The organism is Actinomadura terrae, assembly GCF_022751215.1.
Classification (GTDB): Bacteria; Actinomycetota; Actinomycetes; order Streptosporangiales; family Streptosporangiaceae; genus Spirillospora; species Spirillospora terrae.
Genome location: NZ_JAICDG010000011.1, coordinates 1 through 115,343, shown reverse-complemented (window position 1 = coordinate 115,343; position 115,343 = coordinate 1). Strand labels below are relative to the sequence as shown.

Here is a 115,343-nt window from a genome sequence, read left to right as displayed (position 1 = left end):
TGGGCAGCGGGTTCACCCGGGCCGAGGCGCTCATGGAGGAGGCCGCCCGGCTGATCATCTCCGTCGTCCACTCCCGGGGCCGCCGCCGGGACCTGCTGGTGAACCTGGCCTGCGACGCCGCCCGCGCCGGGCTGTTCGACTCGGTGGAGCGGGTCGCGCGCTCGTTCACCGACAGGAAGGACCAGCGGCCGATCCTCGCGGCCGCGGCCCGGATCGCCGCCGAGGCCGGGTTCCAGGAGGACGCCGAGCGGCTCGCGCACCTCATCGACCACCAGGACCTGCGCTGGGAGACGTTCGCCGACATCGCCGGGGTGCTCGCCGAGCGGGGCGAGGCCGGGGCGGCGCGGGAACTGGTCCGGACGTCGGTCAACGGCCCCCGGCTGGTGTGCCGGGCGCTCGGCCGGATCGTCCGGGCGCTGGAGCTGCGGGGCGAGCACGCCGAGGCCGCGGCGGTGCTGGCGGAGGCGATCGAGACCACCTCCGCCAAGGGCAACTCCCGGCAGGCAGGGTTCCCCGCGCTGTTCCCCGCGGTCGTGGAGGCGGGGCTCCTCGACGACGCCGAACGGCTCATGCTGCTGATCGAGGCGCCCCGCCGCCCGGCGGCCGCCGTCCGCATCGCCCTCGCCGCGCTCGACGCGGGCCGGGTCGACACCGCGACCCGGATGGTCGAGACCACGGCCGACCTCTTCGCGCTCCTGCCGCGCCGCCAGTGGGCGCCGCTGGTCGAGGCGGCCGCCGAGGCCATCGCGCGCGACGACCTCGACGGCGCCCGGGACCTGCTGACGATCGCGCTGAAAGCGGGCGACCGTCCCCGCCCGTGGGGGACGCAGTCGACGGGCCTGCTGATCGAGACCCACCTCGCGGAGCTGAAGGGCGGCACCTCCGACCTGCTGGAGGCGGGCATCACCGCCGCGCTCCGGTTCCCGTCGCGGCAGAACCTGCCGACCGAGCTCGCCACGACCGCCACCGACCTCGGCCTCACCGCGCTCGCCGTCCGCGCGGCGTCGCGGATCATCGACGTGCACGAGCGCAACGACGTGCTCGGCGCCGTCGTGGCGGAGGCCGCGCGGCAGCGGCGCACCGGCGTCATCGAGGCCGCGCTGGCCGCGATGACCCCGACCCGCAAACGGGCGATCGCGCTGGTCAACGCCGCGGAGACGCTCGCGCGGGCGGGCCTTTCGCGCGACGCCGAGCGGCTCGTCCAGTCGATGCCGAACGGGTTCCGGCACGCGGCGGGCCTGGCCCAGCTCGGCCGGGTCGCCATCGACCAGGGCGACCGCGAGCGGGCGGTCGCCTTCCTGCTCGCGGCCGAAGAGGCGGCCCCGGCCGGGTCGGTCCGGCACCTGTCGCCGTTCGAGCTGACGGCCGCGGCGCTGGCCGCCGCCGCGCGCGGCCGCTACGGGGACGCCGAGCGGATCGTCGGCGTGATCGACCGTCCGCGCCTGCGGGTGAGCGCGTTCGCCGACCTGGCGCGGGCGGCCTACGGCGAGGGCGAGTACGGCCGCGCCGGGCGGTTCCTGACCCTCGCCGAGCAGCGGCTGGACGACATGGACGCCGACACCCTCGACTCCGTCGCGGCCGAGCTTGCCACCGCTGCCGCCCGCACCGCCGACCTCGACACCGCCGAACGGCTCGTCGCCCGCGTCGCCGACCCGGTGACGCGCGTCTCCGCGCTCGCCGGCGTCGCACGCCTCGCCCACACGCTCGGGCACACCACCGCCGCCGCGCGGATGCTGGCCGCGGGCGAGCGGCGGCTGCCGGGGTTCGACGCCGACTCCCACGACGCCGTGGCGGTCACGCTCGCCGCGGCGGCCGTCGCGACCGGCGACCTCGCGATGGCCGAGCGGCTCGCGACCAGGGTGGCCGACTCGCGGTCCCGCGTGGAGGCCCTGCTCGCGGTTTGCGCCGCGAGCCGGGACCGGCTGCGGACGCTGCGGCGCAAGGTCGGGCAGGAGATCCGGGCCCTGCGCAACATGCGAGTGCGCGGCGCGCTCCTGTGCGCGCTCGCCCGCGTCACCGCGGACTCCGGCAACCCGGGCCAGGCGGGCAAGCTCCTCGCGGAGGCCGAGACGGCCGTGCACACCATCGCGATCACCAACGCCGAGCCGCGCTGCCGCGGCCTCATCGAACTGGCCGTGACCGCCGCCGCGATCGGCGACGGCGAGCGCGCCGGGCGGCTGCTGCGCGAGGCCGAGGACCTCGCCGCCACCCACGTGGACGAGCACCGCCACCAGCGGGCCCTGTCGAACATCGCCTACGCGGCCGTCCAGATCGGGCAGCTCGACCTCGCCGAGCGCACGGTGACGGTCATGCAGAGCGCGCGGCTGCCGTTCCCCGCCTGGAACACGCTCACGCTGATCGCGGCGCGCGCCGCCGCCGACGGGGAGACCGCGCGCGCCGTCCGGCTCAACGAGCAGGCGCTAGAGATCGCCAAGCGCATGCACGACCCCAAGGTGCGCGGCGCGGCGCTGGCCTCGATCGCGGCCGCCGCCCTGCGCGCCGGGCTCCTGGACCAGGCCCGCGACATCGTCGACGACGACAGCCGGCACTATCACCGGCAGGGCCCCATCTGGAGGGACATCGCCCTGGCCATCGCGGCGGCGGGCCACCTCGCCGAGGCGGAGGAGGAGGCGGCGCGCATCCAGTCGCCGACCCGGCGCCGCGAGGCGTTCGAGGGCATCATCGACCAGTTGGTGACCGCCGGCGCCCACGCCGACGCCGAACGCCTCATCGTCCAGGGCATCCGCGAGGACGGCTGGCTCCCGCCGCCCGCGCTGATGATCGCGGCCCTCCCCCAGGTGATCCCCGTCCTCGGCAACGCCCTCCCGGCGATGGCCGCGTTCGAGGACGAGGGAGGGGACGCGGGCGGGGACGCCGGCGGGGAGGAGCGCGGCTGACCGCGAGCGTCAGGCGTTGAACCCCAGGGACGCGACGAACACGAAGTTCGGCGACCTGTTCACCAGTCTGATGACGACGAAGTCGTTGTACAGGCCCGGCGGGACCACGGTGTCGACGTGCACCCGGACGCTGACGCGGGCGGGCAGGGCCCGGCCCGCGAGGTCCACGGCGAGGTCGACCTTGTTGTTGTCGGACGTCGTCAACCGGGTCGTGGCGAGCACGACCTCCCTGAAGTGGCCCGGATGGGCCGGGTCGGCCTCGTGCAGGATCACCGAGACCAAATGGCCCGGATAACCGGCGAACGTCGTGACGTGCTCCGTGAACACCTGCAATGTGGTGGTGTTCGGCCCCGCGGGGTCGGTTTTCTGGAGCGTCAGCGGAAGCTCGACGGCGAGGCCGGAATAGCTGGCGTCGCCGTACACACCCGGTTCGTCCCCGAGGTGGACACGGCCCTGCCAGACCAGTTCCGGCTGGGTGCTGAGCATGCGCTTACCTCCGTATGACCGGCCCGGAAAACTCCCTTACGCATGCTAGCGAGAAAGCCCGTCCACTGTCATTGCCATCGCCGATCCCGCCGCGCCGCACAAATTGATCAAGAGGGTTTTCGTCCGCCAATTGCCGCCGCAATGCGTCTAAACAGGCAAAAGAAACACTGGGCGCCGGGAGACGGGCGCGAGGTAGTGCTGGCCGTACCTGGGTCCGCCCGTAGGCGGGGTCGACCCACCCGGGGGTCCGAACCGCACACTTCAAGGGCCAACGAAGCGCAGCATGAAAAGGAGAATGACGATGCGCGCACGAATCCTTGCAGGAGTGTCCCTGGCCGCGGTCGTGGCGGGCGGGCTGACCGCCACCCCGGCCATCGCCGCGCCCGCCCAGGCCCCGCTGAACCTGGTGTGCCAGGCCGAGGTGGACGGGAACGAGCTCGTCGCCCCGGACGGGCAGCTGAAGGCCGCCGCCGTGTGGACCGTGGAGTGCCCCGAGGCCCGCCACGTGCGGGTGACGGTCGACTACGTGACCGGGGACTACGCCTCCCAGCAGCACGACATCGCCGCCGGGGAGTCGTGGACGTCGCATGACTTCTCGCCCTCCGACGACGGCAGCGGCGTGAACTCCGTCGTCAGCGTCTGGGAGGAGCGCGAGCTGCTCACGCAGGTCGCCCTCAACTGGGACTGACCGCCGGCCCGGCGGTCACCCGGTCATGCGGTGACTCCTGTCATGCGGCGCAACCGGCTCAGGACGATCGCGGTCAGCTCCGCGCGGGCCACGGCCAGCTCCCGTGACCGGGGGTTGCCGAGGCGCCGCCGGACGTCCGCGACGAGGTCGGCGGCGCCGCGCCCCTCGGCCGCGACCAGATAGGTGAACCCGAAGCGGGCCTGGTACGCCGCGTTGAGCCGTCCGATCTCGCGCAGCAGCGCGGGGGAGGCGGCCAGCGAGGACTGCTCGATCGTGGAGAAGCCCGGCGGGCCCTCCGTTCGCGTGTCGGCGCCGATCGGCGGATGCTTGCGGATCAGCGCTACGAGCGAGTCCTCCCCCAGGGCGGCCAGGCCCGCGCGGGCCGCCGCGTCCAGCGCGTCCCAGGTGCGGTACGGGCGTCCGGCGACCAGCAGGTCCACCCACGGCGCCCAGCGGCAGCACGCGTACGCCGACTCGGTGGCCTGGCGCACGTCGAGCCCGTCGAAGGCGGCCAGGCCGTCCTCGGTGGACGCCGGGGCCGGCGCGGCTCGCAGCTCGGCGAGGGTGCGGTCGACGATCTCCGTGACGCGGTCCGGTTCGAGCCAGCGCGGATACTCCTCGATATCCGCCACCGCCGCGTCCAGCGCGCGCCGTACGGACGCCGCCTCCTCCGCCGAGAACGTCTCGCCCCGGGACTCGGCGAAAGCCATGGCCATGTCGTCCGTGCCGAGGCTGTCCCAGACCCACTCCAGCCGTCCGCCGACCATCTCCGGGGCGACGCACGAGGAGGGCGGCGGGAAGGCGTCCGGCCCGTCCCGCAGCGCGGCGGCGACGTCGCGGGGCATGTGGCGCAGGTAGGCGTAGCGGCCGACGACCGGCTTGAGCGGCGGGACGGGCAGCCCCGACTCCCGCGCCACCGTGTGCGCGAGCCGGGTGAGCGCCGTCAGGTCGATGCCGGTCCGCACGCCGTAGAGGGTCTCCAGGGCCAGCACGACCTCCTCCATCGCCGCGAACCCGCACCGGTACGACACGCCGCCCGCCGCGACGTCGGGCGAGGCGCCCGCCGTCGCCGCCGCGATCGTGCACGCCGTGGCGAGGCCGAAGTCGTCGTGGGTGTGCATGGTGAGCGGGACGGGCGCCGCGAGCCGGTCGCGGAACGTCCGGACGAACGCCTTCATCGCCTCCGGGCCGAGGCTGCTGACGGAGTCCATCAGGTCGATCCGCAGCGCCCCGAGCGCGACCGCGCGGTCGACCGCCGGGATCATCTCGTCGAGGTCGCGCAGCCCCACCTGCGCCAGCGTGACCGTCACCCCGACGCCGAGCTCGCGGGCCACGTCGAAGAGCTCCTCCAGCTCGTCCAGCTGGCGGGCGCGGGCGTCGGGGCCGTCCGCCGGGACGATCCCCGGGGCGAGGGTGTCGGCGCCGAGTTCGACGAGCAGCTCGGCGGTCTCGCGCATGCCGACCGGCGGGAGGCGCCTCCCGTCCGACAGCAGCGTGTCGGCGAACACGTTCAGGCTGAACCCGAAGTCGCGGGAGCCGACGGCCCGCAGCAGTTCGAGCTGGCGTTCGGGCGGCACGGTGGCTCCCGTCCAGTCCACGTTGAGGCACTCGTGCCGCACCCCCGCCAGCGTGAGCTGCTCGGCGATCCGCAGGAACCCGTCGATGCTGGTGAGGGTCCCGGCGGTGAACAGCGTCTTGCGGAGCGTGCTGTCGATGAGCGTGAACGGGTCGGGCCAGTCGTAGCCGTCGTGCAGGTCGGGACGGGTGTTGAAGGGGCTGACCCGGTAGGCGCCGTCCACCTGCCAGGCGCGGTCGTGATTCTCCCGCATGTGCTCAGGTCACCCGTTCCAGAGTCCAGCGTTCCAGGCGCGTCGCGGCGACGAACGACGCGACCGCGAGCGCGGTGGCCACCACTCCCGTCCCCCACGCCCGCGCGTAGTGGGAGTAGGAGACCGAGTCGACGAACATGAACCCGAGGCCGCTCTTGCCGATGAGGAACTCCGCCAGCATCGCCGACAGGATCGTGCTCGGCGCGGCGATCCGGACCGCCACCAGCGCGTTCGGCACCGCGCAGGGGATCAGCAGCCGGGCCAGCGTCGCGGGCTTGGACGCGCCGAGCACCGTGAAGACGTCCCGCGTGCTCGGCGAGGGCGCCCGCAGCCCGGACGCGACCAGGCTGAACGCCGGGAAGAACGTCACCACCACAGTGATCGCGACCACCGCGGGCCGGCCGGTGCCGAACAGCCCGATCATGACCGGCACGATCGCGACCACCGGCACCGAGCGCAGCAGCACCGCCGCCGGGGTCAGCACGGCGGTCAGCAGCCGGGACGACCAGACCGCGACCGCGAGCACGCCGCCCAGCAGCGTCCCGGCGACCAGGCCCGCGAGCGCCGTCCAGGTCGTGGTGAGCACGGGCCCGAGGTAGGCGCCCGGGTGGGTGAGGATGTCGGCGGCCACGCTCTGCGGCATCGGCGCGACGAGGTCGGTGTAGCCGTTGGCCCTGACCCACACCGCCCACCCGCCGACGAGCAGCGCCGACGGCCAGGCGACCTGGAGGAACCGCGTCAGGAACCGCGCGTTGGTGTGCACGGCGTTGTTCACGGGGTTGTTCACGGCGTCCTCCTTCAACTGAACCGGCGGACCGAGGCCCGGCGGACACCGGTCAACGTCCCGTAGGCGGCCAGGGACACGAGCGAGACGCACAGCGCCGCCGCCCACAGCTGGACGACCGCGTAGTTCTGCATCGAGCTCACCAGCAGGACACCGATGCCGCGCGGTGCCCCGAACCACTCCCCCACGACCGCGCCGAGCAGCGCCGCCGGGGCGGCCAGCGCCAGCCCGTCGAAGAACGCCGGGACGGCGGCGGGCGCGCGCAGCCGCGCCATCGTGCTCGCCCGCGAGGCGCCGAGCACCTGGAACACGTCGTCCAGGCTGGTTCGCGGCCGGGAGAACGCCGAGGACATCGCGACGAACACCGCGAAGCCCGCGCCGAGCGCCGCGATCACCGGCGGCGTCCGCTCGTTGCCGACCGTGGTCACGAGCACCGGCCCGAGCGCGATCAGCGGGACGGTGCTGAGCAGCACGGCGAGCTGGCTCATCCCCGCCCGCAGCCACGGGACGAGCAGGCCGAGCCCGGCGGCGGCCACCCCCGCGAGGACCCCGGCGAGCAGCCCCACGGCGGCCTCGGCCACGGTGGCCCGGGTCGCGCGGGCGAGGATCACCCGGCCCGGCTCGTCGACGCTGTAGGTCAGGACGGACGACAGCGGTGGCCACGTGTCGCCCGCCGCGCCCGTCCGGCCGACCAGCTCCATCAGCCCCACCAGGACGGCGACGCCGAGGACGCCGGTGCCGAACCGCCGCGCGCCGGTCACGGCCGCCCGCCCGAGGGGTCGTCCAGGAGGGCGATGAGCCGGTCGACGACCTCGTGGAACGCGTGCCCCCGGGTGAAGTCCTCCCCGCGCGGGCGCGGCGTCGGAACCGGCTCGACATGCGCCAGCGCGCCCGGCCGCCCGGTCATCACGACGACGCGGTCCGCGAGCTGGACGGCCTCCGCGACGTCGTGGGTCACCAGCACCGTCGTGGTGCGCAGCCGCGCCCACACCGCGCCGAGCTCCAGGTTGAGCCTGCGGCGGGTGACGGCGTCGAGGGCGCCGAACGGCTCGTCGAGCAGCAGCACGTCGGGTTCGAGCGCCATGGCCCGCGCGATCGAGATCCGCTGCCGCATCCCGCCGGACAGCTGTTTCGGGCGCGCCCGCGCGAACCCCTCCAGCCCGACCGTCTCCAGCAGCGCGCGGATTCTCTCCTCCGGGACGGGCCGTCCGGCCAGCCGGAACGGCAGGGCGATGTTGTCCCAGGCGGTCGCCCACGGCAGCAGCGCCGCGTCCTGGAAGGCGACGCCGAGGCGGTGCCGGGCGATCAGCGCCGACGGTGCGCCGCCCGCCACCTCGACCGTCCCCGCCGTCGGCGTCTCCAGCCCGGCGATCATCCGCAGCACCGTCGACTTGCCGCAGCCCGACGGGCCGAGGAGGGCGACGAACTCGCCGGGCGCGATGGTCAGATCGACGCCGTCGAGCGCGCGCAGGGGCTCGCGCCGCCGCGACAGCGGGAACTCCTTGACGACCCCGCGCAGCTCCACCGCCGCGTGGCCCGCGTCCGTGTCGCCGGACGGGCGTCCGTTGTCGACCACGGCGCCGCTCACAGCCGCGCGCCCTTCGCGAACACCTCGTCCAGGACCGAGGTGTCGACGACCTTGCGCACGTCCGGCAGGTTCGCCGCGCCGGCGAGGCGGAGCCAGGGATACATCGTGGACGCCATGACCTGCGGATCCATGCGCAACATCCCCTTCGCCCTGGTCAGCGCGCTCGCGGTCAGCGGGGTCTGGAGTTCGTTCTGCCGGGTCTGCTGCCTGGCGTCCAGGCCGAGGTCGAGGCCGTACTTGTCCATCACGACCTTGACCGCCGCGCCGGGGTCGGCCAGGTTGTCCTGCCAGCCGCGCGCGGACGCCCGCATGAACTTCACGACGGCGTCCCGGTGCTGCGCCACCATCGACCGCTTGCACGAGATGATGCTCGCGTAGGCGGGGCAGCCCAGCTCGCCGTAGGTCACGACCTCGTAGCCCGATCCGCGCCGCAGGCCGAACTTGGTCTCCAGGGTGATGGGCTGGTTCGTCACGAAGCAGTTGTAGGCGTCGCCCTTGCCCTGCATCAGCGCGCCGGGATCGAACCCCGTCGGGACGAACTGGAAGTCGGGCCGCAGGTGGTTGGCCTTGTAGATGCCCTCCAGCACCGGCTGGGTGCCCTGCTGGCTGAGGATGCGCCGGCCGGGCAGGTCGCCCGGCCGGGTCAGCGGCCGCTTCGACAGCGACAGCAGCCCGTTCGGGTCGGTCTGGAACTGGGCTCCGAGCAGCACCAGGTCGTTGCCCTTGCCGATCACTTCGAGCACCTGGCGCATGTTCGGGTCGATCGCGAGGTCGGCCGCGCCGGACGCGAGCTGGACGTGCGGCAGCGGCGAGTTCGTCCCGCCCCCCTTGAACGTGACGTCGAGGCCCTCGTCGCGGTAGTAGCCGCGTTCGACGGCGAGCCAGAACCCGGCGAACTCGATGTTGGTCACCCACCCCAGGGCGACCTTGAGCCGGGACTTCGACCCGGCGCCGGCCGCCGCGCCGCCCCCGCAGGCCGCGAGCAGCGGTCCGGCGCCGACCGCCAGCGACCCCGCCGCCGCGGCCTTGAGGAAACGCCGGCGGGAATGGGCCCGTCCTCCCGGCGCCGTGCGGGCCGGAGGATCGGTGAACCGGGGTTGTTCGATCACGGTTGCACCCTTCATGAGTTGGGGTGGGACCAGCCGGGCCCGTCGCCGAGGCGGGCGAGGCCGCGGGCCGAGGAGGTGAGCCAGACCGCTCCGGCCGACGTCACCTGGGCCATGTCCCCGGCGCACACGTGCCCGAGGTCCGGCACGGAGTAGTTCGGGTGGACCTCCACCACCATCCCCTCGGCGAGCACCGCGTCCGCGAACCGCGGATCGGCCTGGCCGGGGCCGCTGACGCCGCGCATCGCGGGCTCGGAGTAGCTGAGCCCGAGGCCGTGGCAGAACTGGAACCGGAACGGGTCCTCGCCCGGCGGGTGGGGGCAGGCCGCGTCGACGAGTTCGTCCATGCGGGCGGCGACGGCCGCGAGGGGCACGCCGGGGCGCATGAGCGCGGCGATCTCGTCCTGCATGTGGAGGAGCCGGTGGGTGTGCTCCTCCAGCAGCGCCGAGGGGCGGCCCACCACGGCGGTCCTGAGGCTCTGCCCGTAGAAGCCCTCGTAGCGGACGGTGGTCCCGATCTGGAGGCGGTCGCCTCGCGCGAGGGTCTCGCGGAGTTCCCGCTGCTCGAAGTAGGTGGTGGACGGCGCCGGGCCGGTCGCGATCCAGCACCCGGCGGACTCGGCGCCGAGCGCCCGCCCGGCCTGCTCGGCCGCGACCATCAGCTCCGCGCCGGAGACGGGACGCTCCGCCGCCGTGGCGAGCACCCGATCGATCATCGCGTCGGAGATCGCCGCGGCGGCCCGCGCGAGGTCGGCGAAGTCGGCGTAGTGCAGGGTCCGCATCGCGTGGAGGTGCCCGTCGACCGGACGCGGCTCGCGCCACCGCCCGCGCAGGACGTCGGCGAGCGAGGCGGGGAGTTCCGACAGCCCGGCGACACCGACGCGCGACAGCGGCGGCACCGCCTCGGCGAGCGCGGCGGGCCCCGCCACCTGCCGGACGTCCGCCGCGTCGCCCAGCCGCGCGCGGAAACCCCGCGCGTCGTGCGGCCCCACGGCGAGCACGACCGGCCGCTCGGCGCGGCGGAGCACGACGCCGGACGGCCCGAACGGCGGCGCCCAGCCGGTCAGGAACCGCACATTGCCGGGCGAGTCGGCGAAGGGCCCGAGCGACCCGGGCGCGCCGAGGACCACGATCGCGTCGAGCGCCTCGTCCTCGACCCGCCGCCACAGCTCGTCCCACCGCGCGGTCAGCGCGGGGGTTCCGGTGGCTACGCCAGGCATGGCACACCCCACTCGGACGCCAGCGAGCGCAGGTGCGCGGCCCCGGCCCGCACGAACGCCACCGCGTCGGCGTGGGTGAACCGGCGCCCCGCGAACGCGTCCATGGACTCGGCGTCGCCCTGGGCCACCCTGCGCTCGCCCTCCACCGCGAGCCGGATCGTCGCGGTCAGCTCGGCGGACGTCAGGTCCGGGTGCATCGCGTGCCAGACCGGGTCGTACAGGTCGATCGTCAGGGGGCGCAGGTAGGGGTGCAGGCCGTCCTCGCCCCCGCCGGACTCCGCCGCCGAGGTGAGGGTCTCCAGGCTGAGGTTGGGACGCGCCCCCGCGTCCCGCAGCACCCCGAGCAGCGCCGCCATGTCGACCGCGCCGGTGCCGACGGGCCGCAGCTGGTAGCGCATCCCGTCCTCGCGGATGCCGAGGAGGCAGTCCTTGACGTGCGTCTGCCGGACGTAGGGCGCGACCCGCCGGGCGCTCTCCAGCGGATGCTCCCCGCGCTGGAGCAGGTTCGTGGTGTCGAAGGTGATGCCGAGGACGTCGGGGCCGACGCGCTCGACCAGCCGGACCAGCTCGAACGAGGTGATCTCCTCGTGCGTCTCCAGGTTGAGGTGGACGCCGTGGTCCCGGCAGATCGGCGCCAGCAGTTCGAGGAAGCGCGCGGTCTCCTCCAGTTGCACGGACCAGTCGACGTCCGTCCGGAAACGGTCGTAGGCGAACCGGCCCGGGAAGTCCTTGAAACCGCCGGTGACGACCCACAGTTCCCGGCATCCGATTCCGGCCGCCGCCTCGATCGCCTGCCGGAAACCGAGGACGGTGTCACCGTCGCCGGCCTTCCGCAAATGCGGGTGCTCGGCCATCGCATAGGGGTTGACGTTACCGATTCCGGCTTCGAGATAGAGGCCGAGATGGTCCGCGTGCCGGCGGAGCTCGGCCAGGCGCCCGGCGTCCAACTCGGGGTCCATGTCGAAGACGGTCCGGTAGAAGACGCCGTCGAGGCCCAGCTCCCTGGCCAGGTCGAGGCGCTCCACGGGCGGACGTCCCGTGGCGCCGGGGACCTTGCGCCCGTCGATCCCGACGCGCATGGTCTCGCCCGTCATGCCGACACCGCCATCGGACGCGACTCCGTGAGCCGCCTGATGTGGTCGCGGCTGCGCAGCACGGCGTCCATCGCCTCGTCGTGCCCGAAATGGGACGGCGGAACGGCCCGCGCCCGCTGCTCATAGATCAGGGCGGTGAATTCCGCGAACTCCGGGACGGTCAGATCGGAATGCGAGGCGACGAACTCCGGATCGCGAATGGGCAGCACCGTCACCGGCACCGGTCCGGGAAAGTCGTCGCGCGACTCCTCGTTCTCGATCGTCAGATTCACACCGGGAGCGGTGCGCGCGAGCGTCGACAGGACGTACTCGAAATCGACCACCCCGTCCCCGCAGGACGTGAGCTCGAACCGGTATCCGCCCTCCACCGGTGTCAGCGCGCAGTCCTTGAGCTGCGTCTGCCGCACGTACGGGGCGACCCGGTCCGTCGTGAACCTCGGGTGCTCCAGGCGCTGCAACGGGTTGGCCGTGTCGAAGACGATGCCCAGCACGTCCGGGCCGACGGTCTCGACCAGCTCGACGAGCTCGAACGAGGTGATCTCCTCGTGCGTCTCCAGGTTGACGTGCACGCCGAGGTCCAGGGCGATCGGCCGCAGTCGCTCCAGGAACCGGCGCGTCGCCGCCAGCTGCTCCGACCAGCTCACGTCGGTGCGGAACCGGTCCCAAACGAACCTGCCCGGGTAGCCGACCTGGTAGTTGGTCGTCGCCGCCCACAGCTCCACGCACCCGATCCGCGCCGCGGCCTCCATCATCCGGCGGAACCCGAGCAGGATGTCGCCCCCGCCCGCCGCGCGCAGCTCGGGCGCCTCGGGCGTGGCGAACGGGTTCACCTTGCCGAGCCCCGCCTCGACGTACATGCCGAGGTCGTCGGCGTGCTCGCGGATCTCTCGCAGCTCACCGGCGTCCAGGGTCGGGCTCATGTCGAGCACGGTGCGGAAGAAGACCCCGTCGAACCCCGCCGCCCGGGCCCGGACGAGCGTGTCATGGCACCCGCCCCGCGCCGCGCCGGGGAACTTGCGCCCGTCGACCCCGACCCGCGGCGCCCAGGGCGCCCCCGCGCTCGGCTCTCCGTCACCCACGGGCACGCACCCCCTCTCTGCATCTGGTATTACTGGTCTTACCAGTTGCCGGGAATGTAGCAACGCCTCCCGCTCCTGTCCAGGGCCTTCCGAGATAGGTCGCGACCAGGACGGGCCGGTATGTTGCACGTGCGCCACCGGGCCGTCCCGGACGGGGGCGGCAGTGAGCAAAGGAGCCGAAGTGATGACGCGGCGCAGGAGCGACGCCCCCGATCTCCGCCGCGCGTCCGCGCGTCCCGGCGGCCCCCGATGAGCGCCGGGACCCAGCGCTCCCGCGTCGCCGACCAACTGCTCCAGGACATCCGGGCCCGCCGCTACGGCCCGGGCGAGCGGCTCCCCTCGGAGCGGCGGCTGTCGGAGGCGTTCGGCGTCTCCCGTCCGGTGGTCCGCGAGGCGCTCGGCATGCTGAGCTCCCTCGGCCTGGTCGACATCCAGGTCGGACGCGGCGCCTTCGTGACCGCCAAGGACGTCGCCGTCCAGTCCGAGGACGCCCAGCGCTCCCTCATCGACGTGACCGTGATGCGCGAGGTGATCGAGTGCGGCGTGCTCGGCGTCGCGTCCCGCCGCGACCCGGGCGACCCGGAGGCCGCCGAGCTGCGCGCCGCCCTCGCCGAACTCGAACGCTGCGTCGCGAACGGCACCCAGGCGACCCGCGCCGACCACCGCTTCCACCGCGCGGTCGTCGCCACCGCCCGCTCCGCGACCGCCGTCCGCCTCTGGGAGGACCTCACCACCGAGATCACGACGGTGATCAGGATCAGTCCCAACGGCACCACCATGGACGAGGCCACCCTGGAGCGCCACCGCGTCCTCGCCGACGGCGTCCTGCGCGGCGAGTTCGACCTGGCCCGCCAGGCCTGCCACAGCCTGCACGAGGACTACCGCGACTTCCTGCGCGACCTGCTGGGCTGACCTGGTTGCCCGGTGGGCAAAATGATCTAGCGTCCGTCACCCCACGGGAGAAAGCACTTAAAGTAGATCAACTACCGGCCGTCAGACGCTCAGGGGACCAATGTGACCGACCGCGAGTTGGACCTTCAGACCGATATCCCGCATTCGGCCCGAATCTATGACTATCTACTCGGCGGCAAGGACAACTACCCCGCCGACCGGGCGGCGGCGAAGAACATCGTCGCCGACTGGACCGTGCTCCCCATCGGCATGCGGGCGAACCGCAGGTTCATGGCGCGGATGGCGCACCATCTCGCCGCCGAGCACGGCATCCGGCAGTTCCTCGACATCGGGACCGGCCTCCCCACCACACCGAACCTGCACGAGGTCGTCCAGGCCGTCGCCCCCGAGTCGCGGATCGTCTATGTCGACAACGACCCCATCGTCCTCGTCCACGCCCGCGCCCTGCTCACCAGCTCCCCCGAGGGCAGGACGGGCTACCTCGACGCCGACTTCCGCGACCCCGACGCGATCCTGGAGTCCCCCCAGCTGCGCGACTACCTGGACCTGAGCCGTCCCGTCGCGCTGAGCCTCATCGCGATCCTGCACTTCATCGTCGACGACGCCGAGGTCCGGCGCATCATCGACCACCTCATGGCCCCCCTGGCCCCCGGCAGCATCCTGGCCCTGTCCACCACCACGTTCGACAACAACCCCGAGGTGGTGCGGGCGGGCGTCGCCGCCTACAACGCCCACGGAATCCCGACGGTGGCCCGTACCAAAAAGGAAGTGGAGACCTTCTTCAACGGCCTGGAGATTCTGGACCCGGGAGTCGTCCCCGTCCACCGCTGGCACCCCGACGAGGAATCGTCCAAACTCGCCGACGACCAGATCACCATCCACGGCGGCATCGCCATCAAACGCTGAAAAGAACCCCAGCATGTAATCGCCTTAGAGAGAAACGAAGCGGACGGGTTCCGACAACGCGGCCAGGGCTCCCTCAAGGTCGGCAAGCCGCACAGCAAGCGTGGCCGTGGCGAGACGTCCCGGAAGGGCCTCGCTGAACTTGAGACCGCGCACGGCGCGTTCGTCGATGTCGGGCAGGCACAGGCGGTCGGCGGCGTCGGCGGTGCCCGCCTTCCATATTTCGCGCGTGAGATCGGGGCGCAGCCGCAGCCACTCGTCCTCGAAACGCTGCTTCTCGTCGGTCACGCCGGACAACGTGGCGGCGAGGACGGCGTTGGCCCGGAACCCCGACCAGTTCCACCAGCGGATGTCGTCGCCGTCGCGCGTGATGGTCGTACCTCCGGGATGGACCCTTGAGGTGGCCGCGTCACGAGCCTCGGTCAGGTGGCGGACAGCTCGTTCGGTCATGGTGACGGGCGGATCGGCACCGAGGAGGACCTCCCGGCATGCGCGGGTGAGCGCGAATCCGGAACCGCTGAAGGCCGTGCCGTACCAGCGTGCCCTGCCGGGGCGGTCCGACGGTTCCACGAAGCAGCGGCGGCGCTTCCAGTCGATCCAGGTGACCTGCCAGCTACGCCCGGCGAGCAGGAGGACGCGGGGGCCCTCGACGCGTTCCGCGAGGAGCATGGGGTCGGTTCGGCCGATCTCCTGGCGCCCGGACAGGACGGTGAACTCGGGGGGCGCCGTGAACACGGCGGTCATGTCCATGAAGTGCCGGCGGCCGAATTTGGCCTCGGCGGCGGGGCCGATGAAGAGGAACTCGCCATCCTGTTCGAGATATCCGTGTTCGACGAGGTGGCGGACGATCGGCTCGGCGCCGCGGTCGAAGGGCGCGAGCCCGTTCCAGTGCTCGGCCCACAAGCGGCTTCCGACCTTGTGCTCCTGAAGGCAGAGGGCAAGGATCTGCTGGGCGACGATATGGCGGGGTTCCGGCGGGCCCTGGACGGGTTCGACGTAGCCCCTGCTCCACAGCAGCGTCAGGGCTGCCGCCGAGACGAGCGAGTCCTGGTCGAGGGTCAACAGGAGGCAGTTGCGCGTGGTCCCCGGTCTCCTGCCTGTGCGGCCGAGGCGTTGTAGGAACGCGGCGACGGTGGGCGGAGCGTTGAGCTGGATGACGCGGTCGAGGTCGCCGACGTCGATGCCGAGTTCGAGCGTGCTCGTCGAGACGATGACGCAGTCGCGGGCCTCGGCGAAGGCCGATTCGGCGCGGCGGCGCTCGTCGAGCGAGAGGGAGGCGTGGGACAGGAAGGTCGTGACGCCGCGGGCGCGCAACGCGGCGCCGAGCTCCTCGACGAGCTGCCGGGAGTCGCAGAACACCAGGCGTTTCTCGCCCCGGTGGAGCGCTGCGACCACGGTGGCGGCGTTGGAGACCGAGCCGACGTAGTCGAGTTCAACGGCGGTGTTCCGGGTCGGCTCCGATTCCGGAGCGATGACGCGCGCCGGGCTCCGGTTGGAGCCCCGCAGCCAGGTCAGCAGCCCGGCGGGGTTGCCCACCGTGGCCGACAGGCCGACGCGTTGGATGGGGCGTCCGGCCAGCCGCGTGAGGCGTTCGAGCACGGCCAGAAGGTGCCAGCCCCGGTCGTCCGCGGCGAAAGCGTGGACCTCGTCGACGACGATCGCGCGGAGGTCGGCGAACAGCCGGTGCTGATCCACCTTCACGCTGAGGAGCATCGCCTCCAGCGATTCGGGGGTCGTCAGCAGCACGTCCGGAGGATCGGTGAGAAGGCGCCGGCGGGCCGTCTGTGGCACGTCGCCGTGCCACAGGGCGGCGCGGCGCCCGATCCATCCGGTGTAGGTCTCCAGGCGGGGCAGCAGGTTGTTGAGCAGGGCTTTCAGCGGGCACACGTACAGGACGGACAGGCCGGTCCAGTTCCCGGTGTCCATGGCCGACAGCAGCGGGAACGCGGCGGCCTCGGTCTTGCCCCCGGCGGTGGGGGCGAGCAGGACGGCGTCCTCCCCGCCGAGCACGGGACCGACGGCCTGCTCCTGGAGGGGGCGCAGCGACCGCCAGCCCAGCGTGTTGACGATGTGGTGGGTCAGCACGGGTGAGAGCCGGTCGGCGGACGAGGTCACGGAAGGTCCAGGTGGACGTCCCCGGCGGCGTTGCGCTCGGTCTCGTTCAGTTCCGCGCTGGACACGGTGAGCGCGTAGTCGCGGCGCGGGTCGAAGTCGGGGAACTCCTCGACCCGGTCGAGGACGTCGGCGACCAGCTTGCGGAGGAAGAGGCGGGGCGCGACACCGACCTTGCCGCCGAGCCCACCGGTGACCGCCGCGGCGAGATCGGCGATGTAGGCGTCGTCGACGGTGGCGGAGATCCGCTCGCTTCCGCCCGCCGCGTACAGGTCACGGACGTTGCGCCCCAACTCGCCGAGCTTCGGCAGGTCGAACCCGGTGAGCCGGAGCTGAACGGCGCGGGGCGAGTCGAAGCGGGGGTCGGTGGTGAAGTCGGTGGCCAGGCGCTGGGCGAGCGGGGGGAGTCGCTGCACGCCCTGGGTGCCGTCGAAGAACGCGGATGTGCCGGTGATGGCGAGGAATAGGCCGGGAAAGCGGCCGCCGTCGATCTCGTCGAGGAGCTGCCGGAGTGCGTTCAAGCCCTTCTCACGGACATCGCCGCGGACGCGCTGCAACGTCTCGATCTCGTCCAGGACGACGAGGAGCCCCGGATGCCCGCAGTCGCGCAGCACCGTGAGGAGCCCTTGGAGGAAGCCGAGCGCGCCGAAGTGGTCGAGGTCGCCGCGGACCCCGGCGGCGCGGCGGGCGGACGCGGCCACCGACCGCTGCCCGCCGAGCCAGGCGATCAGCGCCTCGGCGGTTCCGGCGTCCCCGGTCTCGCTCGCCCGCCGGTAGCCGCGGAGCGCGGCGGCGAAGGCGGGCGTGGTGCGGGCGACGTCGGCGAGCCGCTGCTCCATCAGCTCGTCGACGGCGCGGGTGAGCGCCTCCGTGTCGTCCTCGGCGACCTGCCCGGCGTCGAGGACCTCCTCCTCCAGGGTGTAGAACCACAGGTCCACGATGGGGCGCAGCGCGCCGACGGGATGGCTCGCGGTGGTGAGCCGTTCGGTGAGGCGGCGGTAGACGGTTTCGAGCCGGTGCAGCGGCGTCTCGGTCTCGGAGATCTGGATCTCGGCGACGGCCAGGCCGGCCCGTTTGGCGCGCTCCCCCAGCCAGCGGGCGAAGAACGTCTTGCCCGAGCCGTACTCGCCGCGGATGGCGCGGAACGCCGAGCCGCCCTTGCCGACGGCGGCGATCTCCTCGTCCATCGCCGCGGCGAACCGGTCCAGGCCGACGGCGAACAGGTCGAGCCCGGCGCGGGGGACGGTGCCGCGCCGCAGGGCGTCGATGACCTCCCGGCGGCGGACGGCGCTGACCGGTGTCCGTGCGTCCGTCACTGCTCCACTCCGAACTGCTCGCGCAACAGGTCCACTTCGAGTTTGACAGTGGAGCCCGAGTCGATGAGCTCGAGAACGGGATAGCCCTCGACGTTGAGGAGGCGTTGCAGGGCGGTGATGAACAGCTCGGCGTTGCGGGGGGCCCGCCCGCCGGACGCCGCCGCCGCGGCACCGACGGCGGCCGCGGACAGGCGGCCGCCCGCGCCCGCGAGTGCGTCGACGACCGCGGCGACCTGCCGGCCCTCGGGGGCCTTGCGCAGGTACTTCCGCTGGTTCGCGTACACGGACGAGCGGACGACGCGGCTCCCGAGCGTGGCGGGCGCGGGGGCCGCGGCGGGCGCCGCCGGTGCGGGTGAGGCTTCGCTGACCGTGAAGAGCGCCTCCTCCTGCTCCGCCTTCCTCCGGGCCTTGGACGCGGCGGAGGGTCGCCCAGGTGCATCAGTGGACCTCGTGGACGCGGCCTGCTCCGGTACTCGTCGCGGTTCGGCCCCGGCCGTCCACCACCAGGGCACGGTCGCCTCGGGCGGGAGGATCGACCAGCCCTTCGGCAGCAGCTCCGCAGAGGGAACGATGACCAGCACGGGCACCGTCATCTCGGCCAGGCTGGCGCCACCGTGGTACCCCGCCTTGCGGGGCGTGTAGCGGATGTCCTCCCGCCACGGGACGACGACCCGTCCGTCGCCCTCCAGTACCCGGGGCCCGGTCAGTGCGATCTCACCGTCCGAGGGCTCGCCGGTGCGCCAGCGCGCGGCACCCTGACCCGCGGTCTGCCTCACGTCCGACGCGCCGCGGTCCAGGACGTGCCCGTGGTCGGAGACGAGCACGACCGGGCGGTTGTAGTCGCGGGCGGCGTTCAGTAGGTCGATCATGAAGGTGATGTCGGACGCCCGCCAGCCGGTCCGGTCGCCCTCCCGGTCGTGGTCGAGCGCGTCGTCGACGGTGTTGAGGACGACCCCGACGACGCTGTCTCCCGTGAGCGCGTCGAGCAGCGGCTGGGCGAGCCGCTGCCCCGGCCCGCCCGGGATGTCGGATTTGTGAAACAGGGCCGCCTGCCTGCGATGACGTTTCCAGAACTCGGTGAAACCAGCGCTCTCCACGGCCTGGCCACCGGCCGCCGGTGCGCCGCACAGCAGCGACGCCCGGCTCACCCGTGTCACCGAGGGCACCATCGAGACGGCCGCGCGGCGCGCGCCGGGCGTGCCGGTGATCTCCAGCCACCGCCCGCCGCGGACCAGCTCCTCACCGAGCTGTGCGGCGACGGAGCTGCTCATCCCGTCCAGGACGAGGACGAGCGGGGCCGTCTCACCGGCCAGCGGCCGCACGACCTCGCTCATCACCGACTCCAGCAGCAGCGCTCCCGCCCAGGTCTCGGTGCCGGCCATGGGCACCGTCCCGTCGCGCAGGCAGCGGGCGAAGCTCTCGTCGAGCAGCGACCGGCGTGCCCGCGCGCGTTCGAGGAGCGTCCGGTACGCGTGCCCGAGGACCCGGTCGTTGCCCGGGTCACCGTTCCACAGCACGTTGAGGGCGCGGTCGACCCATCCCCATTCCTCGACGTGCGAGGCGATCCCCGCGCCGACAGAGGCGATCTCCATGGAACCGGGCGCCTCCAGCCAGCGGAGGAGGCGCGCGGCCATCGCGGCGACCTCGCAGCGTCCGGCGAACAGGTCGGCGAGCCGGTGGTCCATGACGGCCGCCAGCGCCTCGTCGGCGGCCTGCGGGGACTCGCCGAGCGCGTTGGCGAAGGCGCGCAGGCGGGCGTCCAGGCCGGAGGGCAGGAAGGGATCACCGGCGGCGACCTCGCCGAGACCGGCGACGGCGGCCAGCTCGTCGGCACGGTCCAACACCTTCATGACGTCGCCGCGGAAGTCCCGGTGCGCGCGACGTTCGGAGCGGGCCTCGTCGATCCACCGGGCGAGGGTGCCCTGGACGGCCGAAGCGTAGGCACCGAGCTCGCCGGGGTCGTGGGAGACCCCGGCGAACAGCCCGCCGATGGCCAGCGCCGCCTCGGGGGCGCGGGCGGGGTCGGTGAGCACGGCGGCGACGACGCCGAGCGCCATCGCGTCCTCTCCCCTGCCGGACTCCACGAGCGCGAGCAGGACGGCGGCGGCATCGCCGAGGTTCTGCCGCAGCCATGCGGTGATGCCGTGGCGTTCCGCTGCCGGCAGCCCGGCGAAGCGGACCGCCGCGCCGGGCAGGCGCGACCAGGCGAGCAGGGAGTCGACGTCCAGGTCGCGGTGACCGGTGCCGTCCCTTCCCCCTGGCAGCAGGCCCGCCAGGTCGAGGCGGGCCCCCACGAGGGTGTGGACGGCGGCGTCCCGCGTCAGCACCGAGCCGCCGCTGCGCCGCCAGGGCGCCCCGGCGGGATGGACGCGCCAGCCCTCGGACGGTTCGGCGTCCAGCAGCGCGTCGATCAGCCATGGCTCCTGGCGGATGCGCGGGTCGAGGTCCGCGGCGCCGAAGCGCTGCTTGACGATCTCGGCCCGGTCGACGCTGAGCACGCGGCGGCCGAGCGCGTGCCCCCGCAGGTCGGCGCCGAGCTGGTGGTCGTCCACCCCGGTGGTGATGACGAGGATCGCGTCAGAGCCGTCCGCCGCACCGGCCGTGTGGGACTCCCACGCGTCGATGACCCCGAGGACGGATGTCTGGTCACTGACCCGCACCCGCCGCTGCCGCTCGCCGAACCGGATGCCGAACTCGGTGGCGGCGCCGTCCCGGTACCGGCCGTGGACGACGACGAGCCGGGCGGAGTCCCGGGCGTCGCGCCGCGGCAGCTCGATGTCCAGCAGCGCTTCCAGGACCCGCCGGTCGACCACGGGCGGCGTGCTCACCTGTCCGGCCCCCGATCAGGTTCGTGCTCGGAACCGGCCGGTGCGACGGGCTCCCAGGTGATCTCGACGGGGACCCCCGGGTTCGCCGCCACGAACGCCCGCACATCGGCCTGGATGCCCGCAACGGCGTCACTGAGCGTGCGGTCGAGTTGCGCGGGCTCGACACGCCTGCGCCCGTGCCTCGGCGCGGCGCCCCCGGGCGTGCCTCCGCCAGGCCCGGACGGGACGGACGGGCTGCCGTGGTCGGTCAGGCTGACCTGCCCCGCGCCCTGCCCGGCATCCTCAGGGTCCGGCACGGGATCGGTCGGCGGCGGCGTGGTCGGCACCGGCCGGGCCTGCCGGCTGGCCTCGGTCAGGAGGGCGACGGCCTGCTCGTTCGCGGCCTCCAAGACAGGTGAGAGGCTCTCGACGAACTCGTCGGCCCGAGCGGCGCGGGTGACCTGCCGGACGAGCTGTTCGGCGCGGGCACCGATGTCGTCACCGCGGCCCGCGAAGCCGCGAACGCCGTCCAGGACCACCCACTGTGTTTCGTCGAGGGCGCGAAGCAGGGTCGGAGCGGAGACCATCGCGGACCCGAGCACCTGGTCCGAGACGTCGTACTCGGCGTCCGCCAGCGCCTGGACGAGCGGGGTGCCCTGGTCGCGGACCGCGGCCAGCCGCGCCAGCAGGTCGGCCGCGTGGCGGACCGAGCGGCGCCGCGGGGTGTCGGGATCCTCGATGCCGAGGGAGGGCGCGTGGGCCTCCAGCGCCCTCCGGACGTCGTTGACGGGCGCCTCCAGCTCGCGGGCCCTCTCCCTGATCTGCTCGGCGAGCCTCCGGACGTTCCGGCCGGAAAGGATGTCGGGGACGCTGACGCCGAAGAGCGCGGCGGCGCGCGTCCGCGCCCTGCCGTACTGCTGCTCGGACGGTTTCGGCTGGTCGCGCAGGGCCCAGCCGCTGCCCACCGCCTCAAGCCCGGGGAACTGGTCGGGCCTGCCGCCGTTCAGCACCCAGTCACGGTCGGCGAGCAGCGCGTAGACGGCGATGATGAGGCTGGAGACGGGCTTGTCGAGGCCGGTCCAGCCGTACTCGGCGATCCACCGGCGGACGTCCTCGACGGCCAGGTCGCCGTCGAGCTTGCCGTCCCGGGCGGCGAGCCGGTCGATCCGCCGCCGCCACTCGAAGGAGACGATCAGCGGCCCGTCGTGGACCTCGCCCAGTTCCAGGGGGTGCACGATGCGCTTGAGGAGGGCGAGTTTGTCGCGGTCGACGACGGTGCGGCCGGAGCGGTCGTCCATCGCGCGGGTGATCCAGGCCAGCACGGTCTTCAGCTCGCCCATGGTGACGGCCTTGCGCGTGCGCGTGAGGTCCAGGTCGGGATGCTTGGGGTAGATCCTGGAGTACAGGTCGTCGGCCAGCGCGAGCATGTTGTGCTCGAATCCCGCGCCGCCCTGGAGCCGCGGCTGGTCGTAGCCCGGTCGCAGTGACAGGACGTGCCGCCCGTCCTGGAGCTCGGCGGAGACGTTGCCTTCCTCGCCGCCGGAGATGCCGTAGAGCTGCTGGAGCAGCGCGGCGAGCTGCGACTCGAGGTTGCCGGCCTGTGCCTGGAGCTGGTTGCGGACACGGCCGCGCTGGTCGGAGGCCAGGTGCGTGGCGTAGTCGTCGAGCCGGTCGCGCTCCAGCAGGTACCGCATCTTCAGCAGCCGCCCGAGCTGTCCGGCCTTCTGCGTGGACAGGTGGTGGGGCAGCCAGACGAGGGTGTCGGCCTCCAGACCGGCGCGGCTCAACTCCTCGACCCGCCCCGCGTCGTCGCTCGGATACCTGCCGGGGATGTCGAACGGGTAGTCGACGACGAACCGGATCCGCCCCTCGACGGACGGCTTGAACTGCTCATCGGGCAGCACGGCGGGGTCGCGGACGTTCTCGAAGACGAACTCGACGGTGCGCCTGCTGCCCCGCCACACGATCTCGCGCTCGGACACGAATGCGCCGGTATCCTGCACGCCGAACAGCTTCCAGAGCTGCTCCTTCACCCAGATGCGGCGGGCGCCGAGGTTGTCGACCTCGCCGACCTGCTCCAGCAGCGGCTCGACGTCCAGGTCGGACAGGTGCAGGGTGAACACCGGGTCGCGGTCGCCGTCGGCCCGGATCTCGCCGAACCCGGCGGCGATCAGCTCGCGCAGCCGGTTGCCGACGACGCTGCCGGGCGTGGACAGCCGGGACTGGATGGACCCCTGGTTGAGCGCGGCGAGCCGGGCGCCGGTGAGCCTGCTGAGCGCGGAGACCTCGGGCGCCAGCGCCGACAGGATCAGCGTCTTGACGATCCGGTCGTCGGCGACGAAGTCCTTGTGCTCCTCGGAGCCGTACCGCTCCCGGAGGTGCGCGCGGACCCTGAGGTGGAAGTGCCGGGCCTTCTCGGCTTCGTGCCGCAGATGGTCGGTGAACGCCTCACCGATGTCGCGGCCGAGGACGTCCCACAGGTCGCCGAGCGGGACGAGGTCGCCGAGCCGCAGGTCGTCGCGGCGCCGCGACAGCATCGTGTTCAGCAGTTTCAGGCCGGTGCGTTCCCGCTGGAGCGCCCCCGCGAGCGCGACCAGCACGTTGAGCAGCGCCGGCGACAGCGGGTAGACGTCGCGGAAGTCGCTCCAGCCCGCCTGCGTGGCGCCGTGCGCGTCCAGCAGCGCGTCCTTGACGCCCGCGTTGTAGGACTCGACCTTCAGGAACGCCTCGTTCAGCGCGGACTCCATCTCGGGCCGCGGCCGGAGGATGCGCTTCCTGATGATCTCGGGAAGGTTGGTGTCCTCCAGGTTGACGACCTTGAACCGCCCGGCGAGGTACTGCACCGCCGCCTCGAGGTTCTTCACGTCCGCGCCGACGACGTCCTCGCCGACGAGCTGGGACAGGTTCCGCTGCCGTGACACGAACGACACGATCGGTACCGGACGGTCGCTGTCCCCGGACTCGATCAGCTTGACGAGCTTGCTGACCTCGCTGTTCACCTTCTCCTGGTTGGACATGTGCGCCTGCAACCACAGGATCAGCTCGTCCAGGAAGAGGATCAGCCCCGTGTAGCCGTGCTTGTGGGCGTGCCGGCTCATCGCCGCGAGCCCGTTCTCCAGCGGCAGGTAGGCGTCGGCCGCGCCGCGCGCGCCGTAGGCGTAGGCCGAGAACGGGCCGTCGAGCAGCGCCGACTCCAGCGCGGTGCGCAGCTCGTCACCGGGCGGCGCGGCGAACGCGCGGTCCAGTTCGGATGTGGTCCAGGCCGAGCCGGAGGCGCCGCCCAGGTCCAGGTTCGGGAGGTCGTCGGTGGGCTGGGCGGGCTGCGAGTCGGCACCCGCCCCGCCGAGCCACTGGGCGAACTTGGCGTCGTCGGCGAGGAACTCGCGCTGCCTGCGCGCGTCGCTCAGCATCGCGTCGGACCGGTAGACGGGCGGGCTGGACAGGCCGAGCCGCCGCGCCGCCGCGGCGTAGCCGCCGAGGATCGCCGAGTCGAGATCGGTGACGCCGACCAGGTGGAACGGCACCATCATGAACTTCTGGTCGCGCAGCCAGCCGTCGTTGTCGGCGACCAGCTCGTGGAGCTCCTTCTTGCGCCGCGTCGCGGGATGGTTCTCCAGGATCGCGTGCAGGACGGTCATGAAGTGGCTCTTGCCGGAGCCGAACGAGCCGTGCAGGTAGGCGGCGTTCGACTTCCCTCCCTGGACCGATGCCCTGACCAGGTTCAGCGACTCGCGGAACGCCTGCTTGAGCTGGTCGGTGACGACGTACTCGTCGATGCGCTGGTCGGCCTCGTCGAACCCGCCGGTCAGCTCGACCTTGTAGTCGCCGGCGAGGACCTCCTCGGGAATGTCGAGTACATCCCGCAGGTACAGTTCGGCCGCCCGCTCCGCCACCCTTGACTCCCCTCGCTCCGACCAGCGCGCACGCCCGCGCCGCGCGACTCAAAGATAGTGCCGGGCCCTCCGCCCGGAGGCCATCCGCGGCGGGATTCCGCCCCCTACGGAGCGTGCCGGAGCGCCCCTGACCGATGCCGGTCATGCTTCGCGGCCGACCAGCCTCCGCAGGAGCTCGGCATAGTCGATGCCCGCCTCGGCCAGCAAGTCCCGCGCGAGCGGCGGCGGAGTCCGCCCGAGCGGGACCGGCCCACCGACGAGGCCGGTCCGGGGCAGCCCCTCCCCGCCGCCCAGCCGCGACTCGGGCGTGCCCGGCGGCGACACCCGGTACACGCGCCATCCCGGCCACAGGGGCGCGGCGGCCAGGACGAGATGGGGTGGACGCCAGACGACGAAGGCCCACCGGCCCCCGGTGACGGCGTGCACGAGCGCCGTGTCCAGGTGGCGTCCGAGCAGGGTGGCGACGCGGGCCGCCACCGGGACGGGGTTGGAGAACCTTCCGGTGACCCGGTAGAGGCCGCCGTCGAGTTCGAGCGTCAGGTCCTCCTCGGCGAGTTCGGCCCTGATCGGAGCGACCGGGTCGTCCGCGCGGGCGAGGTCGATGAGGTCTTCCCACTCCGCGCGTCCGAGCACGTGGGCGTGCGGCAGCCGCGGCGGGACGAGCAGGTCGCCGGCCAGGTCCGGGTCCGCCGCCGAGACCTGCTCCCGGACGGCCTGCCAGGTGCGGGCGGCGAGAAGGTCGGCCGTGCTCCCGCCGGTGAGTGAGGCACCGCTGCGCAGCAGCCCCATGCAGACCGCGGTCACCACCGTCACGTGCTGGGCGGCCTCGTCCGGGACCTCGTCTTCGGGATGGACGACCAGGCCCTGGGCCAGGCGGGCCAGCGGCGCACGCCAGGAGTCGTCGCCGTGGCGCCACACGCCGTGGCCGAGCAGCTGGACGAACAGCCGGGCGACGAGGGTGCGCAGCGTGATCGGCGCCGGCTCCCGCCCTCCGGGGACGGTCTGCTCCACAGCCCGCACGGCCCACTGGCGCCATTCGCGCCTGCGGTCGGGCGGCATCTCCCGCGGCGCGGCCTCGTCGTCACCGGCCGGATCGTCCTGGTCCTCGTCGTCGGTCGTGGCCTCGGCGCCCAATCCCCACCGCGGCACCAGGGCGAGACCGGGCGCACCGGCTCCGCCGAAGAGCGCGAGGGTGAGGGGACGCCCGATGGTCTGCTCGCAGTCCTCCAGGTAGGCGGCGTAACGGTCGTGGACGGCGGAGGTCGCCGCGGGCCGATCGCCGCGCGCCGCGTGCACGGTCCGGTGCCCGGCGAGCAGGTCGGAGAGCCGGAGCAGGTCGTAGCGGAAGCGGCGGCCCAGCTCCTCGTCGGTGAAGATCTCCGCTTCGGTGTAGCCGTGCCGGAGCCGGGGCCGCTGGTCATCGGGCTGGCGGCGCGCGCAGCGGGCGGGGTGGACGACGAAGACGGGCGGCGACTCGCTCCGGCCATCCGCGCGCGGATCGACGAGCCGCACCACGGCGCCTGCGAACTCGCGGACGGCGAACTCTCGCTCGGTCCGCCCGGCCGGGACGGTGCCGATCCTGGTCCACGACCCGGGCGATCCGTCCGGCGAGACCTCGACGGCGACGTCGATGTCGTAGGGACGCGCCAGGGTGACCTGGAGGAGTCCCGCACCGGTCAGCAGCGCGCCGAGGACGAGCAGCCCGGGACGCCCCTCCATCGGCTGGACCGTCCGCCGCCCTCGCAGGTGCTTGAGCGGAGCCGCGGTGCCCTCGGGCATGAGCGGCGACGCCACCGGCGCGAGCACGCCCAGCTCGCAGTTGCCCCCGGAGGCGACGGACTTCAGCAGTGCGGGCACGGTGAGGTTGGCACTACCAGTCAGCGCGGTCCAGTGCCCGCCGGTCCGCCACTCCAGCAGCTTGCCGTGGCGTGGCCGCTGCTCCGCGAGCAATCGCAGCTCGGTATCCGGGACGCCGTCCAGCGATCGCAGGACCGCGTCGCCGTCGTAGCTGCTCCAGCGTTCCTGGACGCCGACCACCACCCGGGAAGGGGCGAGGCGCCCGATGATCTCGGTCAGGGCGCGCCCGTCCGGGCCGACGAACGGCGCGTACAGGTGCAGCTCGTCCACGGGACCGGCGGGGAGCTGCGACAGCAGCCCAGAGTCGAGGTTGTGCAGGACCCGCGCCGGATGCGGAGAGGTCTGGAAGTCCGCCAGCCGGGTCGCGGCCTCCTCCAGCAGTTCCGCCGCGTACCTGGGCGCCGACAGCGGCCCCGAACCCCGACCGCACAGGGCGGCGAGCTCGGCCAGCCACCGGCCCAGCTCCCCGAGGGGCGCAGGGGCGTCGGTCTCGTGGCCGCGCAGGACGGTCCACAGCTCGTCGTTGTAACCCCAGCCCGCCATGGTCGGGTTGCCCGACCCGATCGCCGCGACCGCCTCGTGCGCGCCGATCAGCAGGGCCAGCTTGGGATGGAACGCGCCCTGGCAGGCGGCGAGGCCGTGGAAGTAGGACCGTCCGGCCATCCGCACGTCGACCGGGTCGTACACACCCTGCGCCGCGTCACCGATGATCGTGATGCGCGCTCCGAGCGCACGCGCGGTCGAGACCAGCGTCTTCTCCAGGAAGGGCAGGTCGACGGTGAAGCCCAGCAGCACCAGCTCGTGCAGTTCGGCCTCGTCGACGCGGTCACGCCATTCGCCGAGCAGGGTCAGCGGCGAGGAGAACTCCCACGTCACGCCCCCACCTCCAGCAACTCTGCGCCGAGCGGCGTCGGCGCCGCCGCGCCGTCCTCGCCGAGGACGAGGAGTCCGAGCTGTTCGGCCAGGTCCCCGACCTGGTGCAGGCGGACGCCGATGTCGCCCTCGCCCTCCTCGCCGGTCTTGTAGTAGCGGCCCCCGCGCTCGTGGATCCTGGAGAAGAACCTCATTCGCCCGTTGCCGTCGGGGCGGGTCTTGGCCAGCGCCACCCGGCGGGCCTGCGCGAGCATGTCGTCCACCAGCCGCACGGCCAGGTCCTTGACGGGCCGGTCCGCGAAGTCCTCGATGAGGTGCGCGACCCACAGCGGGTTGAGGATGTCGTGCCGCTGCCCCAGGAACGTGGCGTGGGCTTCTCCGGTCAGCTCCCTGACGCGGCGCCCGCCGATCAGCAGGATCGTCACGTTCACCACGGGATCGCGCCAGTCGGCCTGTTCGAGGATCGCCCGTTCCGCAGGTGCCGGATGCCCGCCGCTCATCGTGGCGGGCACCCCGTCCAGGCACGCGCGCAGCGACATGTCCGGCATCGGATCCGCGAGCCACGCCCGCAGTTCGTCTCGGCTCCGGTCGCCCTCGCCGTCCTGCGAGCCGATCGACCGGACCAGCCCGGCCCACAACCGCCGCCACGCGCCGACCGAGTAGTTCCGCAGCAGCGTCCCGCGCCACCCGAGCACGTTCTCGACGCCGCGCAGCACCGGATCGGACTCGACCTCGTCCCCGAACGCCACGGCCGACCGGGCGCACTCCTCCCACCCGTACGCGGCGTCGCCACCGTGGAGCGCCGCCGCACGGCCGACCATCCGGAACGTGGCCCGGCGCCGCCTGTCGTCCGGCCCCCACTCCTCCGGGACGTGACGCCCGTCCCGGGTGGCGGTAAAAAGCCCCCGCAGCCACGGGGCCTCGGGAGGGTCCGGGGCCTGCATCGCGAGCGGCGCGAGCGCCCGCAGTCCCGCGCCGTCGAGCGCGCGCCCCGCGGCGGCCCGCAGCAGCGGCGCGAACAGGTCCACGACCTCGGCGGGACACGCGTGCCGTCCAGGGCGCGGCGCGCCGTCCTCGTCCACGGAGGCGCCGAGGACCGTGCTCGGCCCGAGATACTGCGACCAGAACCCGGAGGAGCGCGGCGAGTACGAACGATCCGTTCTGCTGCTCGTGGACGGTTCGCCGTCCGGCTCGTCCTTCCCCACCGCCGCGTCGATGTCGAGCACACCACCCTCGAAGAACGGCTCGATCCCGGCGACCGCGTGCGCCATGCCCGGCCACGTTTCCGGGTCGTCATGCGCGATGGACACCCCGGCGAGGACGACCTCGCAGCGCCGCAGCAACCGCCGCGTCGCCGCACCGTCAAGGTCGTGCTCGGCCGCGTGCGCGCCGAGCGCCGCGTACAGGGCGTAGTAGCGGACGTACCTGGTCTGCGTGGAGATCCCCGGCACCAGCAACTCGGCGAGCCGCATGACCGGCGCCTCCACCTGCAACGGATATCGTCCGGCCTTCTGTTCGATACCACGGCACGACCATTCGGGACCTTCCACCGCCGCCATGAGCCCCCTTCTCGGTTCTCCGGGAGAACCTACGCAAGCGCACCCGGCAACGCCCCCGATTTCAGGACGTCACGAACCACTCCGGGACGACGTTCTGGCCACCCCGCGACATGCCACGCGTACTCCACCACCAGGCTCCCGGTCACTGGCGCGAGCGGGCCGGGGAGACCACGCGACATCGCAGGTGAACGCCCCTTTCTTAGGTGGAATGGAGCACAGCACCGCGCGTCCTTCCCCACCCTCTGAGGTAACGCACGCCGCCGGAGAAGCCGCGCCCCCGGTAATGACTCACCGCGAACGACGTCCGAAATCGGCCACACCCCACCGAGATTCTCGGCACCGCAACCGCGTCGGTCCTGCGCGCAGGGCCGAGCGCCCCAGGAAGCAGAAAGCCCCGGCCCGCCGACTCGGCGAACCAGGGCTCCGCATTCTCGAAGTCAGCTCAGGTCGAGGCGCCCGCCCTTGACCTGGCCCGTGAAGGCCCGCCACGCGGCGGCCCCGAAGACGAGCTTCGGCCCGTCCGGCGCCTTCGAGTCCCGAACCGCGACCGCCGCCGCCAGTTCGGCCACCTCGACACACTGCCCCCCGGTGTGGTCGCTTCGACTGCCCTTGCGCCAGGCCCCAGGGAGGAGCGGAACCATGGAAGCTACTTCGACACATTGGCCACCCGTGTCGTCACTGCGGCTGCTCTTGCGCCATCGCAGCTCCGGCTCACTCTCCCCCACCTTTGCAGAGGGCACGTGCTGTGTGTTCATAGGCTCTCCAAGATCGCATGGAGCATGCTTACGGAGTCGTCGGCAGACAGGGCTGCTCCTCTGATCAAATCGAAACGTACCGCATAACCTCGGGCGGCCTCCGGATGGTCGATGATCTGTGCACCAACATGACCGCCGATGTGCACGACGTCAAGGTCGTCCGGAAAGCTCAGGACTGTGAAGGCCCCTGCTACCCCCGCGTACGCCCCCTTGCTAGTTGGGACGATCTGAAGGGTGATGTGCGGCAACTCCGCCAGGTTGATGAGATGTCGAACCTGCCCTGCCATCACATCCGTATTTCCGACCGGGCGACGGATGGCACCTTCATCGAAGATCGCGACGATGTGCGGCGGCGTCTCACCTTCGAGGATGGCCTGCCTCTCCATCCGAGTAGCCACCAACTGCTCAACGGCCTCGGGTGCTTTGCCTGACCTGAGCACCTCGTAGGCATACTCAGGGGTCTGGAAGAGGCCCGTGACGACCATCGTCTCAAAGATGTGCATCACATCTGCCTGTGCCTCCCGCTCGACGAAGTCCGGGAAGCCAGGAGGAAGCGCAGCAAGGCGCACCAAGCGCTGGTTCCACTTCCAGAGGCGATGGAAGGTCCCGTTCGTTTTGAAGTAAGTGTCACAATCCTTGGCGAAATCCTCCGAAGGTCCACTTTGCCCCGCCTCAACCTGACCGACCCACTGAGGGCTGTATCCGAGCTTATCGCCGAGCTGCGGACGGGTCAGATCGGCAGCTTCTCGATAAGTACGCAGCTCAGCACCGAAGTACTCGATCGGCGACGAGGGGACACCAGGGTCACGGGGGCGACGCGGCATGACGGCACTCCAAGATCCGAAATCGGGGTGGCTTTCTCACCACCCGCGAGGGGTTTGCTTCGTTGACTTTCTCGCTCTTCCAGACCATAGCCCGATCACAGCAAGATGTGGAGCAGTAACGGAGAGAAATCTCAACGAGAGTTTCCCGATCATGAAAACACCCGTCAATCCCGCCGACCAAACATTGGCGCAACTCCGCAATGACTTCAGAGGACATCGCATCTGGCGTGCAACGCGCCAGGACGGCCTACTGGGCGACTGGGTTGCCACCCTGCACGACCCAAGCGAAGGTGTAGAACCCACCCTCATACATAGCAGCGCGCAAGAGCTACGTGAGGCTCTCACCCACGAACGCAGCCGCGTGTCCACCCGGCCTACGGGGCAGCCCAGTAAGTGGGAGGGCTACAAATGAGGTGGATCGACCCCAAGAACTGGGAGCCAGCATTCCCGGCCGCGTTCATTACGGGCCATCTCGACCGACTTGCCCAGGAATGCGTCCGGCAAGGGTGGCAGGTCGCCCCCCAATACGCCGAAACGTACCCACTCCTCCGCATCTTCGATCCCGCCGCGCCCCACATCGGAGAGAGCGCCACGCTCGTCCCCGGATCGGCAACCGGCGTCTGGAAGTACCGGTCGAGCACCGGCGAGGACCTGGCCCCGCACGACGCCCCGGCCAGGGCCGCCGCGAAGATCACCAGAATCCTCACCCCGTACATCACGGCCGCGCTAGCGCCCCGGACAGAGCAGCCCCAGGCTCACGACACACCTCCGCCTGATCACGAGCCAACGACGATCTCAGAGCTGCAAGAGCGCTACGCCGGTGTCATCTGCTGGTGGGGCATCTCCACCAGCGAGTGGTGGGCGCTCATCCCCCGTGGGCCGCAATGGAAGATCGTCAGCGCGCCCGACACCAACAGCCTCATCCAGGCCGTCATCAAAGCCTGCGCCGGCAGGTGACCCCAGTCGTCGCGTGGCGGGGAAGGTTTCAGGCCCCCCTTTCCTTCTTCGCCACGCGGCTCCACGTACCAGAGAGCGTCAGCTCTTGAGATCCTGCTCCGACAGTTCATACCGGCTGAGCTGCTCGCTGAGGAAGCCCTCGAAATCCTCGGCCGGGACGCCTCCCCACTCCGCGTCGTACTCGCCGTGCCACTGCTTCACCCACGGCAGCACCTCAAGCAGGCCGGCCAGCAACGGAGCGAGCTTCTCCGCACCCCAAGCCCCGACCTCGGCCCGGTCGTTGACAAGGTTGGCGAGGGCCTGGGCCTGGTCCTTGTGGTCCCACCCGGCCCACCCGATCAGCAACGAGTCATCGGCGTCCGGGCTAGCTCCCGGATACGAGATGAACCGCTCCTTCGGCACATCCAGCTTCCCGCGCTGCGACCAGTAGGACGGCTTCTTGAAGTCCTTGGGGGCGTACTTCGGCGGGACAGCGATGTCGAGGCGCTTCCCAGTGCGGTCCTCCTCGCGCTGGAGCTCCCACACCTTCTCCCACTCCTCGCGCTTGCGCAGCCCAGCCCCCTTGTACCGCAGCTCAGCCAGATACGGCACATGCTCGTCCGCGATGATCTCGGCGAGCACCTTGGCCAACGGAAGGTCACGCTTCTTCATGTGATCGGACGCATAGAGCGCCGCCACGCTCTGCATATCCGCGTCGTCCTTGAACTGGTCCGCAAGCTGGTTGATCGTCAACGGACGCGGCTGCCGCAGCCCGTCCCGCAACGCGAACCAGAGATCCTCACGCTCACACCGATCGAGGATCCAGTTGCGCAGCGCCGCCTTCTCCTTCTTCTCCCAAGGCTCAGTCGCCCACCGCCGCTTGTACTCCGGCCGCTCGATCAACCCCACACCTTTGGGCAACTTCTCGATCAGATCGATCCGCGCCTGCACCACCCGCCGATACTCCTCCGGCCACCGCTCCGGAATCTCCGTAACCGGAACCGACCCATGCCGCTCAAACCAGGAGGTTGTGACCTCGCCCGCCGCCATCTTGCGAGCAAGCACAATCTCAAACGCTCGCTCCCCAATTTGGATATCCGGAATAGCTTCGATATCAGCCGAAGCTACCGACTTCAAACTGTTGGCACTTATCAGGTCGTAGCAACCGTAGACAATCCAATCCAACTCTTCTTGGAGCGCAATCATACGGCTTCGAGATTCCTCTTGACCTCTTCGACTACTGTCGAGCCACTCACGAGGCGACACCAATCCTTCACGAGGAATGCTCGCCAAAGAAGGTAGCTCCCTAGCCCTTCTAATCAACTCTGAGGAAATTGCTGAGGAGAAAACCTTCGGGATTGGATACTTTTGTACTTTCGTTCCAGTAAACTCAAAGAAACGCTCCCATTCTTGGGACTTAAACCCCTCATTTACTCCCTGACTGCCCTTATCATGACTGACCTGCTTTAGCCAGAAGCAGGCAGTCGACGAGTTGAGTAGCCCTAGGATTCCCATATAGTCGTCCTCAACAGCCCCCTGAGGAAGTTTAATCACCGGAGCTGATCTATTGAAAATTCTGCCGCCACGATCAAGACTAAAATGATTATGAGTCGCGACAAACGCGAAGGAAATGGACAGCGGAGCGCGCAACTTGCTGCTCGTAAGCCGACCAAACTCGGACCACTTGAGTCCGCCGTCAATTTTCCTTCTCCCGCCAAACAAGATATTGTTTGAGATTGTGGTTCGCGCAGGCCACATATAGGTGAGCAGTTGGGGGATTTCTTCGACATCGACCGGCTCGTAATCGCGATTATAGGGAAACACTACCACGTCAAAATCACCCTCCCCCCAATCCCTGAGCAATTCACCAGTGACCATCTCGCGCAGCCACGGCTTACCTATCCCTCTGCGAATTGCAGCATGCCTGGGCAGAACGTAGAGGTCATCTTCCAAGGTAAAGCTCGTAATTCCGACCGAATCAGAAACCGACTCTAGTCGATTTATAGCCGCCGCCTCGATAGCTTCCCGAAGCTCACCAACCCCTCCACCACTGAGGGACCATGGGTGAGCTTTGAGCGTAGAGCGATTATGGTCCGCAACAGTTACCCACTCCGACTCGCTTCCCGGACGGGAATACTGATCCAGGATCGCCGTCCAAACATGGCTCCGTGCAGGATTCTTTGGTTGAACGGGTTCTCCTCGTACGCCAAGAACCGCACGGATGCGTGCCTCCTTGAGCGCCGTACGGTTACGGCCTGCGAGAATAACCGTCGGTGTGCCGTGACACGGGATGAACGCACCAGATGTGTCTACGACATGAGTGAGATCGACATTCTCATAAAACCAGGAAACTAGCTTCTTACCAAACTCCCGCTTCATAAATGAGTTGGCAGTAATCTGGCCAGTGAAGCCAGCGGAACGATCTGAACCACCACTTCGGATAGCCAACTCAAAAATTCGCTGCGCGAATGGCACTGAAAGTGCATACTTGCCTGACGCGGCACTATAGGAGCGGTAGTTCTCGTTCTCCTGCTTATCTTTCGCGACGATGTAGGGCGGATTACCAACCACCACGTGATAGGAGTTCACGCCGAGCAGGTCGCAGCACTTCACGAAGTCTCCTACGTCCTCCGTGGCGTAGGTGAACTGCTCGTTGCCGCCGAAGAGCATTCCGGTCTCGATTTCGGCGCCGCGGCCGTGAAGAAGGGAGTCGCCTACTGCGACGTTGATGGGGAATGACGGGGCGCGGTCCAGGCGGGTCTCTTTTGCGGCGTGTAGGGCGGCGACCAGGAGGCGGAAGCGGGCTATCTCTGCGGCGAAGGGGTTCTTGTCGCAGCCGTGGACGGATTCGAGGGCCTTGCGGATGCGCGTCCAGGAGTCCAGGACGGGGGCGTGGGCCTCCCACTTGGCCAGGAGGCGGTGGAAGATGCCGAGGAGGAAGTGGCCCGAGCCGCAGGCCGGGTCGATGGTGCGGAGGCCGCGGACTATGGGCTCGTCGCCGGGCCAGCCGGACGGCTTGTGCTTCCACGGGGGTTCGAGGCCGAACTCCTCGATCGCCGGTTCGAGGGTGAGGTCGAGGATGAACTCCTCGACGAACTCGGGGGTCTGGAGCAGCGCGTAGGTCTTCTTGGCGTGGTCGGAGAGGTCCTGGTACAGGTCGCCGAGGAAGCGGGTGTCCAGGTTCTCCTTGTCGGTGAAGTCGTGGACGATCTGGCCGTCCGCGTCCTGGCGGCGCCAGAACTTCAGCAGTTCGGCGGCCCGCTCATAGGAAGGTTCGAGTTCCCAGAGCGGATTGTGGTCGCGGTCGAAGAGCCCGGCAACGGTCTCGTTGGTGGACGCGAGGTGCTCGAAGGAGGCGACGAGCCAGTCGCGGTCGTTCTTCTCCGGGTGGTCGCGGAAGAACTGCTGGTGGCGTTCGTCGGCCTCGGTGAGGCGGTCGCCGGGCCCGGCGATCCAGGGGGCGGCGATGAGGTCGTTGTCCTCGCAGAACCGGACGAAGACGGTGGCGAGGACCCAGGCGACGGCGGCCTGTGTCACGCGGTCGTCCCGCCATTGCCCGAACGTGAGAGCCGTGCGCTGGTTCTCGCGGGCGCGGTCATATTCGGCCTTGAGTTTGGCGTGGAACTCCTGCCCGGCCTCGGTGCGCTCGCGCAGGTCGTCCTCAAGGGCGGTGACCTGCTTGCGGAGGTCTTTCAGCAGGGCGGCCTTGTCCACGCTCACTCGGTTCGTCTCCCTCGTTCGTGCTTTTTCGTTGTAACGCTGCCGGTCAGGCTGCCTTGCCGCCGCGCAGGCGGGCGACGAAGGCTTTGTCTAGGAGGGTCCATTCGGTGGCGCCGATGGCCTCGACGGTCCGGCCGTCCAGGTTCGGGGTGGCGCGCGGGGCCTCCGACGGGCACAGCAGCCACAGCCCGTGCGGGACGTCCGACGCGCGGCGCGCGGCGTTCTGCAACCCGGCCAGCAGGTCGTGTCCACCGACGTCGAAGTACCTGGCGAGCAGGCCTAGGTTGTGGACGAACAGCACCGTCCGGGGAGGCGCGGCGTGGTCGAGAAGGCGCTGCCCGGTGCGGTCCAGGACGCGGACGACGAACGAGCGAAGCCCGCTGGGCATCTCCCCGGTGCGCGTGAGGCGTTCGTCCGCGCGAAGGACTTGACCCCAGTCGGTGCCCTGCTCGGCGGCCAGCGACCGGAACTCGGCGAGGAACACGTCCGCGAAGTTCACCGGTGTGACCGGGTACTTGGCGCTGATGGCCTCCGCGACCCCGGCGAGCCGCTTCAGATGGATGGTCAGGGCGAGGAACCCGCCCTGGCGGGCGGCGGTGGCGAGCCGGGCGTCCGCGAGATCCTCGGGTCCCTCCCCCGGGACGCCGAGCCCGGCGCCGAGACGGGTCGCGGTGGTGCTGCTCGACGGCGTCCGCGGACCGGCCGGGGCGGGCGGGTAGAACCGCTCGGTGGTCTGGTCGTAGTGGAGCGGGAATCCGGCGTCGCGCAGCGCCTCCTCCACGTCCACGTACGACGGTGCCGGAGTGTAGGCGTCAAGGCCCGGGAACCGGGCGCTGACCTTCGTCAGCAGGTCGGCCAGGGTGACGCCCCGGGGGAACCGGACTCCCGCACCGGCCTGCGACAACCGGAGCGCCTTCGCCAGGGTCAGCCCGCGCGGGTAGACCTGGAGCGTGGGAGAGGCCAGCGCGTTCTCGGCGACGCTGGAGGCGAGGTGGACGAGGCGGGTGTCCGATAACGGAGTCATCCCGGCGGGAGGGACGATGCCGCGCAGGACCCGGATGACCTCGGCGCCGCCGGGGAGGGGCTCCTGCGCCGCGAGGTCGTCCGCGCGCGAGCCGAGGGCCGCGGCGTAGCCGGCTAACTCGGCCGGTGTCGGGTCGTCGGTGCCCGGCAGCGACTCCAATGCCACGAGGACGTGGCGTCCCCGGCGCACCCGGTCCAGGCGCGGCTCGGCGCCGCCCTCCGCGTCCGTTCCGGTGAACGTCTCCGCCTCGACGGCGGCGCGGACGACGGCGCGCGACCGGGCGGCGGTGACCTCCGCCGGGCCCTCCGCCGCGCCGTGCCGCACGCGCAGCAGGTCGGCGAGTTCGGCGGCCGTCGTGACACCGCCGAGACCCCGGACCAACGCGACCAACTCGTCGCGGACGGGTGCCAGCCAGTCCGCCGCGGCCCACCGCTCGATGGCCTCCTTGTGGTGCCGCGACACCGTCGCCTGCGTGGTGCCGATCGCCTTTGCGACGGCGCTCTGCGTCGGCCACGGGTCGTCCAGCGGCGCGGCGTCGTCGTCCGGCAGGCCCAGCAGGAGCCGCAGCGTCCTTCCCTTACGCGAGGCACGGCGCTCGTCGGCTTGGACGAGCAGCGCGGCGAGGTCGTCCACGCGCGTCCCGGCGCGGGCGTTCCCGGGCGGCGCCGGGTCGGCCGGACCGGCGACGGGCTCGTCCTCCGCGTGCGGCCCTGGCCCGCCGTGGGGGCGCAGCTTCGCTGCCCACTGCCGGTGCCGCCGGGTCAGTTCCTTCTTCGCGACCGCGCCCGCACCGCAGGCCTTGGAGATCTGGTACGCGGGGACGTCCAGCAGTTGCCCGACGGTCGTCGCGTTGAACCCGAGCGCGACCGCCTCCGCCCGCGGCGACAGGCCCGCCGCGATCAGCGGTGTCCCCAGGGTCGCCGCCTCGGCCGCGGTGTCGCGGGCGGCCTTCAGCTCCTCCGGGCCGAGCCCGGGGTCGACGTCGCCGCCCGCGAGCGTCGCCTGCGTGGTGGCGGGCGCCGTCGCGTCCGCCCTGCGGAAGATGTCCTGCCAGGCGGCCTCCATCTGCGCGAACGTGTCGAACCGCTCCGAGACGTCCCGGTGCAGCGCGCGGCGGAAGAAGCCGGTCAGGCCGTCGCGCAGCGCGCGTTCGAAGAGCTCGGCCGACAGGTACGGGTGCGGGTCGTCGACCGTGCGCGGGTCCGTTCCCTCGTCGCCCCACCTCGGGCGCTCTCCCGACGCCATCTCGTGCAACGTCACCGCGGCTGCGTACCGCTCGGCGTGGTCGTCGAAGTCCGGGCGGCTCGGCGTGCCGAGGAACGGATCGAGGTAGCCGCGCGTGCCCGCCGACGGGTCGCGGTCGGACACGTCCGTCAGCGAGAAGTCCAGGAGCTTCAGCTCCCAGGTGCGGTCCGCGCGGCGCAGGACCCCGAAGTTCTCCGGTTTCAGGTCGCGGTGCCGCACCCCCTTCGCGACGAGCTGGTCCAGCGCGCGGAACAGGTCCCGGCCGAACCGCTCCAGCTGGTGGTAGGTGAGCTTCCCGTCGTCGTGGAGGACGGCGGCCAGCGTGCGGTCGCCGGCGAACTCCAGGTCCAAGACCGTCCGGCCGCCGAGGGTCCGGGGCCCGCCCAGCAGCCGGACGATCGCGCCGCCGCCGACCTTGGCGAGCGCCGCCGCCTCGGCCGCGAGCCGGGGCGCCTTCGACTCGTCCAGCGCCACCTTCAGGACCCGCTCGGGGCCCGGTTCGGCGCCCTCCTCGTCCTCGGCGTCGCGGCGCACCAGCAGCGCCCGTGACGTCGCGCCGGTGCCGAGGAGCCGCTCCACCCGCCAGACACCGTCCGCGTCCCCGTCCACGACCTGGCCGGGCGTCGCGGTCAGCGGGTCCACGCCCTCCCAGCCGCCGGTGGGCTCGTCCTCGGGGACGGCCGCGTCCTGCTCGGCGGCATCCAGCTCCTCCAGGAACCGGTCCGCCGACTCAAGCCTGTTCGGCGGGAAGCCCTGCGTCGCCTGGAAGATCAATTCGTCGATCCGGTCACCCATGCCGTCCACGACCGCGTACGGGTGCAGCCCGCCCGCCTTGGTGACCGCGTCGATCAGGTCGGCGCGATCTGCGGCAGGCGGACGGCCGGTGAGGATCAGGTAGGAGATCGCGCCGATGCCGAACACGTCCATGTCGACGGGGTCGGGATAGGGCTGGTCGAACTCGGGCGCCAGGTAGACCTGCGCCGCGTCGTCGACCAGGTCACCGTCCAGGCTGGACTGGCCGATCGTCATCGGCCTGGCGGTGTCGAAGTCCCGCGCCGCCGTCTGCCAGTCGATGATGCGCAGCACCGGCTGCGACCCGTCGTCCTTCGCCGACACGTACACCGACCGCGCGGCGAGGGCCCGGTGGTACAGCGACCGGTTGTGCGCGTACCGGACGGCCTCGGCGAGTTGCCGGACGAGCGCGAGCCGCGTCTCCGGCGTCAGCGACTCGCCGTGCACGTCCAGGTAGGAGTCGAGCCGGAGGTCGCGATGGTCGTGGCGGAACAGGATGGCCGAGCCGCCCCGATGCTCGCGGATCTGCACGGCCTGCGCGATGCCCGGATGGTTGATCCCCTGGAGCACCTGGTACTCGCGGCGAGCCGCCCGGTCGACCGTTCTGCGCGCCTCGTCCGTCGCCTGCTGGCTGACCAGGTAGATCCGGACCCGGCCCTCCTCGTGGACCATGTCGTCCCGCTCGGCCAGCCGGTCTTCCCACGCCGGCCCGGCCTCCAGCACGCGCGGCTCCATCCGCCACTCGTCCCCGAACCGCAGATGGGCCGTGGAGTGTGAGATCCCGATCCGCTCCAGCATCCTTGGGAGGCGTTTGGAGAAGTCCGCCCCGACGCGGCGCGACTCTCGTTCCGGCGGGCGGCCCAACAGGTCGTGCCAGATCCGGCCGAGGCCCGTGTTCAGGTCGTCGCGCCCGTACACCCGTGTCTGCTGGACCGTGTCCAGCCGGGACACGAGGTTCGGCGCGGAGAGGAACACCGCGGGCTCGATCCGCGGCACCCGCACACTGAAGTATCCGAGGTCCTTGGCGGCCCAGATCAGCCGATCCTTCAGTTCCTTTGACTTCCAGTCCGTCAGCGCAAGCGGATTGCGAAGCGTCCGGCGCCGGTCAGGGCCGCTGAACGTCCATGTCCCACCGTTGTTGACGACCTGCCCCGGATGGCCCTTCAACTCGACGAGGTACAACCCGCCGGGCGTCGCGATGAACAGGTCGCACTCGTGGACCCGTCCCGACGGCGCCACGAAGGAGAACAGCGGCCAGGCGCGGTAGGGCTCCACGTCCGGCATCAGCCCCTTGATGTGGTCCAGCCCGTCCTGCTCCCAGGGAAAGTCGGACACCCGCTCCTGGAACCACCTCTGGACTGGTTTCGGTGGCTTCGGAACGGGCCTGCCGGACTGCGCCATCACCCCTCCGCTCCCTGCTGCTCCCAACGCCGCTCCCCGAGGCGGGCCTAGATCTTATCTACGCAGCACCCCCGCCCTGGAGCGGTTTTGCGCACTGCCACGTGTCAGGAAACGGCCACTCTGGAGGCTCACCGCTCCTACACGGTGATTCCGGCTTGCCCACCGACAGCGATGTTCACCGGCGATGGATCCAGGCATGTCGAGATGAGGGAACGCCACCCGTTTCCGCGATCTTTTCGCTGGCTCCGAGCCGTCCGAGCGAACCCATGGGCCGCCAAGGCGATGGCGGCCCATGGACAACGGCGATCAGCGAAGCGGGCCGCTCGGTGCGGGAGGGCGCCTAACTCGGACTCGGCAGCTCTCGCAGCTCCCCTGCCGACCTGCTCTCCGCAACAAGGCGAGAACGCTGCCTGTACTTCACCTTGTACGTCACGAGGCTGTACCAGCCCGCCGCGGGGTCTTCTCGCCACAGGAGTCGCATCCCCTCCTGCGGACCCATTTCGGTCTCCACCGAACAGTCCTTGATCTTGGAGTAGTCGGTCTCGGTCGGGCGGCAGAGCGGGCATCCCACTCGGTCCTCCCGACCGCGAACCGCGTCGAGCTTCACGATCTGAACCTTGACGTCCTGCGCGCACTGGGCCGCGAGACGCACATCCGCCGTCAGGGCCTCGCAGTCACGTCGTCCGTGATAGAGCGAGTGCGGCCGGCCGCCGGGCAGAACAAGAGCCGACCACGGCGGAACGCTGGGGATCGGCGTCCCCATGGGAGGCTGGTGCGTATCGAACTGCTCGTCCAGATGGTCCCGAGGCTTTTCAGGGTCGAACCTACGGGTGAATCTGCTTACCATCGTCCCGCCTTCCCGGGCTTTTCGAGGGGTCGGTGTCGCACAGATCTCGGATACACGGATCATCGCTTACAGACGGCCATCAGGATGGCGGCGGCCACGTGGGCCGGAGCAGGCCGCGAACCCATTGAGGAACCTCGGCGCGGCCTTTTACTACAGACAATGATACTACTTTCGGGTACCGGATACCGAGCGCGAACATGAGTGCGCTCGGCCAGGGTCACGACACCGGGACGGTGAGTGGCAGGGTTACGCCACCGTGGGCCCCGCAGCACGACCGTATCCGGGCGGCTATTCCTCGTGGCCGACATGGGTCATCTTCCGGCTCGGCTACTACGCACGGCGCTTGCCTTGCTCCATCAGGCGAGCACGACCACGGGGTCGTTCTTCCCACGGTCCGCAGAGGGACCGGGAAGGGCCATTTTGGGCCGGGCAGGACCTGTGTCCGAAATTTGCACCTCTGGCAAGTGCACCATCTCAGGTGAAAAACTGAAAGCCGAGACGTATCTTAACGCGCTCGTCGCGATGTCCTGCAGCAGAAACTCGCCAAATCTAAATGTTGTGAATTTGCTCGGTTATGCTGTAATGAGCACATGAGAGATCTTCGGAGATCGAAAAGCGCGCTCCTGGCAGGACTCACCGCTGTCGCGTTAGGCATGGTCGGACCGCCGGTGGGCGCGAACGCGGCCACTTCGGAACGGCACATCGTGAAGCTCGATCTGCTGCCGGGCGGTACGACCAGCCGGGCGACCGGCGTCAACGACCGCGGGTTCGTCGTCGGTTACGCCGACACGGCCGATAACAAGAGCCACGCCATCCGGTGGAGCCCCCACGGGCACGCCACCGATCTCGGCACTCTTCCCGGCGGTACCCGCAGCTACGCCTACGGAATCAACCGCCGCGGCGACATCGTCGGCTACTCGGACGCCGCCGACGGCCACGAGCGCGCCGTTCGCTGGGCCTCGGACGGAACCATCACCGACCTCGGCGGCCTCCCCGGTCACCCCAATGGCTACGCCTACGGAATCAACGACGAGGGAACCGTGGTCGGGCAGGTGTCGATCCAGTCGAGGATCTACCACGCGGTGAAGTGGGCGCCCGACGGCACTGCCACCGACCTCGGAATCGACGCTCCCCGGGGCTCGACCAACGCTGTCGCGGTCAACGACCACGGTGCCGTGGCCGGTTACAGCTTCCAGGTGGGACCGGGGCACTACATCGATGCCGCCACCTGGCCCGCTGGAGCCACCACGGTCACGCTCCTCCCCCTGCTGCCCGACGGCGGCGCCCGCAGCAACGCCGCGGGCATCAACGACAAGGGCCTGATCGTCGGGGAAGCGCAGTCCAAGCCCGGCAATCCCGGCCGCTCGCCCCTGCACGCGGTGGTGTGGAGCCCTGGCGCCTCCGCGCCCACCGACCTCGGGATCATTCCCGGCGCTGATGACCACAGCACGGCGTACGACATCAATGCCGCGGACACGGTCGCCGGCTCCTCGGCGACGAGCACTCCCGGAGCGCGCCAGGCGGTCCTGTGGAAGCGGGGAAAGGACGGCTGGAGCATCGTGCCGCTGCCGCAACTGCCGGACGGCAACTACAGCGAGGCGACGGCGATCAGCGATCGCGGTGCGGTGGTCGGCTCGGCGTCCGTCGGGACCGACCCGAGCATCGCGGTCCGCTGGGAATAGCCGAAGAGTTCGTGGCCGGTGCTCTGGGCGGACACTCCCGCCCAGAGCACCGGGGCGCCGCCGGCGTCGAACGCCGCGGCGACCACCCATCAGACCTGCGTGATATCTGATGAGAGCCTCGCGGCGGCGGGAGTCCTCCCGCCGCCTCTCAGGTCACGAGTGGCAGTGCTCGTGCCGCACTTATGCGGTGGAAACACGGGGTGCTGTTACCTGGTCTCCGCGCCGGGACGGCCCCGGTAATAGCGGCACCGCCATCTTCCGCTGGTGGGTACCTGAGACAGAAGGCGAGACCATGCCATGGCATTCGCTGGAGCGCGGGGCAACCCCGACGAACTCTTCAAGGCCGGGAGGTTCCAGGAGGCCGACCGGGGTTACGAGGAGGTGCTTGAGCGCGATCCGAACAATGCGCACGCGCACGCGCAGCGGGGATATATCGCGCTGCTGTCCAACAGGTTCGCCGATGCCGAAAGGTCTCTGACCAAGGCCGTCGAGCTGGCGCCTGGCGACAACGCCTCGAAGGATCGGCTGGCGGACTGTTATGTACGGCAGGACCAGCTGGCACGGGCCGTGCCGCTGCTGCGGGCGGCCAGGCACGAGGCGACCGCCAAGCAGTACGAGAGCGTGACCGGGACGCCGTTCGAGATACGCGGGCCCCAGTCCACAAAGGTGCCCATCGACTTCCGGTATCCCATCCCCCTGGTCAATGCATCGGTGAACGGGGCGGAGGCGGTGCCGTTCACCATCGACACCTATGCCCCGCTGGTGTTCACGATGGAGACGGCGGAGAAGGCCGGTCTTCGCGCGGTGGCCACCAGCACCGGCCGCAATCCCCAGGAGACCTTCACCATCTACCACGGCGTCGTCGAGTCGTTCCGGGTCGGTGAGATCGAAATGCGCAATCTTCCGGTCCTGTGGCATAAGGCGGAAATGCCGCACCCGCTGGGCGTCCCGCAACCGCACGGCGCTTTCGGAACGCCCATCTTCTATCATTTTCTCACCACGATAGATTTTCCGAACAACGCGCTCGTCCTGCGCCGGAAGACCAGGGAGCAGCTCCGGGAGTTCCTGGCGGAGGCCAAGCGGACGGACGTCGACCGGGTCCCGTTGTGGCTGGTGAACACCCACTACCCCTGCACGTCGGGGAGCCTGAACGGTTACGGGCCGAGGGTCATCTCCGTCGACCTCGGGGCGGTGGGAGCCGTGCAGGTCGGCACGAGGCCGAAGGTGGCCGAGCGCGCGGGGCTGCAACTCGACCACGACCGCCCGACGCTGTTCGGCAACGAGGAGGGGTCCTATCCCTTCGTGGCGCCGAAGGCGAGCATCGGGCGCGCCGTCGCGCGAGATGTGTACGGGTGGGTGGCGGACAACGCCGGGTTCGACGAGCGGTTCGGATTTGACACGATCGGCAACTTCTCGCAGGAGTTCTTCAAGGAGTTCAGCATCACCTTCGACTATGTCGGGATGCACCTCTACATATCGAGCAGGTAGCCGAGCCGAGCGCCCCGGCAAGGCGAGTGCACCACCCGTTCGACAGAAAGTGAGGCCACGCCATGGGCGTCGCGACTCCCGACGAGTTGTTCAAGGCGGGCAGGTTCGCGGAGGCCGATCGAGGCTACGCGAAGATCCTTGCGAAGGACCCGGATGATGCGCGCGCGAACGCGCAGCGGGGATATATCGCGCTGCTGTCCAATCAGTTCGCCGATGCCGAGAGGTTCCTGGCCAAGGCCGTCAGCCTGGCGCCCGCCGACCTGTTCTCGAAGCGGCAGCTCGCGGACTGCTACGTGCGGCAGGATCGGTTTGCGCAGGCGGTGCCGCTGCTGCGGGCCGCCGGAATCGAGGGCTACGCCAAGCAGTACGAGAGCGTGACCGGTACGCCGAACGAGGTGCGCGGCTCGCGGCGCACGCGGATTCCCTTCACCACGCTCAACCCGGGGCCCACCATCGAGGCCTCGGTGAACGGGATCGAGTCGGGGACGTTCGGTCTCGACACCGGCGCGCCGCTGGCCCTCACAATGGAGACGGCGGAAAAGGCCGGTCTGCGCGCGGTTTCGACCAGCAAGGGCCGGAACCCCCAGGAGGTCTTCACCATCTACCACGGGATCGTCGACTCGTTGCGGATGGGCGGTATCGAGCTCCGCAACGTCCCGGCGGTCTGGCACAACGCCGAAATGCCGCACGCCCTCGGGGTCGGCCAGCCGGAAGGCGTCATCGGGACCACGGTCTTCTACCATTTCCTGACCACGCTGGATTTCGCGAACCGGGCCCTGGTCCTGCGGCGGAAGACGGCGGCGCAGCTCCGGGCGTTCCGGGCCGAGGCGAGGCGGGCGGGCGCCGAACGCCTGCCGTTGTGGCTGGCGGACACCCACATGCCGCACACGCTCGGCAGCATCAACGGTTACGGGCCCAGAGTGGTCGGTCTCGACACCGGGGTCGAGGGAGCCATCCAGGTCGGCACTGATGAGAAGACGGCCAAGCGGGCGGGTCTGAAAGTGGATTACGACCGTCCGGTCACGCTCGGCGGAGCGGACGAGACCTTCCCCTTCGTCGCGCCCGAAGCGGGCCTGGGACGCGCTGTGTCGCGGAACGCCTACGGCGTCGCCATTCGGAGGTCGGGGCTCGACGACCGCATCGGGTTCGAGACGATCGGCAACTTCTCCCAGGAGTTCTTCAAGACCTTCACCGTCACGTTCGACTACGTCGAAATGAACCTTTACATCACGGGAAGCTGACGACAATGAGCGAAGAGAACACCGACCGGCGAAGCTTCCTCCGCCGGGCCGGCCTGACCGTCGGTGCCGCCACGGCCCTTCCGCTCCTGGGGGCCCAGGGAGCCGAGGCCGCCGCGTGGGCGCCGAATGCCGCGACCTCGGGCTCGCATCCCGATCGGCTCTTCCAGGCGGGGAAGTTCGATGAGGCCGATCGAGGTTATGCGCGGATTCTGCGCGGGGACCCGGACAACGCGCATGCCAACGCGCAGCGGGGCTATATCGCGCTGCTTTCCAACAGGTTCGCCGATGCCGAAAAGTTCCTCGCCAAGGCCGTCAACCTGGCGCCCGGCGACGTCTTCTCGAAGGAGCGGCTCGCGGACTGCTACGTGCGGCAGGACCGGTTCGCCCAGGCGGTGCCGCTGCTGCGGGCCGCCGGTAAGGAGGCGTATGCGAAGCAGTACGGCAGCCTGTCCGGCACACCATATGAGATACGCGGTGCGGAGAGCACGCGGCTCGCGTTCAAGGCCCTCAACCCCATGCCCCTCGTCGAGGCCTCGGTGAACGGGGCCCCGGCCGCGCAGTTCATCTTCGCCACCGGCGCGCCGTTGGCGTTCACGATGGACACGGCCAAGAAGGCCGGGCTTCGCGCGGTGGCCACCAGCACCGAGGACGTCGGCTACCAGACGGTCACCATGCATCACGGCGTGGTGGAGTCGCTCAGGCTCGGCGACATCGAACTGCGCAACGTCCCGGTCGTCTGGCACGACGGCGAGCAGCACCATCCCCTCGGTCAACGGCAGCCCGCGGGCACCATCGGCACGTCGCTCCTCTACCATTTCCTCGCGACCGTGGACTTCGGTAACAGGTCCCTCACCTTGCGCCAGAAGACCGAGGCGCAACTGAAGGAGTTCCGCGCCGAGGCCGAGCGCGCCGGTGCCGAGCGGCTGCCCCTGTGGCTGGCCGACGCCCGCCTTCCCTGCACGCTGGGAAGCCTCAACGACCAGGGGCCGAAGGTCGTCTCGCTCGACACCGGAGTCGAAGGGGCGGCGGGCGCGGTGTCCGTCGTCACGACCGAGGCGATAGCCGAGCGGGCGGGCACGCGCATGGATCGCAAACGTCCGAACGTGTACGGCACCAAGGACGACGCGACACCGTTCATCGTGCAGCGGACGAGCATCGGGAAGCAGACCGCCCGGAACCTCTACGGATTCGCCCTCGAAAAGCCGTTGTTCGATGAGCACATCAGATTCCAGACGCTGGGCAACTTCACGCTGGAATTCCTCATGCCCTTCGCCCTCGGCTTCGACTACGCCAACATGGACCTCTACGTTTCCCACAAATAGCCCTGTAGCGCGCCCCGGGGTGGACGACGGAAAGCCCCCGGCCGAGGACGTTCGTCCCGGCCGGGGGCGTGTGTGGTGCGAGGCTGCATTCTGGCGCGGTGGGGCTACTTCCTGGCGGTCACGAAGTCCCGGATCGTGCTGATCATGTAGTCGACCATCTCGTCGGTGAGGCCGGGGAAGACGCCGATCCAGAACGTGCGCTCGGTGACCACGTCGCTGTTGTCCAGCGTCCCCGCGATCCGGTACTCCCTGCCCTGGTACGCGGGTTGCCGGGTCAGGTTGCCCGCGAACACCATGCGGGTGCCGATCCGCCGGTCCTCCAGGTGGTGGACCAGCTCGTCCCGGTCGAATCCGGCGTCCGCCGCGACCGTGATGATGAAGCCGAACCAGCTGGGGTCGCTGCCCGGCGTCGGTTCGGGCAGCACGAGTCCCGGCAGGCCGTCCAGCCCCTCGCGCAGCCGCCGCCAGTTGCGGCGGCGGGCCGCGCCGAATTCCGGCAGCCGCTCGATCTGCGAGAGGCCCAGGGCCGCTTGCAGGTCGGTCGTCTTGAGGTTGTAGCCGACGTGGGAGAACGTGTACTTGTGGTCGTAGCCGTAGGGCAGGCGGCCGAACTGCTGCGTGTAGCGCTTGCCGCAGGTGTCGCAGTCGCCGGGCTCGCACCAGCAGTCGCGTCCCCAGTCGCGTAGTGACTCCACGATCCGCGCGAGCTTCGGCCGGTCGGTGGTCACGCAGCCGCCCTCGCCCATCGTCAGGTGGTGGGCGGGATAGAAGCTCACGGTGCTGAAATCGCCGAACGTCCCGGTCAGCCGCCCCCGGTACCTGGAGTCCACCCCGTCGCAGTTGTCCTCGACGAAGAACAACCCGCGCTCCTTGGCCAGCTCCGCGACCTCGGCCACCGGGAACGGGTTGCCCAGCGCGTGCGCGATCATGATGCCGCGGGTGCGCGGGCCGATCGCCTCCGCCACCCGTTCGGCCGTGGTGTTGTACGTGCGGAGGTCGATGTCCACGAAGACCGGGACCATCTGGTTCTGGAGGATCGGGTTGACCGTCGTCGGGAAGCCCGCCGCCACCGTCACGACCTCGTCGCCCGGACGCAGCCGGTCGTCACCGATCTCCGGCTGGGCCAGCGCGGTCAGCGCCAGCAGGTTCGCCGACGACCCCGAGTTGGTCAGATGGACCTTCCGGCGCTTGAGCACGCGGCCCAGCCGCTTCTCCAGGCTGAGCGCGTGGGGCCCGGCGGCGATGCGGAGGTCGAGCGCGGCCTCGACCAGCGCGACGCGGTCGTCCTCGCTCAGGTCGGCGCCGGACGGCATCACCAGCGTCTCGCCGGGGACGAACCGCCGCTCCTGCTCCCGCTCGCGGTGGTACTTGCGGACCAGTTCCCGAATGAGGTCCCGCGGTTCACTCATCATCGCCCCTCGGTAGCGCCACGGCACGGGCGCGGACCTTGTCCATCAGTGCCGCCAGCCGGAGGATCTCCGCACCTCGCAGGCCGACGTCCTCGCCGGTGCGCACGGCGTGCGCGAAGGCCGAGAGCACGTTCCCGAAGTGGTCGTCGGGCGGCAGCGTGCGCCGCTCCCGTCCCGCCGCGGTCTCGATCCTGATCACCGGGGCGTGCGAGGCCGGAGGGGTGTACGCCCACTCGACGATGATCCGCCCCTTCTCGCCCCACAGCTCGTACGACGATCGGTACGCGTGCTCCATGCCCCAGGTCAGATGGGCCGTCGCCCCCTCCGGCGTGGCCAGCAGCGCCGCCCCGGACAGGTCGACGCCGAGCGCGGGGTCCCGGTGCACGGCGGCGCCCAGCACGTCGAGCCGGTTCCCGAGGTAGAGCAGCGCGGTACGGAGCGGGTACACGCCGATCTCGGCGATGGCGCCGCCGCCGACCGAGTCGTACCGCATGTCCCCCGGCGGCTTGGGCGGGAAGGCGAACTCGGCCACCAGACTGCGGATCTCCCCGATCGTCCCCGCGTTGACCAGTTCCCGGACGGTGCGGTGCTGGGAGTGCCGGACGAACATCAGGCTCTCCATGAGCGTCAGGCCCAGCTCGTCCGCCAGCCGCACCAGCACCTCGCTACGGGCCAGGTCGCCGGTCAGCGGCTTCTCGCAGAGGACGTGCAGCCCGGCGCGCAGCGCCCGTTCGACCCACGGCGCGTGCAGGGTGAGCGGCAGCGGGACGTAGACGGCCTCGATGTCGTCCCGTTCGAGCAGCCGTTCGTACCCCTCCACCGGTTCGCCGCCGAACCGCTCGGTGAACAGCTTCGCCCGCGCGAGGTCCCGGCTCCCGACGGCGACGAGCCGCACCTCGGGCCGCCCGGCCATCGCCGGGAGCATCCGCCGCCACGCGATCGAGGCGCTCCCGAGGACGCCGAGGCGCACCGGCCCGCCGTCCACAACCTCCCGGGCGGCGCTCTCCGCGATCATGCCCGTTCCTCGATCCGGCGGTGTTCGGCGGTCAGCCGCTCCAGCACCGGGACGACGTCGGCCGGGCTCGGCACGGCCATCATGTCCCGGTAGAGGCCGACCGCCGCCTCCTTGATCGACGCGTCGGTCAGCACCCGCTGGAGCTGCTTCGCGACCGCGTCGGCGGAGAAGCCCTCGTCGTCGATGACGAGCCCGGCGCCGCTCTGCTCGACCGCCCGCGCGATGTCCTCGTAGTACGGCCCGTTCTCCTTCCAGACCAGGTGCGGCAGCTTGTGCGGGACGGCGGCGTTGAACGTGCCGCTGCCGCCGTGGTGGATGATCGCGTCGCAGGTCGGGAGCAGGACGTTCAGCGGTAGGTAGTCGACCACCCGCACGTTGTCCGGGATCGTCCGCACCGACTGGAGCTGCGCCTCGTTCAGCGTGGCCACCAGTTCCAGGCCGAGGCCGGCCGAGATGTCGAAGATCTCCTCGGCCAGGACCTTGCTGGTCCCGGCCGGGAAGAAGCTGCGAATCCCGGCGCCCAGCGACAGCGCGACGCGCGGACGGTCGGAGCGCGCGTGCAGCCAGTCCGGCAGCACGGCCGAACCGTTGAACGGCACCGGACGCGAGTGGACGTAGCGGACGCCCGTCGACAGCCGCAGCCGGATCGCCGGGTAGTGGTCGATCGTCCACTGCCCGAGCAGCAGCTCCTCCTCGAACTCCAGGCCGAAGCGCTCCAGCATCGGGAGCATCCGCTCGGCCATCAGGTCGGTCGTGACGCCGGACGCCGGGTCGTCCAGCCGCTCGACCAGCCGCTCGCGCGTCCAGGCGAAGTCGTCGATCGACCACAGCAGGCGGGCGTGCGCCGCGCCGGTGACGCGCGCGGCGATCGCGGCCGGGAAGCAGATCGAGTCCCAGATGATCAGGTCGGGCCGCCAGCCGCGGGCGAACGCCACCAGATCGTCGGCCATCAGCCCGCCCCGCGCGCCGGGCGGTTCGAGGTTGTAGTACCGGTCGAACGCCCGGATCACCAGCCGGGAGGGCAGCCGTCCCGTCCCGCGCGCGGCTCCCTCGGCGATGTCGGGCGCGAGCTGTTCGAGGAGGCGGTAGTACAGCTCGTCGCTGCCGCGCGCGTTCGCCTTGGGGAAGTCCCGTTCCCCGACCGCCACCGCGGACAGCCCCAGGTCGCGGATGACCTCGGTCATCTCCGGATGGGTGGCGACCCGGACCTCGTGTCCCGCGCCCTGGAGCGCGCCGGCCAGCGGGACGATGGGGTTGATGTGGGCGAATGCCGACGGTACGGCGAACAGGACCTTCATCGGTGCACATCCCTTGCGCGTAGCGGCTCGGTCAGGACGGGAGGGGCGGCGGCGACCTTGTCCTTCTCCCACCACCAGCGGTTGCCGCCGTACCACTCCACGGCCGCCGCGAGCCCGCGTTCGAAGCCGACCTGCGGCGTGACGCCCAGCTCCTCCCGGAGCTTGGTGCTGTCCAGGGAGTAGCGCTCGTCGTGGGCGTCGCGGTCGGGCACCCGGCGGACCCGGTCCCAGCCGGCGCCGCACAGCTCCAGCAGGTATCCGGTCAGCTCCAGGTTGGAGAGCTCGGTGCCGCCGCCGATGTTGTAGACCTCCCCGGCCCGGCCGCCGGTGAGCACCGCGTGCACCGCCCGGCAGTGGTCGCTCACGTGCAGCCACTCGCGCACGTGGTGGCCGTCGCCGTAGAGCGGGACGTCGCCGCCGTCGATCAGGGTGGTGATGAACAGCGGAATGACCTTCTCGACGAACTGGTAGGGCCCGTAGTTGTTGCAGCACCGGGTGATCGACACCGCCACGTCGTGGGCCCGCCAGTAGGCCCGCGCGAACAGGTCGCCGGCCGCCTTGGAGGCCGAGTACGGGGAGTTGGGCAGCAGCGGCGACTCCTCCGTCCACGAGCCGCGCGGGATCGAGCCGTACACCTCGTCGGTGGAGACGAGCACGAACCGCTCCACCTTCGTGCGCCGGCACGCGTCCAGCAGCGTCTGCGTCCCGACGACGTTGGTGACCGCGAACGGCGCCCCGTTCGCCAGCGACCGGTCGACGTGGGACTCGGCCGCGAAGTGCACGACCGCGTCGTGCCCCGGCAGCAGGTCCGTGACCAGCCGGGGGTCGCAGACGTCGCCCTCGACGAAGTCGAGCCGGGGGTGGCGCACGGGCAGGTTCGCGAGGCTGCCCGCGTAGGTGAGCTTGTCCAGGACGGTGACGCGGGCGCCGTCCGAACCGGGATAGCGCCCGTCGAGCAGCTCGCGGACGTAGGTGGACCCGATGAAGCCGGCGCCGCCGGTGACCAGCACCCTCATGCCGGCACCTCGACGCTGCTGTCGTCGCCCACGACCAGGCGGTGCGCGCGGGGCCCGCGCGCACCGCGCCGGACGCCCGCGTTGCGCCCGATCAGCGAGCCCCGGACCGAGCGCACGCCGCGGACGGACGAGCGGTCCAGCAGGATCGAGTCCTCGATGCCCGCGTTCTCCACCAGGCAGTGGGCGCCGATCGAGGTGTAGGGGCCGACATCGCTGCCGCGCACGGTGCTGCCGGCCCCGATGATCGCGGGGCCGTCGATCCGGGAGCCGGTGACGGTCGCCCCGGGCTCGACGAGCACCGACGGACCGATCCGGGACGCCGCGTCCACCGCGCCGTGGACGGCGGGCACGACGTTCTCCAGCAGCGCCCGGTTGCAGTCGAGGAGGTCGCCGACCTTCCCGGTGTCCTTCCAGTAGCCGACGCAGACCTGCGCGCGCACGTCGTGCTTCCGCTCGACCAGCCACCGCACGGCGTCGGTGATCTCAAGCTCGCCGCGGCGGCTGGGCCGGATGCTCCGCACCGCCTCGTGGATCAGCGGCGAGAAGACGTAGGCGCCCGTCACCGCGAGATCGCTGCGCGGCCGCGCCGGCTTCTCCTCCATCCCGACCACCCGGCCCTCCGAGTCGAGCTCGGCCACGCCGTACCCGGTCGGGTCGGCGACCTTGACCAGGACGAGCTGGGCGGCGGGACGTCCCTCGCGGAACCGCGCCACCGGCTCGCCGACGCCCTCCGCGAAGACGTTGTCCCCGAGGTACATCACGAAGTCGTCGTCGCCCAGGAAGTCCCGCGCGATCAGCACGCAGTGCGCCAGGCCCCTGGGCTCGTCCTGCGGAACATAGGTGACGTCGACGCCGAAGGCGGAGCCGTCGCCGACGGCGGTTCGGACGGCGGTGGCGCCGGCGTTGACGATGACGCCGATCTCGGTGATCCCCACCGCGGCCAGCGCCTCCAGGCCGTGGAACAGCACCGGCTTGTTGGCGACGGGGATGAGCTGCTTGGGGGTCGTATGGCTGAAGGGGCGCAGCCGGGAGCCGGTGCCGCCCGCGAGGACAAGTGCTTTCATGCTCGGCCTTTCTCTGCTCACGAGGCCTGAACCGCGTCGCCCGCGACCGCCGCGCGGCACGGGAGTGCCACGGCGTTCACGCGCTGGGCTCCGCCGTGCCTGTCCTGGTCGTCTCATCGAGGTCGAGCCGGACCCGGGCGCCCTCGTTGCGGCGGCCGACCGGGACCATGGCCTGCACCTTGGCGAGGCCGGCGGGCGGCACGATCCCGTAGATCGCCTCGTAGCGGCCCGCGGGCACCACGTAGGTCTCGTGCCAGATCCCGACCGCGGCACCGCCCGAGGCGTGCTTGTAGAAGTCCCGCCAGGCGGCGCGGTGCGTCGCCCCGTCCGAGAAATCCATGAGCTCGTCGACGCCCCGCCAGTACTGGACCACGACCAGTTCGCGCGGCCCGTGGACCTGGACGCGGTACGTGACCAGCCCGTGGCCGTCCTCGACCGCCTCGCGCAGCATCGGCCTCAGCGATCTGAGGACGGGCAGCCACTTGCGCACCGCACGCCACCTGTTGACGCGGATGCCGACCAGGAAGAGCACGACCTCGTCGTCGTTCCGGACGCTGAACCGCCCGCTGCGAATCTGTTCACCCATGCACGCCTCCGGGCCGGTGTCAGTCGAAGAACCCGCGTCAGTCGAAGAAGCCGTATCGGTCGAAGAAGCCGTAGACGGCCGTGATGCGCGGGCCCTCGACCAGCGCGACGTCGAGCCCGGTGAAGGCGGGCCCGGCGCCCGGGGGGCCGATGTGCCAGACGAAGCGCATCTGGTCGTGGTGGCCGTCGACGGCGCCGGGGACGCTGAACCGCATGCCGTCGAACCGGCTCATCGTGCGTTCGATGTACGCGGCCAGTTCCGCGTGCCCGCGGACGGCGACGATCGGATCCGCGTAGAACACGTCGGCGGCGAGGACGTCCTCCATCCGGGCCGCCCGCTCCTCCGCCGGCGAGTTCCAGGTGGCGATGTACCTTTCCGCCAGCATCTTGTAGTCAGCGCTCATGGCCTTTCCGGGTTCTCGGGGCCCAGGGCCTCGGGCCCGGCCGCAGATCCGTTCCGCATGGAAATTCCCGCTGAAAACGAATTTCGCGTTCGCCGTAGACGTCCGGGAATTGTCTCTGCCAGCTTCTTCGACCGGCGCGGAGGGCACAAGAAATAGCGCGCTACATTTTCGCTAGGTTAGTACTAGAAACGCGGCGAAGGCGGAGGAGGGGGCGGCGCGACGGGTCACGGCTCGTACAGCCGCGGCGCTCCCGTCGCGTTCTCGCCGATCTCGTCGAGCGGGGTGACCAGGGAGCACCGGTCGATCGAGAGGCAGCCGCAGCCGATGCAGTCGGTGAGCCGGTCGCGCAGGAACTCCAGGCGCTGGATCTTGGTGTTGATGTCCTTGCTGTAGCACTGCGAGGCCCGGGCCCAGTCCTCCCGGGTGGGCGTGCGGCCCTCCGGCAGCAGCGCGAGGTAGAAGGCGATTTCCCCGAGCGGGGTCCCCAGCTGCTGCGAGGCGCGGATGAACGCGACCCTGCGCAGCGTGTCGCGGGAGTAGCGGCGCTGGTTGCCCGCGGTGCGGCGGCTCGCGATAAGGCCCTTGCGCTCGTAGAAGCGCAGGGCCGAGGTCGGCACTCCACTGCGCTCGGACAACTCCCCGACGGTGAACTCCTTCGCCTTCCACGAGAGGGGCTTCATGCATTCGACGATAGCCGTTGTTCCGCCGGACGGGGAGCGCGGTCGGCGAGCCTGTTCAGCACCGCGTCGAGCGTCTCCGCTTCGGGTTTGTGCCGGCGGAGCGTGCCGCTGACGAACCCGTCCGTGACCCCCAGTTCGGCGAGGGTGCGGGAGATGGAGTGCGTCACCACCGGATGCGGCGAGACCTCCAGGAAGGAGCGCAGGCCGTCCTCGACGGCGGCCGTCACCGCCGCCACCAGGCGCACCGGGTTGCGCAGGTTGGCGGCCCAGTACGCGCCGTCCGCGGCGGGCGGCGTCCGCGGGTCGGGCAGCACCGTCGAGTAGACGGGCACGGCGTAGTTCCGGGGCCGCAGATCCGCGCCGGCCTTCACCAGGTCGTCGAGCAGCGGGTCCATGTGCGGGCTGTGGAACGCCACGTCGGACCGCACCCGGAACGTGCCGACCCCCTCGGCCCGCCAGAGCGCGATCAGTGCGTCGACGGTGCGCGGACGGCCCGCGACGACCGTCGCGGCGGGCGCCGCCGCGATGGCCGCGACGGCGTCCGCGCGGCCGCGTAGCCGGGCCTCGACCTCGGCGAACGGGAGCGCGACCATCACCATCGCGCCCTTTCCGGCCGCCCGGCGCAGCAGCGTCGACCGGCGGCAGACCAGCCGGGCGCCCTCCTCCAGCGACAGCGCGCCGCCGGTGACCACGGCCGCGACCTCGCCGACCGAGTGGCCGATGACGGCGGCGGGCGCGGCCCCGCGGTCGCGCAGCAGCGCGGCCAGCCCGACCTGCATCGCGAAGATCAGGCTCTGGACGCGGTCGACGCCGCCGAGGTCGCCGCCGGTCAGCACGGCGCGCGGCGAGAAGCCGATCTCCCGCGCGAAGACCGGTTCCAGCACGTCGACGACCTCGGCGAACGCGGCCTCCTCCAGCAGGCGGCGGCCCATCCCGCTCCACTGCGAGCCGTGCCCGGAGAACACCCACACCTCGTTGGTCATGCGGTTCTCTCCTTGGTGATACCGGTGAGCGCGACGCAGAAGCCCAGCGCGCCGACCACCGTGACCACGCCCAGGGCGGGCAGCGCCGGGGCGGTCACGGCGACGAGCACCAGCACGCCGCCGAGCTGCACCGCGGTCTGGTAGAGCGCGGTCGCCGTGCCGTGCTCGGCCGCGTCGAGACCGCCGAGCGCCTGGACGTGGAGCGCGGCGAAGCACAGCGCGAACCCCACGCCGACGAGCGGCAACCCGAGGGGGGCCGTGCTCCAGGACCACCAGATGACCAGGTAGCCGAGCGGGGGCAGCGCAGCGCCGGACGCGATGAGCCGGGCGCTGCCGAACCGTCCGACCAGTCGCGCGGAGAAGGGCGCACCCAGCGCGGCCGGCAGGCTCGCGGGCAGCAGCGCCGCGCCCGCCTGCAACGGCGTCCAGCCGAGCTCGTCCTGGAACCTGAAGGTGCCGGTGATGAGCAGGCCCCAGAGCGACCCGTTCAGCGCGGCCGCGCCAAGCGCCGAACGCACCAGCGTGCGGCTACGCGGCCACCCGGCGGGCCCGCCGCCGGACGGTGGCGCCGCCGGGATCAGCCGCAGGCCGGACAGGAGGAGCACGAGCGCCACCGGCGCCGGACACAGGAACGTCCACCGCCAGTCCGCCTGGGTCACCAGTCCGGACAGCAGCAGCCCGGCCGAGAAGCCGCAGGCACCGAACGAGCTGTAGAGCGAGATCGCCCGGTTGCGCGCGGCGCCCTCCGGGAAGGTCCTGGCGATGATGGCGAGCCCGGTCGGCGCCGTGAGGGCCGCGCAGGCCCCCTTGACGACCCGGGACGCGACCAGCACCGCCGCCGACGCGGCCAGCGCGCCCGCAACGGACGCGACGGCGAACGCCGCCAGCGCGACCAGGTAGACGCGCCGCTCCCCCCAGCGCGCGACGGCCCGGCGGCCCGCGAGGAGCAGGCCGCCGAAGCCGAGGGCGAACCCGCCGACGACCCACTGCGCGCCGGCCTGGCCGAGGCGCAGGTCGTCGGCGATCGCGGGGAGAGTCACGATCGCCGACGACACCTCGATCGAGTCGATGAGCATGTTGCCCGAGAGCACGGCGAGGAGGCCCCACGAGACCCGCACCGGAACCTGGGCAGTAGGGGCGGCGGTCATGCCGGGCCCACCGCCTGCCAGCTGCGCGGATGCACGAGCGCGACGCGGTGGTCCCGCCGCTGCCAGCGCGCCCGCGCCCGGCGCCGTTCGGCGGGGACGGTGGCGCGGGCGGGCCGCGCCATGAGCACGGCGATGACGGCGGCCAGTTCCTCCTCGGTGAGCCGGCCCTTGTCGATGCGGACGGCCATCTCAGGTGCCGCCCGTCATCAGAGCACGATCCCGCCGTCGACCTGGAGCACTGCCCCGGTGACGTACCGGGCGCCCGCCAGGTACCAGATCGCGTCGGCGACCTCGTCCGCCGTGCCGAGGCGGCGCAGGGGGATGGAGGCCAGCGCCCTCTCCCGGACCTTGCCCGCCAGCCCGGCCGTCATGTCGGTCTCGACCAGGCCGGGGGCGACGACGTTGGCACGGACGCCGTAGGCCCCGACCTCCTTGGCAAGGGCGCGCGTGAACCCGATGATCCCCGCCTTGGCGGCCGAGTAGTTGCTCTGCGTCGGGTTGCCGTAGACCCCCGAGATCGAGGAGAGATTGACCAGGCATCCCGCCCGGCGCTTGAGCATCGGGAAGACCGCGGCGCGGCACACGTTGAACACGCCGCCGAGGTCGACGTCGACGACCCGGTGCCAGTCCTCGTCGGACATGCTGACCAGCGGCCCGTCCCGGACGATCCCGGCGGAGGTCACGACGGTGCCGAGCGGCCCGATCCGCGCCTCGGTGTCGGCCACCCATCCGCGCACGGCCTCCGCGTCGGCCACGTCGACCCCGGTCCCGGTCGCGCGGCCGCCGAGCGCGGCGGCCTCCTTCTCCAGGCTCCGGGCGGCGTCCGCGTTGGACCGGTAGCAGAAGGCGACCGGTACCCCCTCGCGAACGAACCGCAGCACCGCGGCGCGGCCGATGCCCCGGGAGCCGCCGCTCACCAGCGCGACGCTCTCCAGCCCGACGCTCTCCGTCACGTTCAGGCCGCCGACTCGGCCAGGACGTCGGCGAGGACGTCGTGGATCCCGGCGAGGTTGACCATGCGCTCCAGCTCGGACTGCGCGATGGTCAGGTCGAAACCGATCTCCAGCGAGGCGAGGATCTCGATGGCCAGCATCGAGTCCGCGTCATGGTCCTCGACGAAGAGGCTGGTCTCGGTCAGCTCGCCGGGCTCCAGTTCGAGAACGTCGCAGACGATGTCCCTGACCTTCGCCCGCATCTCGTCGGTGAGCGCGGCCATGTTCTACCTCCTGGGTCGGATGCGGATCACTGCGGTGGGTTGCCGTGCTTGCGCGCGGGCAGGTCGGCGTGCTTGGTCAGCAGCATGCCGAGGGAGCCGATGAGGACCTCCCGGGTCTCGGCCGGGTCGATCACGTCGTCGACCAGCCCGCGCTCGGCCGCGTAGTAGGGGTGCATCAGCTTGGCCCGGTACTCCTTGACCAGCGCCTCGCGGGTCGCGTCCGGGTCGTCCGCGGCCGCGATCTCGCGTCGGAAGATGATGTTCGCGGCGCCCTCGGCACCCATCACCGCGATCTCGTTGGTCGGCCAGGCCAGGCTGAGGTCGGCGCCGATGGAGCGCGAGTCCATGACGATGTACGCGCCGCCGTACGCCTTGCGCAGGATCAGCGAGATCCGCGGAACGGTCGCGTTGCAGTACGCGTAGAGCAGCTTGGCGCCGTGCCGGATGATCCCGCCGTGCTCCTGCGCGACGCCGGGCAGGAACCCGGGCACGTCCAGCAGCGTGACGATCGGGATGTTGAAGGCGTCGCAGAACTGCACGAACCGGGCCGCCTTCTCCGACGCCGCGATGTCCAGCACCCCGGCCCTGGCGCGCGGCTGGCTGGCGACGATGCCGACGGCGTCGCCGCCCAGCCCGGCCAGCGTGCAGATGACGTTGCCCGCCCAGCGCTCGTGCACCTCCAGGTGCTCGCCGTGGTCGACGATCTCCTCGATCACCTCGCGCATGTCGTAGGCCAGGCCGCCGGCGGCGGGCACGAGGTCCAGCAGGCCGGTGGTGCGCCGGTCCGCGGGGTCGTCGCAGTCCGACCGCGGCGGCGCCTCCCGGTTGTTGGCCGGCAGCAGCGACACCAGGTAGCGGACCTGGGCCAGGCAGGTCTCCTCGTCGTCGAAGGCGAAGTGGCAGACCCCGGAGGTCTCGGCGTGGACGTCCGCCCCGCCGAGCCCGTCGTGGTCGATCTCCTCGCCGGTCACCGCGCGGATCACGTCCGGACCGGTGACGAACATCTGCGAGGTGTCGCGGACCATGAACACGAAGTCGGTCAGCGCGGGCGAGTAGGCCGCGCCGCCCGCGCACGGGCCGAGGACCACGCTGATCTGCGGGATGACGCCGGAGGCGCGCGCGTTGCGCTGGAAGATGCCGCCGTATCCGGCGAGCGCGGTGACGCCCTCCTGGATGCGCGCGCCGGCGCCGTCGTTCAACGAGATCAGCGGCGCGCCCACGGTGAGCGCCAGGTCCATGATCTTGTGGATCTTGGCGGCGTGCGCCTCGCCGAGCGTGCCGCCGAAGATGCGGAAGTCGTGCGCGTAGACGAAGACCTTCCGGCCGTGGACCGCGCCCCAGCCGGTGATGACGCCGTCGGTGTAGGGACGGCGGTCCGCCATGCCGAAGCCGGTCGCGCGGTGCCGCCGCAGCGGCTCGACCTCGCGGAACGTGCCCTCGTCGAGCAGCAGGGCGATGCGCTCCCGCGCGGTCAGCTTGCCCTTGGCGCGCTGCGCCTCGGTGGCCTGCTCGCTCGGCCCCTGTTCCGCCCGCCGCCTCAGGTCCGCGAGCTCCGCCACCGCGCTCCGCATCGCGTTGACCCCGCCTGCGGCTGTGTCCTCTGCCACGGTCCCTCCCTGGGTGCTCAGTCCTTGATCTCGCAGACGACGGCACCGCCGGAGACGCTCTGGCCGACCTGGACGGCGAGGCCCGTGACGGTGCCGGCCTTGTGCGCGGTGAGGGGCTGCTCCATCTTCATGGCCTCCAGGACCGCGATCGTGTCCCCGGCCGCCACGTCCGCCCCCTCCCCGGCGAGGATCTTGACGCAGGTGCCCTGCATCGGGCTCACCAGCGAATCCCCGCCGGTCCTGGCAGCCCGTCCGGTGCGACCGGCATTTGATGGACGCGGCGCCGGGGCGGCCCTCCCCGCCGCGGGGACGGCGGCGGCCGGGGCGGGCACGACGACCTCGATGCGCTTGCCGGCCACCTCGACGGTGACGCGCTCCCGCCTGCCCTCCCCCGCGGCCTGCGGCTCCTCGTGCGGGGGAATCCGGTTGTCGAACTCGGTCTCGATCCACCGCGTATGGACGGTGAAGGACTCGGCGAAGGCCGGATCGTCCAGCACGGCCCGGTGGAAGGGCAGCGGGGTCGGGACGCCCTCGACGTCGAATTCCGCCAGCGCCCGCCGGGCGCGCTCGACGGCCTGCCGCCGCGTGGCACCGGTCACGATCAGCTTGGCGATCAGGGAGTCGAACGCCCGCGGCACCGTCTGCCCCTCGACGTACCCCGAGTCCAGGCGGACGCCCGGCCCCGCGGGCGGCCGCCACCTGGTCAGCGTCCCGGCCGCCGGGAGGAAGCCGCGGCCGGCGTCCTCGGCGTTGAGGCGGAACTCGATGGAGTGGCCGCGCGGCGCCGGGTCCCCGTACCCGAGCTCCTCACCGGCGGCGACGCGGAACATCTCCCGGACGAGGTCGATGCCGGTGACCTCCTCGCTCACCGGATGCTCGACCTGCAACCGGGTGTTGACCTCCAGGAACGAGAGGGCGCCGTCCCGGCCGACGAGGAACTCGCACGTGCCCGCCCCCACGTACCCGGCCTTCTTCAGGATGGCCTTGGACGCGGAGTACAGCAGCTCGACCTGCTCCTCGGTGAGGAACGGCGCCGGGGCCTCCTCGACGAGCTTCTGGTGGCGGCGCTGGAGCGAGCAGTCCCGGGTGGACACGACCACGACGTTGCCGTGGCCGTCCGCCAGGCACTGGGTCTCCACGTGCCGGGGCCTGTCCAGGTACCGCTCCACGAAGCACTCGCCCCGGCCGAAGGCGCCCACGGCCTCACGGACCGCCGACTCGTACGCCTCGGGTACCTCCGCCAGGGTGCGGGCGACCTTCAGCCCCCGCCCGCCACCGCCGTGGGCGGCCTTGATCGCGATCGGCAGGCCGTGCTCGCGGGCGAACGCGGCCACCTCGTCCGCGCCCGACACCGGGGCCTCGGTGCCCGCGACCAGCGGCGCCCCGACCTCCCGGGCGATCTCGCGGGCCCGCACCTTGTCGCCGAGCGTGGTGATCGCCGCCGGGGGCGGCCCGATCCAGGTCATGCCCGCCGCCCGCACCGCGTCCGCGAACCCGGCGTTCTCGGCCAGGAACCCGTACCCCGGGTGCACCGCGTCCGCGCCCGCCCTCGCCGCGACCGCCAGCAGCCCGTCGACGGCCAGATAGGACTCGGCGCCCGCGCCGCCCAGCGCGAACGCCTCGTCGGCGACCCGGACGTGCAAGGCGTCCAGATCCGGCTCGGCGTACACCGCGACACTGGCCAGTCCCGCGTCGCGGCAGGCACGGGTGACACGAACCGCGATCTCGCCGCGATTGGCAATCAGTACCTTACGCACGCGGCCTCCGGGAATTCACTCCGATAAACACAGTAATCGGGAGATACCTCATGCTCTCTTCGGCGCACGAGGGTGGACAAGAGCATTTCTTCTAAGCTTTAGCTAATTGCGCTAAATCCGCAGCAGCGCGGCGGCGACCATCCCGCAGGACGGGTCGGCCGACGTGATCACGGCGGTACGGCCCGCCGCGTCGGGGCTCCGCTCAGCCAGCGCCAGTACGGCGGCGAGCTGGAACGCGGCCGAGGCGGCACCGGTCTCCCCGATCAACTCCGCCACCGGGGCGAGCCGGGTGGCGGCGGGCGCGGCCTGCTCCAGCGCGGCCAGCTCGGCCCGTCCAGCGGGCCCTGCCGCGCCCGAGGCGCAGGTGGCCCACACGTCGGCGGGGTCCGCCGCGACCTCGCGCACCGAACGGTCCAGGGCCGCGTCCCAGTCGCCGTCGACGCAGACCCGGAAGTCCAGGGCGAGCACCTCGGCGAGGACCGGGGTGCCGTCCCGTGGCGGAAGGCCGACCGCGAACATCGCGCATCCCTCCCCCGGCACGGTTCCGGCCGCGTCGCCGTCCCGGGAGTGGAACTCCAGCCACGACCGTGCGCGGCTGTACTCCTCGACGGCCCCGCACACGACGTTCCGCGCCCGTCCCGTGAGCAGGAGCCGTCGCGCGTAGTTGAGCGCCGCCAGACCCGTCGGCCGGCCCGAGGCGATCGTGGCGTTGGGCCCCCGGTAGCCGTGCCGGATCGCGCACTGGCCCGCGGCTCCGTTCATCACGCCGTACGGGATGGCGGCCGCGTCGATGCGGTAGGGCAGCGGGGCCGTCAGCGCGGTCCGAGTGATGTCCATCATTGTCTGCGCACCGCCGGTGGTCGTGCCCAGCACCAGCGCCGTGGCCTCGTCGCCCGGCCGTTCCTCGTGCAGGCCGCGCACGGTGGCGACCGCGAGCCCGGCCAGCCGGTCCATGCCCCGGACGCCCTTCCCGCCCAGCACCCGGCGGATCTCGAACCCCGGGACCAGCCCGGCCCGGTCGTCGGGCGTCCCCCACCGCTCGCGGTCGATCCCGGCGACGGCCGAGCGTCCCTCGGCGACGCCCGCGGCGAAGGCCTCCCGTCCCATGCCGAACGGCGAGAACGCCGACCACGCGGTCACGACCGGTCGCACGGCATCGTCCATCACGCCTGCTCCTTGTACTTGCCGAACAGCACCACGGCGTTGTTGCCGGCGAAGGCCAGCCCGTTGCTCTGCACGATCTCCAGGTCCGCCGGGACGGAGTGGTTGGGAACGCAGTCGACCTCGCACTCGGGGTCGGTCTCGCGGTGGCCGGTGGTCGGCGGGACGAAGCCGTGCGTGATGGCGAGCGAGCAGGCGGCCCCGGCCAGCGCGGCGGCGGCCCCCATCGTGTGCCCGAGCATCGACTTCAGCGAGACCGTGCGCGGCGGGCGACCCCCGTACACCTCGTGGATGGCCCGGCATTCGGTGACGTCGTTGGCCTTCGTGCCGGTGCCGTGCGCCGAGATCAGGTCGACCTGCTCGGGCCGCACGCCCGCGTCCTCGAGCGCGAGCTCCATGCAGCGGGCGATGCCGTCCTGGTCGGGGGCGACGGGGTGGGAGGCGTCGCAGTTGAGCCCGTATCCCAGCACCTCGGCGTAGACGCGCGCGCCCCTGCGCCGCGCGGCCTCCAGGGTCTCCAGGACGAGGACGGCGGCGCCCTCCCCGGTGAGGATGCCCTGCCGGTCCTTGTCGAACGGCCGGCAGCGGTCGGGCGCGATCGTGCCCAGCCGGTAGAACGCGGTGAAGGTCTTGCGGCAGACGGCGTCGGCGCCCCCGCACAGGGCGAGGTCGGCCTCGCCGAGCCGGAGGGCGTCCAGGCCCGAGCCGATCGCGTAGTTCCCCGCCGAGCAGGCGGTGGCGAAGGTGCCCGCCTCGGCGTCGGCCATGCCCAGTTCGGCGGCGATCGCCGAGGACAGGCGGACCGCCGGGATGCTCCGGGCCGTCGCGGGGCTCCAGGACCGCGGCCCACCGGCGAGGTCGGCCTCGGTGAGCTGGTCCAGCCCGCCGGTCTCGCCGTCGGTCGTCCCGACGGAGATGTGCGCCCGCCGGCCGCCCAGTTCGGCGTCGGTGAGACCGGCGTCGGCGACGGCCATGCGGGCGGCGGCCACGGAGAGCCGCGCGGCGCGGCCGAGGCCGTCCAACGGAGTGCGGCGGATCCACTCCTCGGGCTTGAAGTCCCGAACCTCGCAGCCGTTGGCGTGCTCGAACCCGGTGGTGTCGAAGGAGGTGATCGGTGACACGCCGCTCCGGCCGTCCCGCAGGGCCTGGGTGAACTCCCGCACGCCTGTCCCGATGCTGGAGACCACCCCGATTCCGGTGACGACGACGCGTGCCGCGGCTCCGGGCATGCGGTGCCCCCTCATCGCTCGGCGGCGGGCATCGCGTTCAGGCCCGCGAGCAAGGTACGGGCCTGGACGTTGAGGTAGTGGCCGTGCCGCACCAGGAGGTTGAGCTGGCCGTGGGACAGCCAGCGGTAGTCGGGCGGCGGCTCGAACGGCTCCGCGACGTCGACGACGAGATAGCGGTTGTCGGCGTTGAGGAACCGGCCGCCCTCCTCCGACTGCACCGCCGAGTAGCGGACGTGCGCCGGGTCGGCCGCCAGCACGCGGTCGAGGAACGCGGGCCTGTCCTCGGCGGGCCTATCGGCGTAGTTCCCCGGCATGCACTGGACGGTCGGCCCGATCTCCACCGAGCCCGCGAACCCGGCTTCGGCGCGGGCGTGCGCGAGCACGTGCCGCACCCCCTCGATCCGGCACGAGAGGAACGCGGCGACACCCTGGCCCGTGGGCTCCAGCAGCGGCTGGGCCCACCTCCCGACCTCCCGGCTCCCGGCCCGGACCGAGACGCCCACGATCCGGAAGTACCGTCCGTTCGGGTGCTCGATGACCGAGTCCGTGCGCGCCCATCCCGGCACGTCCGCCAGGGGGATGCGGTGGGCGCGCACGTCGTAGCGGCTGCGCATGCCGGTGAACCAGGAGAGCACGTCGGTGTCGGAGTGCAGCGCGACCGCCTCGGCCCGGTCGAAGGGCAGGCAGGAGAGCGCCGACCGCAGGTCCATCGAGACGACCGTGTCGTGGTGCAGCAGCCGGCCGATCTGCCCGACGGTCAGCCAGCGGAAGTCCTCGTGCGGCGGGACCTCCCCCCGCGCCTCGACGATCACGTTGCGGTTGACCTTGCGGTAGAACCACGCGCCCTGCTCCGATTGCAGGACGTCCGCGAGGACCGGGCCGCGGCCGGGCCCGTTGAAGAACTCCAGGTACCGGACGGCCGCGCCCTGGTGCACCCGGTTGTAGTTGCTCCACGTGGCCTGCACGGTCGGCGACAGTTGCAGCCGGTTGGAGTTGCCGGGCTCCATCTTGGCCTGCGTCAGGATGTGCGGGACGCCGTCGAAGTCCTTGACCAGCAGGCCGAGGATGCCGATCTCGGGCTGGCTGAGGATCGGCTGGGCCCACTCGCGCGTCGTGGCGGCGCCGGTCGTGTCGGTCACCCGCGTGTGCAGGCCCTCGACGCTGAAGAACCGGCCGCTGCGGTGGCGGAGGTCGCCGGTGGTCCCGTCGAAGTACCAGCCGTCCAGATCGGTGAAGGGGACGCGGTCCACCTGGAACTCGTGGGTCCCGAGGCGTTCGGCCATCCAGCCGGGCACGTCCTCGGTGGTCAGGTCCACGCCCTCCGTGGTGGCGGCCGATCGCGCGAGGCGCACGGCCGGATCGGGCTCGGCGCGCCGCCGGAGCGGCGCGGCGGTCGGGGTGCTCATCAGCTCGACTCCTGTGTCGGCGGAGACTTCCTCGGAAAAGCCGAAGAGGCGCGAGTTCATCGCGCCTCTTCTCCTGAGACCGGACGGGCCCGAGGGCCCGGTCTCGTGCGGGGTTCTTCGGTTGTTCCTTACGCCGGGACGGGCGTCACACCGGGAAGGGCATCCTCTCCTTGGCTTCGGCCAGGACCTCCGCCCACCAGTGCAGCTGGACGAGGAGCTTCTTGGCCGCCTCGTTGCAGGGCTCGGGCTCCTTGGGCCAGTTGCCCGAGTGGTCCCAGTGGCCCCACGCGTCGGTGAAGCTGACGGTCTCGCGCACCGTCACCGTGTTCAGCTCGGCGAAGACGCCGCGCAGGTGCTCGGTGGCGCGCAGGCCGCCGGAGACCCCGCCGTAGGACACGAAGCCGACCGGCTTGGCGGCCCACTCGGTGAGGTGCCAGTCGATCATGTTCTTGAGCGCGGCCGGGAAGCTGTGGTTGTACTCGGGCGTGACGACGACGTAGGCGTCCGCCGCGACCACCCGCGCGGTGAGCGGGTCCTTGACCGCCCTGACCTCGGGCGCGGGCTCGTCGCCGTAGGACGGCATCGCGAGCGGCAGGTCGACGTCGGCCAGGTCCAGCACGTCGATCTCGAATTCGCCGAATTTCTCCGTCTCCGCGACGAACCAATTGCCGACGGTGGGGGCCAGGCGGCCGCCCCGAACGCTGCCGACGATCACGAGGAGACGCAGTTTGTTGCCGGACATGGCGGTCCCTTCCAGATTGCTATGGGCCGAATACATTCTTAGTGGTGAGGTGAAAAGTCAGAACGTGGTCGATCAAGGCTCGGTATCGGCGGTGAGCGCCCCCGAGAACTGGCTCTCGTAAAGCGCCGCGTAGGCGCCGCCGGACGCCAGCAGCCCGGCGTGCGTGCCCTGCTCGACGATCCGCCCGTCCTCCATGACGAGGATCAGGTCGGCCTCCCGGACCGTGGAGAGCCGGTGCGCGATCACGAAGCTGGTGCGGCCCGCGCGCAACGTGCTCATCGCGCGCTGGACCAGCAGCTCGGTCCGGGTGTCGACGGAACTGGTCGCCTCGTCGAGGATCAGGATCGCCGGCTCGGCGATGAAGGCCCGCGCGATCGTGATGAGCTGTCGCTCGCCGCTGCTGAGGCCGGCCCCCTCCTCGTCCAGGACGGTGTCGTAGCCGTCGGGCAGCGTGCGCACGAAGTGGTCGACGTGGGTGGCCCGGGCCGCCGCGACGATCTGCTCGCGGGTGGCGCCCGCGCGCCCGTAGGCGATGTTCTCGGCGATGGTGCCGCCGAACAGCCACGAGTCCTGGAGCACCATGCCGGTCCTGGAGCGCAGGTCGGCCCGCGTCATGCCGGCGATGTCGACGCCGTCGAGGGTGATCCGGCCGCCGGACACCTCGTAGAACCGCATGAGCAGGTTGACCAGCGTCGTCTTGCCCGCCCCGGTCGGCCCGACGATCGCCGCCGTCTGCCCGGGCGCGACCGCGAGGCTCAGGTCCTCGATGAGCGGAGTGCCGGGATCGTAGGAGAACGACACGTGCTCGAACTCCACCCTGCCGCGCACCTGCCGGGGGCTGCGCGGCTCGGCCGGGTCGGGCCCCTGCTCCTCGGCGTCGAGCAGGTCGAGGACCCGCTCGGCCGAGGCGAGGCCGGACTGCACGAGGCCGAGCATGCCGGTCGCCTGGCTGACCGACTGGCCGAGCTGCTGCGAGTACTGGACGAACGCCTGGACGTCGCCGAGCGACACCGCGCCGGACGCGACCCGGAGCCCGCCGACCACCGCGACCAGCAGGTAGTTGACGTTGCCGAGGAACATCATCGCGGGCCGGGCCAGCCCGGAGATGAACTGCGCCCTGCTGCTCGACTCGTACAGCCCGTTGTTGTGCTCCTCGAAGGTGCGCGCGGCCTCGTCCTGGCGGCCGAAGACCCTGACCAGGACGTGCCCGGTGAACATCTCCTCGATGTGCCCGTTCAGCCTGCCCGTGGTGCCCCACTGGTCCAGGAACAGCGGCTTGGACCGCTTGGCGATCTGCCTGGTCGCGAGGACGGTGAGCGGCAGCGTCGTCAGCGCCACCGCCGCCAGCAGCGGCGAGATCACGAACATCATGCTCAGCACCGCGAAGAACGTGAGCACGGCGTTCAACATGATGCTGAACGTCTGCTGCACCGACTGGCCGACGTTGTCGATGTCGTTGGTCGTCCGGCTGAGCAGCTCGCCCTTGGGCCGCCCGTCCAGGTAGCCGAGCGGCAGCACCGACAGCTTGTGCTGGACCTGCGCGCGCAGCCGGAACATCGCCCGCTGCACGATGGCGGCGACGACCCTGGCCTGGAGCAGCAGGAGCGCCGTCGCCGCCCCGTAGAGGCCGAGGGCCAGGACCAGCGTCCGGCCCACCGCGTCGAAGTCGATGGGCCGGTGCCCGACGACGCCGGCGAAGATCAGATCGGTCGCGTGACCGAGGACGCGCGGCCCGAACAGCAGCAGCGCGACGCTGGCGAGCGTCAACGCCACCGAGACCGCCAGCAGCGACCGCTCCCGGCGGATCAGCGCCAGCAGGCGCCGGGCGGTCGCGAGCGCGTCGCGCGACCTGTCCAGGGTCGGGCCCTGGACGAACGCCGCGGGCCCGCCGCGGAACCGCGGGCCGCCGGTGGACGCGGGCCGCCGCTCCGTGCTGGACGACTCCGTGCTGGACGACTCCGTGCTGGACGACTCCGTGCTGGACGACTCCGCCATCACGCGGCCTCCCGCTCGGTGAGCTGGGAGAGCACGATCTCCCGGTAGACGGTGTTGCCGGCCATGAGTTCCTCGTGCGTGCCGGCCCCGGCGATCCGCCCCTCGTCGAGCACCACGATCCGGTCGGCGTGCCGGATCGTCGTGACCCGCTGGGCGACGATGACGACGGTCGCGTCCCGGGTCTCCGCGACGAGCGCGGCGCGCAGCGCCGCGTCGGTGACGTGGTCGAGCGCCGAGAACGAGTCGTCGAACAGGTAGATCTCGGGCCGCCGGACCAGGACGCGGGCGATGGCGAGCCGCTGGCGCTGGCCGCCGGACACGTTGGTCCCGCCCTGCGCGACCTCCGATTCCAGGCCGTTCGGCATGCTCGCCACGAAGCCCGTGGCCTGGGCGATGTCCAGCGCGCGCCAGAGTTCGGCGTCGGTCGCGTCGGGGCGGCCGTAGCGCAGGTTCGAGGCGATGGTGCCGGCGAAGAGGTAGGCCTTCTGCGGGACGTAGCCGATGATCTCGGAGAGCCGGGCGGGCGCCAGCTCCCGCACGTCCACTCCGTTCACGAGCACCGCGCCCCGCCGCGCGTCGAACAGCCGCGTGACCAGGTGGAGCAGGGTGGTCTTGCCGCTGCCGGTGCTGCCGATCACCGCGACGATCTCACCGGGCCGGGCGACCAGGTCGAGGTCCTGGAGGACGGGCTCCTCCGCGCCCGGATACCCGAACTCCACGTCGCGCAGTTCGAGGGTGCCGCGCAGCGGCGTCTCCCACACCCCGGGGTCGGGAGGCACGACGCTGGGCCGGGTGTCGAGGACCTCCTGGACGCGCTCCGCGCAGACGGCGGCGCGCGGCATCATCAGGATCGTGAAGATGGCGAGCGTGATCGTCATCAGGATCATCATGAGGTAGCTCATGAACGCGATCAGCGAGCCCACCTGGAGGGTGCCGTCACCGACCATGTGCCCGCCGAACCAGAGCACCGCGACGCCCGACACGTTCGCCAGCAGCGTCGTCAGCGGGAAGAGGGAGGTCATCACGAAACCGACCCGGCCCGAGACCCGCCGCAGCTCCTCGTTGGTCGCGGCGAACCGGATCCGCTCGGGCTCCTCCCGGACGAAGGCCCGCATGACCCGCATCCCCGTGATCTGGTCGCGCAGGATCCGGGTGACGGCGTCCAGGTGGCCCTGGAGCCGGCGGAACAGCGGCTGCATCCACCGGATCGCGATCCCGAACATGACCGCCATCGCGGGGAGCGAGAACAGCAGGACCGCCGAGAGCGGCGCGCTCTCCCGCAGCGCCATCGCACCGCCGCCCACGACCATGATCGGCGCCATCAGCATCATCGTGAGCGCCAGCAGCACGACCATCTGCACCTGCTGGACGTCGTTGGTGGTCCGGGTGATCAGCGAGGGCGAGCCGAACCGGGCCATCTCCTGGGCGGAGAACCGCTGGACCCGCCCGAACAGCGCGGCCCGCAGGTCCCGGCCGACCGCCATCGCCACCCGGGCGCCGACCAGCACCGCGGCCACGGTGCCCGCGGCCTGCACGAGCGCGGCGAGCAGCATCACGCCGCCGACGCGCACGATGTGGCCGGTGTCCCCGGTGACCACGCCCTGGTCGACGATGTCGGCGTTCAGCGCGGGCAGCGTGAGCATGCCGACCGCCGAGACCGTCTGCAATGGCAGCAGCAGGATCAAAGAGCGCTTGTAGGGCCGCAGGTGGCGGCGCAGGAGCCGGAACAACACGGGCTGTCTCCAGGGTCCGTCATGGTGGACGGTCCCCACGGTGCAACTTCAACCGCGGTTGAAGTCAAGCAGCCGGTCACGGCCGGAGACTCCCACCTCCGCGAGCAGGTCGAGCAGCGATTCGTCGACGCCGCGGCGCGGCCGCCAGCCCAGCAGGCGATCGGCCAGGGAGATGTCCAGCTGCTGCCAGCGCGCCTTCGAGTCGGCGGCGCCGCCCCGCTCCGGCGAGGTGACCACCTCGACCGCGCCGCCGCTCAGCGCGACGAGGCGGTCGAAGAGGTGCCCGACCGGCAGGGCCTCGCCGCGTCCGATGTTGATGACGCGTCCCGCGGACGCCGGCTCCCGGACGGCGGCGAGCACCGCGTCGGCCACGTCCCGTACGTCCACGAAATCGCAGTGGCTCCTCAGCGGGCCCAGCCTGAGCGGCTCGGCGCGCGGGGCGGCCCCGCCTTTGGCCCGGGCGGCCCGATCGGCGGCGAGGGCCGCGGCGACCCGGCCCAACAGGCTGGCGCGGGGCGTGCCCGGGCCGAAGGCGTTGCCGGCCCGCAGCACCGTGCCGCCCGCGGGCAGCACGGCCTCCGTGGCGAGGAGCTTCGAACGCCCGTAGGCGTTGTCGGGCGCGGGCTCCCGATCCTCGCGGATCACCGTCCCGAACGGCACCGGGCCGTACTCGTGCACGGTGCCGATCTGCACCAGCCGGGGCGGGCGGGGCATCACCGCCACCACGTCGACCAGGCGCTGGACGAACCCGGCGTTCATCGCGAGCATCTCCCGCTCGGTGCTCTCCCAGACCCGGCCCGCCGCGTTCACCAGCACGTCCGGCGCGGCGTCGGCCAGCAGCGCCGCCAGGCGCCCGGTGTCCGCGGCCGCCAGGTCCAGGGGGCGGGGCGCGCCTCGCGCGACCGGCGTCACCCGGACGCCCGCCTCGCGGAACACGGCGCAGACCTGGCGTCCGATGAAGCCGGTGCCGCCCAGCACGACCGCCGAGCGGCGGATCACAGCAGGCTCTCGACCACGGCGAGTACCTCGGCGGGCGGCGGCAGCTCGCTCACCTCGCCCGCCAGGTCGGCCGCCGCCGCACGGAACGCGGGGTCGCCTATCAGCGTGCCGCACGCCGCCGCGCGGCCCTCCTCGCCCGGCATCAGCGCGACGCCCCGGTCGACGAGCCGCCGCGCCGGGGCCTGGAACGCGGGGGCCAGCGGCAGCACCAGCTGCGGCACCCCGGCGCTCACGGCCGTCATGGTGGTGATGCCGCCGCACGAGTGCACGATCGCCGCGCAGGTCGGGGCCACCACGTCCAGCGGCACCCAGCCGGCGTGCACGTCCCCCAGCTCGGCGCGCAGCGCGGCCGTGAGGTCGTCGGGGGCGGCGACCACCAGCTCGGCGTCGAGCCCGGAGAGCTCCTTGGCGAGCCCGAGCAGGAACTCGTAGCCGTACCGCCGGTAGTCGCCCGCCTCGGCCCTGTCGCCGCCCGAGATCCGCGAGCCCGCGGTGACGACGACGCGGGGGCGCGGCCCCGGCGTGTACATCCAGGGTTCGAGCGGCCGCTGGACGTTCCCCGGCCGCCACCGCATCGGCTGCGCGGCCGGGGCCCCGGGGAAGCGCAGGCTCGGCGGCGTGATGTCGACGAAGAGGTCGGGCGCGGGGAGCTCCGGTACCCCGAGCTCCTCGGCGGCGCCCCGGTCGACCTCGGCGAACTCGTTGCCGTCCCACGTCTGCCGGACGTGGGGGACGCCGAGCTCGGCCGCGAGCAGCGGCGCCGCGTAGGCCATCGTGCCGCCGACCACGGCGTCGGGACGCCAGACCTTCGCGAGCTCGCGCAGCACGGGAAGGCCCGCCTCCCCCATCCGGGCCGACCACGCGCCGGTGAACCGGTCCTGTGCCACCGGGTCGGCCGGGAAGACGGACGGCTCGCCGTGGCGGTCCTTGTAGATGAAGTCGCGCAGGGTCAGCTCCGTGACCGCGAGCGCGGGCAGCCCGACCCCGGTCGCCGCCCACACGGTCTCCCCGGTCACCCCCAGCATCACCTCGTGCCCGGCGTTCCGCGCGGCGGTGGCCAGCGGCACGAGGGCGAAGACCGTGGCCGGGCTGCCGCCCGCGAGGAAGAGGATCTTCATGGCTGCTCCAGGGGTACGGTCAGCAGACCGGCGTCGAGGGCTTCCAGCAGGGTCGGGGCCCCCGCGTCCAGCGCGGACCTGACCGGGGACCCGGTGAGCCCCCACGGCAGTGCGAGGGCCGGGTCGAGCGCGTTCACGTGGATCTGGGTGCCGGGGACGTACGTCGTCGAGACGGCGTAGGAGATGCAGGTGTCATCGGCCAGCGCGAGGAAGCCGTGCCCGAAGCCCTCGGGCACGAACACCGCGCGCCCGTTCCGCGCGTCGAGCCGGTTGCGCACGTGCGCCCCGAAGGTGGCCGAGCCCGGCCGGAGGTCGACGACGACGTCGAGCAGCTCCCCGCGCACGCAGGTGACGAGCTTGGCCTGGCCGGGCGGGCAGGCCACACCGTGCAGGCCGCGCAGCGTGTTCCTGCGGGAGGTCGAGTAGTTGATCTGCCGCACCTCGAACGGGCGGCCGGTCTCCCGTCCCAGCGCGTCGGCCCGGAACGACTCGAAGAACGCCCCCCGGTCGTCGCGGTGCCGCTCCGGATCGATCACGAAGACGGAGGGCAGCGCCGTTTCGGTGATCATTGTGCCGGGCCCCCGTCGCTCCTGAGGACGGCCAGGAAGTGCGCGCCCGAGCGCGGGTCGCCGTCGTGGAGCAGCACGGTCGCGTAGTCCCGTGCCCAGCGTTCGGCGTGCTCGGCGAGCGCCAGCCAGACGCCCGTGCAGTGCGCCCCGGGCGCGACCCGGTGGCAGGCGGTGGACGTCGCGCCCGCGACGGAGGGGTCCGCCCACGGGCCGAGCACCAGGAGCGTGCCGCCGGGGTCGGTGACCAGCGCGGCCAACCGTGCCGCGATCCCGTCGTGGCACTGGCCGGCGTCGCCGACGGCGAGCCCGCGACCCGGCCCGGGGCCGAACGCGAGCAGGGCGCCCGCGTCGCCCAGCCCGTTGCCGTCCACGACCGGGTCGCGGTGGGGCAGGGTCGTCTGGTCGAGCGCGCAGAGCAGGAAGCGCCGGGCCCGGCCCGCCTTCGCGTAGGCCAGGCCCATGCGGAGCGCGGTGAACGGCGCGCCGACGCCCTGGCCGGAGAGCGCGAAGCTGTGCGCACGCCCGCCGGTGCGCGCGTTGAGGTACGAGGCGACGATCTTGCGTGGCCGGGCGTCCGGCAGCCCGTGCGCGAGGATCACGAGATCGGGCCCTTCCCCGTCCGGCGGCAGCCGTTCGACCAGCAGGTCCACCAGATCGGCGTGGGCGACCTGGGGGCCGCGGCGCAGCAGGTCCGCCGAGACCGTCAGGCCGTACGCGCGGGCGATCGCCGCGGCGTTGTCGAGCGCCCCCTGGTCGTGCTCGTACGGGCGCGGGGGCGGCGCCGTCACGCCGACCGCCGCCTTGAGGGTCAGCGCCATCACCGGCTCCCGCCCGTATGGGTGAACACCATGGCGCCGTAGCTCATGCCGAGGCCCATGGCGAAGAAGAGGTAGTCACGCCCGGGCCTCAGTAGGCCCTCGGCGCGCGCCGTCACGTAGTTGATCAGGGCGTCGGACGCCATGCAGTGGCTGTAGCGCGGGATGTTGTCCACGAACACCCGGCCCGGCTCGAACCCCATCGCCGCGGGCGCCCCGGCCTCGCCCCAGAACGTGGCGTTCGCGTTGTGCGGGAGGACCAGGTCGACGTCGTCGACCGTGCGGTCCGCCAGCGCGAGGACCGCCTCGGTGAGCTCGCGGAGCACGCCGGGCCGTTCGGCGCCGGCCCGCTGGTGCTGCGCGGGCGTCATGTCGACACCGTCGCTGTACTCGCCGAACGTGCGGGCGGCGAACGAGCGCACCCGGTCGCCCGGGCCGTTCAGGGAGACCAGGCAGGAACCGGCGCCCTCGCCCAGCACGCACGCGTTGAACAGCACCTGCGAGCGGTCGCTGTAGATCTTCTCCCCCGTGACGACCAGCGCCCTGGCGGCGGGGTCGCCGTCGGCCCGCAGCAGCTCCCCCGCCATGTCGATGGCGCTGAGCGCGGCCGCGCAGCTCTGCGCGGTGAGGGCGCAGGCGGTGGCGCGGCGCAGGCCGAGCCGCCGGCGGATCTCCTCGGCGGAGTCCACGGTCGACGGGGAGACCACCGGCGAGGCGTGGGCGTACAGCAGGTACCTGACCGAGTCGGGGTCCTCGCCCGCCAGGACCTTCCGGGCGGGCGGCAGCACCAGGTCGTACGGGCCGAGGTCCGGGTCGTACCGCAGCCGGTCGAGGCCGTGCACGCGCCGGAACAGGTGCCGCTGCGCGGGGTTGAGGCCCACCGCGTCCGCCCGTTCCTCCACGGTGGTCTCGCGCTCGGGGAAGTGGATCGCGACCGCGTCAATGGTGGGCATCTGGAGTCCACCCCGCCGTCCCGCCGCTCACCGCTTGCCCTCGGCGTACTCTTTCGCGCGGCCGAGCGTGGCTGTGCTGTTGCCGCTGAGCGCCTTCCTCACGAACGCCTTGGCGCCCGCCACACCGGCCTCGCCGCCCAGGACGCTCGCGATGCCGTCCGGGTCGACGGCCACGGTGTGCTCGGAGGTGACGGTCACGCCGCCGCCGTCCGGCCGGATCAGCCAGTGGCCGGTGTGCAGGCTGAGCAGGGCGGGCAGCCCGGTCTGCTTGTAGACGATCCGCTCGTGCGGGAAGCACACCCGGACCGACCTGGTGGTGTGCACCGACCCGTCCGCGGTCCGGGTGTCCATCTCCAGGGTCTGAAGACCCGGTTCGTCCTCGGTGAGCGAGGCGCGGGCCACATGCGCCAGCCGCTTCTCCCACAGGTGCGCCTCGTTGAGGAAGTCGTAGACGTCCTCGGCCGACCCATCCACCCGGACGGTGTCCTCGAACGACAGCATCAGGTCGGCGGCCTTCGCGGTCGTCGCCCGCTCCACGCCGGCCTTCAGCGCCGCCAGCTCGGACCGGCTGTTTCGATCCACCGCCCGATCGATCCACGCGAGGCTTTCGGGATCGTCGTCGACGGCCCGGTAGTCGTGGAGCAGCCGGACCCGGCACCGGGCGCCGCCCTCGGGCTCGATCACCCACGTGCCGCCCATGGCGGCCACCGGCGGCGTGCTCACCTCCTGGCGGAAGCCGACGCGCAGCCGCTCGGGGTCGAGCGTGCGGCGCGACGTCCAGGTCCTGGGCTCGCCGTTGGCGGTCGCCCAGATCCGGATCCGCTCCTCGCGCTCACCCCGTTCGAGATGGGCGACGTGGACGGTCGGCGGGAAGACGCGCGGCCAGTTCCCCACCTCCGCGATGAACCGGTAGACGGCCTCGGCGGGCGCCGCCACCGTGATCTCGTGCTCGACTTCGCGCATGTCGCTCCTAGGAAGGTCGCCGGGACGCCGGTGCCGGCCGGGACGTCAGAAGTTGCCGAGGCCGCCGCAGACGTTGAGCGCCTGGGCGGTGATGGACGCCGCGGTGTCGGAGACCAGATAGCCGACCAGCCCGGCGACCTCCTCCGGGGTGGCGTAGCGGCCCAGCGGGATCTTGGCCGAGAACCTCGCCAGGACCTCCTCCTCGGTGGTTCCCCAAGCGGCGGCGTAGCCCTGCCGGACGCGTTCGGCCATCGGGGTCTCGACGTAGCCGGGGCAGACCGCGTTCACCGTGATCCCGGTCGGGGCCAGCTCGTTGCCGAGCGCCTTGGTGAAGCCGACGACCCCGTGCTTGGACGCCGAGTACGGGGCGCCGAGCACGACGCCCTGCTTGCCCGCCGTGGAGGCGATGTTCACGATCCGGCCCCGGTCCCGGTGCCGCATGCCGCCGGTGTTCAGGACCTCGCGGGTCATCCGGAAGACGCTGGTGAGGTTGGTGTCGATGACGTCGGACCACAGCTCGTCGGCGAGGTCGGCGGTCACCCCGCCGCCGCTCCGGCCCGCGTTGTTCACCAGCACGTCCACCGGCCCGAACCGGTCCACCGCCGCCTGGACGAACCGCCCGACCTCGGCCGCGTCCCGCACGTCGCAGGCGGCGCCGTCGACCTGAAGCCCCTCCTCGGTGAGGCGCTTGACCGTGGCCGCTACGTTCTCCGCCGTGCGGGCGCAGAGGAACACGCGGTGGCCCTGCTCGCCGAGGACGCGCGCGACGGCGAGGCCGATCCCGCTCGTCGCCCCCGTGACGACGGCGTGCGGCTGCTGCGGTTGGGACATGTCAGCTCCTTGGGGTTCGCTGTCCGCTCCTTGAGGTCCTTGGGATTCGCCGTCGGCGGTCAGGCCACGCCCGTGGCGCGGAGGCCGGCGTTGACGACGCCGATCAGGGCGCGCGGCGTCCGCGCGTCGGCGACGGCCGCCTCGTCCAGCCGCACGCCGTGCTCGCGTTCGATGCGGCCGGCGGTCTCCAGCAGCGCCAGCGAGTCGTAGCCCAGCTCCTCGAAGCCGGCGTCGAGGATGTCGCCGTCGAGCCCGGGCACCTCGCCGGCGACCTCGGCCAGCACCCGCCGGAGATCCGGCAGCGTGAACTCCTGCTCAGCCATGGGTGGTTCCTCTCGTTCGGTTGCGTCGGGAAGCGCGAAGCGCGCGCCAGGAGGCGCGGAGCGCGAGTCAGGCAGCGCGGAGCGCGAGCGCGGAGTTGAAGCCCCCGTGGCCGCGGGCCAGCACCAGCGCCGCGCGGACGGACGCGGGCCGGGCCTCGCCCGTGACCAGGTCCAGCTCGTGCTCGGCGGCCGGTGCCACGTGCACCGTGGGCGGGATGATCCGGTCCCGCATCGCGAGCAGGGCGGCCGCCAGGTCGAGCGGGCCCGCCCCGGAGTAGAGGCGGCCGGTCATCGTCTTGGGCGCGGTGACCGGCACGCCGTGCGGGCCGAAGACCGCGGTGATCGCCTCGGCCTCGATCCGGTCCAGCTCCGGCACCGCCGCCGCGTCGGCGAAGACCACGCCGATGTCGGCGGGGACCAGGCCGGCGTCCGCGAGCGCCAGCTCGATCGCGCGCCGCAGCGCGGGCGGCCGTCCGCTGCCGGGCTTCGGGTCGAACGTGGCGGCGTACCCGGCGATCTCGCCGTAGACCCGCGCGCCCCGTCCGGCAGCGGACGCGGCGTCCTCGACGGTGAGGATGGCGCCGCCCTCGCCCGCCACGTGCCCGCAGGCCGCCGCGTCGAAGGGCAGGTACGCGCGGTCGGGCCGGTCGCCGCGGCTCAGCCGGCCGGCGGCCAGCTGAGCCGCCCAGCCCCACGGGCAGATGGAGCCGTCGACGCCGCCGGCGAGCATCAGGCCGGTGCCCTTGCGGATCTGCCGCCGGGCCTGGGCCACGGCGTCCAGGCCGCCCGCCTGGTCGCTGACGACGACGCTCGACGGCCCGCGCATGCCGTTGCGGATCGAGATCTGGCCGGTGTTGACCGCGTAGAACCACGCGAACGACTGGTAGCCGCTGACATGCCGGCTGCCCTTGCTCCACAGGTTCTGCAACTCGCGCTGGCCGAACTCGAAGCCGCCCGACGACGCCGCCGTGGCGACGCCCATCCCGTACTCGGGCAGGTCCACCGGGTCCACCCCGGCGTCCCGCAGCGCCCAGTCCGCCGCGACCAGCGCCAGCCGCGTCATGTGGTCGGTCTGCGGGAGCAGCCGGCTCGGCAGGTGGTCCGCGGGCACGAACCCCGGCACCTCCCCCGCGAGCCGGGCCGGATAGGCGGCCGGGTCGAATCGGGTGACGCGGGCGATGCCGCTGACGCCGTTCCGCGTCGCCTCCCAGAAGTCCGCCGTGCCGAGGCCGTTGGGGGCGGTCACGCCGATCCCGGTGACGACGGCGCTCATGCCGCGGTGGTCCGCTCGGGTGCGGCCAGCACCATCGCGCTCTGGAAGCCGCCGAAGCCGCTGCCGACCGTCAGCACCACGTCGGTGTGCTGCTCGCGCGCGGTCAGCGGCACGTAGTCCAGGTCGCACTCGGGGTCGGGGGTGTGCAGGTTCGCGGTCGGCGGCACCACGTCCCGGTCGATCGCGAGCAGCGACGCCGCGATCTCCAGCGAGCCGATGGCGCCCAGCGAGTGGCCGATCATCGACTTGATCGAGCTGACCGGCACGCGGTAGGCGTGCTCGCCCAGGCTGCGCTTGAACGCGGCGGTCTCGTGCCGGTCGTTCTGCCTGGTACCCGACCCGTGCGCGTTGACGTAGTCGACGTGCTCGGCGGGCATCCGGGCCTCCGCCAGGGCCGCGCCGATGGCCTCGGCCATCTCCCGGCCGTCCGGCTTCAGGCCGGTCATGTGGCTGGCGTTGCAGCGCGACGCGTATCCCGCGAGCTCCGCGTAGATCCGCGCCCCGCGGCGGCGCGCGCTCTCCAGCTCCTCCAGCACGAACATGGCCGCGCCCTCGCCCAGCACGAAGCCGTCCCGGGTGCCGTCGAACGGCCGGGAGGCGTGCTCCGGGTCGTCGTTGCGCGGGGTGGTCGCCTTGATGGCGTCGAAGCAGGCGAGCGTGATCGGGGAGATCGGCGCGTCGGTCGCACCGGCGATCATCACATCGGCGGTGCCCTCCCGGATCAGTTCGGTCGCGTACCCCACCGAGTCCAGGCCCGAGGTGCAGCCGGTGGAGACCACCACCACCGGGCCCTCGGCGCCTACCGCCCACGCCACGTCGGCCGCGAAGGAGCTCGGCACCAGGTAGTCGTAGAGGTGCGGCACCACGTATCCGTGATCGACGGTCCAGAGCCGGGCGTCGTCGCTGACGACGCGGTACTCCTCCTCCAGCCCCGTCGTCGCGCCGACCGCGCTGCCGACGGTGACGCCGGTGCGGGCGAGGTCGGCCTCGCCGAGGACCAGGCCGCTGTCGGCCAGCGCCTCGCGCGTGGCGACGACGGCGAACTGCGCGGCCCTGTCCATCCGCCGGATCTCCTGCGGGGTCAGGCCGTGCGCGGCGGGGTCGAAGTCGCACTCCGCCGCGACCTGGGACCGGAACGGCGAGGGATCGAAGAACGTGATCCCCCGCGTCGCGGTCCGGCCGTCGGTGAGCAGGCCCCAGTAGTCCTTCGCGCCCAGCCCGCCCGGGGCGAGCACGCCGATCCCGGTGACGACCACCCGCCGGGTCACCGCGGATCCCAGTGGTAGAAGCGCGCGGCCATCGCGTCCGACGGGCCGCGCCAGCCCGGGTCGTACGGCGTGATGAACGGCTTGAGGTCCGCGCTGATCCGCTTGAACAGCGGGTGGGACTTGGCCTCCTCGATCGCGTCGCCGCCGTGCTCGGAGTCGAAGTCCTGTAGGTGGAAGTACAGGCCCCGGTACTCGAACAGCTGCCGGCGCCGGGTGCCCATGAGGTGCGGCATGTCCGTCCTGTCGAACTCGGCGAAGAGCCGCGCGACCTCGCCGCTCGCCGCGTCGGCGATCCTGGCGACGATCAGGGTGCTGTGCATGTTCGTCTCTCCTCTCGGCTCTCTCCTCACGCGTGCGGACGCCGGCCCCAGACGGAGAACAGGAGGGTGGTGACGTCGCGCCCCTCCGGGCGGTCCATCGCGTCGACGAACTCTCCGATCTCCTCGGCGGTCAGCAGACCGCCGTCGATCAGGGGCCGGCCCTGGAGCTCCAGGCGCGCCCGCATCAGGGCGTTCTCCGTCTCGCCCTGCCCCGGGCCGAGCGGCCGGACGTGGGTCTCCACCGACGTCAGCCCGGCCCTCGGGAGCGCGGACGGCAGGCGGCGGCCGACGCGGGGGTCGGCGCCGCCGCGCTCGAACGCCTCCAGGTACGCGCCCACCACGGCACGCCCGTTGGCCGACGGGCTGTCCGCGGCGGGCATGAAGTAGAAGTCCTCGGCCAGCAGCCAGCCGCCGGGCCGGAGCCAGCCCACCGCGCGGGCGATCAGCTCGTCCGGGTCGGGGACGAGCGAGAGGACGGCCCGGATGAGGACGAGGTCCAGCGACCCGGGCTCGTCCGGGCCCTCTGCCGTGATGTCCGCCCGCTCGACGATCAGGTTCTCCGCCCGGCCCGCGTCGAGCCGGCTGATGTCGGTGTCGACGGCGACGACCGACCCCCGCGGCACCCGGTCGGCCAGCCAGTACGCCATCGACCCGCCGCCGGAGCCCACGTCGAGGCAGTTCCAGGTCGGTTCGAGCGGCAGGCCCTCGATGATCCGGGTCGTCAGCGGGTCGTAGTTGCGCTCCCAGAGCCGGGTGATGACGACCTCACTCGACTCTGCTGGTCCCGGGGCTTCCGTCAACGCCATGTCTGTTTCCCTTCGGTGCCGTGATCCTGATCGACGGAGATCGCGCCGCTCGGGCAGCAGTCCGCGACGTCCCGTGCGGCCTCGATGCGGCCGGGGTCGGCGAGGTACCGCTCGTTCGCCCCGGCCAGGCCGTCGCCCGCGAGCGTGAACAGCTCCGGCGCCATCGCCGCGCAGAGGCCCGAGCCGACGCAGGCCTCGCGGTCGATCCGCAGCCGCGCCCTCACCGCCTCACCCCGCCCGCCCCGCCCGCCCCGCCGGGACGGACTCGACGGGGAGCCGCTCGATACGGCGCATCGCCCAGTTGTCGATGTAGCGGATCTCCTCGCGCGGGAGCGCGAGCTCCAGGCCGGGGAAGCGCGTGAACAGGGCCGGAATGGCGATCTCGCCTTCGAGCCGGGCGAGCGCCGCGCCAAGGCAGTTGTGCAGGCCGTGGCCGAGGGCCAGGTGGCGTGCGCCGGCGCGGGTGATGTCCAGCCGGTCCGGGGCGTCGAACCGGCGCGGGTCGCGGTTCCCTGCCAGGATCGCCGCGATGACCGGGGCACCGGCGGGCAGCTTCGTCCCGTCCAGTTCCATGTCCTCGGTGACCAGCCGGAAGAGCGCGGTGCTCAGCGCGCCCTCGTAGCGCAGCAGCTCCTCGACCGCCGACGGCGCGAGCTCGGGGCGCCGGCGGAGCAGCGCGGCCTGCCCGGGGTGGTCGAGCAGCGCCAGCGCCGCGTTGCCGACGAACGCGCGGATCGTGTCGCTGCCGGCCAGGATCATGGCCGCCACGAGCGCGACCAGCTCCTCCCGGGAGAGGCGGTCGCCCGCCTCCTCGGCGCGCACGAGGTCGGAGACCAGGTCCTCGCCCGGCGCGGCGCCCTTCTCGGCGACGAGCTGCGCGGCATACCCGCAGATCCGCGCCATGCCCTCCGGCACCCGCTCCATCAGCGCCGGGTCGGACGGGAACACCGTGGCCAGCGTCTCGACCAGTTCTTCGTGGCGTTCGATGCGGAGGCCGAGGACCTCGCCCATCACCCCGGCGGACACGACGCCGCCGTAGTCCTCCATGACGTCGAAGCGCCCGAGCTCCCGGCAGTGGTCGAGGGCGGCGGCGACCGTCCGCGTGACGATCCCCCGCCACTCCTCGACGCGCCGCGGCGTGAACGCGCGCATCGCGAGGCGGCGCAGGCGGGTGTGGGCGGGCGGGTCGACGACCGTGACCGCCTTCTCCAGCACACTGCCGGCCCCGGAGACCAGCCCGGCCGCCTTGAACTCCTCGCTCCCCCAGGTGCCGCCCTCGGAACTGAACCGCGGGTCGCCCAGGACCGTGCGCACGTCCTCGTAGCGCGTCACGATCCACATCCGGACGTCACCGGCCGGGAACCGGAACTCGTGCACCGGCGAGTTGTCCCGGAGCCAGGCGAACGTGGGGTAGGGGTCCTGGTAGTAGGCGGGACTCAGCAGTGCGGCCGGGGGTCCTGATCCAGCCATCGTCGGCCTCCTTCACAGGGGGATGTGCGGGGTCGGGTCACGCGCCTTTGCGGAAGTCGGCGGTGACGCGGCAGACGAGGTACTCCGGCGGCGCGACCTCCAGCCGGGCGATCTCCTGCTGGCCCTCGGCGATCCGCGGGTCGGCCATCCAGGCCCGGTAGGCCGCCTCGTCCACCCACATCGGGTAGTTGACGAACGTCCTGCCGTCAGGGCTGAGGTAGGGCGTGGCGGAGATGAAGCCGGGGAAACCGCGTTTCCACGCGCCGCTGTCGCCGAGCAGTTTCAGCACCGCGTCGGCCGAGTCGCGGCCCGCGAAGTGCCGGGTCGCGACGGCCACGATCCCCGGCGCCCGTCCGGCCGCGGGTCCGTGCAGCCCCGGGGCGGCGGTGCCTCCGAACGTGGTCGTGGACAGTACGCCCCGGTGGCCGGCGAGCCCGCTCGTGGCGCGGTGGGACGCCTCGTCTGGCCACACCGCGCGGATCACGACGGCGCCGCCGTCCAACGCGGTGTGGATACGGGCGGACACCGGGCCGGGCCAGACCGCCAGCTCGCACCCGGCCGCCTCGACGAGGGCGGCGTCGGTCGCGGCGCCGTCGGTGCGGAAGATCTCGAACGTGACGAACCCGGGCTCGGCGGCCCCGGCCGCCTCAGCGGAAGGCATCCGCGTTCTCCCTCGCCCAGTCGCGGAACGTGCGCGCGGGCCTGCCGGTGACCTCCCGGACGACGTCCGAACCGACCTCGGGCTCGCGGGTGAGCCGCTCGAAGTAGTCGAGCGCGCCGTCGGCGTAGTCGGGCGGCCAGCCCGCGGCGACCATCTGCTCGCGCGCGGCGCCGGCGTGGACGTCCACCCATTCGAGCTCGCGCCCTGTCTCCTCGCCGATGATGCGCAGCTGCTCCTTCTGCGTGAGCGACTCGGGGCCGGTGACCAGGTAGCGCGCGCCCGCGTGGCCGTCGCTCGTGAGCGCCCGCACGCCGACCGCCGCGAGATCGCCCTCGTGGACGGACGTTCGCGCGGCCGCGCCGTAGGGGAAGCGGACGATGCCCCCGTTGCGGACCTGGGGGGCGAAGCCGAAGGCGTTCGCCATGAACCCGGTCGTGCGCAGGAACGTCCACTCCAGGTCGGAGGTGTGGTCCTCGACCAGTCCCTCGAGGTAGGCGTGGCAGTTGTTGTCGCGCGGCTCCAGGCCGATGTGCACGCCGACGGACGAGACCAGGACGAGGCGGCGCGCCTGCTTCTCGATCTTCTTCAGGACGGTCAGGGCGGTCGCGGTGCCGAGGGTGAAGAACGGCCACATCCAGAAGACCCCCTTGACGCCTTCGAGCGCGGCGTCGATCGAGTCCGGGACGCCCAGGTCGCCTTCGAATATCTCCACCCTCTCGGGCAGCCTGCCGACATGGGGATCGTCCTTGAGCACCAGCGCTCGGACGGAGACGCCCGCCTCCAGCAGGTGGGCGGCGGCGTGCGGGCCGACGTTGCCGGTGGCCGCGGTGATCAGGACCTTGCAGGGCGCGCTCATGGAGTTCTCCTTCCAACCCGTCAGCCGAGCAGCGTGCCGCCGCTGGCGTCGATGAAGGCCCCCGTCACCCAGCGGGCGTCGTCGGAGGCGAGGAACGCGACCACGTCGGCGATGTCGGCGGGCTCGCCGATCCGGCCGAACACCGACAGCCGCGCCATCTGCTCGACGGCCTCCGGGATGTCGAAGACCGGGCTGCCGTTGCGGGTGATACCGGGCGCCACGCTGTTGATCGTGATGTGGCGCGGCGCGAGGAACTTGGCGAAGTGCAGGGCGAGCTGCTCCACGGCGCCCTTGGTCATCGCGTACGCGATCTCGTCGGGGTTGGCGAACCGGGTGAGCCCGGACGAGATGTTGATGACGCGGCCGCCGGACGCCAGGTTGGGCAGCGCGCGCTGGATGACGAAGAACGGCGCCTTCGCGTTGACCGCGAACAGCTCGTCGAACTTCTCCGGCGTGGTCTCCTCGGGGGCGACTCCGCCCATCACGCCGGCGTTGTTGACCAGGATGTTCAGCTCGACCGATCCGGTGCGCTCCTTGAGGCCCCGCTCGAGTTCGAGGAAGAGCTGGTGGACGTCGCCCGGCCTGCCGAACTCGGCCTGCACGGTGAACGCCCGGCCGCCGTCCTTCTCGATCGCGGCGACGACCTCCTCGGCGGCCTCCCGTCCATGCGAGTAGTGCACCGCGACCAGCGCTCCCGCACCGGCCAGCCGGGCCGCGATCTGCCGCCCGATCCCGCGGCTCGCGCCCGTGACCAGGGCCGTCCTGCCGGCGAACTGCTCCATTTCCGCACTCCGTTCACAGTTGGCTGAGGTGGTGGGCGCGGTGGGCGCGGAGAAGGCGCCCGTCGCCGGGCGGCCGAACCAGCGCTCCAGAGCCCCGCGCAGGCCCGTCGATCCGGTGGCGGACGCCCAGGCGACGTAACCGTCCGGGCGTATGAGACGGGCCCCGTCATCGGAGCCCCGCGCCGTGACCACGGCGACCCGGTCCGCCCAGGGGGCGGCGACGCCGCGCAGCTCCCCGGCGGGATCGAGGAGCAGGCCGCGGCCCGTCCGGAGGAGCGCGGCGGTGCTCGTCGGGACCGCCTCGATCCAGAGTTCGCCGGGCGGATGGCGGTATCCGAGGAGCGGGTGCCCGGCGTCCCGGTCCTCCCCGGCGTCGTAGCGGACGTCGAGCCCGGAGATCGTTCCGGCGAGGTGGCGGCGGACGTGCTCATGCCCCATCAGCTCGGCGAACACCGCCCGCACGGCCTCGGTCTCGGGGCCGCCGAGCAGCAGCGTCGCCTGCGCCCCGATGTTGCCGAGCACCCGGGCGCCGACCGCGTGCCGCTCGTCGTGGTAGCTGCCGAGCAGCCCGCCGGACGCCGCGCCGCGCACGTCGAGGGCGAGCTTCCACCCCAGGTTGAAGGCGTCCTGGAGGCCGAGGTTGAGGGCCTGGCCGCCGGCGGGCAGTTGCAGGTGGGCCGCGTCGCCCGCGAACAGGACCCTGCCGTGGCGGTAGGAGGCCAGCAGGCGGGACGCGTCGCCGAAGGCGTTCACCCACAGCGGCGTGCCGTGGCCGATGTCCTCGCCGGTGACGCGGCGCCACACGTCCCGTACCTCGCCGAAGTCCGGTGCCCCGGCGGGACGCGAGGCGGCCGCGCGGCCGAACTCGTGCGCCATGACGCGGGTGACGCCGTCGCCGCGCCGCGCCGCGATCGCCAGGCCGCCGGGCAGCCACTCGAACCGCCGGTCGGGGATCTCGATGCCGTCGACGTCCGCCCGGATCAGCTCGCGGCGGGCGTCCCGTCCCGGGAACTCCGCGCCGATGAGCGCGCGCACGGTGCTTTGCTCACCGTCGCAGCCGACAAGGTACTGGGCGCGGAGGCGGGCCGGACCCTCCGGCGTGCGGGCCACGGCGTCCACGTGATCGGGGTGCACGGTGATGCCGCGCAGGTCGTGGCCGCGCCGGAGGTCGGCGCCGAGGGAGAGCGCCCAGCAGCGGAGCACGGCCTCGGTGGTGGTCTGCGGCACCTTCCACTGGCCGGGGTAGGGGCCGGGCAGCGTCAGGTCGAGCGAGATGCCGCCGAAGTGCCCCATGACCTCGTTCGGCAGCGGCCCGAACGCCTCCAGGAGCCCCCGGCTGTCGAAGATCTCCATCGTCCGGGCGTGCAGGGTCGACGCCCGGGACTCGGTCGCCGGTTCGGCGCGTCGTTCGAGGACGACGACGTCCACCCCGCCGAGCCGCAGCTCACCGGCGAGCAGCAGGCCGACCGGGCCCGCGCCGACGATGACGACCTGGGCGGCGGTCCGCGCCCCGGTCATGTGCCGCTGGACCGCGCGGCACCGAACCAGCGGTGGAGCGCCATGGGCAGGTCGCCGTGGCTACCGGGCGCCGCCCACGCGACGTGGCCGTCGGGCCGGACGAGGACGGCGGCGGTCCCCTCGGGCCAGCCTCCCGGCGTCGCGCCGCCCGGTTTGGCGGTCACCACGTCCACGCGGTCGGCCCAGCCCGCGGCCCGGCGGCGCAGGCCCGGGTTGTCCTCCAGGTCGAGCAGGACGCCGCGGCCGGCGTGCAGCGCCTCACTGCTGCTCCGGAACCCCGCGTCGCCGTCCAGCTTCAGGTTGGGCATGCGCCTGCCGAGCAGCGGGTTGGCGCCACCGCCCATGTCGTACCGGATCTCCAGTCCGCTGACCATGGCGGCGAGGTGCCGGGACACGTCCTCGTAGCCGACGAGCTCGGCCATCACGTCCCGCAGCGGCTGCACCTCCGGGCCGCTGAGGAAGAGCAGGCCCTGGGCCTGGGTGTTCATGAGCAGCCGCCGGCCGACGGGGTGCCGCTCCGCGTGGTAGGTGTCGAGGAGGGACGCGGGGGCTCGGCCCCGGGCGACGGCGCCGAGCTTCCAGCCGAGGTTCACCGCGTCCTGGATGCTCGTGTTCATGCCCTGGCCGCCGGCGGGCAGGTGGATGTGCGCGGAGTCGCCCGCGAGGAGCACCCGGCCGCGGCGGTACTCGGTGACCTGGCGGGTCGCGTCGCCGAACGCGCTCACCCAGACCGGTTCGCCGTGCGCGATGTCGTCGCCGGTGAGCCGCTTCCACGCGGCGGCGACCTCGTCGAAGGCGGGCGGCGCGGTCCGCCGCCGCGGCGGGGTGCCGCGCTCGCAGACGATGAGCCGGGTGACGCCGCCCGGCAGCGGGCCCACCATGACCATGCCGCCGGGGAGCGTCTCGCCGATCATGCGCGGTTCGAGGTCCAGCCCCTTGACGTCGGCGAGGTACATCTCCATCGTCGCCGCCGTCCCGGGGAAGTCGAACCCGGCGGCCTTGCGGACGACGCTGCGGCCGCCGTCGCAGCCGACCAGGTGGGGCGCCGTCAGCGTGCGCGTGCCCGGCGGCCCCTCGGCCTCCACCTCCACCCTGTCGTCGAGGTTCTTGACCGAGACCACCGCGTGGCCCCGCCGGATGTCGCCGCCGAGACCGGTGACCCACTCCTCCAGCACCCGTTCGGTCTGCGACTGCGGGACGGACTTGGCGGCCTGGTGGGCGCCGTCGAGCACGCCGAAGTCCACCGGCACGCCACCGAAATGGCCCAGATCACTGACCTCGATCGCACCGAACCGCGGCAGCAGCCCGCGCTGGTCGAACACCTCCATCGTGCGCGCGGTGAACCCGAGCCCGCGCGACTCCCCGGTCCGCTCCGCCAGCCGTTCGAGGACCACCACGTCGACCCCGGCCAGGCGCAGCTCACCGGCGAGCATCAGGCCGGCCGGACCCGCTCCCACAACGATCACTTCGGCGTCCACGTTGGCCTCCTCGGCTCCGCGGCACCCACCGGTCCTGCGGGGGCGGTGGGCGGAAACACTTGTCGGGACGATAGGCAATAGCTTCTTCAGGAGGGCACGGAATAGCAAGAGGGTGATCTTCTAAGTTTTCACAAAGCGAGTCCTCGGCAACGCTAGCGGATTTTAGATCAGCCGCGGCTTAGCATTTCTAGGCGGAACTTAGCGAACTTCTCATGATGCCGTCTTGTTGCCGATGAAAGCGGCTGGCTAACGTGTGCCGCGTGGAATATCGGATCTGTGAGGTGGCGCGCTGCCACCGGGAGGCGCCGCGCGGGGCACGGCTGTGCCGCGGTTGCGTCCAGGCGCTCGCCGGCGACCTCTCCCGCCTCCCCGGCCTCTACGACGAGTGCGGCCGCCTCCTCGGCGGTTCCGACCCGCGCGCCGCGGTGGGCCGGACGTCGGGCGGCCCCATGCCCGGCCTCCCGTTCAACACCACCGCCGCCGACGCCCGCGAAGCCGTCCGCGGCGTGCTCGGCTCGTGGTGCGGCCTGGTCGCCGAGGAGCGCCGTGTCACCCGGCCGCGGCGCACGGCCGCCGAGCTGGCCCGCTTCCTGACCAGGCATCTCGACTGGCTCCGCGCCCACGAGACGGCCGCCGAGTTCGCCCAGGAGATCGCACGGCTCGTCCGGACGACCCGCCGCGTCACCCGGTCGGACCGCCGGCGCCGCATACCCGTCGGCGCCTGCGTGGAGGCCGGCTGCCCGGGCGACCTGGTCGCCCTTGTCGCTTCGGACGGCCCGGCCGCTTCGGACGGCTCGGCCGCCCTGGACGGCTCGGCCGCCGCCCCGCAGGAGTCACCGGGCGAGATCGTCTGCTCCGCCGACGCCGCGCACCGGTGGGCCGCACACGAATGGCTTCACCTCAGCCGCCATTTGGACCGTCCCGAGGCTCCGTCGGAAGAAGCCGCTCCCGCCCCTTTGAAAACCCGTTCCGCATGGCTGACGGCGACCGAGGTGGCGTGCCTGTGGCGCCTGCCGACCGGCAGCGTCTACCGGCTCGCCAGCGAACACGAATGGAACCGGCGCAGCCGGTCGGGCCGCACCTATTACGACACCGCCGACGTGGAACGGACCTTCGCCAAACGCGCCGCCAAGAGCCTTTGAGTTTCAGGGTTTCAGACGATTCCAGGGGATGGCTCTGAGCGCATTCGGCACCTGGCGCGCGTGAGCGGAGCGGTCACGACGCCTTGTCGGGGCCGATCGTCACCTCGTCCGGCTCGATGAGCGGGAACGTACAGCGCGCGTCCACCCCGCGCCCGCCGGGGGCCTCCTCCACGGTGAGGTTGCCGCCGTTCGACCCGACGAGCATGGTGGCGATCGCCAGCCCCAGCCCGCGCCCCTCACCGCTCTTCTGGTCGCCGCGCCAGCCGCGCACGGTGGCGTGCTCCCGTTCCTCCGGGGTCATCCCCCGCCCCTCGTCCACCACCCTCAGGGTGGTGTCGCGCTTGCCGACCTGCACCGAGACGATGATGGTGCCCGCGCGGGGCGAGTGCCGGACCGCGTTGTCCAACAGGATGTCCAGCAGCTGCTCGAGCATGCCGTGCCGCGTCAGGATGGTCGGTTTGCCGTGCAGCAGCGTCCTGATCCCGATGTTGCGCCGATCCACGACGTCGGTCCAGGCGCCCACCCGCTGCGACACGACGTCGCACACGTCCACCTCGATCGGCGGGCTGGCCTCGATCAGCTTGGCGAGTTCGAGATGCTCGGTCAGCGTGCCGTGCAGGCGTTCGACGTCCGTCAGGGCACGGGCGTACAGCCGCTCGCCCGTCTCGTCCAGATGCCCGGCCATGCCCTCCAACCGGGTCTGTAACAGCTGGAGTTCGGTGCGCAGCTGGTGGGCCACGTCGGCGACGAAGAACGCGTTCCCCTGCTGGGCCGTGGCCAGGTCCTGGATGCACTCGAACAGCTCGCGGAACATGGGCGGCGCCCGGTGCGCGGCCAGCAGCTCGACGTCGCCGCGCTTGACCTCCCGGATCACCTTGTCGAACGCCGGGCCCGGCGCGAGCACCCACAGCGTCAAGGGGACGGCCATCGCGCCCACGACGCCCAGGGTGCACATTCCGATCCCGACCGTGACCATCCAGTGCCCGACGAGCAGCCCCTCCGCCAGGACGGCCACCAGCAGGGTCAGCAGGATCAGCGTCAGCTGTTTCAGGAAGATCCGGGCCCACATGTCAGTCGAGACTCCTCACCGCGATCGTGAACCAACCCGCACGCCGGCTGGAGGGCCTCAGGAGCCCACGACGCGGAAGCCCACGCCCCGCACGGTCTCGATGAGACCCGCGACGCCGAGCTTCTTGCGCAGCCCCGTCATGTGCACGCCCAGGGTCCTGGTGTCCCCCGCCCCGTCGTGGCCCCAGACCTCCCTCATGATGTGCTCGCGCGTGAACGTCCGCCCCGGCTCGTGGGCCAGGAGGGCGAGCAGTTCGAACTCCTTGCGCGTGAGCGTCACCTCCTCCCCGTTGACGAGCACCCGCCGCCGCAGCAGGTCGAGGGTGACCTCCCCGAACTCCTTGACGGACCCGCCGGCCGACCAGGCCCCTCGCGCGCGCCGCATCACCGCCTCGATCCGGGCCGCCAGCTCGTGGAACCGGTACGGCTTCACGACGAAGTCGTCCGCCCCCATGCGGAGCCCGAGCACCCGGTCGAACTCGTCGTTCCGGCCGCTGATGATGATGATCGGCACCGTCGAACTGGCGCGGATCGTCTGGCAGACCGCGAAACCGTCGATGTCCGGGAGCATGAGATCGAGCAGCACCACGTCCGCTTCGGCGAAGTGATCGAGCGCCGCCCTCCCCCGGTCCACGGTGACGGTGTCCATCCCCTGCTCGACCAGTCGCTCTGACAACTCGTCTCGGAATTCGGCGTCGTCTTCGATGAGCAGTACACGCATACACGCCCCCGGGCTAAGTCAGCGAAGAACAGCTGCCCGCTAATGGCCGGGCAGCCGAACTTGGTGAACTTCGATCACGCACACAGCAACGAAAGGATGTCAGGAATGGACTCCGCGGTCCGTGCGTTACTTCGGCAAGTACCGTCAGACGGCCAGGCCGGTAGGCTGCCACGACGGGGCGCTGCCGCGACGTTCCAAACGAACGGGAACCTGGGTTGCTCACCTCTTGGTACGGGAATCAACTTGATACTGTAATCAACATCCTATCCGGGCTTGTTGATTCAAGTAGCTCATACGGCGCCCGCCAGCGTCAAGCTTGCTCCAGCAATGTGCCGGCACCCGCCGGTCCATGACCTGAGCAGCCGCCCAAATGGGACTACTACAGTCGGCAACCGCTTGTTGACAGCGGAGGGATGCTGTGTCAGTCCGACAGCCACCGAAAACACTGGGCGACAAGATCAACTGGTTGATTTGCCACATGTGGCCACCCGACATCGAGCCCGCGGCATCCGACGCGGAAGTCGCCGCCTCCCTGCGGAAAGCGACCGGGGAGGACATCTCCCGCTCCACCATCTGGAAGCTGCGCACGAATCGGCAGCCGAATCCCACTCTGCGGACCCTGAGAACACTTGCTACCTTCTTCAAGGTGCCTATCGGCTACTTCGGCGACGGGCAGGAGGCCGAAAGGCTTGAGGGCCAACTCACGCTGCTCGTGCTGATGCGCGAGGGCGGCGTCGACACCGCGACCCTGCGGACGCTCGCGGACCTGTCACCCGAGGGAAGACAGATGATCAACGAGATGATCGCAAGCGCCGCGCGCATGGAGCGGCACCGCTCTTCCGGGCCGTCCAGGAACCAGGCTGACCAGGGGCGGGACGAGTCGCGATGATGTCGGCGAGGTCATCTGCGGTCTTCGGGTAAGGTCCGTTTCCGGAAGCGGGAGGTCGCGCGTTGAGCGATCGGGACGTGCGTGAACGGTGCCGGGCACTGATCGACACCTTGGAGATTCCGGTGCCCTTCGATCTCGACGAGTTCCGCCTCGGACTCGAACGGCGGCGCGGGCGTTCGATCTACATGATTCCGATCACGACCGTGCCCGGGGCGCCGTGCGGCATGTGGGTCCGCACCGCCGGCTCCGACTATGTGTTCTATGAGCAGGGCACCTCGCCGCTGCATCGGCGGCACATCATCATGCACGAGATAGGCCATATGCTCTTCGGCCACCAGGCCCGGTCCGATCCCGACGCGGACGTCCCCGAAACCCTCCTGCCCGACCTGGACCCCGAGTTGGTCAGGAGCATGCTCGGCCGGACGGTCTATGACAGCATGCAGGAACTGGAAGCGGAGACGTTCGCCGACCTGGTATCAGTGATCATTGATATGCCGTCTTCGCGGAACCCCGACGCCGCACGGGGCGCGCAGCCCGAGCAGACCGATATCGTTTCCCGGATCGAACAGACGGTCGGCGAGCACCGCCGCCGGTGACAACGAGGCCGATCGGCCCCATCGAGAGGCAGGTGTCTCCGCATGCTCTATGACATTATGGAGTGGAGCTGCATGATCGGCGCTTTTCTGGCGTTACTCTACACGCTCCCCCGGTTGGCACGCCATTTCACCGACGCGGCGGTCGTCGCCGTCAGCGTCTACTTCGCCTGCTCGTTCCTGAGCTTCTTTCTGGGGCTGGACTTCGTCTGGCCCCACCTCGCCGACCTGTTCGGATTCCGGAACATCACCACGATCATGATCCACTGCATCGTGGTCGTCCTGACCGCCGCCCAGCAGGTCGTGCTGGTGCACTGGTCATATCCGCCGAAACTCGCCGGGGCCAAGGCCCGAAAACGCGTGCTTGCCTTCGGCATGATGATCATCATATTGATCGCCATGTTCGTGTTCGCGCTCCCTTCCAGGCGCCATGACGCCGAGACCGCGAGCCTGCTGAACATGCAGAACCCTCGCTATTGCGCGTACCTCTACCTCTATCTCGGCGTTATCGCGGTCGGGCAGATCATCACCATGCGGCTGTCGGTCCACTACGCCGGCATCGCCCCCCGCGCCTGGCTGCGGCGCGGTATGTGGATCGTGGCCGCCGGCTCGTGCTTCATCCTGGTCTACTGCGCCGTCCGCTACATGGAGATCATCGGCGTGCAGAGCGGCGCGGACATGGAACGCCTGGACGCGGTGCAGTGGTTCGCCGGCGACGTCGGCTCCCTGCTCGAACTGGTGGGCTGGACCATCCCCGGGTGGGGGCCGTGGCTGTCCCGCGCCCGGCGGTGGGGCGCGGACTATCGCGCCTACCGGCGGCTGCACCCGCTGTGGGCCGTGCTCTGCGAGACCTCCCCCATGATCGTCAAAGCGCCCCAGCGCTCGCGGCTGGCCGACCATCTGCCCCCGCGCGATCCCGAACACCGCCTCTACCGGAGGGTCATCGAGATCCTCGACGGGCAGCTGGCCCTGCGTCCCTACCTCCATTCCGGGGATGCCGAGGAGGCCCAGCGCCAGGCGCGGGAATCCGGATTCCACGAGGAGGCCTGCCAGGCCACCGCGGTAGCGCTCCAGCTGCACGCGGCGCTGCGCGCGAAGGCCGAGGGCCAGGCGTCCCCCGATCCGTCCGTGACCTTCTCCAGCGCACCCGGCGACGACCTGCGCGACCAGGTCCGATGGCTGACCATGGTCGCCGAGGCGTTCACGCGGACGCGACCGGCCAGGACCACCGCCTCCGCGTCCGGAGCGCCCCGCATATGACGGGTGCCGCGCCGCGTCCCCCCGGCGGGGAGGAGGCTTCCCACCTCCTGGTGTCGGCTCCCGGGACGGCGGACGACCTCGCGCCCGCCGACGCGGACTACGCCGACGCGTTGCGGCAGAAGGTGCAGCAGCTCGTGGCCCTGGATGTGCGGTTCGGCGGGGATCAGACCTCCGACCTGGCCATGCGCGCCCTGGTCGCGGTGTCCCGGGACCTGGAGCTGCGCGGCGTCCGGCGGCGGGCCGAACACGACGTCCAGGCGGCCGTGGCCGAACTCGCCGAGGTCACCGGGTGGCTGCTGTGCGACGCCAACCGGCACGCGCTGTCCTACCGCGTCAACCGGCGGGCGCTCGACCTCGCGCGCGGGGCGGGCGACCGGTCCATGGAGCTGTTCGTCCTCCACAACATGAGCCTTCAGGCCACCTACCTGAGACGCCCCGCCATGACCCTGGCGCTGGTCGAACCGATCCTCGACCGCGGCCGCCTCACCCCGCGGCTGGCCGCGATGTTCCAGCTCAGAGTGGCTCGGGCGGATGCGCAGAGGGGTCTGCGCACCGAGGCGACCCGGACGCTGAGCCTGGCCGTCGGCCTGCTCTCCGAAGGCGTCAGCGACCGCGATCCCGGCTGGGCGTGGTGGGTGTCCGAACGCGGCTTCACCCACGCCACGGGCGCGATGCTCGGCAGCCTCGGCGACTGGAGGGCGGCGATCGACCCCGTCCAGCGGGCTCTGGCGGCGGCTCCCCCGGAGGCGCGACGGGACCGCTTCCTCTACCTGTGCATCCTCATGCACGCGCAATTGAACGCGGGAGCCTGGCGGGACGCCGAGACCACCGCCGACGATCTCATTCCATTGCTGGGAAGCGTACGTTCAAGCCGACCCTTGACCAGGCTCGCCACCACCCTCACCCAGTTCTACCGGCATCCGGCACCACCGCGCGGAACGCGCCACACGGTCGGCGACATCCGGCAGATCGTCGACCGGTGGCAAGGCCCGGCGGACCATCGCTGAGGCCGGCGGCGTGTCCCCGACGGGAGGAGCCGGTCAGGCGTGGAGCGTCCCGCTGGGCGGGTGCCCGTAGGCGGCCTTGTAGGCGGCGGCGAAACGTCCGGGATGCAGGAAGCCCCAGCGCGCCGCGACGCCGGTGACGGTGGTGGTGGCCGGGTCGGCGGCCCGCAGGTCGGCGTGGGCGGCGGCGAGCCGGACCCGCCTCAGGTGGGCCAGCGGCGTGGTGTCCAGATGCTCGCGGAAGGCGTATTGCAGGGCCCGGACGCTGACGCGCGCCGCGGCGGCGATCTCGGCGGTGCTGATGGGGAGTGCGGTGTTGTCCTCCATGAAGGCGATCGCGCGGCGGACGGCCACGGGGCGCCCGTCGCGCGGACGCTCGTCGCCGGCGGTGAGGGCGCTGCTGGGAAACGCGGAGAGCACGCTGGCGGCCAGCAGATGGGAGGCCGCGGAGACCATCAGCGGCAGTTCGGCGGCCTGGGGGTCTGCCAGCAGGTCCTCCCGCAGGTGGGCGATCGTGCGCGCCAGCCGCCGGCCCGCGTCGGCCGAGACGGGCCGGTGATCGAGGAGCCGGACCGGCTCCTCCGCGCCGATGGCGTCCGCGAGGAGTTCGGGGTCGAGCATCGTGATGACGTAGCGCGCCTGCCGGATCTCGCCCCCGTAGGGCCGGTCGGCGGGCGCCAGCACGACCGTGTCCCCCGGCCCGTAGACGTCCTCGGCCTCACCCGCGACGTGGTTGCGGATCGTGCCCGACTGCACGGTGCAGAGGCAGAGCCTGCCCAGGGGGGTGACGTCGTACTCATCGTGTAGTCGAGATCGACCCGGTCCACGCTGACCGCTCCCACGGCGTCGCGGAGCACCTGCGTCCGGGTGGTCCGGGTGGCCCGGGTGTCACCGCCGATGCGCATCCTGGCGTAGGCCCGGCTGAGGAACTCCTCGGTCCGTCCGAGATCACCGCTGTCGAAGACGAGGGTAGGCATGAACCTCCTGCTCAACCCGGCCGCACCGTCCCCTCATGCCCATCATGCGGGACCGCTTGCGTTATGTGGACATGACCGTGCGCTCCCTGCGCTGCGCGGCCGTGCGGCCCAATGATGGTATCGGTGCATGGACAGTGGCGCGGCGTTGGCCGACATGGCAGAGCAGACCGAGCGGTCGGAGCAGGCCGAGCGGTCGGACGCCCCGGGCTCGCCGGTCCCCGCGCCCCCGCTGGTGCGCGCGGCGCGCACGCATCTCACCAGCCGCTTCGCCCGCGCTGCGGCGCGGCTGCTGTGGGAGGAGCACCAGGTCCCGCTGCCCGACATGGAGGCGGCCGAGGAGACGGTAGCGGCGGCGGACCACGACCGGGCCACCGGCCCGGACCTCGCGGCGGCGCTGGTGGTCGCGCAGGCGGCGCGGCTGGACGCCGACCAGCTGGAGTACCGGGTCTGGCAGGCCGCCGAGCGGGCGGGGCTGAGCCTGGAGCAGATCGCCGCGGTGCTGGAGATGTCGTCGGCGGAGGCGGCGCGGCGGCACCGGCACTGGCTGCGCGGCCGCGCGTCCCTGCCCACCGTCCCCGTCCATGGGCCGACCCTGCGCCGCCGCGCCGCCCTCGCCCGGAAAGAGCGGTTCTCCTCCACCGATGGTGGAGGAGAACCCCCTAAGAACGGCAGGTAAGACCTACCGCAGGGAGCGCCAGCGAGGACGAGAAGATCCGGATGTGGGACATCACCGGCCCCCGGCGACCTCGCCCGCTGCCGCCGATCCGCACCGGCGACGCCGGCGGCACCCACTGGGCGGCCTTCGCCCCCGGCGGCCGCGTCCTGGCCACCGCCGACGTAGGGCAGAGCATCCGCCTGTGGGACGTCCACGACCCGGCGCGCACCCGCCCGCTCGGCCCGCCGCTGACCGGGCACACCGCCCCGGTGAACTGGACGGGCTTCACCCCCAACGGCCACACGCTGGCGAGCGCGTCCGGCGACCACACCCTCCGGCTGTGGGACGTCCACGATCCCGCCCGCCCGGCCCCCCTCGGAAGGGGCCTGACCGCCGACCACATCGCCCCGATCAACACCGCCGCCCTCGCCGACGGCGGCCGCCTCCTGGTGAGCGCCGGAGACGACCGGGTCCTGCAACTGACGTCCCTGCGACTCCCCCGGGCCATCGAACACATCTGCGCCACCACGCACAACAACCTGATGGAATCCCAATGGCGCCAACACGTCACCGAATTGCGCTACACCCCACCATGCCGCGCACACCCCTGCAAGTTTTTCGCGACCTCACCGCCACCGGCTCAAGCCCCGCAACCGCGCTTGGCGCCATTGATGTCGCGGACGCTCCCCCTATTGCCCGAACGCAGCCTGTAGCTCATGGCGAAGCCGTGGCCATCGGCACGAAGATCGCAGGCATATACCCAGGTGTGCCCACCGGTCACGCCGCCCTTCCCGCATAAATGGAGCTTGGGGCGGCCGCAGGCATAGTGCCCGGAGTACGCGACGTCATAGGCCGGTCCTCCGCGATCGGGGACCGGTCTCGGAGGGTGCTGGCATGCTGTGCGCGCGATGAGCCCAGCGGGAGGAGCTCCTTCATGTCCGATGGTGAGGCGACGGTCGGTACGTCCATCCGTGTGTTGCGCGCGGGGGTCGCGATATCTCTCGCCCTCCTGATGACGATGGGGGGTTCGGCCTCTCTCGGGAGCGGCGCTCGGGCGGCGACTCGGCCGGCGCGCTGCGCGTCCGCGGGACAGGTTTACAAGCAGGATCTCCTGGTCCAACGCGAGAATGGAGAGCTCGAGTGGGAACGGCTGGCTCTGGTGTGCGGCCCGGACCACGTCGTGAAGATCGTGGACGCCGACGGCCGCGAATATGAAGACCTGGCGGACTTTCGCGCGCACAATCATCTTTTCAGCAAGGACGACAAGATCACCGTGCCGCGGTCCTTCCCTTCGATCGGCGTGACGGGGAATTCGGGGGTCGACGTGGTCTCGGGGCACAGCGCGACGTCATCGGGACGGCGGTGGCTGATCGCCGGGCTCGCCGCCGTTCCGATCATCGGTGGCGCCGCCTGGGCGATCGCGCGCCGACGGCGCGCTGACCCATGAGCTTTGCCTGGGGGCGTGAGCCCGCACGAATTTCAGAGCGCCCTGGCCGAACCGTGCCGTCGATCAGCCGGGCGGCGGCGCGCCGTGATGATCCAGGCGCGCGAGCCGAAGAACACGCCGTCGTCGGTGGTGTGGGCGGCGAGGGCAGCGTGCAGCCGCGCGCGTGCCTGCACGGTCTTCGCGGCGCCGGCGTTGGCAAGCAGGTCTTTGAGTTCCCATAGGTGGAGCGCGTTGGCGAAGGCGGTCGCAGTGTCCGGGCCGTAGTAGACGGGCTCGCGCACGTCGGTGAAGTCGATTTCCGTGAAGCCCGCCGCCGCAAGGATGCCTTTCGTCGTCGCCTGGTCCGCGAGTGAGAACGGGGCCGGACTGTGGGTGGCATGGAACTCGGGGAGGACGGAGGCCCATCCGTTGGTGTCGCGGTCCTGCCAGACCAGCAGCACCAGGCGCGCTCCGGGCCGTAGGGCGCGTCCGATATTGGTGAACGCGGCGACAGGGTCGGCAAAGAACATGGCTCCGAACCTGCTGATGCAGAGGTCGAAATGCGCTGCGGGGAAGCGGTGCTCCTGGGCGTCCGCCTGCTGGTACGTGACATTGGTCAGTCCTTGGGCGTCGCTGAGCCGGCGGGCCCGTTCGAGCATTCGCGCGGAGACGTCGACGCCCACCGCGCTCCCGTTGACGGCGGCACGGCCGGCCTCGCGCGTGGACTGGCCCGTACCGCAGCCGATATCGAGCACCCGGTCTCCGGAGCCGACACGGGCTGCGGCGCGGAAGTGTTCGTTGTACAGGCGCAGTTCCGCGTCGTAGTCGAACAGTTCGGTATGCCTGGTCGGGTACTCGGCTTCGGACGTGACGGTCATTGGAGGCTCCCCTCTGCCGGGCCGTCACGGAGGACGCCCCGCACCTGGTCCAGCGACACCGTGTCCGGATCGAACTCCGCCAACCACCAGGTGGCGCCCGCCTTGGCGAAAGGCGCCGGATCGGTCGCGGGCGGGAGGGCGACGGCGATGTCGTACGGGGCCGTCTTCTCCTGGCGCAGTTCGGTGATGGTCGCGACGATGTCGGCGACCTGATCCGGGTGTTCGAGATTGATGGGGAAGAAGCCGTCGTGCCTGGCGGCGCGGCGCAGCGGTTTGGCGTTTCCGGGAAACCCCGCCGCCCATACCGGCACGCCGGGCCGCTGAACCGGACGTGGGAGGAAGGAGACTCCGTCGACGGTGTAATGGCGGCCGTGGTGGTGCACCGGCTCGCCGGACCATGCGGCGGTGAGGATCTCCAGCGACTCGTCGAGCATCTGCCCCCGCTCGCGGTCGCTCATTTCCTCGCCGGTCGCGCGCAGTTCGTCGGCGAAGCGGTTGCTGCCGAGACCGACGCCCAGGGTGAGGCGGCCGCCGCTGAGCCGGTCCAGTGTCGCGGTCTCCTTGGCGACCTTGGCCGGCCTGCGGCGGGCGAGCGGTGTGACCATCGGGCCGAACCGGAGGCTCTCGGTGGCGGCGGCCACCGCGGCGAGCGTGATCCACGGGTCGGCGACCGGCTGGACCGGGGACCGCCAGCGGATGTGGTCCCAGACGAACAGGCCGTGCCAGCCGGCCTCCTCCGCCTCGGCGGCCAGCCGCGCGACCACCGCCGGGTCGGCGAGGTCGTCGAAGATCGGCAGCCAGAGCGCCGAACGCAGCCCGGTCATGATCGTGCGCCTTCCGTGTCCGCATAGCCCGCCAGCAGGTCCGCCACCGCTTCCGGCTGGCTGAGGGCGACGCAGTGCCCCGCGGCGATCTCGTCCGGGACGATGCCGAGGCGCTCCTCGACCAGCCGCCGGACGAAGCCCGCCGGGAGGGTGCGGTCCTCGGTGCACAGGACGAACCTCGTCGGCACGTCCGGCCAAGCGTCCAGCGGCCACGGGGCGGCCATCGCGGCCTTCGACGGGTGGGCCCGCTCCTTGCTCAGCGCCTCCTCGGCCAGCTTCCGCGGCACGTCCTGGTAGAAGCTGACGAACGGGTCCGGGTTGCCGGTGAGGCCGCCGTCCCGCTCGGCCTGCTCCTGGACCGCGGTGCCGCAACCAGTGCTGGACCACCATTCGCCCGGCGACTCGCCCGGTGCCGGGATCATGCCGGCGACCAGGACCAGCACGTCGGCGGAGAGCCGATCGGCGACCAGGGGCGCGGTGAAGCCTCCGAACGAGTGGCCCACCACGACCAGGTCCTGCCTCCCGCCGACGGCCTCGATCACGGCGTCGGCGTAGTCCACCAGGGTCTTCGAGTCATCGTCGGCGGGAAGATCGGGCGCCACCACGTCGTGCCCCCGCGCCCGCAGCTCGGCCTCCACCAGGTGCCAGTACCACCCGACGTCTCCCCCACCATGGATCAGTACGAAAGTGCTCATCGAAACTCTCCTCTCATCATTGGAATTCGGGACATTCGCTTATGAGCTCGCGTATGCCAGTTCTCTCGGGTGGACCGATGCGCAGTACGCCGGCGGACGCCGATGCTCCTGAGCCGCGGTCCGGCAGCGCAGCGCCGGGCCGAGCGCCCGCTGCCCGGCGAACAGGGCGATCCCGGTAACCGCGGATACCACCGCCAGGGCCGGTCGTCCGGCATGGTTGAGCAGGAGGGTGCCCGCCAGCGGGCCGAGCATCGCACCGACGCTCCAAGCGGCGGAGGCGACGCCCATGTACCTGCCGCGCAGTTCCGCCGGTGCGATGCCGGCGAACGTGGCGCCGAACATGACCGCGATGCCGATCTGCCCGAGCGTCCAGACCAGGACCGACGCCGCCTGAGCCGCGACGCTGTGCACGACGGCGCCCACACCGACGCCGGCGCCGACCATGAGCATGGAGACGGCCAGCACCGTGCCGGGGTCGCGGCCCGCGAGCAGCCGGACGGCCAGCGGCTGGCCCGCGACGATGACGACGCCGTTCAGAGCGAGTACCGCGCCGTAGGTCGCGGGGCCGTGTCCGTCCGCCGTCATGACGAGCGGGAGCGTCGCGAACGTCTGGAGGAACAGCGTGAAGTAGCCGACATGGATGAGCACCATGGCGATCATCAGCCGGTCGTGCACCAGCGTCGGCAGCAGCGCGTGCCGTACCTGCCTCCGCTCCGGCGGACGGGTCTCGGGAACCCGCCGCCAGACGATCAGCGCCGCGATGACCGAGGCCGTCGCGTTGATCCAGAACAACAGCCCGTACCCGTGCCGGGCCAGCACCCCGGCGGTGACCGTGGCCAAGGAGAAGCCGAGGTTGGTCGCCCAGAACAGCACCCCGAAGGCCCGGACCCGCTGCCGTGGCGGAAGGTCGGCCACCGCGGCGGATCCGGCCGGGCGGAACAGGTCCGTCATCAGCCCGACGGCGACGGCCGCCGCCCAGATCGCCGGCAGCGTGTGCGCCGAACCGAGCGCGACGATCGCCCCGGTGGTCCCGAGGAACCCCGCGAGCATGGTGTGGCGCCGGCCGATCCTGTCGCCCAGCCAGCCGCCGAGCATCTGGGAACCGATGCCCCCGAAACCGACCGCCGCCACGACCGCACCCGCGGTCGTCGGCGACAGCCGCTGCTCCTGCGTCAGGTAGAGCACGAGGAACGACTGCACGGCCCCGCCGGCCCGGCTCACGAAATGCGTCGCCGCCAGGGCCCAGACCAGGTTCGGCAGGTCCGGCCGCGCTGGAGCTCTGTGGATCGTCATGCCGATGACCCTAGGATCGCTCGTCCATCAAGAAAAGCGATTGTTTACGATCGTGTTGATCGCTTTTCGTTATGCTAGGCGTCATGACCGACGTGGAGCTGCGCCACCTCAGGACCATGGCCGCCATCGACGAGGAAGGCACGTTCGGACGGGCGGCGAGCCGGCTCGGCTACACCCAGTCGTCGGTGAGCCAGCAGATCGCCGCGCTGGAGAAGGCCGTCGGCGGCGCCGTCTTCGACCGTCCCGGAGGCCCCAGACCGGTGCGGATCACGCCCCTCGGCGAGGTGGTCCTGGCCCACGGCCGCGACCTGCTCGCGAGGGCCGAGGCGCTGGGCGACGCCGTCGACCGCTACCGGGCGGGCCACGGCCGGATCGACATCGGCACCTTCCAGGGCGCGACCCGGCTCATCCTCCCGTCCGTCGTCCGCCGGCTGCTGAGCGAGCACCCCGGCTGCGACATCAGGCTCTCCGAGGTCGATCCGAAGAATCCGCAGATCGGGGACCTCGACCTGCTGTTCCACTACGACCGGATCGACGGCGACGTCGAGCACGTCGAACTCGTCGACGAACCGCACCTCCTGGTGGCCGCCGCCGGCGCGTTCCCCGAAGGCCCGGTCGGGGCCAAGCTGCTCGACGACGCTCCGCTGGTCGCCTGGCCTCCCACCTACCACCAGAGATGGTTGGAGAGGACGCTTGCCAGCGCGGGCGCCCGTCCCCGGATCGTGTTCCGGACGACCGGCCACGACACCATCGTGTCGATGGTGCGGGTGGGCATCGGCTCGGCGGTTCTGCCGTGGCTCGCCCTCTACGGATCGGACGCCTGGTCCGACGACCGGCTCACCATTCACCAGCTGCGACCCGCGCCCACCTGCACGTGGTACCTGTACTGGCCCACCGGACGCGCCCGCTCACCGCTCGCGTCCCGGGCCATCGACATCGCCGTCGAAGCCGCCAAAGACCTGGCCGACCAGATGTAACACCGGACTCCTGCGGCGCTTCTGCTCCGCATGACGCCGATCGATCCTCACGGAGCTGGTCGCGCGATCATCACCGCGACCGAATCCGACCAGGCCGCGAGCGTCATCCCAAGCCCCGACCCCCTCATCCTCGCCGGACACCCACCAGGACGCCCTATTCCGGTGCCTGGAAGCCGCCGATCTCCTGCTCGAGCAGTTCGGCCAGCCGCAGTGGGGTGCGGTCCTCGAACATCGGACCGATGAGCTGCACTCCGACCGGCAGGCCCTCGGAGGTCCGGCCCGCTGGTACGGCGGTGGCCGGTAGGCCGGGCATGGTGGCCAGACCGGCCCAGACAAGCTGGTCGAAGAACGGGTACTCGACGCCGTCGATATCGATCCGGCATCCCAACAGATCGGGGTTGTGGTCGTGCGGGAACGCGGGGGTCGGCGTGATCGGGCACACCACGGCGTCGAACTCGGCGAAGAACCGCCGCCAGCCGTGCCGGTGCAACTCGCGACGGTTGTTCACCTCGATCCAGTCGCGATGGCTGAGCAGCATCCCGCGCAGCCGCGCCGCGTCGAGGCTCTGGTCGTCCGCGCTCAGTCCGGCGGCGCGGATTCGCAACTGCTCGTATTCCTCGACGGGAAACCGCGCTGCGGAGCCCGAGAACAGCAATTGCGTGTAGAGCGTCGCGGCTTCGGCCAGATCGGGCAGCAGCGGACTGTGCCTTTCGACGTGGGCGCCGCCGTCGACGAGTGCTTCGGCCACCCGGTTCACGCCGGCCCGCACAGCGGACCCGGTCGGAATGAACGGGTGCTCGTCGACGACCAGGACCCGGAATTCGCTCAGTCGCTGGTGGCGTGCGGGCGGTAGGGCCAACTCGTACGCCACACCGAGCGTCAGCGGGTCCGGCCCGGCCATGACGTCGAGCAGCAACGCGAGGTCGCGGGCGGTGCGCGCCATGGGGCCGACGACGGCGAGGTCGAGGTCGACCGGCAACGCCGCCGTTTCCGGCGGGGCCATACCGCGGTTCGCCACCAGCCCGAGCGTCGGCTTATGCCCGTAGACACCGCAGAAATGCGCAGGGGTGCGCAGCGAACCGCCGATATCGGAGCCGATGGACAGCGCGCCGAATCCAGCCGCCAGAGCCGCCGCCGAGCCGCCGGAGGATCCGCCCGGCGTGCGATCGTGGTCCCACGGATTGTTGGTGGTGCCATAGATCTCGTTGAAGCTCTGTAGACCCTGGAGCCCCAATGGCACGTTGGTCTTCCCCAGCACCACCGCGCCCGCGGTCCGGAGCCGCGACACCTGCACCGCGTCCTCGGCCGGCACATGATCCCGATGTCGCGGCATGCCCCAGGTCGTGGGCAGCCCGGCCATGTTGTAGCACTCCTTGACCGTCACCGGGATACCGAGCAGCGGCCGGTCCTCGCCGCGGGCGCGCGCCTGGTCGGCACCGCGCGCGGCGGCCCGCGCGCGCTCGAAGTCCGGCACGCAGATCGCGTTGATCACCTTGTCGTCCCGCTCGATACGAGCGATCGCCTCGTCGGTCAACTCCACCGACGTCACTTCACCGGCACGCAGGGCAGCCGCGAGTTCTTCGACTGTCTGAAAGCTCCACTCCATGGGGCCGACCGTATCCGCCTCCGCGAGAGGCCATAAAATACCGCCTCACACAATGGGCTAGATGCCACAACCCATCATTTCGCTCCCCGGCCACAGAAAACATTCGCCCGCCCGCGAGCCACGGCGACGCGCGCCAGCCTGGCGGCCCCACGGAGACGGTCAGGACGCAGGCGCCCCAGCCCCCTGCCCCGAAGGCACCGCTCACATCAACCCTGAACCAACCAGGAAGCAGAGCACACGGGTATCCGCCCGATCGAAGGGCAGAACGGACGCCACGAAGTCAACTGTCTATCCGCTCGGCGGTCCGCCTATTGAGTAGGACGGCCAGGACGGCGGGGGCGTTGGTAGTCGACTACCCGGAGACGCCGGGGCTACTGGGCGGACGGTGCAGCATGGTCGAACTGTGCACGTCGCAGGCCACCGGGAAGGGTACCTGCCAGGTCAGGTTCGAAAGGTAGTAGTAGTTGAGCACCCAGGGTTCGCCCGGCGCGTTGACAACGGGTGTCCCGGCCGGCGGATCCCAGCTGCGGGTGAACTGCAACTCGACCGGCCTGTTGTCCGCGAGATTGGCGCGGTAGTGGTCGATCACACCCTCCGCCACCGTGTCTTCGAACAGCGCCGATACCTGCTCCTCAAGGAAGCAATGCGGGCACTCGTCGACGAACCGGTACCTTTTGGAGGACCGCGGAATGCCCCGGACATGGCTGATGAGCGGCCCCCCGTGCTCGCCGACGGTGAGGAGCAGCACCCGATCGCTCCGGATATACGCCCGGATCTTTGCGGCCAGCGCCTCGGGGGTGATGGCATGGGGCCGCCAAATCACCAGCGGAATAGCGGCCAGAATGCTGACCGCCGCCATCCACAACGAATGCCGGTCCACGGCGTAGACGAGCGCGACCGCAACAGACGCCACCGCCAGCAGCGCCCAGACACGCCGCAGCACCGCACGCTCCGTCTTGACGGCAAGCCCCTGAAGGCTGTGGGCAAAGACCAGTAGCACAAGAACAATGACCCAGGCGAGCATCGCCGTCCTCCGGGGCCGAATGGAGAAGTCCACTTGCTGGTTCGAAGGGTAGCCCGAACTCCCGGGAGGGGTCCCGAGTCTTGGCATGCTATAGAGCCCGGCTGTCATGTCGCGCCCGATCCTTTCGCGGCCATCACCCGCCACGACCTTATTGTCGAGGCGCCAACGAAATAGCGATCGCACTATCGCGGGATCGACCGCCACCGCTTCACAGCGTAGAACCCGCCTCGATGACCCGTTGCACCAATCCAGCAGCGGGGCGGGCCGGTGGCGCCTCATCCCGGCCGGCATCGACACGTTCAGTCAGTCGGCGGCGAACTCTGCGGCGAGGTACTCCACGAGCTCGGCCGCCACGGTGGCCTCGTCCTCGCGCAACCGTTTGTGCAGGCGTTCCCAAAGTTGGGGATTCGTAGGCTGGACGACCAGGGAGCGTTCCGGCGTGAGATCCTGCGGCATCCCAACCTGCGGCCACAACGACACTGTCAGCCATCCCGGGCCGCGCCACCCTGCGTGCGGTGCACCGGCGGCGTCAAGCAGGCCCCGTGGGAGGAGCAGGCGCTCCCGCGCGAACCGCTCGCCCTCCCTGTCACCTTGCTCCCGGTACTCTTCCATCATTCCCCGCGAATACTCGACGACAGGCGTGATATCGGGCCGGCCGGCAAGCGCCATGGCCGCTTGGAACGCCGGGTAGTCCGCGATCAACTCCTCATTCTGCGCGCAGAACACCTTGACTCCGAGCGGCATCCTCGTCCGCGCCTCGGCCACGGTTTCCGCGGTGACCAGTTCCAGGCCGAAGCCAACGCATGTCAGCAACCGCACGGCCCTGGTGAGGCAGGCGAACCACTCGTCGAAACCGTCGGCGCACCGGACGGACTCGATCTGCGCGTTGCAGCGCGCGACCAAGGACTCGAAGATCGGGCGCATGGCCGGCGAAAACGACGTGGGTCCGGGAAAAATCAGCTCCCTGTCCCGATGCTCGACCGCGTCGGCCGGAAGCTCCCCGCCGTAGAACTGACGCATCAGCTCCTCAGGCCCGTGCGCGCGAGAACCGGCACGCAACAGTCCGGCGACCGCCTCCCTGGCACCCTTCGCGTCGAGGCAAACGCCGGTGGTCACCGCATCACAGAGATAGTCGATGGCAACGGCGACGACGTCACCATCGCCGTGTTCTGGACGCTGGCAGTGGTGCAGCGCCGCCTTGAGGATGAATTCCCTTTCCAAGGCCACGAGTCCTGCCGCGGCATCCTCTGGCGACGCGCCCCGGTCGGTCATCTGGGCGAAGGTTCCTTGCTGGGCCCTCCAGTCCGCACCCAGCAGGATCAGCCACCGTGAGGGAGGGAAGCCCGGGTAGTCGCTCACATACCCGCCCATAAGATGCTCGCCGCCGATTTATCGACCGACATGCGCTTGAAGGGGACGCGGGTTCGATGGAACCTAAGCCCGGCCGTCCCCTCCAGGGCCGTGGCCAAACGGGTCGTCAATGTGTACCGGTTCGAACGCGCAGCGAATTCAACATCGTCCTCAGGCTGCACTCCACTAACCGAGGTGTTGCGGAAAGCCCTCGCGAAAAGGATCTCCTGGACCAGATCATCGAAGAGACCGACCAATACCCCTACGCCGGGACCGCGCAGCGCCGTCCATGCCAGCGGAATCACCCGAAGAGTCCGATCGTCGCGACGATGTCGCCGTAATGGTCTCGGGCGGCGCGGAAGCCTCCCAACAGCCATTCGCGGACAGGTCGCCGTCCGGACCGCTCGTAGGTGAGTTCCTGGCGGGACCAGTGCATCCCGAGATCGTCCAGGAACTTGCCCGGCTTCGAGCCCGACCCCAGGTGCGCGACACCGGAGAAGACCTCGCGCAGATGCGTCCGCACCTCGTGCTCGGTGTCCAAATGCCCGAGCGGCAGGTAGAGGGCGTCACTGTCCCCAGCGAAGTTCTCGAACACGACGAGGCCGGGGAGCACCGGCGTGGGCCGGTCATCGAACAGCGCGCGGATCATCCGATGCGAAGGGTTCGCGCTCAGGCCGAGGTCGGCCCACCGCCCAAAGCTCTCGTCCTCCAGCGAGACGGGGACGGGCGCGGGATCATCCAGGGTGAACAACACGAGGACGTCGGGGCCGCTGTCGTCGGCCAGCGCGCCCGCCTTGATGTAGTCGACGACCGGAGCGTCACCTCGAGGGTGGAAAGCAAGGAAGCACAGGACCCGTGCGTAGTCGCTCAACTGGGACATGTTCTCGGCGGTGAGGAGCGACTCCAGCCGCTGAATGTTCCCCGCGTGGCCCTTCTTACCGCGAGCCGCGGCCTCTTCGAGCATCGCCTGAAATGACATGACCAACACGTGCCGAACATACACGCGGCTGCCTCGGCAGGCCCAGGTTCACGCTGAATCGATCTCTCGACCTCGAATTCGGACGTCACCTATAGGCCCGGGAGCAGGCGAAGAGAGGCGGCAAAGCCACACTCAGGTCTTCGGCGATGATGCGGTCGGCCAGGTGCCGTCGGTGAGGTGAGGGCCGCAGGCTTGAAGAAGGAAGGGGCGTCCAAGAGATCCTCGAAGCCCTTCTAGTCGATGGCGCGATGCGGCGCCTACAAGGCCGAGATCGGCCAGCTGGCAGGCGTGGGTGAGGTAGGCCGAGACGGCTGCGGCAGCCCTGCCGCCGAAGGTGATGACAAACAACAGGCCAGAGTTCGCTAACAGGCGAGCGCGGATGAGAGTGACAGCTGAGCCACAAGCGTGCGAGAAGGCCCCCAACCCGCCGAATCGGGTCATGCTGACGCCCCCCACTATCGAGCGGCAGCACACGCCCGCCCGCGTCACTCACCAGGCGGCGCTGGCCAGGGTCAGGTGAATCAACATCACCACCAGCCGCACAGACCGGCGGATGCAGCAACCTCAAAAAACACCCGGTTAGAGCGCCCGTCAAATCACGCCTTCGCGTTCGGGCCGGCGAGGTCGTTACCGCTGTCGTGAGCGTGCGGCTGGTGCCGACACCACGAACCGCCTTTCGACTCAGGGTGATCACCATGTCTGGAGCCGCCCGAGAGCACCGCACCCCGGCTGGGGCGGCGTGAATGTCCGGGCCTGCCGCTACGGTGCCGTGACACCTGCGAAGAAGGACGAGGACATGGGCACTTGGGCCACCTACTTGGCATTCCGCACCCCGGCCAACGGACACAAACCGCTTCCCGACCACGAGCGCGACGCCGCCGCGGTCGCCGGATGGACCTACCTCAGGGAGGAGATCCGAAACTACGATCAGCTGAAGGCCGCGCTTGCGGACATCCCCGGCCCTGCCCTGCTGTCAGCGGTCTGCGACAGCGACTTCGCCGAGATCACTGGCCACCAGAACGGCCAGCCGCAATGGACTGCCTATATCAACCAGGACAGCGCCGAGGGGGACAGCCCGCAGCCCGGGCCCAAGCCGTGATCTGGTCGAGCAAACCCTCGTCCTCGGACGGCTGTAGGTCGGGTGTGGGCACCTCGAGAGCCTCCCCGGTCGACCGTGGCCGACTGCGCGAGCTCTTTGCCGCGTCCTACGTGTTCGCCGACGACGGCCTGCTCGCCCTGGAGCAACTGCTCGGCGTGATCTCACCCGAGATCGAGCCCTTCGGCAGCGACCAGAGTGCCGATAACTAGGTCAGCCTGCGCACGCCAGCCAATGAAATCGTGCCGGACAAGGCGATCCCCGAAACCGCGCAGGCGGTCCAAGACGAGGCCCTCCCACACGACCCCAACAAAACGGTCACAAGATCGGCTTCGGCGTCGCGCCCGATGGGGGCGTTGCATCCTCAAGGCGTCCGTCCCCTTCTGGGAGGCCGCGCAGGCACTCTGCTAGGTCCACCGTCTCCGCCTTGGCAACCAGCGCGATCCTCTTCGCCGCACCAGCGGGCTCCGCCGCCCCCCGCCTCCCGACGCGGCCAATGTTGCCTGAGGTGCGGAAGTAGGGCCGCTACAGCAATCCGGTCACTAGGTCACCACCCGCCCGACATGCCCCCCCCAGCCGCGTCTCCGGTCTAGCTTTGGAGCGGCCAAAAGCGTGCGATGTACAGTTCCTCACCTAGAAGAGCATCGCGCGATGAGGCGAATTCTGGATCATCGTAATCATCGTACCGCTGGTACATCTCCTCCACACTGTGCACAACTCTCGTTAGGTGATGTCCGGATAGGTGGACATCATAGCGTCCCGGCGGGATCGCGAATACATCCGGTTCCGAGCCGCCAGCAATGAAGTTGAGCCCAATTGAGCCATAGGTTACATGGAAAGGAAAAGTCGCTTCGCGTTCGGCTTCATTGTCGGCAAGATTTGGCTTGCTTGCCCAATGCTCGAATTGCATGCCTTGCTTCACGAGATCCTGAGCCGGGCTGATGAGCACCTCGCCTTCGTTTGCCGCGAACCAGGTAATATCGGTGACGCGAATCTCGGGGTACCGGCCGCCTTCATCGTAAAAACCGAACAAGCCGTGGTCGGGCGTGACTAGTCGCGTGATGCGGCTGATGAGGTTGCTCATGATAGGCCTCCCGGCAGGTGATGTGCCGCGTCCGGCGGGCGCGAATGTGGATCTCACCCGCCGGACGCGGCAATCGTAGTTCGAGCCGAGCAACTTCTCGAATGAGCGGCCCGCTCTGTTGCATTCGGCCACACTGACGTAGTGCGCCATCCACACTCCTTTCTGGGGCTGGTTTTCCTTGGTTCATCCCAGGATGAACGCAGGGCTGTCGAAGCGCGGCCCTGGGCCGAGGCGGTGAAAATGCTGTCCGGTGAGGTCGGCGGGGCTGAGTGATCGTGGTGTGGCCGCTGTAAGCAGGTGCGTGGGCGCTCGCATCGATGGAGCCGTAGCGCTGGAGGCGACACGGGAAGGAACCGCACCCCGCGGCATAGGCGCGGGGTGCGGCAAACCGGGTCGAAATCTACCGATCGACTGATTCGACCTCCTGAACTCGACACCCACTTACCGGCGATCGGAGTCCCGGGATCGGACTGCGAAGATCAGCCGAGCGTGAACATCCTGACGCGGAACGGCGCTGACTGGGAGGGTGGGCGTCATGGAGGACTTGCGGGACGCCGAGCGCCGACTTCAGACCGCGCAGCTCGCTGGAGATGTCGAGGCGCTGGATCGGCTGCTGGATGATCGGATGATCTTCACCTTCGGTGCGAACGCCTCGACCAAGGCGGACGACCTGGAGCTGCACCGCACTCGGGCACAGGTGGTGACGAGGGTGGCTGAGGAGGAGTTGACCGTACTCGCCGATGGGCGCACCGGGGTGACGTGGTTCCTCGGCACTATCGAAGGGACCCTCTCCGGAGCGCCGTTCGCGGCCAGGATGCGCTACACCCGTACTTGGCTACACGACGAGACGCACGGCTGGCGAATCATCGCCGCGCACGCCAGCACGGCCGATTGACATAGAAGACATCTCGTTCGGTGAGTCGGTGGTGGCAGACCTTTGATGGCGCTAGGCCGTCAAGCGGCTGCCATGAGTGCGGGTGTGAAGGCCTTGTTGACGTCGTAGGTGGTTGCGGCCGCGAGAAGCAGGAACGTTTGTGCGTCGGCTTGAGCGACGTTGAGGGGTCTGCGGGGGCGGTGATGTTGATGAGATTCAGCGACGGTGACGTGGCGATAGATAGGTGAAGGGCGAGCCGCAGTGCGGTCCCGCCCTTGGGGTACTGACGAAACTCTTTGATCAGCGGCAACGTGAAGTCTTCGGTCCGCCGGATTCCACGCCAATCAAGATCATCTTGCGTGCTTCGCCGGGGGGAGCCGGGCGAGGGGCCAGCAGAGGGTCCGACCTGCACGGTAGGCGGATTGCCTCTACCGCGGCGAAGGCGACGACCCCGAGGCGGCCGAAGGAACCGGGCCGTCAGTCCCTATTGCACCGACCTGCGCGAGACCCCGCCTGGGCCGATCTGAACGCGGTCGCCGGTCCGGCGCCTCGTACATTGGAGGCTCCTGTTCCCTCGCCGGGACGTCGAATCCGGGAGGCGGACTAATACCGCTGTGCGTACCAGGTCGGTTGCTCGCCGAACATGCCTTTGAAGTCGCGGATGAAGTGGCCCTGGTCGGCGTAGCCGAGGTCTGCTGCCAGCGCGGCCCACTCGATCGCCCCGCCGGCGGCCATGCGTGCGGTCACCTCGTGCAGGCGGTAGCGGCGAATCACCCACTTGGGCCCGATGCCGACGTACTCAGCGAACAGCCGTTGCAGCCCCCGCATGCTCAGCCCGAGCTCGCCGGCGAGGTGTTCGACCCTGGTCACGGTCCTGTCCTTGGCGATCAGCTCGACCGCGGCCACCGCCTGGCCCACCCGGGGGTCGTCGTCCGGCAGGTGTTCCAGCAGGAATGCGTCCACGGTCGGCACGTCGAGCGTCGTGGGCAGGTCCGGGCCGAACACCTCGCTCGCCGGGACGACGCGGTCGGTGATCGTCGAGACGGAGGCACCGAGGAACAGGCGGAAGCAGCCCGGCCGGAACGCGACACCGAAGACGTGGTCGCGGCCCTCGAGGACCTTGATCTGGTAGCCGCTGCACACGCCGTTGACGTCCGCACGGCCGCCGCCGAACGACAGGTGCACGTTCGGGTACGGCACGATCTTCTGCCGGTAGGGCTCGGCGTAGTCCCAGCGGGCCTCCCAGTACCGCTCCACCCATGGCGCGAGCGCCGGCGACGGGTCGTGGAACGTGTGGCGCTGATACCTGGTCCACCCACCACGCAGCTCACGAACGTCCCGCTCCACATGGCAAAGCATATGTCGCCTTTGTCCAATACCCCTCCGGTGCGGGCCACCTAGCGTCGCTGCCATGTCACATCTGTCCAACGCTGCCGAGGCCATGGCCGCGGTCGCCCGCACCATCAACGACGACCAGCTCGCCAACAAGACTCCGTGCACGGAGTACGACGTGCGGGCACTGGTCAACCACCTCCTGTTCTGGGGCCCGTCACTCGCCGGCGGCGGCCGCAAGGAGTCCGTTCCGCAGCCGGCGGCTGTCGAGTCCGATGTGGACCTGGCGGCCGGCGACTGGCGCGGCCGCCTGCTCGCGCTGCTGGACGACATCACCTCGTCGTGGGCGCCACCGAGCGCCTGGGAAGGCGAGACGAGCATGGGCACGCCGCAGACGCTGCCCGCGCCCGTCCTGGGCGACATGATCACCGGCGAGCTGGCCATGCACGCCTGGGACCTGGCAGTCGCGACCGGGCAGCGACTGGAACTACCCGCCGGCCTGCTGACGCATCTGCACGACACGGTGTTCGCCAGCGTGGAGCAGGGACGCGAGATGGGCATGTACGGCCCACAGGTCACGGTGCCCGCCGACGCACCCACCTTGGACCGCATCCTCGGCCTGACCGGCCGTGATCCCGCCTGGGCGTGATCACCGGCTGGTGACGTCGGATCGACCGGGCACATCACCCGCCCCGCAGCCTGAACCACCGGCGCTCACGACGCTGAAACACCACCACAAACCAGACCCAAGGGCCGAGGCGCCCTCCTGGCGCCTGTCCCCTCGATCCCAGCAGTCACAGAAGACTGACCTCCACAGCGACAAAGACCCCGAAGCCTGCCAGCTCCGGGGTCGTTTCGCCACCGTAGGGCTACGACTTTCGTCCGCGCCCCCTTGGGTGAGCTGTGGTGGGGGTCAGCCGGTAGCGACTCTCGGGCTCGGGTCTGGGCGAGCCGGTAGGAGTCGGTGCCGGTCTCGATGATGGTGCCGCCGAAGGTGGGGCGGTCGACGATGGCGGCGCAGAGGCGCGGGTCGGTGAAAGTCTTGGCCCAGCAGCTGAAGGCTTCGTTGGAGGCGATGGCCAGGCTGTTCTTCTCCTCGCGCTCGGTCAGGACCTGGAACAGCAGCTCGGCGCCGCAGCGGTCGAGTTCCATGAAGCCTGGGCCGCTACGCCTTCACCCGCGCAGATGCCGACGCCGGCCCGCGGCCCTTCCACGACCCCACCCGAGAAGCTGACGCCTCCGACACCCCGACGGCAGCACCAACACCCTGAAGCCGGGCAGCCGGAACACGCGAGAAGGAGATCACCAGGTCGCGTGGTAGCTGGCTGGAGCAGGGATGCGAGGACCCCCGAGCGTTCGGCTCGGGCGTCGTTGGCGTAGCGGCGTCGGGCGGCGGTCAGTCCTGGGCCGGGGGGCGGTTCACAAGAATCCGACCGCGTCCGAGGCCGCGCCACGCCGTTATTCGGCCCCGCCGGGGCGTGCTGTGCCGGAGCAATCCCCGTCGTGCCCGGACCGAAAACCGTTCGTCTGCCGGGCGTCGTGTACATGGCGTGACCTGCGCAAAAGACTCCACTTTGGGGCTCAGGACAGCTTCAGGAATCGGAGGCCTTGACCGGCTCCCCAGCCAGCCCTATTTTCGTTACGTACCAGTTCCGTTTCGTAAATCAAGAGCGCGCGTGTGTCAGGGGCGGGTGAGGCTTCGCCGACGCGGGGCAGGCCGCGTGACAGCGGCCGTGACGTCGCCATACTCGACGCGACGCTGGGTCTGCTGACCGAAGTCGGGTACGACCAACTGTCCATCGAGGCAGTCGCGACCCGGGCCGGTGTCGGTAAGCCGACGGTCTACCGGCGCTACGCCGGCAAGGCCGCGCTGGTGGCCGCGGCGGTCGAGCGCCGGGCGGTGGACACCCCGCCGGTCACCTGGACAGGTGATCTTCGCGAGGTCTTGCTGGAGCTCGTGCGGTGGCTGGCGCGACAGATCGGTGAACAGGAGGTCGGGCTGCTCGGCGCCCTGTTCGCGGGCATGCGCAGCGACCCGGAGCTCGCCGCGGCCATGCGGCGGATCCTGCGCCGCGATGGGGCGGTGATGACCGAACAGCCGTTTCGCAGCGCGACCGAGAGCGGCGAGCACCTGGTGCCCGGAACGGCCGGGCTGTTCGCCGAGATCGCCCCGGCCCTCATCGTTCACCGGCTCATCTTCGCCGGCGAGCCCTGCGACCAGCGATTCCTCGCCCACCTCGTCGACGACATCCTCCTGCCCCTGCTACGGCGCCGGTGAGAGCGGCGCATCGCCGTCCTCGCCCCCCGCGTGGACGACCGCAGCCCGGACCGGCTGTCCCTCCCCTTCGGCGCACGTCCTGGCGGCCACCGAACGCTTCGGCGCCCGACCACGTGGTCCAACGCGAAACATCCCCGGAAAGGCATGATCATGATCGTCGTCACCGGCGCGACCGGTGCCCTCAACGGCGCCACCGTCGAGCACCTGCTCAAGCGCATCCCCGCAGCCGAGATCGGCGTCAGCGTGCGCGACGGCGCCAAAGCACAGCACTTCGCCGACCGGGGCGTGCGCGTACGGCGTGGCTCCTACGACGACCCGGCCGCGTTGCGTGAGTCGTTCGAGGGCGCCGATCAGGTGCTGCTCGTGTCCCAGAACGACCCCCACGGCGACGGAGTCGGTCTGCACCGCACGGCGATCGAGGCCGCGGTCGCCGCGGGCGCCCGGCGCATCCTGTACACCGGTCACCAGAACGTGCGCAGCGACAGTCCGTTCGCCCCGGCACGTGAACACGCCGCCACCGAGGCGCTGCTCGCGGACTCGGGAACCGCCTGGACCTCGCTGCGCAACAGCTTCTACGCCCACAGCCTCGACTGGCTGCTCGGCCCCTGGCGGCAGACCGGAGTCATCGCCGCGCCGGCGGACGGCCCCGTCTCGTGGACGGACCGCGCCGACCTGGCCGAGGCCGCCGCGATCATCCTCGCCGGGCAGCGCCCGTTCGACGGTCCCGTCACGCTCACCGCCCGCCGCGCCGTCACCTTCGACGACATCGCCACGATCGCCACGCAGATCACCGGCCGCGACATCAGGCGAGTCGTCGTGGACGACGAGCAATGGATCGCCGACCAAGTCGCGGCCGGCATGTCGGAGTCCATGGCCCGCATGCTGCTGCCGTTCTTCGAGGCCGCGCGAAGTGGCCATTTCGCGGAAGTCGACCCGCTCCTGGCCGAACTCCTCGGCCGCGTACCACGGACGGTCGCCGACCTGCTCACCGACCGCGTCACCGCCTGAGTCAGCGCCGCAGGTCCAGACGCCCCGCTGACCTGCGGCTTGCCCCCTTCCGACTTATCGTGGAACCAGTTCTGCCCCCTGGACCGCTGCGTCGGCGGCCTGCGCGAGGTGCTCGGCCTGGCAGTCGGCGCACCGCCCGCGCCAATCGTGGGCCTGCGAAGCCGCGGCTTCCACCGCCTCATCGGCTCCCCGACGTCAGCGCCGGCTGTGCCCGGCCGGCGGCCCGTGGATGGTGGAGCGGCCGACGCTGTGCTCGGTCGCCAGGTCGGCCAGCGACACCTCGCCCTCGGCGTAGGGGTACCGAGAACGGACGTGTCACCAACCGCAAACGAGATCGATTTGTGTGATCGTCCCCCGCCCGGGCTGAGGACTCCGCGATGATTCGCCCCTATGGGGCGGCAACCGGTCGGGATGGATGAGCTTGTCGAGCACTGGACGGTGCTGGACGACGAGCTGAACTTGGTGGCGGGCAAGCGCGGCGGGGCCAGGCTCGGCTTAACGCTGCTGCTGAAGTACTACACGCGGTATGGCCGGTTCCCGCGAGGCCGGGCCGAGTTCGTCGACGAGATGGTCGACTACGTCGCCCGGCAGGTGAAGGTGCCGGCCGTGGAGCTGGGGTTGTACGACTGGACTGTCGGCGCCGACCGTTGGCGCAACCCGATGAGGACCTGCCGGTCGATTTCGAGTCCCGCCGCGCCGAGCACTACGGCGAGCTGGCGGCGCTGGATGAGGCATCCGGCGATCTGGAGTGGGTCGAGATCGCCGAACGCAAGGCCGGGGCGATCAAGTTCACCGCGCCCGAGGCCTCGCCCGAGCCGCGCAACCTGTGCCGTATCAAAGGCGAGGTCGGCCGCCGCTTTCAGGTGGGGCCGCTGGTCGACATGCTCAAGGAAGCCGTGCTGCGTACCGGCTGCCTGCAGCGCGTCACCGCGGTCACCGGCGCCGGTCAACTCCATCCCGAGGTGCCGGGCGAACGGCTGATGCTGGCGATCTACGCCTACGGCACCAACACCGGCATCCGCTCGGTCGCCGGCGGCGCGGCCCAGGGCGGGCACGGCCACAGCGAAGAAGGGATCCGGTACGTCCGGCGCCGCTACCTCACCGCCGAGACCGCGCGGCAGATCGCCATCGAGATCGCCAACGCCACCTTCACCGCCCGCGACAGCGGGCTGTGGGGCGCCGGATCGACGGCGGTGGCATCGGACTCCACTCACTTCCGGGCCTGGGACCAGAACCTGTTCACCGAGTGGCACTCCCGCTACGGCGGCCGCGGCATCATGGTGCACTGGCACCTCGAACGCGGCTCGGTCGTCGTGCACTCCCAGACGCTACGGGCCTCGGCCTCCGAGGTCGCCGCCATGGTCGAGGGCGCCATCCGGCACGGCACTACCATGAGCGCGGAGGGCAGCTACGTCGACTCCCAGGGCCCGTCCGAGATCGGGTTCGGTATCACTCGGCTGCTCAACACCAACCTGCTGCCGCGCATCAAGCGGATCAACAAGGTCCGCCTCCACCGAGGCGATCCTGTCGCGCTTCACCCGCTCGGCCTCCCACCCCGCCTACCAGGCCATGCTGGAGATCGGCCGCGCCCAGCGCACCGCCTTCGTCGCCCGCTACCTGCGCCTGCGCGACCTGCAACGCGAGATCGAAGAAGGCCTGAACGTGGTGGAGTCCTGGAACGCTGCCAACGCCGTCATCTACTACGGCAAGGGCGGCGAGATCTCCACCAACCGCCGCGAGGAAGTCGAGATGGGCGCGCAGTGCCCGCGCATCCTGCAAGCCTCGCTCGTGTACGTCAACACCCTCATGCTTCAGGACGTCCTCGCCGAAGGCACCTGGGCTGACCAGCTCACACCCGCCGACCGCCGCGGCCTCGCCCCGCTGTTCTGGTCACATGTGCGGCCCTACGGCGAAGTCCGTCTTGACCTGGAAGCCCGGCTTGACCTCACCCAGGCGGCACCATGACAGCCCCCCGCCGGCCACTACGTCCGATCTCCCGGTGGTGGGTGATCTTCGGCGTCGCCGCCGTTGGCCTCGGCATCTGGGTCTCCACCTGGTGGCTCCTCCACCAAACCCACGGGCTCAGCGGCACTGCTGAGGCGACCGCCCGCATGGACGCCATCAAGACCGGCCTCAGCGTCGGCGCCGGCACCGGCGGCGCCGTCGCGCTCCTGCTCGCGATGCGTCGCCAATGGCTCAGCGAACGCGACCAAGCCCACCGAGAACAGGTGGCCGACGCCACACAGGCCCACGCTGAACGAGTAGCGTCCGCCAACGAGCACGATGCCCTGGAACGCCGCATCACCGACCTGTACGTCAAGGCCGTCGATCAACTCGGCAGCGACCGCGCCGCAGTACGGCTGGGCGGCTTGTACGCACTCGAACGTCTCGGCCAAAACCACCCTGGTCTCCGGCAGACCGTCGTCAACGTGCTCTGCGCCTACTTGCGCATGCCTTGTGCGACACGAAGTCGCACTAATCGAGTGAGTTACACGGTTGGAGGTCCGGTTATGCCGGATGGATAACTCCAGGTGAGTGTTCGACACCTGTCCCCGCTCTGGCGTGCGCCGCAGGTCCTG

Annotated in this window: 95 protein-coding genes and 4 pseudogenes (1 of these 99 running past the window's edge); 27 read left to right on the top strand and 72 right to left on the bottom strand. The window is 71.1% G+C overall.

Translation table 11 applies throughout. From position 1 onward, the window contains the following. Window positions 1–2,897, top strand: the 3' portion of a protein-coding gene (locus K2F47_RS39760) for a trypsin-like peptidase domain-containing protein (RefSeq protein WP_242911433.1). Its footprint begins 2,137 nt before the window's first position; only the last 2,897 of its 5,034 coding nucleotides appear in the window; its start codon lies beyond the left edge, outside the window; the stop codon is at window positions 2,895–2,897. A gap of 9 nt (window positions 2,898–2,906) precedes the next feature. Here the strand turns inward: K2F47_RS39760 and K2F47_RS39755 are convergent, their stop codons facing one another. Further along, a complete protein-coding gene (locus K2F47_RS39755) occupies window positions 2,907–3,383 on the bottom strand; it encodes a hypothetical protein (protein WP_242911432.1) in 477 nt (158 codons plus the stop codon). A 301-nt stretch (window positions 3,384–3,684) separates the two neighbouring features. On the opposite strand from K2F47_RS39755, the gene K2F47_RS39750 reads away from it, so the two are divergent. After that, window positions 3,685–4,071: a hypothetical protein gene (locus K2F47_RS39750; RefSeq protein ID WP_242911431.1), complete on the top strand. Its 387-nt coding sequence runs from the start codon at window positions 3,685–3,687 to the stop codon at window positions 4,069–4,071. A gap of 23 nt (window positions 4,072–4,094) precedes the next feature. On the opposite strand, the gene K2F47_RS39745 is transcribed toward K2F47_RS39750, so the two are convergent. The 8 genes from K2F47_RS39745 to K2F47_RS39710 are packed head-to-tail and all read right to left on the bottom strand — an operon-like array spanning window position 4,095 to window position 12,771. Further along, the gene (locus K2F47_RS39745) at window positions 4,095–5,900 is read right to left on the bottom strand and encodes a 2-oxo-4-hydroxy-4-carboxy-5-ureidoimidazoline decarboxylase (protein WP_242911430.1); all 1,806 of its coding nucleotides are present in this window, start codon (window positions 5,898–5,900) and stop codon (window positions 4,095–4,097) included. 4 nt (window positions 5,901–5,904) lie between these two features. Then, on the bottom strand, window positions 5,905–6,687 hold the full coding sequence (locus K2F47_RS39740; RefSeq protein WP_242911429.1) for an ABC transporter permease: 783 nt from the start codon (window positions 6,685–6,687) through the stop codon (window positions 5,905–5,907). Window positions 6,688–6,698: 11 nt separating this feature from the next. Then, entirely contained in the window at window positions 6,699–7,445 is a 747-nt protein-coding gene (locus tag K2F47_RS39735; RefSeq protein ID WP_242911428.1) for an ABC transporter permease, read from the bottom strand. Continuing rightward, window positions 7,442–8,272, bottom strand: coding sequence for an ABC transporter ATP-binding protein (locus tag K2F47_RS39730; RefSeq protein ID WP_242911427.1), 831 nt, complete (start codon window positions 8,270–8,272; stop codon window positions 7,442–7,444). Before K2F47_RS39730 ends, K2F47_RS39735 begins: the two co-directional genes overlap by 4 nt. Beyond that, window positions 8,269–9,381, bottom strand: coding sequence for an ABC transporter substrate-binding protein (locus K2F47_RS39725; protein ID WP_242911426.1), 1,113 nt, complete (start codon window positions 9,379–9,381; stop codon window positions 8,269–8,271). Before K2F47_RS39725 ends, K2F47_RS39730 begins: the two co-directional genes overlap by 4 nt. A gap of 11 nt (window positions 9,382–9,392) precedes the next feature. Next, a complete protein-coding gene (locus K2F47_RS39720; protein WP_242911425.1) occupies window positions 9,393–10,598 on the bottom strand; it encodes a M24 family metallopeptidase in 1,206 nt (401 codons plus the stop codon). Continuing rightward, window positions 10,586–11,692, bottom strand: a complete 1,107-nt coding sequence (locus tag K2F47_RS39715) for a sugar phosphate isomerase/epimerase family protein (RefSeq protein ID WP_242911424.1) — start codon at window positions 11,690–11,692, stop codon at window positions 10,586–10,588. Before K2F47_RS39715 ends, K2F47_RS39720 begins: the two co-directional genes overlap by 13 nt. Then, complete coding sequence (locus K2F47_RS39710) at window positions 11,689–12,771, bottom strand: sugar phosphate isomerase/epimerase family protein (RefSeq protein WP_242911423.1); 1,083 nt, start codon at window positions 12,769–12,771, stop codon at window positions 11,689–11,691. Before K2F47_RS39710 ends, K2F47_RS39715 begins: the two co-directional genes overlap by 4 nt. Window positions 12,772–13,020: 249 nt before the next feature. Here K2F47_RS39710 and K2F47_RS39705 point away from each other — a divergent pair, with 249 nt between their 5' ends. Together K2F47_RS39705 and K2F47_RS39700 are read left to right on the top strand one after the other, a co-directional pair. Further along, the gene (locus tag K2F47_RS39705) at window positions 13,021–13,683 is read left to right on the top strand and encodes a FadR/GntR family transcriptional regulator (protein ID WP_242911422.1); all 663 of its coding nucleotides are present in this window, start codon (window positions 13,021–13,023) and stop codon (window positions 13,681–13,683) included. Window positions 13,684–13,785: 102 nt separating this feature from the next. After that, window positions 13,786–14,589: an SAM-dependent methyltransferase gene (locus tag K2F47_RS39700; RefSeq protein ID WP_242911421.1), complete on the top strand. Its 804-nt coding sequence runs from the start codon at window positions 13,786–13,788 to the stop codon at window positions 14,587–14,589. A gap of 24 nt (window positions 14,590–14,613) precedes the next feature. Here the strand turns inward: K2F47_RS39700 and K2F47_RS39695 are convergent, their stop codons facing one another. The 8 genes from K2F47_RS39695 to K2F47_RS39655 all read right to left on the bottom strand — a co-directional run bounded on the left by K2F47_RS39695 (window position 14,614) and on the right by K2F47_RS39655 (window position 30,582). Then, a complete protein-coding gene (locus tag K2F47_RS39695; RefSeq protein WP_242911420.1) occupies window positions 14,614–16,701 on the bottom strand; it encodes a DEAD/DEAH box helicase in 2,088 nt (695 codons plus the stop codon). Next, window positions 16,698–18,014: a BREX system ATP-binding protein BrxD gene (gene brxD / locus K2F47_RS39690; RefSeq protein ID WP_242911419.1), complete on the bottom strand. Its 1,317-nt coding sequence runs from the start codon at window positions 18,012–18,014 to the stop codon at window positions 16,698–16,700. Before brxD ends, K2F47_RS39695 begins: the two co-directional genes overlap by 4 nt. Beyond that, entirely contained in the window at window positions 18,011–20,842 is a 2,832-nt protein-coding gene (gene pglZ, locus K2F47_RS39685) for a BREX-2 system phosphatase PglZ (protein WP_242911418.1), read from the bottom strand. The genes brxD and pglZ overlap by 4 nt, the downstream gene beginning before the upstream one ends. Then, window positions 20,839–24,714 (bottom strand): DUF6079 family protein, encoded by a 3,876-nt coding sequence (locus K2F47_RS39680; RefSeq protein WP_242911417.1) that lies wholly within the window; start codon window positions 24,712–24,714, stop codon window positions 20,839–20,841. Before K2F47_RS39680 ends, pglZ begins: the two co-directional genes overlap by 4 nt. Before the next feature lie 141 nt (window positions 24,715–24,855). Then, window positions 24,856–27,447, bottom strand: a complete 2,592-nt coding sequence (locus K2F47_RS39675; protein ID WP_242911416.1) for a phospholipase D-like domain-containing protein — start codon at window positions 27,445–27,447, stop codon at window positions 24,856–24,858. Continuing rightward, entirely contained in the window at window positions 27,444–29,003 is a 1,560-nt protein-coding gene (locus tag K2F47_RS39670) for a hypothetical protein (RefSeq protein WP_242911415.1), read from the bottom strand. The genes K2F47_RS39675 and K2F47_RS39670 overlap by 4 nt, the downstream gene beginning before the upstream one ends. Before the next feature lie 437 nt (window positions 29,004–29,440). After that, a complete protein-coding gene (locus K2F47_RS41155; RefSeq protein WP_272498139.1) occupies window positions 29,441–29,758 on the bottom strand; it encodes a DUF397 domain-containing protein in 318 nt (105 codons plus the stop codon). Beyond that, the gene (locus K2F47_RS39655) at window positions 29,755–30,582 is read right to left on the bottom strand and encodes a helix-turn-helix domain-containing protein (protein ID WP_242911414.1); all 828 of its coding nucleotides are present in this window, start codon (window positions 30,580–30,582) and stop codon (window positions 29,755–29,757) included. The genes K2F47_RS41155 and K2F47_RS39655 overlap by 4 nt, the downstream gene beginning before the upstream one ends. Window positions 30,583–30,990: 408 nt before the next feature. Here K2F47_RS39655 and K2F47_RS39650 point away from each other — a divergent pair, with 408 nt between their 5' ends. Continuing rightward, entirely contained in the window at window positions 30,991–31,539 is a 549-nt protein-coding gene (locus K2F47_RS39650) for a hypothetical protein (RefSeq protein ID WP_242911413.1), read from the top strand. Window positions 31,540–31,617: 78 nt separating this feature from the next. On the opposite strand, the gene pglX is transcribed toward K2F47_RS39650, so the two are convergent. Together pglX and pglW are read right to left on the bottom strand one after the other, a co-directional pair. Beyond that, entirely contained in the window at window positions 31,618–35,238 is a 3,621-nt protein-coding gene (gene pglX / locus K2F47_RS39645; protein WP_242911412.1) for a BREX-2 system adenine-specific DNA-methyltransferase PglX, read from the bottom strand. 46 nt (window positions 35,239–35,284) lie between these two features. Then, window positions 35,285–39,700 (bottom strand): BREX system serine/threonine kinase PglW, encoded by a 4,416-nt coding sequence (gene pglW / locus K2F47_RS39640; protein ID WP_272498149.1) that lies wholly within the window; start codon window positions 39,698–39,700, stop codon window positions 35,285–35,287. Between the two features lie 1,551 nt (window positions 39,701–41,251). Between pglW and K2F47_RS39635 the strand changes: the two genes are divergently transcribed. From K2F47_RS39635 to K2F47_RS39620, 4 genes are all read left to right on the top strand, one after another. Further along, window positions 41,252–42,229 (top strand): hypothetical protein, encoded by a 978-nt coding sequence (locus tag K2F47_RS39635; protein WP_242911410.1) that lies wholly within the window; start codon window positions 41,252–41,254, stop codon window positions 42,227–42,229. A 297-nt stretch (window positions 42,230–42,526) separates the two neighbouring features. Further along, window positions 42,527–43,717, top strand: a complete 1,191-nt coding sequence (locus K2F47_RS39630) for a retropepsin-like aspartic protease (RefSeq protein ID WP_242911409.1) — start codon at window positions 42,527–42,529, stop codon at window positions 43,715–43,717. Between the two features lie 62 nt (window positions 43,718–43,779). After that, window positions 43,780–44,958, top strand: coding sequence for an aspartyl protease family protein (locus K2F47_RS39625; protein WP_242911408.1), 1,179 nt, complete (start codon window positions 43,780–43,782; stop codon window positions 44,956–44,958). Window positions 44,959–44,963: 5 nt separating this feature from the next. Then, a complete protein-coding gene (locus tag K2F47_RS39620; protein WP_242911407.1) occupies window positions 44,964–46,280 on the top strand; it encodes a retropepsin-like aspartic protease in 1,317 nt (438 codons plus the stop codon). A 104-nt stretch (window positions 46,281–46,384) separates the two neighbouring features. Here the strand turns inward: K2F47_RS39620 and rfbH are convergent, their stop codons facing one another. The 39 genes from rfbH to K2F47_RS39425 form a co-directional block, all read right to left on the bottom strand. Then, window positions 46,385–47,692, bottom strand: coding sequence for a lipopolysaccharide biosynthesis protein RfbH (rfbH, locus tag K2F47_RS39615; RefSeq protein ID WP_242911406.1), 1,308 nt, complete (start codon window positions 47,690–47,692; stop codon window positions 46,385–46,387). After that, the gene (locus tag K2F47_RS39610; protein ID WP_242911405.1) at window positions 47,682–48,704 is read right to left on the bottom strand and encodes a Gfo/Idh/MocA family protein; all 1,023 of its coding nucleotides are present in this window, start codon (window positions 48,702–48,704) and stop codon (window positions 47,682–47,684) included. Before K2F47_RS39610 ends, rfbH begins: the two co-directional genes overlap by 11 nt. Next, a complete protein-coding gene (locus K2F47_RS39605; protein ID WP_242911404.1) occupies window positions 48,701–50,002 on the bottom strand; it encodes a nucleotide disphospho-sugar-binding domain-containing protein in 1,302 nt (433 codons plus the stop codon). Before K2F47_RS39605 ends, K2F47_RS39610 begins: the two co-directional genes overlap by 4 nt. Then, on the bottom strand, window positions 49,999–51,018 hold the full coding sequence (gene rfbB, locus K2F47_RS39600) for a dTDP-glucose 4,6-dehydratase (RefSeq protein WP_242911403.1): 1,020 nt from the start codon (window positions 51,016–51,018) through the stop codon (window positions 49,999–50,001). Before rfbB ends, K2F47_RS39605 begins: the two co-directional genes overlap by 4 nt. Further along, a complete protein-coding gene (locus K2F47_RS39595) occupies window positions 51,015–52,082 on the bottom strand; it encodes a glucose-1-phosphate thymidylyltransferase (protein WP_242911402.1) in 1,068 nt (355 codons plus the stop codon). Before K2F47_RS39595 ends, rfbB begins: the two co-directional genes overlap by 4 nt. Window positions 52,083–52,158: 76 nt before the next feature. Next, window positions 52,159–52,668 carry a DUF4188 domain-containing protein gene (locus tag K2F47_RS39590; protein WP_242911401.1) on the bottom strand — a complete coding sequence of 170 codons (510 nt, stop codon included), beginning with the start codon at window positions 52,666–52,668 and terminating at the stop codon, window positions 52,159–52,161. 37 nt (window positions 52,669–52,705) lie between these two features. Then, window positions 52,706–53,071 (bottom strand): nuclear transport factor 2 family protein, encoded by a 366-nt coding sequence (locus K2F47_RS39585; RefSeq protein WP_242911400.1) that lies wholly within the window; start codon window positions 53,069–53,071, stop codon window positions 52,706–52,708. Between the two features lie 224 nt (window positions 53,072–53,295). Further along, complete coding sequence (gene soxR, locus K2F47_RS39580) at window positions 53,296–53,751, bottom strand: redox-sensitive transcriptional activator SoxR (RefSeq protein ID WP_242911399.1); 456 nt, start codon at window positions 53,749–53,751, stop codon at window positions 53,296–53,298. Continuing rightward, window positions 53,748–54,734 (bottom strand): acyltransferase domain-containing protein, encoded by a 987-nt coding sequence (locus K2F47_RS39575; protein WP_242911398.1) that lies wholly within the window; start codon window positions 54,732–54,734, stop codon window positions 53,748–53,750. Before K2F47_RS39575 ends, soxR begins: the two co-directional genes overlap by 4 nt. Continuing rightward, a complete protein-coding gene (locus K2F47_RS39570) occupies window positions 54,731–55,882 on the bottom strand; it encodes an MFS transporter (RefSeq protein ID WP_242911397.1) in 1,152 nt (383 codons plus the stop codon). Before K2F47_RS39570 ends, K2F47_RS39575 begins: the two co-directional genes overlap by 4 nt. Then, on the bottom strand, window positions 55,879–56,070 hold the full coding sequence (locus tag K2F47_RS39565; protein ID WP_242911396.1) for an acyl-CoA carboxylase epsilon subunit: 192 nt from the start codon (window positions 56,068–56,070) through the stop codon (window positions 55,879–55,881). The genes K2F47_RS39570 and K2F47_RS39565 overlap by 4 nt, the downstream gene beginning before the upstream one ends. 18 nt (window positions 56,071–56,088) lie before the next feature. Beyond that, the gene (gene fabG / locus K2F47_RS39560; RefSeq protein WP_242911395.1) at window positions 56,089–56,835 is read right to left on the bottom strand and encodes a 3-oxoacyl-ACP reductase FabG; all 747 of its coding nucleotides are present in this window, start codon (window positions 56,833–56,835) and stop codon (window positions 56,089–56,091) included. Window positions 56,836–56,837: 2 nt separating this feature from the next. Continuing rightward, the gene (locus K2F47_RS39555) at window positions 56,838–57,098 is read right to left on the bottom strand and encodes an acyl carrier protein (protein WP_242911394.1); all 261 of its coding nucleotides are present in this window, start codon (window positions 57,096–57,098) and stop codon (window positions 56,838–56,840) included. Window positions 57,099–57,124: 26 nt separating this feature from the next. After that, window positions 57,125–58,669 carry an acyl-CoA carboxylase subunit beta gene (locus K2F47_RS39550; protein ID WP_242911444.1) on the bottom strand — a complete coding sequence of 515 codons (1,545 nt, stop codon included), beginning with the start codon at window positions 58,667–58,669 and terminating at the stop codon, window positions 57,125–57,127. A 53-nt stretch (window positions 58,670–58,722) separates the two neighbouring features. Then, window positions 58,723–60,462, bottom strand: a complete 1,740-nt coding sequence (locus K2F47_RS39545; protein WP_242911393.1) for an acetyl/propionyl/methylcrotonyl-CoA carboxylase subunit alpha — start codon at window positions 60,460–60,462, stop codon at window positions 58,723–58,725. A gap of 111 nt (window positions 60,463–60,573) precedes the next feature. Next, window positions 60,574–61,626, bottom strand: a complete 1,053-nt coding sequence (locus tag K2F47_RS39540; protein WP_242911392.1) for a beta-ketoacyl synthase N-terminal-like domain-containing protein — start codon at window positions 61,624–61,626, stop codon at window positions 60,574–60,576. Further along, complete coding sequence (locus tag K2F47_RS39535) at window positions 61,626–62,852, bottom strand: beta-ketoacyl-[acyl-carrier-protein] synthase family protein (protein ID WP_242911391.1); 1,227 nt, start codon at window positions 62,850–62,852, stop codon at window positions 61,626–61,628. Before K2F47_RS39535 ends, K2F47_RS39540 begins: the two co-directional genes overlap by 1 nt. An 11-nt stretch (window positions 62,853–62,863) precedes the next feature. Then, entirely contained in the window at window positions 62,864–64,258 is a 1,395-nt protein-coding gene (locus tag K2F47_RS39530; protein WP_242911390.1) for an NDP-hexose 2,3-dehydratase family protein, read from the bottom strand. A 145-nt stretch (window positions 64,259–64,403) separates the two neighbouring features. Beyond that, window positions 64,404–65,000, bottom strand: coding sequence for an NADPH-dependent FMN reductase (locus tag K2F47_RS39525; RefSeq protein WP_242911389.1), 597 nt, complete (start codon window positions 64,998–65,000; stop codon window positions 64,404–64,406). 72 nt (window positions 65,001–65,072) lie between these two features. Further along, complete coding sequence (locus K2F47_RS39520; protein ID WP_242911388.1) at window positions 65,073–66,995, bottom strand: ABC transporter ATP-binding protein; 1,923 nt, start codon at window positions 66,993–66,995, stop codon at window positions 65,073–65,075. Further along, window positions 66,995–68,728 (bottom strand): ABC transporter ATP-binding protein, encoded by a 1,734-nt coding sequence (locus K2F47_RS39515; protein ID WP_242911387.1) that lies wholly within the window; start codon window positions 68,726–68,728, stop codon window positions 66,995–66,997. The genes K2F47_RS39520 and K2F47_RS39515 overlap by 1 nt, the downstream gene beginning before the upstream one ends. Before the next feature lie 48 nt (window positions 68,729–68,776). Further along, on the bottom strand, window positions 68,777–69,727 hold the full coding sequence (locus K2F47_RS39510; protein ID WP_242911386.1) for an NAD-dependent epimerase/dehydratase family protein: 951 nt from the start codon (window positions 69,725–69,727) through the stop codon (window positions 68,777–68,779). Beyond that, on the bottom strand, window positions 69,724–70,845 hold the full coding sequence (locus tag K2F47_RS39505) for a glycosyltransferase (protein WP_242911385.1): 1,122 nt from the start codon (window positions 70,843–70,845) through the stop codon (window positions 69,724–69,726). Before K2F47_RS39505 ends, K2F47_RS39510 begins: the two co-directional genes overlap by 4 nt. Continuing rightward, a complete protein-coding gene (locus K2F47_RS39500; protein ID WP_242911384.1) occupies window positions 70,842–71,414 on the bottom strand; it encodes a dTDP-4-dehydrorhamnose 3,5-epimerase family protein in 573 nt (190 codons plus the stop codon). Before K2F47_RS39500 ends, K2F47_RS39505 begins: the two co-directional genes overlap by 4 nt. Beyond that, the gene (locus K2F47_RS39495; RefSeq protein WP_242911383.1) at window positions 71,411–72,232 is read right to left on the bottom strand and encodes a hypothetical protein; all 822 of its coding nucleotides are present in this window, start codon (window positions 72,230–72,232) and stop codon (window positions 71,411–71,413) included. Before K2F47_RS39495 ends, K2F47_RS39500 begins: the two co-directional genes overlap by 4 nt. Then, window positions 72,232–73,182 (bottom strand): 3-oxoacyl-[acyl-carrier-protein] synthase III C-terminal domain-containing protein, encoded by a 951-nt coding sequence (locus K2F47_RS39490; protein ID WP_242911382.1) that lies wholly within the window; start codon window positions 73,180–73,182, stop codon window positions 72,232–72,234. The genes K2F47_RS39495 and K2F47_RS39490 overlap by 1 nt, the downstream gene beginning before the upstream one ends. A gap of 27 nt (window positions 73,183–73,209) precedes the next feature. Then, entirely contained in the window at window positions 73,210–74,145 is a 936-nt protein-coding gene (locus K2F47_RS39485; RefSeq protein ID WP_242911381.1) for an aromatase/cyclase, read from the bottom strand. Between the two features lie 45 nt (window positions 74,146–74,190). Beyond that, window positions 74,191–74,976 carry a 3-oxoacyl-ACP reductase FabG gene (gene fabG, locus K2F47_RS39480; protein ID WP_242911380.1) on the bottom strand — a complete coding sequence of 262 codons (786 nt, stop codon included), beginning with the start codon at window positions 74,974–74,976 and terminating at the stop codon, window positions 74,191–74,193. Between the two features lie 59 nt (window positions 74,977–75,035). Continuing rightward, entirely contained in the window at window positions 75,036–75,299 is a 264-nt protein-coding gene (locus K2F47_RS39475) for an acyl carrier protein (RefSeq protein WP_242911379.1), read from the bottom strand. 67 nt (window positions 75,300–75,366) lie between these two features. After that, window positions 75,367–76,572: a ketosynthase chain-length factor gene (locus K2F47_RS39470; protein ID WP_242911378.1), complete on the bottom strand. Its 1,206-nt coding sequence runs from the start codon at window positions 76,570–76,572 to the stop codon at window positions 75,367–75,369. Then, complete coding sequence (locus K2F47_RS39465; protein WP_242911377.1) at window positions 76,569–77,840, bottom strand: beta-ketoacyl-[acyl-carrier-protein] synthase family protein; 1,272 nt, start codon at window positions 77,838–77,840, stop codon at window positions 76,569–76,571. The genes K2F47_RS39470 and K2F47_RS39465 overlap by 4 nt, the downstream gene beginning before the upstream one ends. Continuing rightward, the gene (locus K2F47_RS39460) at window positions 77,837–78,160 is read right to left on the bottom strand and encodes a TcmI family type II polyketide cyclase (RefSeq protein ID WP_242911376.1); all 324 of its coding nucleotides are present in this window, start codon (window positions 78,158–78,160) and stop codon (window positions 77,837–77,839) included. The genes K2F47_RS39465 and K2F47_RS39460 overlap by 4 nt, the downstream gene beginning before the upstream one ends. A gap of 26 nt (window positions 78,161–78,186) precedes the next feature. Then, window positions 78,187–78,966 (bottom strand): class I SAM-dependent methyltransferase, encoded by a 780-nt coding sequence (locus K2F47_RS39455; RefSeq protein WP_242911375.1) that lies wholly within the window; start codon window positions 78,964–78,966, stop codon window positions 78,187–78,189. Then, a complete protein-coding gene (locus K2F47_RS39450; protein ID WP_242911374.1) occupies window positions 78,957–79,190 on the bottom strand; it encodes a ferredoxin in 234 nt (77 codons plus the stop codon). The genes K2F47_RS39455 and K2F47_RS39450 overlap by 10 nt, the downstream gene beginning before the upstream one ends. Before the next feature lie 4 nt (window positions 79,191–79,194). Beyond that, a complete protein-coding gene (locus K2F47_RS39445) occupies window positions 79,195–80,436 on the bottom strand; it encodes a cytochrome P450 family protein (RefSeq protein WP_242911373.1) in 1,242 nt (413 codons plus the stop codon). A gap of 37 nt (window positions 80,437–80,473) precedes the next feature. Continuing rightward, window positions 80,474–81,097, bottom strand: a complete 624-nt coding sequence (locus K2F47_RS39440) for a putative quinol monooxygenase (protein ID WP_242911372.1) — start codon at window positions 81,095–81,097, stop codon at window positions 80,474–80,476. Continuing rightward, entirely contained in the window at window positions 81,084–81,953 is an 870-nt protein-coding gene (locus K2F47_RS39435; protein WP_242911371.1) for an SDR family oxidoreductase, read from the bottom strand. Before K2F47_RS39435 ends, K2F47_RS39440 begins: the two co-directional genes overlap by 14 nt. Window positions 81,954–81,973: 20 nt before the next feature. Further along, window positions 81,974–84,253, bottom strand: coding sequence for an SDR family oxidoreductase (locus K2F47_RS39430; RefSeq protein ID WP_242911370.1), 2,280 nt, complete (start codon window positions 84,251–84,253; stop codon window positions 81,974–81,976). Next, the gene (locus tag K2F47_RS39425; protein ID WP_242911369.1) at window positions 84,250–85,731 is read right to left on the bottom strand and encodes an FAD-dependent monooxygenase; all 1,482 of its coding nucleotides are present in this window, start codon (window positions 85,729–85,731) and stop codon (window positions 84,250–84,252) included. The genes K2F47_RS39430 and K2F47_RS39425 overlap by 4 nt, the downstream gene beginning before the upstream one ends. 260 nt (window positions 85,732–85,991) lie before the next feature. Between K2F47_RS39425 and K2F47_RS39420 the strand changes: the two genes are divergently transcribed. Beyond that, window positions 85,992–86,873 (top strand): hypothetical protein, encoded by an 882-nt coding sequence (locus K2F47_RS39420; RefSeq protein ID WP_242911368.1) that lies wholly within the window; start codon window positions 85,992–85,994, stop codon window positions 86,871–86,873. 73 nt (window positions 86,874–86,946) lie between these two features. Here K2F47_RS39420 and K2F47_RS39415 read toward each other — a convergent pair whose 3' ends face one another. Together K2F47_RS39415 and K2F47_RS39410 are read right to left on the bottom strand one after the other, a co-directional pair. After that, on the bottom strand, window positions 86,947–87,942 hold the full coding sequence (locus K2F47_RS39415) for a sensor histidine kinase (protein ID WP_242911367.1): 996 nt from the start codon (window positions 87,940–87,942) through the stop codon (window positions 86,947–86,949). A 57-nt stretch (window positions 87,943–87,999) separates the two neighbouring features. Then, the gene (locus tag K2F47_RS39410) at window positions 88,000–88,662 is read right to left on the bottom strand and encodes a response regulator transcription factor (protein WP_242911366.1); all 663 of its coding nucleotides are present in this window, start codon (window positions 88,660–88,662) and stop codon (window positions 88,000–88,002) included. A gap of 418 nt (window positions 88,663–89,080) precedes the next feature. Here K2F47_RS39410 and K2F47_RS39405 point away from each other — a divergent pair, with 418 nt between their 5' ends. From K2F47_RS39405 to K2F47_RS39390, 4 genes and pseudogenes are all read left to right on the top strand, one after another. Continuing rightward, window positions 89,081–89,551, top strand: a complete 471-nt coding sequence (locus K2F47_RS39405; protein WP_242911365.1) for a helix-turn-helix domain-containing protein — start codon at window positions 89,081–89,083, stop codon at window positions 89,549–89,551. Window positions 89,552–89,613: 62 nt separating this feature from the next. After that, a complete protein-coding gene (locus K2F47_RS39400; protein WP_242911364.1) occupies window positions 89,614–90,147 on the top strand; it encodes a hypothetical protein in 534 nt (177 codons plus the stop codon). Between the two features lie 42 nt (window positions 90,148–90,189). After that, window positions 90,190–91,338: pseudogene (locus tag K2F47_RS39395) on the top strand (MAB_1171c family putative transporter); the annotation flags it as partial. Beyond that, a pseudogene (locus tag K2F47_RS39390) lies at window positions 91,266–92,411 on the top strand (NsdA family TPR-like regulatory protein); the annotation flags it as partial. The pseudogenes K2F47_RS39395 and K2F47_RS39390, both read left to right, overlap by 73 nt. A 33-nt stretch (window positions 92,412–92,444) precedes the next feature. Here K2F47_RS39390 and K2F47_RS41635 read toward each other — a convergent pair. After that, complete coding sequence (locus tag K2F47_RS41635; protein WP_242911361.1) at window positions 92,445–93,164, bottom strand: helix-turn-helix domain-containing protein; 720 nt, start codon at window positions 93,162–93,164, stop codon at window positions 92,445–92,447. A 348-nt stretch (window positions 93,165–93,512) separates the two neighbouring features. Here K2F47_RS41635 and K2F47_RS39380 point away from each other — a divergent pair, with 348 nt between their 5' ends. From K2F47_RS39380 to K2F47_RS39370, 3 genes are all read left to right on the top strand, one after another. Further along, window positions 93,513–94,061 (top strand): hypothetical protein, encoded by a 549-nt coding sequence (locus tag K2F47_RS39380; protein WP_242911360.1) that lies wholly within the window; start codon window positions 93,513–93,515, stop codon window positions 94,059–94,061. 41 nt (window positions 94,062–94,102) lie between these two features. Then, window positions 94,103–94,753 (top strand): WD40 repeat domain-containing protein, encoded by a 651-nt coding sequence (locus K2F47_RS39375; RefSeq protein WP_242911359.1) that lies wholly within the window; start codon window positions 94,103–94,105, stop codon window positions 94,751–94,753. A gap of 221 nt (window positions 94,754–94,974) precedes the next feature. Then, window positions 94,975–95,487 carry a hypothetical protein gene (locus K2F47_RS39370; protein WP_242911358.1) on the top strand — a complete coding sequence of 171 codons (513 nt, stop codon included), beginning with the start codon at window positions 94,975–94,977 and terminating at the stop codon, window positions 95,485–95,487. A gap of 32 nt (window positions 95,488–95,519) precedes the next feature. Here K2F47_RS39370 and K2F47_RS39365 read toward each other — a convergent pair whose 3' ends face one another. Genes K2F47_RS39365 through K2F47_RS39350 form a run of 4 tightly spaced genes read right to left on the bottom strand, consistent with a single transcriptional unit; the run spans window position 95,520 to window position 99,156 of the window. Beyond that, on the bottom strand, window positions 95,520–96,344 hold the full coding sequence (locus K2F47_RS39365; protein ID WP_242911357.1) for a class I SAM-dependent methyltransferase: 825 nt from the start codon (window positions 96,342–96,344) through the stop codon (window positions 95,520–95,522). Next, window positions 96,341–97,168, bottom strand: a complete 828-nt coding sequence (locus K2F47_RS39360; RefSeq protein ID WP_242911356.1) for an LLM class flavin-dependent oxidoreductase — start codon at window positions 97,166–97,168, stop codon at window positions 96,341–96,343. Before K2F47_RS39360 ends, K2F47_RS39365 begins: the two co-directional genes overlap by 4 nt. After that, entirely contained in the window at window positions 97,165–97,863 is a 699-nt protein-coding gene (locus tag K2F47_RS39355; RefSeq protein WP_242911355.1) for an alpha/beta fold hydrolase, read from the bottom strand. The genes K2F47_RS39360 and K2F47_RS39355 overlap by 4 nt, the downstream gene beginning before the upstream one ends. Window positions 97,864–97,902: 39 nt before the next feature. Further along, complete coding sequence (locus K2F47_RS39350; RefSeq protein ID WP_242911354.1) at window positions 97,903–99,156, bottom strand: MDR family MFS transporter; 1,254 nt, start codon at window positions 99,154–99,156, stop codon at window positions 97,903–97,905. A gap of 83 nt (window positions 99,157–99,239) precedes the next feature. Here K2F47_RS39350 and K2F47_RS39345 point away from each other — a divergent pair, with 83 nt between their 5' ends. Further along, window positions 99,240–100,133 (top strand): LysR family transcriptional regulator, encoded by an 894-nt coding sequence (locus K2F47_RS39345; protein ID WP_242911353.1) that lies wholly within the window; start codon window positions 99,240–99,242, stop codon window positions 100,131–100,133. A 154-nt stretch (window positions 100,134–100,287) separates the two neighbouring features. Here K2F47_RS39345 and K2F47_RS39340 read toward each other — a convergent pair whose 3' ends face one another. From K2F47_RS39340 to K2F47_RS39325, 4 genes are all read right to left on the bottom strand, one after another. Continuing rightward, window positions 100,288–101,739, bottom strand: coding sequence for an amidase (locus K2F47_RS39340; protein WP_242911352.1), 1,452 nt, complete (start codon window positions 101,737–101,739; stop codon window positions 100,288–100,290). A 352-nt stretch (window positions 101,740–102,091) separates the two neighbouring features. Next, window positions 102,092–102,763: a hypothetical protein gene (locus K2F47_RS39335; RefSeq protein WP_242911351.1), complete on the bottom strand. Its 672-nt coding sequence runs from the start codon at window positions 102,761–102,763 to the stop codon at window positions 102,092–102,094. A 303-nt stretch (window positions 102,764–103,066) separates the two neighbouring features. Beyond that, window positions 103,067–104,122: a hypothetical protein gene (locus K2F47_RS39330; RefSeq protein ID WP_242911350.1), complete on the bottom strand. Its 1,056-nt coding sequence runs from the start codon at window positions 104,120–104,122 to the stop codon at window positions 103,067–103,069. Between the two features lie 292 nt (window positions 104,123–104,414). After that, window positions 104,415–105,101: a hypothetical protein gene (locus tag K2F47_RS39325; protein ID WP_242911349.1), complete on the bottom strand. Its 687-nt coding sequence runs from the start codon at window positions 105,099–105,101 to the stop codon at window positions 104,415–104,417. Window positions 105,102–105,861: 760 nt separating this feature from the next. Between K2F47_RS39325 and K2F47_RS39320 the strand changes: the two genes are divergently transcribed. Together K2F47_RS39320 and K2F47_RS39315 are read left to right on the top strand one after the other, a co-directional pair. Continuing rightward, window positions 105,862–106,191, top strand: coding sequence for a hypothetical protein (locus tag K2F47_RS39320; protein WP_242911348.1), 330 nt, complete (start codon window positions 105,862–105,864; stop codon window positions 106,189–106,191). A 44-nt stretch (window positions 106,192–106,235) separates the two neighbouring features. Further along, on the top strand, window positions 106,236–106,400 hold the full coding sequence (locus K2F47_RS39315; protein ID WP_242911347.1) for a hypothetical protein: 165 nt from the start codon (window positions 106,236–106,238) through the stop codon (window positions 106,398–106,400). Between the two features lie 377 nt (window positions 106,401–106,777). Here K2F47_RS39315 and K2F47_RS39310 read toward each other — a convergent pair whose 3' ends face one another. Continuing rightward, on the bottom strand, window positions 106,778–107,422 hold the full coding sequence (locus tag K2F47_RS39310) for a hypothetical protein (protein WP_242911346.1): 645 nt from the start codon (window positions 107,420–107,422) through the stop codon (window positions 106,778–106,780). A 385-nt stretch (window positions 107,423–107,807) separates the two neighbouring features. Between K2F47_RS39310 and K2F47_RS39305 the strand changes: the two genes are divergently transcribed. Continuing rightward, the gene (locus tag K2F47_RS39305; protein WP_242911345.1) at window positions 107,808–108,167 is read left to right on the top strand and encodes a nuclear transport factor 2 family protein; all 360 of its coding nucleotides are present in this window, start codon (window positions 107,808–107,810) and stop codon (window positions 108,165–108,167) included. 582 nt (window positions 108,168–108,749) lie between these two features. On the opposite strand, the gene K2F47_RS39300 is transcribed toward K2F47_RS39305, so the two are convergent. Then, window positions 108,750–109,493 carry an AraC family transcriptional regulator gene (locus K2F47_RS39300; protein WP_242911344.1) on the bottom strand — a complete coding sequence of 248 codons (744 nt, stop codon included), beginning with the start codon at window positions 109,491–109,493 and terminating at the stop codon, window positions 108,750–108,752. Between the two features lie 64 nt (window positions 109,494–109,557). Between K2F47_RS39300 and K2F47_RS39295 the strand changes: the two genes are divergently transcribed. Then, the gene (locus K2F47_RS39295; protein WP_242911343.1) at window positions 109,558–110,127 is read left to right on the top strand and encodes a TIGR03086 family metal-binding protein; all 570 of its coding nucleotides are present in this window, start codon (window positions 109,558–109,560) and stop codon (window positions 110,125–110,127) included. A 290-nt stretch (window positions 110,128–110,417) separates the two neighbouring features. On the opposite strand, the pseudogene K2F47_RS39290 reads toward K2F47_RS39295, so the two are convergent. Continuing rightward, window positions 110,418–110,636: pseudogene (locus K2F47_RS39290) on the bottom strand (ATP-binding protein); the annotation flags it as partial. A gap of 520 nt (window positions 110,637–111,156) precedes the next feature. Between K2F47_RS39290 and K2F47_RS39285 the strand changes: the two are divergent. The 5 genes and pseudogenes from K2F47_RS39285 to K2F47_RS39270 all read left to right on the top strand — a co-directional run bounded on the left by K2F47_RS39285 (window position 111,157) and on the right by K2F47_RS39270 (window position 115,289). Then, complete coding sequence (locus tag K2F47_RS39285) at window positions 111,157–111,756, top strand: TetR/AcrR family transcriptional regulator (protein WP_242911342.1); 600 nt, start codon at window positions 111,157–111,159, stop codon at window positions 111,754–111,756. A 150-nt stretch (window positions 111,757–111,906) separates the two neighbouring features. Further along, the gene (locus K2F47_RS39280; RefSeq protein ID WP_242911341.1) at window positions 111,907–112,764 is read left to right on the top strand and encodes an NmrA family NAD(P)-binding protein; all 858 of its coding nucleotides are present in this window, start codon (window positions 111,907–111,909) and stop codon (window positions 112,762–112,764) included. Between the two features lie 390 nt (window positions 112,765–113,154). Further along, window positions 113,155–113,745 carry a DUF4158 domain-containing protein gene (locus tag K2F47_RS41885; protein ID WP_372491010.1) on the top strand — a complete coding sequence of 197 codons (591 nt, stop codon included), beginning with the start codon at window positions 113,155–113,157 and terminating at the stop codon, window positions 113,743–113,745. Beyond that, window positions 113,646–114,729 (top strand): annotated as a pseudogene (locus tag K2F47_RS39275) (Tn3 family transposase). The gene K2F47_RS41885 and the pseudogene K2F47_RS39275 overlap by 100 nt, the downstream one beginning before the upstream one ends. A gap of 41 nt (window positions 114,730–114,770) precedes the next feature. Continuing rightward, on the top strand, window positions 114,771–115,289 hold the full coding sequence (locus tag K2F47_RS39270) for a hypothetical protein (protein ID WP_242911340.1): 519 nt from the start codon (window positions 114,771–114,773) through the stop codon (window positions 115,287–115,289). The last annotated feature ends 54 nt before the right edge of the window (window positions 115,290–115,343 follow it).

Coding starts and splice junctions, on each gene's coding strand:
- K2F47_RS39755 (WP_242911432.1), bottom strand. CDS start 3,383: ATGCTCAGCACCCAGCCGGAACTGGTCTGGCAGGGCCGTGTCCACCTC.
- K2F47_RS39750 (WP_242911431.1), top strand. CDS start 3,685: ATGCGCGCACGAATCCTTGCAGGAGTGTCCCTGGCCGCGGTCGTGGCG.
- K2F47_RS39745 (WP_242911430.1), bottom strand. CDS start 5,900: ATGCGGGAGAATCACGACCGCGCCTGGCAGGTGGACGGCGCCTACCGG.
- K2F47_RS39720 (WP_242911425.1), bottom strand. CDS start 10,598: ATGCCTGGCGTAGCCACCGGAACCCCCGCGCTGACCGCGCGGTGGGAC.
- K2F47_RS39715 (WP_242911424.1), bottom strand. CDS start 11,692: ATGACGGGCGAGACCATGCGCGTCGGGATCGACGGGCGCAAGGTCCCC.
- K2F47_RS39705 (WP_242911422.1), top strand. CDS start 13,021: ATGAGCGCCGGGACCCAGCGCTCCCGCGTCGCCGACCAACTGCTCCAG.
- K2F47_RS39670 (WP_242911415.1), bottom strand. CDS start 29,003: ATGGCGGCGGTGGAAGGTCCCGAATGGTCGTGCCGTGGTATCGAACAG.
- K2F47_RS41155 (WP_272498139.1), bottom strand. CDS start 29,758: ATGAACACACAGCACGTGCCCTCTGCAAAGGTGGGGGAGAGTGAGCCG.
- K2F47_RS39655 (WP_242911414.1), bottom strand. CDS start 30,582: ATGCCGCGTCGCCCCCGTGACCCTGGTGTCCCCTCGTCGCCGATCGAG.
- K2F47_RS39650 (WP_242911413.1), top strand. CDS start 30,991: ATGAGGTGGATCGACCCCAAGAACTGGGAGCCAGCATTCCCGGCCGCG.
- pglW (WP_272498149.1), bottom strand. CDS start 39,700: ATGGCGCAGTCCGGCAGGCCCGTTCCGAAGCCACCGAAACCAGTCCAG.
- K2F47_RS39630 (WP_242911409.1), top strand. CDS start 42,527: ATGGCATTCGCTGGAGCGCGGGGCAACCCCGACGAACTCTTCAAGGCC.
- K2F47_RS39625 (WP_242911408.1), top strand. CDS start 43,780: ATGGGCGTCGCGACTCCCGACGAGTTGTTCAAGGCGGGCAGGTTCGCG.
- K2F47_RS39620 (WP_242911407.1), top strand. CDS start 44,964: ATGAGCGAAGAGAACACCGACCGGCGAAGCTTCCTCCGCCGGGCCGGC.
- rfbH (WP_242911406.1), bottom strand. CDS start 47,692: ATGATGAGTGAACCGCGGGACCTCATTCGGGAACTGGTCCGCAAGTAC.
- K2F47_RS39610 (WP_242911405.1), bottom strand. CDS start 48,704: ATGATCGCGGAGAGCGCCGCCCGGGAGGTTGTGGACGGCGGGCCGGTG.
- K2F47_RS39605 (WP_242911404.1), bottom strand. CDS start 50,002: ATGAAGGTCCTGTTCGCCGTACCGTCGGCATTCGCCCACATCAACCCC.
- rfbB (WP_242911403.1), bottom strand. CDS start 51,018: ATGAGGGTGCTGGTCACCGGCGGCGCCGGCTTCATCGGGTCCACCTAC.
- K2F47_RS39595 (WP_242911402.1), bottom strand. CDS start 52,082: ATGAAAGCACTTGTCCTCGCGGGCGGCACCGGCTCCCGGCTGCGCCCC.
- K2F47_RS39590 (WP_242911401.1), bottom strand. CDS start 52,668: ATGGGTGAACAGATTCGCAGCGGGCGGTTCAGCGTCCGGAACGACGAC.
- K2F47_RS39585 (WP_242911400.1), bottom strand. CDS start 53,071: ATGAGCGCTGACTACAAGATGCTGGCGGAAAGGTACATCGCCACCTGG.
- soxR (WP_242911399.1), bottom strand. CDS start 53,751: ATGAAGCCCCTCTCGTGGAAGGCGAAGGAGTTCACCGTCGGGGAGTTG.
- K2F47_RS39575 (WP_242911398.1), bottom strand. CDS start 54,734: ATGACCAACGAGGTGTGGGTGTTCTCCGGGCACGGCTCGCAGTGGAGC.
- K2F47_RS39570 (WP_242911397.1), bottom strand. CDS start 55,882: ATGACCGCCGCCCCTACTGCCCAGGTTCCGGTGCGGGTCTCGTGGGGC.
- K2F47_RS39565 (WP_242911396.1), bottom strand. CDS start 56,070: ATGGCCGTCCGCATCGACAAGGGCCGGCTCACCGAGGAGGAACTGGCC.
- K2F47_RS39555 (WP_242911394.1), bottom strand. CDS start 57,098: ATGGCCGCGCTCACCGACGAGATGCGGGCGAAGGTCAGGGACATCGTC.
- K2F47_RS39550 (WP_242911444.1), bottom strand. CDS start 58,669: ATGCGGAGCGCGGTGGCGGAGCTCGCGGACCTGAGGCGGCGGGCGGAA.
- K2F47_RS39540 (WP_242911392.1), bottom strand. CDS start 61,626: ATGGACGATGCCGTGCGACCGGTCGTGACCGCGTGGTCGGCGTTCTCG.
- K2F47_RS39535 (WP_242911391.1), bottom strand. CDS start 62,852: ATGCCCGGAGCCGCGGCACGCGTCGTCGTCACCGGAATCGGGGTGGTC.
- K2F47_RS39530 (WP_242911390.1), bottom strand. CDS start 64,258: ATGAGCACCCCGACCGCCGCGCCGCTCCGGCGGCGCGCCGAGCCCGAT.
- K2F47_RS39525 (WP_242911389.1), bottom strand. CDS start 65,000: ATGTCCGGCAACAAACTGCGTCTCCTCGTGATCGTCGGCAGCGTTCGG.
- K2F47_RS39520 (WP_242911388.1), bottom strand. CDS start 66,995: ATGGCGGAGTCGTCCAGCACGGAGTCGTCCAGCACGGAGTCGTCCAGC.
- K2F47_RS39505 (WP_242911385.1), bottom strand. CDS start 70,845: ATGAAGATCCTCTTCCTCGCGGGCGGCAGCCCGGCCACGGTCTTCGCC.
- K2F47_RS39500 (WP_242911384.1), bottom strand. CDS start 71,414: ATGATCACCGAAACGGCGCTGCCCTCCGTCTTCGTGATCGATCCGGAG.
- K2F47_RS39495 (WP_242911383.1), bottom strand. CDS start 72,232: ATGGCGCTGACCCTCAAGGCGGCGGTCGGCGTGACGGCGCCGCCCCCG.
- K2F47_RS39490 (WP_242911382.1), bottom strand. CDS start 73,182: ATGCCCACCATTGACGCGGTCGCGATCCACTTCCCCGAGCGCGAGACC.
- K2F47_RS39485 (WP_242911381.1), bottom strand. CDS start 74,145: ATGCGCGAAGTCGAGCACGAGATCACGGTGGCGGCGCCCGCCGAGGCC.
- fabG (WP_242911380.1), bottom strand. CDS start 74,976: ATGTCCCAACCGCAGCAGCCGCACGCCGTCGTCACGGGGGCGACGAGC.
- K2F47_RS39475 (WP_242911379.1), bottom strand. CDS start 75,299: ATGGCTGAGCAGGAGTTCACGCTGCCGGATCTCCGGCGGGTGCTGGCC.
- K2F47_RS39470 (WP_242911378.1), bottom strand. CDS start 76,572: ATGAGCGCCGTCGTCACCGGGATCGGCGTGACCGCCCCCAACGGCCTC.
- K2F47_RS39460 (WP_242911376.1), bottom strand. CDS start 78,160: ATGCACAGCACCCTGATCGTCGCCAGGATCGCCGACGCGGCGAGCGGC.
- K2F47_RS39455 (WP_242911375.1), bottom strand. CDS start 78,966: ATGGCGTTGACGGAAGCCCCGGGACCAGCAGAGTCGAGTGAGGTCGTC.
- K2F47_RS39445 (WP_242911373.1), bottom strand. CDS start 80,436: ATGGCTGGATCAGGACCCCCGGCCGCACTGCTGAGTCCCGCCTACTAC.
- K2F47_RS39440 (WP_242911372.1), bottom strand. CDS start 81,097: ATGCCTTCCGCTGAGGCGGCCGGGGCCGCCGAGCCCGGGTTCGTCACG.
- K2F47_RS39435 (WP_242911371.1), bottom strand. CDS start 81,953: ATGAGCGCGCCCTGCAAGGTCCTGATCACCGCGGCCACCGGCAACGTC.
- K2F47_RS39430 (WP_242911370.1), bottom strand. CDS start 84,253: ATGACCGGGGCGCGGACCGCCGCCCAGGTCGTCATCGTCGGCGCGGGC.
- K2F47_RS39415 (WP_242911367.1), bottom strand. CDS start 87,942: ATGTGGGCCCGGATCTTCCTGAAACAGCTGACGCTGATCCTGCTGACC.
- K2F47_RS39410 (WP_242911366.1), bottom strand. CDS start 88,662: ATGCGTGTACTGCTCATCGAAGACGACGCCGAATTCCGAGACGAGTTG.
- K2F47_RS39380 (WP_242911360.1), top strand. CDS start 93,513: ATGGACAGTGGCGCGGCGTTGGCCGACATGGCAGAGCAGACCGAGCGG.
- K2F47_RS39375 (WP_242911359.1), top strand. CDS start 94,103: ATGTGGGACATCACCGGCCCCCGGCGACCTCGCCCGCTGCCGCCGATC.
- K2F47_RS39370 (WP_242911358.1), top strand. CDS start 94,975: ATGTCCGATGGTGAGGCGACGGTCGGTACGTCCATCCGTGTGTTGCGC.
- K2F47_RS39365 (WP_242911357.1), bottom strand. CDS start 96,344: ATGACCGTCACGTCCGAAGCCGAGTACCCGACCAGGCATACCGAACTG.
- K2F47_RS39360 (WP_242911356.1), bottom strand. CDS start 97,168: ATGACCGGGCTGCGTTCGGCGCTCTGGCTGCCGATCTTCGACGACCTC.
- K2F47_RS39355 (WP_242911355.1), bottom strand. CDS start 97,863: ATGAGCACTTTCGTACTGATCCATGGTGGGGGAGACGTCGGGTGGTAC.
- K2F47_RS39350 (WP_242911354.1), bottom strand. CDS start 99,156: ATGACGATCCACAGAGCTCCAGCGCGGCCGGACCTGCCGAACCTGGTC.
- K2F47_RS39345 (WP_242911353.1), top strand. CDS start 99,240: ATGACCGACGTGGAGCTGCGCCACCTCAGGACCATGGCCGCCATCGAC.
- K2F47_RS39340 (WP_242911352.1), bottom strand. CDS start 101,739: ATGGAGTGGAGCTTTCAGACAGTCGAAGAACTCGCGGCTGCCCTGCGT.
- K2F47_RS39335 (WP_242911351.1), bottom strand. CDS start 102,763: ATGCTCGCCTGGGTCATTGTTCTTGTGCTACTGGTCTTTGCCCACAGC.
- K2F47_RS39310 (WP_242911346.1), bottom strand. CDS start 107,422: ATGGCGCACTACGTCAGTGTGGCCGAATGCAACAGAGCGGGCCGCTCA.
- K2F47_RS39305 (WP_242911345.1), top strand. CDS start 107,808: ATGGAGGACTTGCGGGACGCCGAGCGCCGACTTCAGACCGCGCAGCTC.
- K2F47_RS39295 (WP_242911343.1), top strand. CDS start 109,558: ATGTCACATCTGTCCAACGCTGCCGAGGCCATGGCCGCGGTCGCCCGC.
- K2F47_RS39280 (WP_242911341.1), top strand. CDS start 111,907: ATGATCGTCGTCACCGGCGCGACCGGTGCCCTCAACGGCGCCACCGTC.
- K2F47_RS41885 (WP_372491010.1), top strand. CDS start 113,155: ATGGGGCGGCAACCGGTCGGGATGGATGAGCTTGTCGAGCACTGGACG.